Raw genomic sequence first — 115,343 nt, forward strand, 5'->3', positions numbered from 1 at the left:
AGGGGCAAAAGCTTTAAATACGATGCTTTTGCTCTTACAGGGCATTTTTTATTAAAATTCCTCCTTCACATCAAAGCAAGGGCAATCCTTGTTTGAGAACTCATTATGCCCATGAACCGTTGCCTCGGGATATTCCTCCTTCAGCTGCTCTATCAGCGCTTTCAGCGCAGCCTTCTGCTGTGGGGTTCGGGTATCCTTCGGCTTGCCATCCTGGGATAGGCCGCCGATGTAGCATACTCCGATGCTCACGGTGTTGTGACCCTTGCAGTGGGCGCCTACCTCTTCTACTGATCTGCCCACGTGGATGCTTCCGTCACGGTAAATCACGAAATGATAACCGATGCAGAAAAACCCACGCTCACGATGCCAACGGTCGATGTCGGCTACGGTGTAGTCGCGACCTTCTCGGGTCGCACTACAATGAATGATGATTTCCTTAATCTTGCGCATAATATGATAATTTATAATGTACAATGCAGAATTAACTAATAGATACCGCTTGCTAAAATACAGTTAACTATAAAACTTTACCTGGGAAAAAAGCCAGATACTTTAGGGGAATTTCTTCCTCCCCCAAGTCTTTGATATGCAAGTCAATTTGTTCGTTTTCATCAGCTAACTCATTAATCTTCTTGCAAAACTTCTTGAAAAGTTCCCCATCGTAAGCTACAACGCCCGACATTAAAGACTTGCCCATTACTATGCTTCCATGCTTCAATGCCAGCGGACCTACACCAGCCGTGATATAAGGCTTACGAGACACCGGATACGACGAAGAATAATCCTTAAGAATTAAAGGCATGGTCTTATACTCCTCTACGATCTCTGTCTTAAATTCCTTCTCTTTCTTATGGTGCTTCTTCTTGTACTCCACCCCTATCTTCTTCTTGAACTTGATAGGTTCTGGTATAATTAAATAATCGCCTGCATGCAGGTAATTTTTAGGATGCTCTACTGTGCCGCAGATAATTACTCCGTTGATAACCATTGTGCCATCCACACCCCATGGAGTGAAGCGACGGCGAAATATATGAATATACATAATGATAATATTAAAAAAAATTGATACTTGTGTCAGAGTCATTAAGAAGTTCAAGATTTCGAAAAACCTTAATGACCCTTAATGACACTGACCCTTAATGACACTTTAAACGGTAGGTGACGCTTTCTGATAACGTTTGTCCGGCAAAACGCTTATCAAGCCCTGCTGCTTCCAGTTCTTCAGCATCTGCTTCACCGACTCGTGAGTAGCACTTGCCCCTTTTACGGAAATACTCTGTTGCTGAGCCTGATCGAAGGAGAAGGTCACATCCAGACGCTCAAAAATGGAATCGTTTCTACCTCTACGAGAACGGTCGTAAACCGACTGTCCGCAATAGTCTCTCGAAGAGAAAGCATCCTCGATACGACTACGGAAGAAATAGAGTGCATTATCCAACTGGTAATCCGCAAGAACATTGAACACAGCGAGCATGGTAGGCGTCTGCATCTTGACAATCATTTCCTTCCATAATAGCGGATTCAGCTTCAACTGCTTCTCCGCCCCCTGAAAACCGTGCTTCTGAATCAACGTCTCTGCTACCTTGCAGAGCATGATGCAGGTCATCATTCTCATAGTGGTAGGACAGATACGGAAACGCTGACGGGCTTTCACCTTGTCATCATTCTTCATGGTCTCTAGGCGAATCTGTTCCAGCCACTCCCTACCCTTGGCTTCCAGCTTAGGAAGCACCACGTCGCCTTCCATCAGAGGCAGCAGATGGGCAACCTGGATAATGCGGTCGCGCTGGCGATCGGTGAGCACATACAGATTATCCGTAAGCGGAGTAAACGTATTGTCCGGGGTTCTTGCCACGGTAATACGGCTCTGAAAACCATCCGTATAATTGTTCACCACACGATAAAGCGCATCAGGCGTTCCACACATCACCACGTTCCATAACAGTCTGTCTATGTGTACATTCACGGCTTCTGCACTTCTAGCCTCACGCTCGTAACTCGTACCATCATACGCCTGTCGGAGCATTACGGAGAAGTCGCTCATTGCCGATTTCCATTTCTGCGCCACGGTGTCAGCTTCCGGGGTAAACGAGAAGGCGTGCTTGCCTTCGGTGTTAGCCAAACGCTCGGCAAGATTTGCCACAGTGTTGTTCAGCGTCAGACATCTTACAGGCAGTTTCGGCTCTTCCGGCTGCTCCTTCTTGTTCTTCGCCGCACGCTTCTTGGCTCTCCATTCATCCTCCTTCTGCTGATACATTTTATCCATATCTTTTATCTCCGAAGTCCAAGCATCAATCACGGGGTCGATGCTTCCCTTACCGGATGCGAAGTCACCGGCAATGTAGGAGATGAGGTTCAGCGAGTTCATCTTGCCGTGGACAGACACCTTTACGCCAGTAGCCAGCATTCCGATGGCTGGACAGATGGCGGTAATCACGGGCATTGCCAGGGGTGGTCCTACGGCATTGATAGAATCACGCACACCTTGCGGCATCTTAGGCAAAGCATTGAAATAGAACATTTCGTCCTTGGCATTAGCCTCGTCCAGCGCATTCACCAGAGCCTCGCTTTCTGCATCAGCAGTAGCATTCGAAGCACCCTGTTTCAGCTTTTCCTGTCGCAGAGCGGCAAGCACATCTTTCAGTCGCTTAGGCATTTGGGTAATCTTCTCGTTCAGTGCCGAGTTGATGCAAGCCATCTTCTCCTGCTCTTGAAAACCATCATAGCAGGGAATGATCTGAGCCATGAGGCTGCGGTCGAAGCCGCAGATGTGGCGCAGGTTCACGGCAAGCTCGAAGGTCAAAGTGTTGCGGTTGGAGCGAACTGGCTCATGACCGTCATTATACATCTGCCACCACTTCGAGATGATTTCAGAATACGGGATTCCGAGGTAATCTGTAGAGATGGATGAAGAAGGAGATGAGGATGAAACGGAAGCAAGCTGAGCCTGATTCTTAGAAGAATTTTGAGAATTCTTCTGACTCTGATTCTTCTGATTTTCAAGAGATTTCTGATTCTCTTGATTTCCAAGATTCATCTGAGAATCCAAAGCCTTCTCTTCAACATTCTCCAACCAGGGCTTGTAATGCTTGTTCGCCTTATGCGCCCCCGGCGGAAGCTCCTCCTGTCCATACTTCTCACGCTCTTCCAGCACCTTGCCTTCAGCTGCCACGGCAGCCTCATCGTAATCATCCTTGAAGAGTTCGGGAGACAAGTAAAGCAAGTCTTCTGCATCAGCTGAAGTCGTGAAATAGACACGATTAATGTCGTGAGCCGAAGTATCCATCTCGCACTCCAGCATCTTGGCGATTCTAACCTGATTTTCGAGAATCGTCTTGCCCATTTCTCGCTTGCAAACCGCATGACCGCCTTGTCGTGCGCTGCGTTCCAGCATCAGCAGACCATATTTCTCAGGCTCCTGCAGCATCAGCTTGGCCGCCTTCTCGAAATCCTGCTTATCATCCAAATCGAAGCCGAAAGCCCGGCTTGGCAGCTTCATACCCTTCACTACCCCCTGCGGATAATGTCCGGAATAATTAAACTGTACCAATCTTCGCTTCGCCCCATCATTTCCTTCGCGAGCCAGTCGCAGATTAGCTTTCTGCTCATAGCTTCCACGAATCAGTTTATATTCCTCTTGCGAGGTGATGGAGCGGGCAACCTTGTGCCCGTTCTCCACCCTTATCAAATAACAGCTCATCTATGTGTTTCTACTTACTATTATTAAGTTGAACATCCATATATTTTATCGCTTCAACTGATATTCTACCAAAGCATCCGCAGCCTCTTCTGCCTCCTTCACAAGCGTGCTGCCGATATTGATTCCCTCATCACAGAACACCTTCAGGGTAAGCTGGATAGCTCCATCCTTGGTCTTGCTCAATCGTCCGTGAGCCAGCTTTCTGATCAGTACAGACTGAGAACGTACTCGTGGTTTAACCACGAAATCAAAAGTGCCATCCGAAAGCTGCTGAGCAATGCCCTGCGAACGGAATCCCTGCACCTTCTCTCCCCCTCCATGCTCATTAGGAGCAAAGAGGAAACACTTGCTCTCGTCATAGAAAGCCATACCACCCAGCTGCACATGCTGGCTACCATTATTCACCTGCTGGCCATTAACCTGCTGATTATTTACCTGCTGCTTGTTTACATTTTTCTTCATATTCTGAATTGTTTTGCGAGAAGAAACGTGTGGAATATTGCGCGCTTTACCATGGAAGATCCTCCGCAGTCCCAACTCAGTTAATAACTAAAACTACTTTTTATCCCTTCAGTTTTTCAATATCCGTAACGTGGATAGCCTCGCCCTGCTTCACCACTCTCATAATCTGAGTATTCATATTATAAAGTAGTCGGAAGTTGCTTCAAGATCACCAAACCATTTCGGCGTTGTCTTGTTTCTTCGACGATGCAAAAGTAGTGAGATTTCCAAACAAAAGGGTAAAAAAAATCCCCCACGAATCCGTTTGGGGGATGTGGGGGATATACTTTGTAATTTTGGGGGATACCTTTGGGGGATACTATCTGAACTTTTCTATCTTTCTTACATTGATGAAGGTTCCAGGCTTGGCGTACTTAGACTCTTGAAATTCTAAGTCCAGCTTATCCGCAATCTCTCTATAAGCCTCGCAACATGAAGGCGCAGCACAGTCAGCAAGCGTCCATTCCGTGAAATCATTATGCTTGAAATAACCATTTATCTCATGAAAATCGTCCGTAGAACATTTTAATAAAGTGCTGAAAGCAGAATTAATCTGGTCAACGAAAAGGCGCTGGGTTGACTTCTTCAGCCAATTCTTGCTCAAGAAAACCTTATAGACGATAAACCAATGTTTCTGTGCACTGAGGGTATTGTCTTCGATTAAGTCTTTAAGTTTAAGCATCAGCTTATCTACATCCACATTCTCCTTAAAAACCATGTTCTGGAAGATGTTTTCCTTCTTGATTTCGCAATGCTCCTGGGCTATCTGGTAAGAAACATACTTATCCAGAAAATCGTTGATATTATCGTAAGTCTGTTCCTTCTTTCCAAGAATAAAACCCACAGTCATCTTAATGTCCCTGCCGTTATTGTGAAAAACTACACCGAACTGAGAATTGAAAAGTTTCTCTTTTCGGTTATATAACATATGGTTTTTAAGTTGGGTTTCATCCGGAAAGAAGAAAGCCTCATCCTGGCTGTCCTGCTTGTAAATACGCTCCAGTCGATTTTCATTCTCCTTGCGGTATCTATCAATTTCCTTCTGGAAAAGGTCTTCGCAATAGGTATCATTGACAAAAGATTGTCTGAAACCATGAAAGCCCTCATCAGCCAAAAGGATGATGTCATTAATCATTTTGCGCATTTCTTCGCCTTCATAATCCTTATAGGAGGTAAGCGTAGGTTCTAATTCTACTTTAATCTGATAGAATCTCTCCTTCTTATCATCCAGCAAAGACCATGCTATTTCTCTCTTTAGTGATTTTAGTAAATCGAAAATCTTTCTTACATGATTACGTAAGATCAGCTTCCAAGCAGCTATCAATTCCTCATTGTTGTTTTCGTCTTCTTCTTTTCCTAAAAGGCGGAAGCAAACATTGAAGCGGGTAACTAGACCTTCCAGCTTTTTCAAGTGCACTTCTTGTTCGTCGTCCATGATTTTATAGGTTTGAAATTATAGTTGTAAAAAAAGCGGCGTGGGTGTTCCCTGTAAGCACCGGTATTCAGGTACCTGCAAGAACCTTCAGCAAGGTACAAACAAGTACAGCCCACGCCGTAGAGGAGTGGACGCCTTGCTGTCACCGTCTTCTTACCGAATTTCTGAATTTGCAGGTTCTGAATACCGTAGAAGTGTCAGATAATCAGCGTCTATCGTATTATGATTATTATCTTTTTACTATCTGTTTCTTACTTCAAATTTTAAAGGGTTTATACTACGTTTTCTTCTTCGTCCGCCCAGTGGTCGCATTGGCGCATCACGGTTTCCAGCGCCATCTTTGCACCCTCAGGCGGATACTTGTATTTCTTGAGCAGTCGCTTCACCATCACTCGCATCTTCGCCCTGGCTGATTCCTTCCGGTTCCAGTCGATGGTGCGGTTGCGGTGCAACACTTCCGTCAGTTCCCGGGTCAGCGCCACAAACTCCTCGTCGGAGTAAGCCTGCCGCACACCTTCCGGCGTGGAGAGCGCATCATAGAATGCCTTCTCCTCGGGCGAAAGTCCCAGGTCGCTGCCCTCATCCTCTGCCTGCTTCATCTGCTGAGCCATCTTCAACAGTTCCTCTATCACTTCCTCGTTGGTGAGCAAGCCCTTCAGATAGTTGGAGAGACTCTGGCTGAGCATGTCGGAGAAGAGGTCGCTCTGAACCACGTTGGTCTTCTGCTGCTGCTTGATTTTCTCTTTCATCAGTTTGGTGAGCAGTTCAACCGCCAGGTTGCGCTCCTTCATGTTCTTCACCTCCTGGATGAAGGCGTCGTCGAAGAGCGAGAACTCTATCTGGCGGTCGCCGAAGAGATTGATTACTCCGTCGGTCTTCACGCTCTGACGGAGCAGGTCGCCGATGCGCTCGTTGATTTCATGGCGGCTGATCTTGCCCTTCTGCGAGAGTTTGAGCATCATCACGCGCAGCGCATCCATGTAGCACACCTCCGCCTTCTGCTGATCATTCAGGAGCGAACGGCAGAGCGTGGTGGCGTTGTGAAGCAGATTGCTGTGCTCCATGAAATTCTTCTTGCGTTGAATCATGGCTGGAGAACTCAGGAAGTTGGCTCCGCCCGTAATGGCGAGTGCACGCTTCGAGTTGTCCTGTTCGAAGAAGCCGGAATAGTCGAAACCATGAAGCTGGTCTCGGCAGATTTCCATCTCTTCCTTCCATTTCACCTTGGCGGTCTTGGCGATGTCGGGGTCTCCGAAGCGGCGGCGGTCACGGTTGGTGTACTGCTGCATGGCACTCTTCAGCGCCTGCGCAATGCCTACGTAATCCACTATCAGTCCGCCTTCCTTGCCCGGGAACACTCGGTTCACTCGGGCTATTGCCTGCATCAGATTATGACCGCTCATCGGCTTATATACGTACATGGTGGCGAGCGACGGAACATCGAAGCCCGTGAGCCACATGTCTCTTACGATGGCGATTTTCATCTCATCGTCGTTGTCCTTGAATTTTCTTGCCAGTTCCTTCTTGTAGGCTTCGTTGCCGATAATCGGCTGCCAGTCTTCGGGGTCTTGGTTTGAACCGCTCATCACCACCTTTACCTTCTCCGTCCACTGGGGGCGAAGCTCCAGCATCTTGCGGTAGATTTTGATGGCGATGCTTCGGGTCAGTGCTACGATCATTGCCTTGCCGGTGAGTTCCTGCGCACGGTTCTGCTCGTAGTGCTGGATAATGTCCCTTACCAGCGTGTCGATGGTGGCGTCTTCGCCCAGGAGCACTTCCAGTCGGCTGTGCTCCTGCTTCGCCTGCCTGATCTGCTCCTCGGTGGCTCCCTCATCGGCTAGGTTGTCGAACTCATCGTTCAGCAGCTTCATCGTGTCTTCGTCGAGGTTCAGATTCACCACACGGCTCTCGTAATAGACCGGACGGGTGGCTCCATCGTCTACCGCCTGACTCATGTCGTAAACGTCGATGTAGTTGCCGAACACTTCCTCTGTGTCTCTGTCGCGGTCGCTGATAGGCGTTCCGGTGAAGCCGATAAATGAGGCACCTGGAAGGGCTTCTCTCATCTTCTGGCTGAATCCCTTCTTCATCGTCAGGCTCTTGTTGTCCCAGTGCTCCTCGCCGTATTGCGAGCGGTGCGCCTCATCGGTCATCACGATGATGTTGCGGCGGGTGGAGAGTGCAGAGTCGCCTTCTTCAAACTTCTGAATGGTGGTGAAGATGATTCCCCCACTCTTTCGGTTACGCAGCAGATTGCCCAGGTCTTCACGGCTCTGGGCGTTCTGTGGTTCCTGACGCAGGAAGTCCTGACAGCGGCAGAACTGACCGAAGAGCTGGTTGTCGAGGTCCTTGCGGTCGGTTACCACCACGATGGTTACTTCGGGCAACCGTTGCACCAGCTGGTGGGCGTAGAACACCATGGAGAGGCTCTTGCCCGAGCCCTGCGTGTGCCAGAACACGCCGATTTTTCCGTTGCCTTCCACTGCCGTACGGGTGCGCTGCAGGGCTTTGCCCACGGCATAGTACTGATGGTAGGCGGTAAGAATCTTGGCGTATTTGCCCTGGTTCTTGTCGAAGCAGATGAAGTTCTGCAGGATGTCGAGCAGTCGCTGCTGCTGGAACATGCCGAGGAAGAAGGTGCGATAGTCGGCGAAGAGGGTTGACTCGTATGAGCCGTCTATGGTCTTCCATTCCATGTAGCGTTCTTGCTTGGCGGTGATGGTTCCGGCACGGGTCTCGCTCATGTCGCTGATTACGTTGAAAGCGTTGTAGCTGAAGAGGCTTGGAATGCTCTGCTGATAGTTCTTGATCTGCTTGTAGGCATCGTCGATGGATGCGTCTTCGGAGATGGCGCTTTTCAGCTCCACCACCACGAGGGGCAATCCGTTGACCATCACCACCATATCGCAGCGCTTGTTCTTATACTCTTCTACTCGCCACTGGTTCACCACCTTGAAGAGATTCCTTTCGGGGTGGTCGAAGTCGATGAGCCGCATCAGGGCTGTGCGTTCTTCGCCATCCTGCAGGAATCCCACCTCCAGACCGTTTTGCATCCAGAGGGTAAACTGCTCGTTGTTCTGTTCTAAAGTACCGATGCTGATGTTGGTGATTTTCTTGATACCTTCATCCATTGCATCGGCTGGCAGTTGAGGATTAAGCCGTCGCATCGAGGCGACCAAATCGGCACGATAGAAAGGCTCCTTATAGTCGCGCTCCACCTCGTAGCCACATTCGTACGCATAGCCGAGTTCGTCTCGGAACAGGGCAATGAGCGTTTGCTCGTATGCGTCTTCGGTGAATTTCTTGTCGTCTGCCATAATGATATTTTTTATATACAAGTGTCGTAAGTAAGCCCCACACGCCCTGAAAGGGCAGAAGCTCCTAGCCCAGGGCATCGCCCTGGGTGGTTCATGTGCGCAAGGTCGTCGCCCTGTAAGGGCAAAAGCTTTCAAAACACCAGGCGAATAACAAAGCTTTTGCCCTTACAGGGCGCATTGCTTATTGCCATTTTACCCAGGGCGATGCCCTGGGCTAGGAGCTTTTGGGCCTTCAGCCCGTACCTGAACCACTTGAGAAACTTTAGTTTAATATTTTCTTTCTCGTTATTTTCTTTAGTTGCTCTTCTTATTCCGGGACTTCCAGCTCGCCTGACATTAAGCGAGGGAGAAGGGTGTCGCGGAGAAGGGAGAGGCGGGAGTTCTCCAATCTTAACGAAATCATCTTGCTCAGAATAGGCTCAAATAGTTTATGTGCCTTTTCCATTGAATCATTATCAGGAATAGCAACCAAAGCCTCTTCTAAATGACCTCGCTTGATGTGTCCCATTGTAACCGCCTTATCTTTAGCGATATGAATAAACTCTTGCAGATGATGTTTCGTCCAATAATAGTAAAACCATTTTGGATAATCTTTCGAAGTAACCTTGAATAGGTGTTGATTTAAGCCGCAATCTCCACCACACCAAACATCAACCAAAAGCGTTCCCGACCATGAGAAAATCACATCACCGTTATGAATTTTACATTCATCTTTAATGTTACAAGAACATCTGTCGCTGTCTGTTCCACAGAACCCTTGACCTAATTCTTTTATTTTGAGAACAGGTAATGAGTCCTCGTTGTTTTCAGGAGGGAACTTCTGCATAGCGAGACCATTCATATAAGAAGCAATCTCTGTTAGCCTTCCTACTTTCCATCCTTCAGGAATCATTCCCAATTCACTATCCACGAACTTACCATCCTTGAAAGGCTCAAAGTCAACGAACCAATTCTTGAAAATAGCCTGCGCCATCTCCTCCAAATCTGCATTGATTTTGTTGTTCAACTCTATCTTACGGTCGAGCCCCCAAAGAAGTTTAGATATCCTATCTCTAACCTCTTTAGGCGGACACCTAAAGACATAGTCTTCAACATTCTTCTTGGTTACCATCCTAACTACAGAACCAGTCTTTACAGACGAAATATAATCTATATAATCAGGCGTTTTTAATTGCCAAAAAAGAAAATCGTTCGTTACTTCAGAATGGTTTTCTACCTTATAAAGATTTGTACCATAAATAATCTTTTTTGCCTTCAATGAAGACGGAATTATGGCTGGCATTGCTAATATTGGGAGATTATCAGATTGTTGTCGTGTTGCCAAAACAATATCGCCAGGCTCAACACAATATTTATCATCACAATCAGCCTCATAAGGTCTAGCACCAGAAAATAGAAACTTATCTTTAAAAGATACGCATCCCATTCCTAGCAGAATATTTTCACCTTTGCCAATAAAGGCACCCTTATAGGCTAATCCACTTTTAATGGATACAATATCCCCCAATCTAACTTCTTTCCACTCCATACTTACACCTCCCATCCAATTTTCTTCAACTGCGCTCTTATCTCCTCTTCCTGCTTCTTGCTTTCCTCAAACAGCTGCTTCAGCTCTCCGGTAAGATTCGTCATTTTCTCCTCGAAAGGCACTCCGTCGCCTTCGTCTTCGGCGATTCCTACGTATCTGCCAGGAGTCAGAATGAAATCCTGAGCAGCAATCTGCTCAGTGGAGCATACGGCACAGAATCCCTTCTCATCTTCGAGAGTTCCCTGCTGGAACGCATGGAAGGTGTCGGTAATTTTCTTAATATCTGTATCAGGCATCAGCTCACGAAGCTTGCGAGTAACCATCGTGCCCATGTTGCGAGCATCAATAAACACTGTCTTGCCCTTCTGCGCCTTGTTACGGCTGATAAACCAAAGACTTACAGGAATACCCGTACTGTAGAACAGCTGCGAAGGCAAAGCCACGATTCCCTCTACCAGGTCGGCTTCGATGATTTCTTCTCGAATCAGTCCCTCGCCGCCACTCTGACTCGAAAGCGCACCATTCGCCAGCACCAAACCTATCTTTCCGTTTGGAGCCAAATGGTGAATCATGTGCTGCATCCACGCAAAGTTGGCGTTGCCAGCTGGTGGCAAACCATACTGCCAGCGTGCATCATCCTGAAGCGCACTCTGCCCCCAGTCGCTGAGATTGAAAGGAGGATTGGCAAGAATGAAATCTGCCTTCAGCGTAGGGTGCTGGTCATCTAAGAAACTGTCTGCATATACTCTACCCAGATTCGCTTCCAAACCATGGATGGCAAGGTTCATTTGTGCAATCTTCCAAGTATCAGGGTTCGATTCCTGTCCGTAGATACTGATTTTACGCAGGTTTCCCTTGTGGAGATCTATAAACTTGGCACTCTGTACAAACATACCGCCCGAACCGCAGCAAGGGTCAAAGACTCTACCCTCGTAAGGTTCCAGTATCTCCACCAGTGTGCGGACAATGCAGGAAGGCGTATAGAACTCACCAGCGTTCTTTCCCTCCTGAGAGGCAAACTTCTGCAAGCAATATTCATAGGCTCTGCCCAAGAGGTCTTTCTCCTCGCCAGCATCATGCATTTCTATATTGGTAAAGAGATCTACGACTTCACCTAATTTGTTTTTAGGCAGTTCCGGACGGGCAAAATTGCCGGGCAGAACATTCTTCAATCTATCGTTCTCACGCTCAATAGCGATGAGCGCTTCATCTATCACCACGCCTATTTGCGGTGTGTGGGCAGCAGCACTAATCTTGCTCCATCGAGCCTCAGCAGGCACGTAGAAGATGTTCTCGGCAGTGTATTCGTCCTTATCTTCCGGGTCGGCGTATTCGTCGCCCTGCAGCTCCTGGAACTTCTGGTCGAAGCGGTCGCTGATGTATTTCAGAAAGATGAGTCCGAGCACCACGCCCTTGTACTGAGATGCATCGAGACTGCCTCGCAAAATGTCGGCAGCCTTCCAAATTTTCTCTTCAAAACCAATGCTGATGGTATCTTGTTTCTTTGCCATTTTTATCTTTGTCTATAGGATTTTACACATTATTTATATATAAAGCACCAGTTATTTATTGATAAGCACGAGTCTCCACTTCTCGTTTTCGAGAAGGATGGACTGGTCTTTACTGGTCATTTTGAATGTCTGATCGTCGATGGTTATCTGATCATTCCTGATGGTATAGGCATAGTTTCCGCAGGGAGAAATCCGGGTAGAGGTGTGCAGGATTTTGCCCTCCTCATCAATCTCTGTTACCGTTTTCTCCACGTTGAAATATACGCTATCGGCGGTGAACTGGCAATAGACAGCCCCCGCATCTACATCTAAAGTAAGGTTTCCAACACGCTGATAAGCCTCGGAAATCGCCCATTCGTGGGCTGAAATTTGGGTTTTGTAGTCGATTTCCTTCGGATTTTCTGCATTTTCATCGCTCGAACAGGCGGAAAATGAAAACGCAAAAAGGACGAATACCAGCGCCTGAATCCACGCTGCTATTCGTCCTTTTATAAGTACACGATGATTTGAGGTTAATTTTGACGAGCCAAAATTACCCCCCCCATAAGGCATTGAGTATCAATCTGTTACACATACACATTATCATTTAAACAATTGAAATTTTATTTAAGTTCGTGCAAAGGGGGCTTGCCTCTCAGCATTCGTAAAAGCAAAGTTATAAAAAAGCAGGCTAACCACCAAATTTTATCACGTTATTTAACGGAAAAGTAGTTTTGAGGGCAAAAATGAGGCTCAAAAGGCAATTTTCACCCCCTCAGAACGGCCAAAATAAGATGGAAAATAAGGTTTTCCTGCTTGAGAAACAAGGAAAATTCAGAAATAACATAACAATTTTATTCAATATAAAGACAAAGGATGGAGGGAGAACATGGAAAACAAGAAGAGAACCTGTAGCTTTTAAAGATACAACCCTTAGAAAGAGCACCTTTCACAAACAGACTATATCTTATTGTTTATCAATACATTATACCAACACAACATTTCACCTTAAGAAACAAATCAAAATCCTCTATCGTGTCATTAAGGGTCAGTGTCATTAAGGGTCATTAAGGTTTTCGGGGGCGCAAAATCCCCCTATAGTATAATATAAATAATATTTATATTATACTATAGCTCTTAATGACATTTCCCATTTTTCTTAATGACCCTTAATGACACTGACCCTTAATGACACGCTTTCGCCCTCAGCATCTTCTGCATCAGAATCCCCTTCAAGCCCCTCCTGCAAGCAATGCGTAAAAACAGCATTCACTTACAATACTATATATCAAGAACTTACGCCATTTTTACCATCTTATTTCGATAAAAACTTGATTTCGCCTTTGAAATTTTGTATCTTTGCACCGGCAATCGAAGGAACAGCCTATTGTGCCGAAAACCGGTCATCTATGAAGACCGGAGCGGGGCTTAAATGATGGCAGGCGCCGGTCATCTATTAAGACCCCAAAATCGGGCAGAAACGAGGGCTTTCCGGGTAGTTGTGATTCAGTGAACTCTTAAACACAGAACAGAGTATGATTAACTACAGCATCGTAATGCGCAGCGTGAACGCAAACCTCCTTGAGATCAACCAGGCAAAGTCACGTATCAACCAGGCTAAGAAGAACGGCAAGGAGCCGGACAAGAAGGACACCGACCTGGTGAAGACCGAGAAGCAGAATGCGTTCGCCATCTCGCAGTACACCGATGTGATGACCATCGAGAAGTTTGCCAAGCACATCACTTCTCACGGCAGCGTGTATTCTAGAGCCGACATCAGCGCTATCCTCTACATGGCAGTGGACTGCATGAGAGAGATGCTGCTCGAGGGCAAGAAGATCCGACTGGGCGACCTGGGCGATTTCTCTCTCCTGCTCGCCTCCAAGGGTGCAGAGACTGCCGACAAGTTTACGGCGCAGAACATCACCAACGTGAAGGTTCAGTGGGAGCCTGGCCAGCAGTTCAAGAACCTGCTCGACGACGCAGAATTCAACCTCGTGGCTAGCCGCAGCGCTCAGGCAGCCGTGCTGAAGGCAATCAGGGAGGGCAAGACCAACGTGGACCTCAACGTGCCTATCAATCCAGACGGCGGCGGTGATGGTGACGGAACCCAGGGCGGCGGCAGCAATACCGGCGGCAGTGGAACTACCGGAACTGAAGGCAGTGGAACGCAGGGAGCTGGCGGTAGCGGAACCACCGGTGACCAGGGTACCAGCGGTGGCAATACCGGCAGTGAAGGTGGTGGCGACGACAACGTAAGTCTCTAAAAAGTAGAAGTCTATGAAGAAGGATACTTGGAAAATGGTGATTCAGATTGCGATCAGCATTCTCACCGCAATAGCCACTTCGCTCGGTGTTTCGAGCTGCGTGTAGCAGCAGGAAAGCAGAAAGTAAGATGCAGGAAAGCAGAATGAAATCTGCATGTGATTATTTTTTGAGATGATTTTATCTATTACAACCGCTCCTCCTATATATATATAAATAGGTGGAGCGGTTTATTTATTCCCGAAGGTGTCATGAAGGGTCAGTGTCATTAAGGGTCATTTTCATTTTTCAATCCCCTTAAATCCGGTCATTAAGGTCATTAAGGATTTCGGTTTTTCAAAACATCCCTCTATCATATAAAATAAGGTTAAATAAAGTTCGCCCTGCAAACAAAATCCATCCATAAAATCATTTTTCTGAATATTTTTTGTATTTTTGCAGATATATTGCGCTGATATGGAGTTGAGCATGGCTTATCTCTCTAGATTATAGGCGCATCATTATCAAATGATTTGAGCATGAAGAAGATATTATTCCTACACGGATTCTTCGCCACGGGCAGCTGTCCGATGGCGAGAGCCTTGAAAGAGGCGTTTGAGGGGACGGCGGTGGTGCTGACTCCCGACCTCCCTTTGCACCCCAAGGAGGCACTGAAGGAGATTCGCTCCATCATCGACCGGGAGCAGCCCGACTTGCTTCTGGGCAACAGCTGCGGCTCTTTCCTCGCCCAGATGCTGGCTCCGGTGGTAGGCATTCCTGCCCTGCTCGGCAATCCGTATTTCATGATGACGGAGTTTCTGAAGGAGCGAATCGGCGAGCATGAATACAAAGCACCGAGAAGGGACGGAAATCAGCGGCTGGTGATTGACGAGGCGCTGATTGAGGAGTTTGCGGAGCTGGAAGCCGTGCAGTTTGACCATTGCAACCCCTATTACAAGGATCGTGTGTGGGGACTTTTTGGTGAGCAGGACACCCTGGCTCACTTCTCCCCTCTCTTCCTGGAGCACTACAACCAAGCCTTCCATTTCCCTGGCGGTCATACGCCTACAGAACAGGAGGTGAAGACCTGGTACGCTCCCCTCGCCCAGAAAATGATGATGGAATTTTCGGCAAACTTTTAATCGTTTCACGGAAATAGATAAATTCTAACAACAGGAAAATGAGCATGAAACAGATAGAAACACTCGTTTTTGATTATGGAGGTGTCATCGTGAATATTGATGATGTCGCTGTTGTGAAAGCCATGGAGAGCCTGGGCGTTACGGCGTTCAAGCGACTAATCCATGTCCGCAAAATCAAGAGACTGATGCACCAATATATCAATGGTCTGGTGGCAGAAGCAGAAACATTGAAAGAGATGCTGAGCCTTTGCCGCAAAGGAACCACAACCGAGGATATTGAGAAAGTCCTGGAAGAGCTGTGTGGCAATCTGCCCGTGGAAAGACTGGAGACATTGGTCAAGCTTCGGAAGCGGTACAAGGTCTATCTGCTCAGCAACATCAACGACACGCTTTGGCAGAAATCAGTTAGTCAGATGAATCAGCTGGGATATTCCACAGACGAGCTGTTTGATGAAGTCTTCCTCTCATACGCCATGCGGAAAGAGAAGCCATCCGTCGAAATCTATGAAGAGATGACGCAGCAGACAGGATTGAATCCTGCCACCACCCTCTATTTCGATGACCGTGCCGAGAATGCCGAAGCAGGCAGGCGTTTTGGTTTCCAGAGTGTACTAGTAAAGTCCAATCATCTGGAAGAGCATCTGGAATGGCAAGAAATTAACAAGAATATAGTGTAAAAGAATAGGTATGATGACTATTGATACAACAAACCTCTGCTCGCATCTTCAAAAGAAGTTGTTTGAACCTGAGGGAGTATATTATCCTATCTGGCAAGCCATGCAGAACGATAAGGAGTTGACTGCCGCGGTTCGCTCACGACAGCTTCATATCTATCGTAACGGCAAGAAGATTCTCATTCTCGCTGGCAAGGCTCAGCCGAAGATTATCAGAGAGGACAAACTGAACGAATTGATTAAGAAAATAATATAAATGATTAAGAAAGAAGAAGTTATATCTTTTGTATGGCAGCATATTCTGCTGCTCGTTTCGCTCTATGTAATGACTTTCGGAGTCGCAGCATGTGTGCGAAGTCAGTTAGGTTCAAGCGTTATTTCCACCATCCCTTACGTGATGGCTTCGGCAGGTAAGATGCTTGATTACATCCCAGGATGGACTATCGGCGGCTACACCATCATGATGAATGCGATCTTCGTGGTGCTGCAGATTCTGATTCTGAGAAGAAACTTCGAGTGGGTGCAACTCTTCCAGCTCGCTATCGGCTTTATCTTCGGAATGTTCATAGACCTCAATATGGTGCTTACACAGTGGATGGTTTCAGAAAATATCCTGGTCAATGCCCTTGTGCAGATTGCCGGTTGCACCATCCTCGGTTTCGGAATTGCCATGGAGGTGAAGTGCGGCTCAGTAACCATGCCTGGCGAGGGCATTTCCATCGCCATTCACAAGGTTACCGGCTGGCCTTTCCCTAAAGCCAAGATTCGGGTGGACATCACGCTCGTGGTCTTGGCCGTCTTGTTCTGTTTCCTGCTTCTCGGTTCATGGAAATGGGAGATCGTGGGCATCGGAACGCTCTTCGCCATGGTCTATGTAGGTGTTACAGTTCGCCTATTCAACAAACATCTTGCATGGTTCGACCGCCTGCTCCACTATCGTCCAGGTTGCCGAAGATATGTTTACGGACTGGCACGATACATAAGAAGACAGATGTAACGTCAAGATTATTTAAGTTCAACGGATAAAAAATAAATGAATATGAATTTTCCGGAAATATATTCAGCAACAGGCATGATGGAGCTGATTCAGAAAATCGGCTTCCTCCCTAAACACATGGATGCTTCCGACCAGAGCATCGCCCGTTCCCTTTCACGCACGGCTGTAGTTCGCATCACACTTACTGAGCCACCAACCGGCAAGCGCAAACAATATGATAAGGAAGGCGTGGAAATGAAATATGGAAGAATGGAATAAATCTCCGATAATGGTAAAATCTTCCGAAAACCAGGTATAAGCTCTTTTAGAGAATGTGCGTATCTTTGCATAAGATAAGCTGCACTCGGCAATTTGAAAGCAAGCTTTCATTGCGCTCATTTGCATTATCTTTGCCCCCAAGAAATTTAGAAATTTAAAAGGCTTAGGATTATGAAGGAATTATTCTTTAATACCATACAGGATTTCAACGACTTTATAGGGGTGAAAACGCTTCATCCCCTGATAAGCGTTGTGCGTGTGGAGAACACCTCTCCTATACAGGAGGCTGTGCATCACTACGGACTTTATGCCCTCTTTCTGAAGGAAAACAAGGGCTGCAAATTGTCATACGGCAGAACAGAATATGATTTTGACGAGATGACCGTCACCTCGTTTGCTCCGGGACAGTCGATTAAGGTTGAACCCATTCCTGGAGTACCGCTTGCCAAATATACGGTATTGGCTTTCCATCCCGAGTTGCTCAACCGCACCCAGCTTGGCAAGAACATCTCCCGCTATGAGTTCTTCGACTATACAAGCAACGAAGCACTACATCTATCCGCTGCCGAGGTAAACATCTTCCGTGACGTACTCTCAATGATTAAGCAGGAACTTCAGCATCCTATAGATAGGCATTCGCGTGAACTCATCGTTTCTAACATAGAGTTGCTGCTGAACTATTGTCTGCGTTTCTACGACCGCCAGTTTATCACTCGCGAGGAGATCAATCATTCGGTGGTAAAAAAGTTCATCTCTCTGCTCGATGAATACATTGTCAGGAAAGCGGAGCATGAAGGGCTGCCTACCGTAGCCTACTTTGCCGACAAATGCTGCTATTCTACCAAATATTTCGGTGAATTAGTCAAGACTGAGACTGGCAGAACCGCAAAGAGTCTGATCAACGACCGACTGCTTTCTGCAGCCCGCCAACTACTTGTAGATGAAACCTTAACCATTACACAAGTCAGCCAGCGCCTCGGCTTTGAATATTCTCAGCACTTCGTCCGCTTTTTCAAGGCACAGACGGGAAAGACTCCAAGCGAGTACCGCAAAACTGCTTAAATACAAGGAAGCATATATAGAATAACTGTTATTTTTACATCGTAGATGTTTTCTGGAGAAGAATTTGAAAATATGGAGAAGAATTAAAAAAAATGATACAATGAAGAAAATAGTACAGACAGCAGGGCGCACCCAACTGGGTGAGTTTGCCCCGGAGTTCGCCCACCTCAACGACGACATCCTCTTCGGAGAAGTATGGAGCCGCAATGACCTGCTTTCATTGCGCGACCGCAGTTTGGTAACAATTACTTCGCTCATCAACCAGGGAATCACCGACAGCTCGCTGAAATATCACTTGCAGTCGGCAAAGAATAACGGAATTACCCGCACGGAAGCGGCAGAGATCATCACCCACATCGCCTTCTACGCCGGCTGGCCAAAAGCCTGGGCAGCATTCAATCTGGCAAAGGAGGTATGGAACGAAGATGTGAAAGGAGAAGACGCCAAGGCAGCTTTCCAGCGCGAGATGATATTCCCTATTGGCGAACCCAACACAGCTTACGCCAAATACTTCAAAGGCAACAGTTATCTGGCACAAATATCCAACAGTCAGATACCTTTCTTCAACGTAACCTTTGAGCCTGGTTGCCGTAACAACTGGCACACGCACCACGCCACAAAGGGTGGCGGACAAATGCTGGTAGGTGTAGCCGGACGTGGCTGGTATCAGGAAGAAGGCAAGCCTGCGCAGGAAATCCTCCCCGGCACAGTCATCCATATTCCAGCCAACGTGAAGCATTGGCATGGTGCCGCAAAAGACAGCTGGTTTGCCCACCTCGCCTTTGAAATACCTGGCGAGAACACATCCAACGAGTGTCAGGAGGCTGTGAGCGATGAGGAATATAACAAGATAAAATAACAACTATAAGATTTTACAATTATGAAGAAGATAAAGTTAAGCAATGGCGTGGAAATGCCGCAATTGGGATATGGTGTTTATCAGGTGGAACCTGATGAGTGTGAGCGTTGCGTGCTGGATGCTCTCAGCGTGGGCTATCGGATGATAGATACGGCACAGGCTTATCTCAACGAGGAAGCCGTGGGCAACGCATGGAAGAAGAGCGGTGTGAATCGTGATGAGATTTTCCTCGTTTCCAAGGTCTGGCCTTCCAACTATGGCGACGGACAGACTATGAAGAGCATCGATGAGAGTCTGCGCAAACTGCAGACCGACTACATCGACCTGATGCTCCTCCACCAGCCTTACTGCGACCGCTACGGTGCCTATCGTGACTTGGAAAAAGCTTACAAGGCAGGAAAGGTTCGTGCCATCGGAGTGAGCAACTTTTTCCCTGATCATCTTATAGACCTGGCTTCCAACATGGAGATTGCACCGATGGTTAATCAGATGGAGACGCATGTGTTCAACCAGCAGCACGAGACCCGAAAATTCATGGATGAGTTTGGCACCAAGCTCATGGCATGGGCTCCTTTGGCAGAAGGACAGAACGGACTGTTCACCAACCCTACCCTCACCCAGATTGGCGAGAAATATGGCAAGACTGCCGCACAGGTAGCCTTGCGCTGGCTGTTGCAGAGCGATGTAATCATCATCCCGAAGACTGTTCACAAGGAACGAATGCAGGAGAATCTGAACCTCTTCGATTTCGAACTTGATGCTGAGGACATGCAGAAGATTGCTGAGCTCGACACCGCCCACAGTCTCTTCCTTGACCATCATAGCGGAGAAACGACCAAGCAGTTTATGGAGTGGAGAGCTGTGGTGAAACCAACAGAATAAAGAGGCAATTACTCCTTCTATGTTGCATTATAAAGCAAAGAACGTATGACTTCACTTCAAGAAAGACTGTTCGCCATGCAGGATAAGCAGTATGCTGCTTTCCAGGCCAAACTGACACCGGGAGTGCCTGTGGAGAGTTTCATAGGCATTCGTGTGCCTGTGCTTCGCAAGTTCGCAAAAGAGTTTACAAAGGAGGCAGAATGTGAGGATTTCCTTCATCAGCTTCCTCACGAATACTACGATGAGAATATGCTTCATGGTCTCCTCATTTCCGAGGTGAAGGACTACGAGGAATGCATTCGTCTTACTGAGAAATTCCTGCCTTTCGTGGATAACTGGGCAGTTTGCGACATCATGTCTCCGAAGGTGTTTGCCAAACACAAGGAGGAGCTATTGGCGAAGATCAAGACTTGGAGTAAATCGCCACACGTTTATAAAACCGCCTTGCTCCCTGGACGCACAACAAGACCATCCAGAAGGCCATCGAGAGCTACAGAATCACGCTCGAGCAGAAGGAATATCTGCGGACATTGAAGATAAAATAAAAGGAAAAATTAGGAATAGGCGAATAACCATGCATTGTACATTCTATCATCCCGTACAAAAGCACCACAATCAGCAATATTTGTGGTATTTTTGTACCAAAATAGCTATAAAACTGTTGAAATTTATTAAAAATGAGTGAATTTAAAAAGTTTTCCGTACAAAAGTACCACAATTAAAAATATTTGTGGTATTTTTGTACCAAAATTAGAAGAACAATTATGGAAACAAAGAATTCATTCATATCATCAGCAAGCGTCAAAGTACAAGGACGAACAGCTTACTACAAGATGTTGGAAGCCGTTCGCCAAGGTGAACTGATTCAGGTTTGCCGTGGCGTATATGCTAACATAGACCAATTGTCAGCATGTATGGTTGATATTGAGTCTATTGTTCCCAACGGAATCCTCTGCCTTTGGTCTGCCTGGAATATCCATCAGCTTACGACATCCTTGCCGCAGACTTATCATGTCGCCATTAAAAGGGATAGAAAAGTTAAAGTACCTTCATTCCCAAAGATAGAGCTCCATCACTATACTGCCAATATTCTTGAAATCGGCGTGATGGAGAAAGTCATAGATGGATTTCAGGTAAAGGTATATGATGTAGAACGATGCGTATGCGATGCAGTAAAGTTCCGCAACAAGGTGGGCATTGATGTCTGTTCTGAAATCATCGATAACTATCTTTCCAGACCAGAAAGAAATATCAGTAAACTAATGGATTATGCCAGACAATTGCGTGTTGGCAATATCCTGGAAAATTATCTACAAGTGAAGCTATGAGTAAAGAACTATTATGACACAAGATACTTCTATATATTACGTTTGGATAGGTGGTTCATGTGATTATGGCCATAAAGAGCGAGCCGGTGGTGCTGCCGTTGTGATTGAGCATAACGGCAACATCATCAGCCGTGATGTAATCAGCGACCTACACACCACGGAGTTCCGAATGATGCTAACCCTCATGGTGAAAGTAATGCAGGAAATACCGGATGGTTCCGACATTCTCTTCCTGACCAACGCTGCCTATATTCAGAACTTTGACAAGACTCCAACGGCTAAATCAGCCAATCCTGACTTGATCATTCAATGCATCAAGGAAAAGAAAAGGCACAACTCTGTCGGGGTCAAGATTGTGCAATACCACAAAAGCCCATTACTGATAGAAACCCACGATAGGGCTACGGAAGCAATGGCTAAGACAAGAAAGGAGTTTCATCAGAAAAACAAATGAATGTTTAGAGGCTTTTCCGGTCATTAAGGTCATTACGGTCATTAAGGATTTCCGGTTATTTAGAATAAAAAAGATGTAACAACAGAAAATTGAGCATGAACACATTACATAGTTATCTCGCCTACTATCTCCTTGCCATCAATGCAGTTACATTCATCGTGTACGGCATTGACAAATACAAGGCTAAGAAAGCCAAGTGGCGCATTTCGGAAGCCACGCTTTTGCTGCTGGCTGTACTTGGAGGAAGCATCGGGACATGGATGGGAATGAATGTCTGGCACCATAAGACGATGCACAAGAAATTCAAATACGGCATTCCTGCCATTCTGCTGATACAGATTGCGCTGATGGCGTATTTACACATGAATCAATAACATCATAAAGAACGAAAATTTTCATAGAAATAAACTGATGGAAACAGAAAGAATTTTACTCCGCCATTGGCAGGAATCGGATGCAGAGGCACTCTTCAAGTACGCCTCCGACCCTGATGTGGGACCTCGTGCAGGATGGCCAGCACATAAGTCTGTAGAGGAAAGTCGGGAGATAATCCGGACATTCTTCCATAATGAAACGACAAGGGCGATTGTACTGAAAGAGACTGGCGAGGCTATCGGATGCATCGGCTACTACACCCATGAAACCAGCAACATCCCTATCGGAGAAAACGACTGTGAGGTAGGCTACTGGGTAGGAAAACCCTACTGGAACAAAGGAATCTGCACCGAAGCCTTGAAACTGATGCTCGACTACTGCATCCAAGTAAAGCATTTTGAAAACATCTGGGCAGACCATTTCACTGGAAATCCAGCATCAGGAAAGGTCATGGTGAAATGCGGTTTCTCTGACACCGGAATGCTGAACAGATGCAGCCAGCTTGTGGGTGGCGACAAGGATATGGTTAAAGTGTTTAAGTACAAAGGATAAAAATAAATGAACATGAATTTTCCAGAAATATATTCAGCAACAGGCATGATGGAGCTGATTCAGCAGATCGGCTTCCTCCCTCTTCTTGATAGCGGCATTGAAGGATTCTCTGCCGAAGACATCGTAGCAGAAGACTGCGGTTACGTAAGACTTCCTGAAGGCGGTTGGGACTGGCCGCTATGGAAATGGAAGGGCGAGATCGTTCAGGAAATGCCGTGTATGTACGGAAAGTTCTTTAACAAGAAAGCAGGATTCATCAGCCAGGAATGGTGGCCGGACTTCTGTAACTATAGAAGAAGCAAATACCCTCGCCCAGATGATGAGTCAATAGAAGGAGCCATTCTCTGCACGCTTCAATCTACTGGCAGTCTCATCACGAGAGAACTGCGGGCAGCCTGCGGTTTCACGGGCAAGGGAATGAGAAGCAAGTTTGACGGTTATCTCACCCGACTGGAAATGGCGACTTACATCGTGACCGAAGATTTCATCTATCCTCGTGACAAGCACAATCACGAATATGGCTGGGGTTGGTCGCTGCTCAATACTCCCGAAAATCTCTATGGCTGGGAGGCTTGCCAATGCAACCGAACTCCAGAAGAGTCTCAACAGAGGATTTTAGAGCATCTGAAAGAAATCCTGCCTGATGCTTCGGATAAACAGATCATTAAATTAATTGGATAAAAATGACTTCACTTCAAGAAAGACTGTTCACCATACAGGATAAGCAGTATGCTGCTTTCCAAGCTAAACTGACACCGGGAGTGCCTGTGGAGAGTTTCATAGGCATTCGTGTGCCTGTGCTTCGCAAGTTCGCAAAAGAATTTACAAAGGAGGCAGAATGTGAGGATTTTCTTCATCAGCTTCCTCACGAATACTACGATGAGAATATGCTTCACGGTCTCCTCATTTCCGAGGTAAAGGACTACGAGGAATGCATTCGTCTTACAGACACCTTCCTGCCTTTCGTGGATAACTGGGCAGTTTGCGACATCATGTCTCCGAAGGTGTTTGCCAAACACAAGGAGGAGCTATTGGCGAAGATCAAGACTTGGAGCAAATCATCACACGTCTATACTTGTCGTTTTGGAATAGAGACACTTATGTCTCATTATCTGGATAAAGACTTCAAGGCTGAATATCTTGAAATTCCTGCATCAGTAAGGAGCGAAGAGTATTACGTAAAAATGATGGTAGCCTGGTTCTTCGCCACCGCCCTTGCCAAGCAATGGGACCAGGCGATTCCCTACATCGAGCAACACCGCCTTGCTCCCTGGACGCACAACAAGACCATCCAGAAGGCCATCGAGAGCTACAGAATCACGCCCGAGCAGAAGGAATATCTGCGGACATTGAAGATAAAATAATTATAACACAAGATACTTCTACTTATTACGTTTGGATAGGTGGCGTCAGAGTCAAGATTGTGCAATACCACAAAAGCCCATTGCTGATAGAAACCCACGATAGGGCTACGGAAGCAATGGCTAAGACAAGGAAGGAGTTTCATCAGAAAAATAAATACAAGCAATATAGAAGAGATGGAAAGCATATACCTGACGAGCCGCCCATCTCTTCTGTTCATTTTTAGTGTAGCCGTCTTACTACAACATATTGCAAAAACTATTTCAAACCTTGAGCGTTCTTGTAGTCCTCCATATCGGCAGGATTGTCAAACTCCAAGCCATTGCAATGATACTTCTGGCTTGTAGATGAACCTGAACGAGTAGCCTTATGCTTGAGCAAATACTCCAAGAGCGTCCAACCCATATCGGCATTCGTCTTACTATTTAATATCTTCTCGTTAAACTCGTTAAAGTCTCCCTTTGATGGTTCTTTCTTCAGACTATTGTTGGTGCTAAAGCTCGCACTCACTACCTTGTAACTAATATCATCGAAAGCACTGTTGGTACATGCCATTACATTGCCATTATAGACTCTGAGATTCTCGGCAAAATAGGCATTCATGATCTTTCTGTTGAGTTCACGACTACTACTATCTACAAACAAATTATACAAGATGCTGCTTCTGTCTTCACCAAAGGCTACCATTTCATAAACATTGTTGCCCCTACGGCAGGTGAACTTCAAGAATGCACTGCCTACTTCCATCGTGCATGCATCAAGTGTGGGCTTTACGTACTCGCTAATATCTATCGGTCTGCCGTAGCCAATCACATTATAGTCATAAGCATCCGAAGCCAAAGAATTAACAAAATCGTTATACTTTATGGTAATCTTACAGTTTCCTGCACCATCAGGTTCCTGGGCAAAAACATAAAGCATACCGATACAAGCGCCTTCCTCGTTAAAAACATCAACGTTCCACAAATCTATCGCGTTGCGGTTTTCATCCACCATGGAAACAGCTGCACCTTCATGGCGAGGATAGGCTTTGGTCAACTTGTCTAAAATACACTCCGATGCCGCATACATCGACTCAACATCAGAAAACGACTTGCTGGCCGTCACGCCATGGATTATGCCATCATCACTGTAGTCTCCCACAAGAGATATGTCGAAATCCGGAATACCGCATACAGTCCCCGATATATAGCAATAATCAGACTCATCACGAACATCGACATAGAAATGCTTGGCACGCAAATACTTGAGAAAATTTCGAAATGAGGTATTCAACGAGATTCCCTGAAAATGCAAATGCTGTACTGAAGTTACCTTCGTACTCTTGGAAGAAGATGTTGATGAAGGAATATTCCGATGTACGAGAACCGTACCATTGCCCAAGTCCTCGTATCTATTCTGAGCTGTACCCCTCAAAGAAAGCAGGCATAGCATTAATATTAAATACTTTTTCATAAATTCTCCTTTAAACCGCTAAAATATAAATGCAAAAATAAACATTTTTTCTGAGTTGTCAGCATATTAAGTGTTAAAAGTTCATTAGCGACGATTTTTATTGCACTTTCACACGATTTAGGCTTTTCCATCTGCTCTGCAGAATAATAGTGAAAAAAGTAGTCACGCACGCAACCAGACTTTACTTGCCTGATTACGGGTGCAAAGGTACGAAAATATTTTTGTATTTACCTAGTACGTACTATGTACGCGTACTAGTAGTATCTTCCCCTGATGCTGCCATGATACCCAGGGTGCGAGATATCTAAGAGGGTGTTCAGTATTCAGTATTCAGTTTTTTTCGGGATAGTTACCCTTTCTGTGGTTACAAATTATAAGTAATTATTTTATATTATATATTAATATATAATATACTATTTATACAGAGGATGGAAACAAGAGCGAAAAAAACTGAATACTGAATACTGAATACGTTCCCATATAATCGGGTATTACTTCGTAATATGCTGATTTATACCGCAAAATATAGTTTTCGATACCGCAAAAACATAGAGATGCGCCACATAAGAAACAGAGTCTGTTTTTTAACGAAGTTTCAAATCGTAAGTGTTTTGCTGAAAATCGCTCCTTATCACATGCAAAAATTTGGTAGATACAGAAAATCTTCGTATCTTTGCACCAGCAATCGAAGGAACAGCCTATCATGCCGAAAACCGGTCATCTATGAAGACCGGAGCGGGGCTTAAATGATGGCAGGCGCCGGTCATCTATGAAGACCCAGAATCGGGGCTGAATCGAGGGTTTTCCGGGCAGTTGTGATTTCAAAGAACTTTTAATCGTTTCACGGAAATAGATAAATAATTATGGAGACATTCAATAATGTAATAAACAGTGACCAGCTTGTTCTGGTCGATTTCTTTGCTACATGGTGCCAACCTTGCAAGGCGATGCACCCCATTCTGGAGCAGGTGAAGAGTGTGTTGGGCGACCGCATCCGAATCATCAAGGTGGATGTGGACAAGTACGGCGTAACAGCAAGCCAATACCGCATTCAATCCGTGCCTACGCTGATGCTTTTCCGAAACAGAGAAGTATTGTGGCGCACAAGCGGTGTGGTAGATAAAGCCGAACTACTGGCTACGCTTGATCCTTTCTTGAAATAAAAAGATGAAAAGAATAGGAGATTCTTTGAGAAGGTGCACGAATGTATACTTATCTTCACCGACTGGCTTGGGTAAGCACACAAAGTAAATAGACAGCAAAACATTGATATAATCTGATGGAAACAGAAAGAATTTTACTTCGATATTGGCAGGAATCGGATGCAGAGTCGAAGCCTTGAAGCTGATGCTTGACTACTGCATCAACGAGAAGCATTTCAAAAACATCTGGGCTGACCATTTCACAGGCAATCCTGCATCAGGAAGAGTCATGGAGAAATGCGGTTTCGTCGATACTGGTATGTTGAATAAATGTAGCCAGCTCGTAGGTGGCGACAAGGATATGGTTAAAGTATTTAAGTACAAAGGATAATAAATCTCCGATAATGGTAATTTCTTCCGAAAACCATGCTCGATGAATACATTGCCCGGAAAGCGGAGCATGAAGGGCTGCCTACCGTAACCTACTTTGCCGACAAATGCTGCTATTCGCCTAAATATTTCGGTGAATTAGTCAAGACAGAGACAGGCAAAACCGCTAAGAGTATGATCAACGACCGACTGCTTTCGGCTTCCCGCCAACTGCTTGTAGATGAAACCTTAAGGATTTCACAATTATAAAGAAGATAGAGTTAAACCTTCAGGCACGATTTGCGTCTAATTCTTAGATGATGGTGTTTAAGCACCCATCGCAATTTTGGTATTATAAAGTTTTAATTTGTAGCTTATGAAAAGAATTTTGCGAATCTTAATGATTGCCATTTGCTGCATGGTTTCATGCAATATGGTGGCGAATGCGGGCAACAACAAGCCTATCTCTGTAAATGCACTTCCTGCCAAGGTCCAGACCTTGCTCAGCCAGCATTTCAATGATCAGAAGGTGATGCTTGCTACGATTGAGTCGGGCGTTGTCAGCAGAAGCTATGATGTGGTTCTACAGAATGGCACGAAGCTGGAGTTCGACAAAAAGGGAAATCTTACAGAGGTCGACTGCAAGCAGGACATCGTGCCAGCCCAGCTGATTCCACAAGCCATCAGGAATTACCTGAAAGATAATTATGCAGGACAATCAGTAAAAAAGATTGAAATGAATAAGAATGAATATGAGGTAGAACTGGTTAACGGATTGGATTTGACCTTCAACAAACATTTTCAATTAATTGATATTGACTGATTTAAACTAAATCCATTCATCTGATGATCCCCACCTACTTGGGTGACCTTCATCAGATGCCCCACCAACTTTCCGATTTCAGCATGAATGAAGATTCGGATAGTTGATGGGGCTTTTTTTTTTGACTCCAAGAAAGAATATCACCTTTTTACATCTTCCAACCAGTCATTTACAGCCAATTAAAACGGAAGTTAAAACGGATAAATTTTGTTAAACCAATCATCTTTTACCACTTATGTTCATACCTTTGCACCCAAATTTATAATCAAAAAGGGATATTTTATGTTCTAATAAGGATAATACAAAGGATAATACTTTAATTTAAAGGGATAATTCCTTAATTAAAAAAGGATAATTTAATTTAATAAGAGAAGTTATATGAGAGAAAATTCGGAAAGTTCAGTAGCCTGCCATCATCGAGTAGGCTTCCTGGGATTGCTCATCACTCTGGGCATTGTGTTTGGAGATATAGGTACATCCCCACTCTACGTGATGAAGGCCATCCTGCACACGGGTGAAGCCATCAACGAGAGCACCATCCTGGGTGCATTGTCGTGCATCATCTGGACACTCACCCTGCAGACCACCATCAAATACGTATGCGTGGCGCTGCGTGCCGACAACAATGGCGAAGGAGGCATTCTCGCCCTCTACGCCCTGTTGCGCAAGATGAAGAGAAAGTGGATTTACTTACTGGCCATCATCGGTGCCAGCACCCTGCTGGCAGATGGAATCATCACCCCTGCCATCACGGTTACCACAGCCATCGAAGGACTCGAAAGCATCAGTCCCCACCTGCCTGTCATCCCCATCACACTGGGCATCATCACCATCATCTTCTTTGTGCAACGCTTTGGCACAGAGAGTATTGGCAAGTCGTTCGGAGTTTTCATGCTGATATGGTTCCTGCTGCTGGGCGTAACGGGAGCTTTCAGCATCACCTCTTACCCATTGATTCTGAAGGCCTTCAACCCCTACTATGCTGCCATGCTGCTGGCAAAATCGCCAGAGTGGTTCCTGATTCTGGGTGCCGTGTTCCTCTGTACCACCGGTGCTGAGGCTCTTTACTCCGACCTGGGTCACTGCGGCAGAAAGAACATCACCATCAGCTGGCTTTTCGTAAAGGCTATGCTCATCCTCAACTATCTGGGTCAGGGAGCATGGGTGCTGAACCATATCCAGACTGCCTCCTCCGTGAATCCGTTCTTTTCCATCATGCCCCAGAACATGCTGATTTTTGCCATCATCATGGCCACGGGTGCGGCAATCGTTGCCAGTCAGGCACTTATCAGCGGCACCTTCTCCATATTGAGCGAAGCCATGAACCTGCACTTCTGGCCACGCATGCGAATCAAGCATCCTACCCATGTTAAGGGGCAGCTCTATATCCCGGTAATCAACCTCGCCATGTACATCGGCGTGGTTCTCATCATCCTGCTCTTCCGCGACTCCTCGCACATGGAGGCAGCCTATGGTCTCGCCATCACCATCACCATGCTGATGACCACCCTGCTGCTCGGTTTCTATCTGCGCACCAAGGGTGTGGCGCGCATCTTCATCCTGCTCTTTATGGGCGCATATTGCGTGATTGAGGGCATTTTCCTTGCCGCCAACCTGTCAAAATTCCTCGCAGGAGGATGGTGCACGATGCTTATTGGCGGAATCCTGTTCCTGATGATGTATGTATGGGTCCGCGCCATCAAGATCCGCCATCATTACATCAGTACCAAACCGCTGAATGAGTATTATCAGATTATCTCTGATATCAAGGCCGACGAGAGCATCCCCAAGTACGCTTCCAACCTGGTTTATGTGAACCATGCCGACAAGGAAGGTGCAGTGGATGACAAGCTGCTCTATTCCATCATCAACAAGCAGCCCAAGCGTGCTGACCATTACTGGCTTATCAATCTGGAATTTGCAGATACTCCTGACACGCTGGAGTACAGTTGCGAGACTCTGGTTCCCGACACCCTCTACAGTGTAACCATGCGCATAGGTTTCCGCATTGAGCCTAGGGTGAGCCTCTATCTGCGACAAGTGGTAGAAGACCTGGTGGCTGGCAGGAAGGTGGATTTGAGAAGCACCTATCCATCGCTTCGCAAAAATGGAATTCCTGGCGATTTCCGCTTCATCATCATCCACCGCGTATATTACCCGGAGAGTTCCGACAACCGTCAACAGAACCTGCTGATGACTATCTATGCCCTTATCGGCAAGATAGGCATTGACGAGCCTAAGGCTTTGGGCCTCGACACATCCATGGTGGTGGTAGAACGTGTTCCGCTCATCATCAACCATCGCAACAGAAGCATCAGGCGCATTGCGCAGATTGTTGAAGAATAGGAAGATTTTTCTAAACAAAAAACAGTCGGATGATTACTTTTCGAATTATTATTTGTATCTTTGCACCTGAATTGCGCAAAGCAAAGTTGAAAGATAATAAAAAAGATAATTGAATGGGAAATCAAATCACAACAATGGAGCGGGGAATGCAGCGACGCACAGAACTGCTCCTGGGAAAAGATAATCTTGAAAAAATTCAGGAAGCACGAGTGCTCATCTTCGGAATCGGAGGCGTGGGTTCATGGTGCGCAGAGGGACTGGTGCGCAGCGGCGTGCGCAACATCACCATCGTGGATAGCGACCGCGTATGCGTGACCAACTGCAACCGCCAGCTGATGGCAACAAGCCGCACCATCGGACAGGTAAAGGTAGATGCGCTGCGCGACCACCTGCTTGAAATCAACCCTGAAGCCAACATCACGGCTTATCAGAAAATCTACCAGGCAGAAACTGCAGAAGAGTTCCACATGGAGGAATACGACTACATCATCGACGCCATCGACTCGCTGAAGGACAAGGCTGACCTGATTCTGCGTGCCACTGCCCTTCCGAAGGAAATCACCTTCGTATCTTCGATGGGAGCAGCCCTCCGCCGCGACCCTTTCATGGTGAGGAAGGCTGAGTTCTGGAAGGTTGATGGCGATCCGCTGGCAAGAGCCCTGCGCAAGAAATTCAAGAAGAACAAGACCTTCCCTCGCCGCAAATTCCAGTGCGTGTTCAGCGAGGAAAAGCCGATGCAGAACATGAGCGACCAGCGACTCGTAGAGGACGAATGGACATCTACGAAGGCACAGATCAACGGCTCACTCTGCCACATCACCGCTACATTCGGAATGGCTATAGCAGGAATCGTTATCAATCACATCATCGAAAGATAATATTTTGAAGAAGGTAATATTTTGAAGAAGGTATGATCAAGATACGCTGCGTGGTAGAACGGATTACCTACCAGAATCAGGAGAACGGATATTCCGTGATGAAAGTCAAGGTGAAGGGATATTCCGACCTGGTTACCCTGGTGGGAAACCTGCTGGATGTTCCAGTGGGAGCGGTACTGCTGTGCAATGGCGACTGGAAGATGGACAAGCGATACGGACAGCAGTTTGCCTGCGAAACCTGGGAAGAGGTAATGCCTGCCACCGTGTATGGAATCGAGAAATACCTGGGCAGCGGACTGGTGAAAGGCATCGGTCCGAAGTTTGCACATCTGATAGTAGAGAGATTCGGAACGGAAACCATCGAGGTAATAGAAGATGACATCGAACGACTCTACGAGGTTGCCGGAATCGGCAAGAAACGCGTGGAGAAAATCCGAGACAGCTGGGAGAAGCAGAAGGACATCAAGAACGTGATGATCTTCCTGCAGCAGTATGGCGTGAGCACTGCTTACGCCGCCAAGATCTACCGACAGTATGGCAAGGAAAGCATCGACAACGTGAAGGAGAATCCCTACCGTCTTGCCGATGACATCTGGGGCATTGGATTCAAGACTGCCGACGGAATAGCCAGCAAGATGGGTTATGAGAAGAACGATCTGAGAAGATGCAAGAGCGGAATCAGCTACACCCTAAATGAACTCTCCAACGAAGGTCACGTTTATGCTGTAGAAGAACAGCTTATAGAAGCCGCAAAGAAACTACTCGAAGCCGATGAAGAACCTATCAGACAAGCCATAGCGGAAATGATCATATCAGAAAATCTCATCCGTGAGAACGAAGCCATCTATCTGCCTCCCTTCTATCATTCTGAACGTGGAACGGCTAAGAAGCTGCTGGAGTTGATGAAAGGTCAGGGTCCTACCCTCTTCAATATGCAGGCCGATATCCAGGCAATAGAAAAGGCTTCAGGCATCAGATACGACGAGGTGCAGATTGCCGCCATTGAGCAGGCAGTACGTTCTAAAGTGATGGTGCTGACGGGTGGCCCTGGAACAGGAAAGACCACGACGACGCAAGGTATCATTTCTGCTTACAAAACGGCAGGGATGAGGATTCTGCTGGCGGCTCCTACGGGCAGAGCTTCCAAGCGAATGAGCGAGGCCACGGGCATGGAAGCCAAGACCATCCACCGGCTGCTGGAGTTTAATCCGCAGGACGGATACAAGCGCAACGAGGAGAACCCGCTGGAGGGTGATGCGCTGATCGTGGATGAGTGTTCGATGATAGACATCATCCTGATGTATAATCTGATGAAGGCGATTCCGGAGCACATGCGCCTGGTGCTGGTGGGCGACATTGACCAGCTGCCGAGTGTGGGAGCCGGAAACGTTCTACGCGACATCATCGACTCAGAGAAAATTCCGGTCATCCGACTCACCCGCATCTTCCGACAGGCACAGTCGAGCCGAATCATCATGAGTGCCCACGCCATCAACCAGGGATATTATCCGGACACGAGCAACGGCAAGCAGACCGATTTCTTCTTTATCAAGAATGAAGACCCAGAGCAAGTGGCTATGGAAATCGTGAATCTTGTAAAATATCGTCTGCCAAAAGCTTACAATCAGCCGCAGAGTAACATCCAGGTGCTTACCCCGATGCAGAGAAGCGTGGTAGGTGCAGCCAATCTGAACATGATGCTGCAGCAGGCACTCAACACATCCAACCTGGGAATCAGCCGTGGCGGAACCACCTACAAACTGGGCGACCGCGTAATGCAGATTAGAAATAATTACGACAAGAATGTATTCAATGGAGACATCGGAACCATAGAGAAGGTGAATATGGAAGACCGCACCATCTCCGTGAGTTTCGAGGATCATTCAGCTGAATACGAGGCAGCGGAGCTGGATGAGTTGACGTTGGCCTACGCCACCACCATACACAAGAGTCAGGGTTCAGAATATCCCATCGTGGTCATCCCTATCCTGATGACTCATTTCGTAATGCTTCAGCGCAACCTCATCTACACCGGAATCACGAGAGCCAAGAAAATCTGCGTGCTCATCGGTCAGCCCAAAGCCCTCGCCTATGCTGTAAGAAATCTGACTGTGAGCAACAGAAACACGAAATTGAAAGAACGGTTGCGTGGCGAGATTGAGGCGGCAACAAATTCTTCTCCACTCCACTTCAGCAAGCCGTATGTTTTGCCTGAAGAGAATCAGCCAATGATGGCTGCAGAGCCGGACCCAAAATAAAATCCTGAATGGCAAAACATCTCTCGTATCATAATTTAAAGGAAAAATCTGATGAAACATATAAAGACTGCATTGATAGGATTCGGGTATCGGGGCAAACAATTGCTGCGGCTGTTACGCACGATTGAAAGCTATAAGATTGTCGGTATCGCCGACATCAACGGCTGCGGGGATTCGGAATCTCCGGGCGCTTCCTTCTATCAGGGCGAGGAAGCCTACAAGATGATGCTCGACGAGCAACAGCCCAATCTGGTTTTCATCACCACCCCCTGGCACCTCCACATCACCCACGCCACAGAATGCATACTGCGAAACTGCCATGTGGCTCTCGAAATCAAAGGCGGACTCTGCCAGGATGAATATGCCCCGCTACAGGAAATCGCCCAACAGAAAGGAGTAAAGGTTTTTCCGCTGGAGAACACCCTCTTCATGCGAGAAATCCTTGCTGTAAAAAGAATGGTGGATGAAGGAGCACTTGGAGAAATCATCTATATGAGAGGCGGTTACCGCCACGACCTGCGCAAGCTGCTGCTCGATGACAATGGGGTGCTGGGTGGACGAAAAGGTACGGAAAGCGTGTGGAGAAGCCGTTTCTACTCGCACCACAACGCCGACATCTATCCCACCCATGGACTCGGTCCGCTCTGCATGATTCTGGGCATCGGGAAAACAGACCATCTCGCCTGGCTCACTTCCTTCGCCACCAAGGCGGTGGGACTTCGCCAGCACATGTCAGAAGATGATACTACTCCCATCACCCTGGGCGACATCATCTCTACGCAGATTGAAACCCAGGGCGGAACGCTCATCTCACTCACTCATGACACGACCCTGCCTCGCCCAAGAAGCCTCGACTTTGAGGTACAGGGTTCGCTGGGCATCTGGGACGGCGTGAACCGACGCATTTACCTGGAGGAGATGAACTCGGAAACCTGGCAAGACGACCACGCCATCCTGGCTCTATACGAAAGCCGCGAATGGCAGCTCTGGGGCGAGAAAGCCCTGAAGCACGACAGCCATCACCAGGGGATGGACTACATCATGTTGAGATGCATTGCCGCTGAACTGACAAAAACCGCAAGCGCAGATTCGGCGGGAAGCATCCGCTATCCTGCCACGCTAAGCGATCTGGCCCTCTGGACATCGGTAACCCTCCTGTCTGAAATTTCCATCAGGGAGCATCGCCGTGTGGCATTTGGTTATTCAAGCGATTTACAATATAAAAAGAACAAGAATTTATAATACATATAGAATAAGAAACAGATATGATTACAGTTGATGGATTGACCGTAGAATTCGGCGGCACCACCCTATTCAAAGACATTTCCTTCCAGATCAACGAGAAGGACCGTATAGCCCTGATGGGCAAGAATGGCGCAGGAAAAAGTACCCTGCTCAAAATCATCGCAGGCGTAAGAACAGCCACACGTGGCTCCGTTTCCGCTCCAAAAGACTGCGTCATCGCCTATCTGCCTCAGCATCTGATGACCGAAGACGGAAGAACCGTGTTCGAGGAAACCTGCCAGGCGTTCGCCCATCTCCACGAGATGCAGGCGGAGATTGACCGCATCAACAACGAGCTCACTACCCGCACGGATTATGACAGCGACGACTATATGCAGCTCATCGAAAAGGTATCTTCATTGTCTGAGAAATTCTATGCAATCGACATGACCCACTTCGAGGAGGATGTAGAGAAGACTCTACTCGGTCTGGGCTTCGAACGCTCTGACTTCAACCGCCCTACCAGCGAGTTTTCGGGAGGTTGGCGCATGCGTATCGAGCTTGCCAAACTGCTGCTGAAATCGCCTGACGTGCTGCTCCTGGATGAGCCTACCAACCACCTCGACATCGAATCTATCGGATGGCTCGAAGACTTCATCATCAACAGTTCGAAAGCGGTGGTAGTGATCAGTCACGACCGAAAATTCGTAGATGACATTACAACAAGAACCATAGAGGTTACCATGGGCAGAATCTACGACTACAAGGCTACCTACAGCCAGTATCTGGAACTGCGCAAGGAACGCCGCGAACAGCAGATGAAGAAATATGAGGAACAGCAGAAGATGATTGCCGAGACCAAGGACTTCATCGAGCGTTTCAAGGGTACGTATTCGAAGACTTTCCAGGTGCAGAGCCGCGTGAAGATGCTCGAAAAGCTGGAGCTGATCGAGGTGGATGAGGAGGATACCAGCCGACTGAGACTGAAGTTCCCTCCAAGTCCGAGAAGCGGAGCCTATCCGGTTCAGATGAGTGACGTGGCAATAGCATTTGATGACAAGCAGATATTCAGCGGCGTGAATCTTACCGTAGAGCGTGGCGACAAGATTGCCTTCGTGGGAAGAAACGGTGAGGGTAAATCTACGCTCGTAAAATGCATCATGGGTCAGCTTCAGAACGAGGGTAAGCTGGAATTAGGACACAATGTTCAGATTGGCTATTTTGCTCAGAATCAGGCTTCTCTGCTCGATGGTGAACTTACGGTTTTCCAGACGATAGATGATGTTGCCAAGGGCGAAATCAGAAATAAGATTCGCGATTTGCTGGGTGCATTCATGTTTGGTGGCGAGGATTCTACCAAGAAGGTAAAGGTTTTGTCGGGTGGAGAAAGAACCCGTCTGGCTATCCTGAAACTGCTGTTGGAGCCGGTGAATCTGCTGATTCTCGATGAGCCTACCAACCACCTGGATCTCAAGACGAAGGATGTACTGAAACAGGCGCTGCTGGATTTCGACGGCACGCTGATTGTAGTGAGTCACGACCGTGACTTCCTGGATGGTCTGGTCAGCAAGGTGTACGAATTCGGCCATGGTCGCGTCCGCGAGCATCTCTGCGGAATCTACGAGTTCCTGGAAACAAAGAAAATGGAAAGCCTTCAGGAATTGGAGAAGAAATAAAATCTCAAAAGGTATTTTTCGAAAGAGGATGCTTCATTATTCATCGAATGAAGAAACGAAAAAGAGGGTGTATCATGGACTTATGACACACCCTCTTGTATTTTCAAATAAATTCTTTAAAATTATTTCTTTTTCTTCAATTCCAACTTCGGAATCTTGACTTTCTGACCTGGCTTCAACAGGGAAGTACCATTCAGAGCTTCTACGTAACATTCCATTCCTGGACCTAAGTACTTTTGGCTAAGCGACTTGATGGTTTGTCCTTCTCTTGCCGTAACTACCTCGGAAACACCAATAATACGATAGGCTCCGGTTCGAACACGAACATCCTGGTCGTATTTGCTGCTTGCCTGGGCAGCATGCTTTTCTGCCTGCTTTCTGGTTTCTTCTTTCTTCTTGGCTTCTGCAAGTTTTTTAGTCTCCTGCTGTTTCTTTGCATCTGCGAGTTTCTTGGCTTCCAAATTCTTCTTTGCCTCAGCCGATTTTACATCAATTGATTGCTTATCAACCGTCGCATTCATATTCTGTCCGGCATTTTCGGCTTTCTTGACAACTTCACTTGCCTGTGCCATTCTTACACTATCCTCGATAGCCTTTTTGCGAAGAATTTCTTCCTGCGTTGAAGCAGACTTGGTTGGCGTCTTCTTCTCTGTCGCAATCTGCTGGTAATTATCCAACTGTAGAGCGAGATGATCACGCTGGGCAGCCATCTTGCCATAATTAAAAGCAAACCAACCAAAGCCTCCTATCATTGCCAGGAATACTACGCTCGCTGCAATAACCAGATAACGAGGCAAAACAACATTTCGCTTATCGGTTTCCTCATCTGAAGAAGGAGTTTCCTCATCTGAAGAAGCTTCCTCTTCAATAGGAATTTCAGTAATAGAGTTTTCTCCATCTGAAGGAACTTTCTCTGCAATAGGAATTTCAGTAATAGAATTTTCTTCATCTGAAGGAACTTTCTCTGCAATAGGAGTTTCCTCTGTTAATGTCGATTCTTTTTCTTCATCAGAAACAACAGACTCAACTTCATTCTGAGCTGGAACTTCAGATTCCTTTGTTTCCAATTCAGAAGTTACAGATTCAGATTCTACCGGTTCAGATACTGCAGGTTTAAATACAGCAGGTTCTGTCGCTGCAGGTTCTGATCCTTCCGGTTTCTTTTCTTCCGGTTCAGCAACATTTTCCTGAGACAATCTCTTCTCTCCTATCACAATCATTTCATCGCTAACAGGAGCATCGTTTTCTTCATCCAAAAAATCTATCACACCACTTGTCACAGGAGAATCCTGTTCAACGAAAGATTCCAAGGATGAATTTTCTGAATCAGGAACACTCTCTAACGTAGATTCGAATACAGAACCGTCCTCTTCAGCATTTTCAAATTTTCTGTCGATTTCATCGAAATCAACACCATCATTCACCACAACGGTCTCAAACTGGGCGAAAGGCTTGTTCACAATCTCCTTCAGAATATTATCGGGCGTGAAGGAAATCTTGTCACGCCCCTCGATGATGATACGCTCGCCCGTGTTCACATCCACGCTTTCACGATCCTTCACCGCCATTACCTTGAAAGTACCAAGCCACTTCATCTTCACGAGCTTATCAGACTGAAGCCCCTCGTTGGCAACATCAAACATCTTTCTGATAAACAATTCAGCATCCTGCAGACTGATTCCCGACTTCTCTGCCAGGCGCTGCGCCAAGTCGTTTAAACTAATCTTACTCATAGTCTTCACCTCCATTCTTCAGTTTTTCCTTGACACTGGCCACAGGGCGAAAGCCGAGTACGAGCTTAGGCGGAACAAGCTGGCGCTTCTTGGTTGTAGGATTAACAACCACACGCTCCAAGCGCTTCTTTACCTCAAACGTACCAAAGTTGGGGATGGAGACAGCCTCACCATCCTCAAATTCAGCAATCATGGCATCTATCACCTTACGCACCATCTTCTGGGTGTCGTCCTGTGAATAGCCAGTCTGCTGAGCAAGTTCTGCAATATACTCCTTGTTATTCATTCTGATGTCAAAATATTACCTCCCATATTACTTTACCACTTCTCCGTAGAGATCAAACTCCTCACTCTGGGTAATCTTCACATTGTAGAAGCAACCCACGCGCAGACGCTTCTCTCCTGCCTTGATCAGCACCTCAGGATCCACTTCAGGCGAGCAGAATTCGGTTCTTCCTATATAGTAATCACCCTCCTTGCGGTCGATAATCACCTTCAGTATCTTGCCCACTTTCTCTGCCTCTACCTCTGCGCTGATTTCCTGCTGGAGAATCATCAGTTCGTCAAGACGGCGCTGCTTCACCTCAGCTGGAACATCATCCTCGTAGTTGTTGGCACTATAAGTACCCTCCTCCTCAGAATAAGCAAAGGCACCCATACGCTCAAAGCGCTGAGTACGAACGAATTCGAGCAATTCATGGAAGTCTTCCTGAGTCTCACCAGGGAAACCTACCATCAGAGTGGTGCGGATATGAATGCCCGGCACACGCTCACGGATGGTCTTGAGCAGATCAATGGTTTCCTGCTTGCTCACGTGGCGATGCATTCTGTTGAGCATATTGTCGCTGATATGCTGCAGGGCGATGTCAAGATACTTACATACGTTTGGCTTCTCGCGCATCACATCGAGCAGATCGAGCGGGAACTGGTTAGGATAAGCATAGTGCAGACGGATCCACTTCACACCCGGAATATCCGCCATGCGGCTGATGAGTTCGGTGATGTGATGCTTGCCGTCCAGGTCCACGCCGTAATAGGTGAGCTCCTGGGCGATAATCTGGAATTCCTTCACACCATCGGCTACCAGTTGGCGCACCTCATCGAGGATTTCATCCATCGGACGGGAAACGTGCTTGCCAGTGATGATAGGTATGGCACAATACGCACAGCGGCGGTTGCAACCTTCAGAAATCTTGATATAGGCATAATGATGAGGAGTCGTGAGATGGCGGGTTCCACTGCAAGCAGGCACATCAGCCTTGCCCAGTTCCTTGAGCAACTCCTTATAATTAAACTTACCATAAAACTTATCCACCTCGGGCATCTCTGCCTCCAGTTCCTTCTGGTAGCGCTGTGAGAGACAACCCATCACATAGAGCTTGCGGAGTCGTCCCTCTTCCTTAGCCTGGATGAACTCCAGAATGGTATCGATACTCTCCTGCTTGGCATCCTCGATAAAGCCGCAAGTATTGATGACGGCAATTTCACCCTGTGGGCGTTTCGGGTCATGAACGCAGTGGTAGCCATTGTCCTCGAAAAGCTTCATCAAGGTCTCACTGTCCACCAGATTCTTGGAGCAACCCATGGTTACTATATCTATCTGATTTTTCTTCATTCTTATCCTACTTATCCTAATAATAATCTTAATCTAATTCTTTTCTCGACTATTTTACATCGAGCTTCATCTAATTCTTTTCTCAAAGTCTATAAGCACCTGTATTCTAGTGTTTAAAGAGGGAATCAACAAATTCAGACTTATTGAAGAGCTGGAGATCCTCCATACCCTCGCCCAGTCCGATATACTTCACAGGCACCTTGAGCTGGTCGGAGATTCCGATTACCACGCCACCCTTAGCCGTACCATCGAGCTTGGTGATGGCGAGCGAAGAGATATTGGTAACGGCAGCAAACTGCTTAGCCTGCTCAAAAGCGTTCTGTCCGGTACTTCCATCCAGAACGAGCATCACCTCATCCGGAGCCTCAGGCATGACCTTCTTCATCACCTCCTTGATCTTCTTCAACTCATTCATCAAGTTCACCTTATTATGAAGACGTCCGGCAGTATCAATCAGCACCACGTCGGCACCATTCGCCTTGGCGCTCTGTAGGGTATCGAAGGCCACGCTGGCAGGGTCAGAACCCATCTGCTGCTTCACCACTGGCACCCCTACTCGCTCGCCCCAAATGCAGATCTGTTCCACGGCAGCGGCACGGAAGGTATCGGCAGCACCGAGATACACCTTCTTGCCAGCCTTCTTAAACTGATAGGCGAGCTTTCCTATGGTGGTAGTCTTGCCCACACCGTTCACACCCACTACCAGAATCACGTATGGCTTATGATCGGAAGGCAAATCCCAGTTTTCATTGTCATCAGTATGATTTTCCTCCAGGAGGCTTGCAATCTCTTCCCTCAGGATTCTGTTGAGTTCTGAGGTAGAAACATACTTATCTCTTGCCACGCGTTCTTCGATACGTCGGATGATCTTCACGGTAGTCTCCACACCTACATCGGATGTGATGAGCACCTCCTCCAAATCATCAAGCACGTCATCATCTACGGTTGACTTACCAGCCACCGCACGCGCCAATTTTCCAAACACGCTCTCCTTGGTCTTTTCGAGGCCTTTATCGAGAGTTTCCTTTTTTTTGTTGCTAAATAATCCGAATAATCCCATATTTATAGCTATATTTTTTTGCAAAGATACGAAAATATTTGAAACTAGGAGCGTTTTTCCTAAAAAATATTGTTAACTTAGCAAAAGAATGTATAAATAATCGCTTCCATATAGAAATATATCAAGTTATTTTTATACCTTTGTATGTTAGAAACACCTCCGAGCTCCTATACTCGGACGAGGAGGACAAGACATTAAACATTTAAACAACAGATCATGAAAAAGATATTTATCTCAATACTCGTGCTGATTTCTGCTCTCACCATGCAGGCACAGAATGTGCTTACCCCTGAGCAGCAGTTGGAAAAGGCGCAAAAAGAGTTAGAAGAAGCCCAAAAGGCACTGGAAGCAGCCAAGGCTCAGGCAGAAGCTGCCAAGGTGAAGGCGGAAGCTGAAAAAATAAAGGCGGAAGCTGAGAAAACGAAAGCGGAAGCTGAGAGATTGAAGGCTGAAGCTGAAAGAATGAAGCAGGAGACAGAAAAGCTGAAGAAGAATGCAGAGAATTCGGTGCCTGCTACCAAGACTTCTGTACCAGCTACAGAAATGGTGCCTGCGATGAAGATTCAGGATAATGCCACCAAGAAGCAGAATACTACCGGAACTTCTGAAGGTGCGGGTTGGGTCGTACCAACCGTGACAGAGGAGATAGAAGAGAAAAAGGTGGAAAAGACTGCCGAGGGCGTGGTGCTCAAGGAAGATCCGAAATACCTGGCGGGAGCCATCCAGCTTAATGCCGAGGGAAAAGTAGAATTTATTCTCGACACCCAGGCAAACGGAAAGAGTGCAGACGAAATCTACAACATCGTTTTCCAGTATATGAGCAAGCTCATCAAGAATGAGCAGAACATCAACAGCCGAATCCCCCTGGTGAACAGAAACAACAAGAACGAGCAGATCATCGCCTGTATCATGGACGAATGGTTTGTCTTCAATCAGTCGTTCATCTCTCTCGACCGCTCTGAGACCAAGTACCAGCTGGTGGCAACCATCAGCGACAACCATCTCCACCTCTCTATGACCCGAATCGTATTCAACTACGAGGAAGGCAGAAGCACCGGTTTCAAGGAGCCGGCAGAGAAAGTGATTACCGACAAATATGCCCTGACCAAGAAGAAAAACGACTTGGCCAAGATCTACGGCAAGTTCCGACGCGGAACCATCGACCGCAAGAACCAGATCTTCAATGATCTGACCAAACTTGTTAGAAAATAAAAATCATCTCATAAAATATGGATCAGACAAAAGATAACAACACAACAAACATCCCACAGAGCGAAGAAACCGCAAAGGCGCAGCCACAGAGCCAGAGCCATGAGGCGTCTCAGACGCAGCCACAGACCAGCTATGCCGTGCGCCCAAATCGTCGCCACCACAGAAGATTGGAGTATGCAGACAAGAGCAATATGCTCGTAGCCAGAAACTGGCTCAACATCGGATTCATGCTCTTCGCCATCGTAGGCGTCATCCTCTGGACACAGATGGACGACCGCACGATTGCCAATATACTACTGATCATCGGCGTAGTCTTGAAAATTGCCGAGGTTTGCATCCGACTATTCAAAAAATAAGAAAGGTTTGCATCCGACCATTCAAAATAGGCTTGCATCCGCTTATTCAATAAATAAGAAATGAAGAAAATATTATTCTCTACAATCCTAGCTTGTGCTGCAACTCTACCAGTTGCGGCACAACGCGATTTTACGGATTTCAACAATAACGAAGACTCACAGTTCCGCCCACAGACCGGCAACCGCATCAACACCGACTCACTGGGCACTGACAAGGAGATTCCGAAGGGCATCAGGGTATGGACTGTGGATGAGAGATTTGGAGATACCCGGGCTGCCGTGGTGGACACCATGCAGGCAATGTACCAGAACACTACCTTCACCGAAGGACTGCGCGGAGAGTACAACACCCTGGGCAATATGGGTACCGCCCGCATCAACCGCATCTTCATCGACCGACGCAACACGCAGGGCAACTTCATCTTCACCGAGCCATACGACAACATCGTTACCCCGGTGAGTGACTTCCACTTCACCAACACCTACTCGCCTATCACCAACATCACGCTGAATAGCTGCGGTGACAGAACCAACGGTGAGGATGACTTCAAGGCAATCTTTGCGGTGAATGCCAACAAGCAGCTGGGTGGCGGATTCCGATTCGACTACAAATACGGTCGCGGCTACTACGATGCACAGAGCACGGCGCACTTCAAATATACGATGTGGACTTCTTATCTGGGCGACCGCTACCAGGCGCACTTCCTCTTCAGCACCAATCACCAGAAGGTGACGGAGAACGGAGGTATCTCCAATGATGACTACATCAAGCATCCGGAGCTCTTCACCGAGAGTTTCGCCACCAACGAAATTCCTACCGTACTGCAGCAGAACTGGAATCGCAACGACAACCAACACATCTTCTTCACCCATCGCTACAACGTGGGCTTCAGCCGCAAGGTGAAGATGACTGAGGAAGAAATCAAGGCCAAGAAATTCGCCATGGAGTCAGCAAAGGACAATGCAGCCGAGGAAGCCAAGGAGGAGGCAAGAAAGAAAGCAAGGGAACAAGGCAGGGAGTTTGACGAAAAGGCTTTCGACAAAAACCAGAAAAAGCAGTTCTCAGGTCGCCCTACAGATGCAAAGATTGCCGGCGATGAACCTGCCAAGAACAACAAGGCAATAGTTGCAAACAAGGCAGCCCAGGACTTCAAGAGCGACAGCACTCGAATTGCAGTAAACAGCAAGGCAATGGCAGACAGTCTGCTCTCCGTAGAGAAGAAGAAAGCGCAGGACTCACTCTTCTACAAGACAGAATATGTTCCGGTAACCAGCTTCATCCACACCGTGCAGTTTGATAACTACAAGCGTATCTACCAGGCTTACCAGACTCCACAGGACTACTATCTCAAGGAGTACTACAATGCCGGCAAGTTTACAGGCGATTCTATCTACGATCAGACCCGTCACTGGCGCATCAAGAACACCGTGGCAATGGGAACGCTCGAGGGATTCAGCAAGTGGGCAAAGGCTGGTCTGAAAGCTTTCGCCAGCTATGACCTCCGCCACTACGAACTGCCGAATACCGAAGGCGGATTCGAGAAGTTCAATGAGCATGCGCTGAGCGTAGGTGGCCAGCTGAGTAAGACTCAGGGCAAGACCCTTCACTATAATGTCGTGGGCGAGGTAGGACTCACCGGAGTAGATGCCGGCACCTTTGCAATCGACGGAAGCGCAGACATCAACCTGCCATTCCTGGGTGACACCGTACAGGTAAGAGGCGATGCATTCATACATCACGAAACGCCATCGTTCTACTATCGCAAGTATCACGCCCGACATCTCTGGTGGGATGATGATCTGAGCAAGATTATCCATACCCGCATCATGGGAACTCTGAGATTCGGCAAGACTAACACCACGCTGCGTGTGGCTGTGGATGAAATCAAGAACTATACTTATTTCTCACAGCAATATACGATTACAGAAAATGGTCTGCGCACAGGCGTGACAGTGACACCAATGCAGAGCGGCGACGCCATCAATCTGATTACAGCGCAGCTGCAACAGGACTTCAAGTTCGGTATTTTCAACTGGCAGAATATGATTACCTACCAGCATACCAGCAGCAAGAGTACCCTGCCTGTGCCAGACCTCAACATATATACCAACCTCTTCATCAAATTCAAGGTGGTAAAGGTACTGAATATCGAGTTGGGTGCTGACGCCAGATACTTCACCAGCTACGAGGCTCCGGATTATTCTCCTTACATCGGTCAATATACCGTACAGGGCAACGGCGAGAAGAACGTGAAGGTGGGCAACTACCCTATCGTCAATGCCTACGCCAATGTTCACATCAAGCACACCCGCTTCTTCGTGATGATGAGCCATCTGAATGCAGGCCAGGGCGACAAGAACTACTTCTTCACCCCTCACTATCCGATGAACCAGCGAGTTTTCAGAATGGGTGTAAGCTGGAACTTCTTCAACTAGGAAGCGAATCTTTTCCACAAGAGATTCTTCTGAAACAAAATAGAAGCGAATCTTTTCTTAATGAATAACAACAAGGAGCGAGGTTCCCCAAAAACCTCGCTCCTTATAATTTAAAAGCAACAATATGATGATAAAGACAAATTCTATCAAGGCATGGTTTCTCGCCGCCCGCCCCGTCACCCTTTCGGCTGCGGCAGTACCGGTGATGCTGGGAGTAGCCCTGGCATACAAGGACTCAAATGCCAACTGCCAATGGATTCCAGCCCTGCTCTGCCTGCTCTTTGCATGGATAATGCAGATAGACTCAAACCTGGTAAACGACTTCTTCGACTTCAAGCATGGCAACGACGACGAAACCCGCCTGGGACCGAAACGAGCCTGTGCTGAAGGCTGGATTACGATGAAAGCCATGAAATGGGGCATTATCATCACTACCCTTCTAGGCTGCATCATCGGTTTGCCCCTTGCCTTCTACGGAGGAAAGGAGATGATCATCGTGGGTATCTGCTGTGTCCTCTTCTGTTTCCTCTACACCACCAAGCTGAGTTATCTGGGATTGGGCGACCTGCTGGTACTTCTCTTTTTCGGCATCGTGCCGGTCTGCTGCACCTACTACCTGGCCATGCCTGAAGGAATACAGACTGTATCAGCAGAAGCCATACTGACTTCAATCGCCTGCGGACTGGTAGTAGATACGCTGCTCATTCTGAACAACTATCGCGACTACGACAACGACATCAAGGCGGGCAAGAAGACACTGATCGTTCACATCGGCAAGAAAAACGGCGAGCGTCTCTACTGCGCACTGGGCAACATCGGTATCCTCATCATGATTGGAATCAACATCTATGGTGCACTTGCCTACGATGCAGATACTAAGTTTTTGCCTTTCGCCGCCACATATCTCGTGGTGCACAACCGAACATTCGCCAAGATGAGGAAGATAGGAGAAGGCAGAATGCTGAACAAGGTACTGGGCTACACGGCTCTCAACATCTTTACCTTTGGTATGATCTCTACCTTCATCATCCTTGGAATGATGTGGTAATCCCAGAGATACCCGCCCCCTCTGGAATGGCATGAGAAGATTCTAGAATGAGAAGATAACATTCAGGAATAATAATTATATAATGTACGCGCGTACATTATATATATAAAAGAAGAAAAAGTATGAAGCAACAAGTAAATCTCGAAATCATGCAGTTTGTGGAAACACAGATTCTGCCCAAATATACAGAATTTGGCGAGAGCCACGGATTGCGCCACGTAACCCGTGTCATCAAAAACGCCCTGAAACTCGTACCTGTAACAGGTGCCGACATCGACATGGTTTATATCGTTGCCGCCTACCACGACCTGGGAATGAGCGGTCCGCGCGCCATCCACCACCTCACCAGTGGCAAAATCCTCCAGGCTGATGCCAGACTGAAGCGCTGGTTCACTCCCGAGCAGATTAAAATCATGAAAGAAGCCGTGGAGGATCACCGCGCCTCCTCCAGTCGCCAGCCCCGAAGCATCTATGGCAAGATTGTTGCCGAAGCCGACCGCGACATCGATGTTCACGAAATCTTTCTTCGTGCTATCGAATACGGAGAGGAGAACTATCCCGGAAAAGGAAAGGAAGAGGAATGGCAGCGGTTCGCCGACCACATGGACGAGAAATATTCCCGCAACGGCTACATCAAGCTTTGGATTCCCAACTCACCCAATGAGAAGGCTCTGAAAGAGCTGCGGAATATCATTGAAGACAAGACAGAACTCAGGAAATATTTCGAAGAAATATACGAAGAGCTCAGGAAAAAGAAGTCTTGACCCTTGAGAGAAACAAGGAAAAGGGAGTTCTGACTTTTAATAAAGAAGATTTTTCGAAAAAATCAGCAGAAAGATTTGGTAGTTTCAAAAGATTGCATTATCTTTGCAGTATAGAAAACCCAAAGACTTCTATCAATAGATGATAGCCTATGCTATGTCTATTCGACAAAGATATAAGGGTCGTGTCGGTTCGATCGGGATACTCATCAAATTACACTTATGAAACCGAGAAGACTTCTCTTGCCTATGGCGGGCCACATAAACTGACATGTCAACTAAGCTGCAAAGCCGGTGGATTACAAAAGCGGAGAGCTCTCAAATGTTTATGACATTCGGAGTTTCATCACATCATCGAGCGACCCTTTCCTACAGGAGGCAGATTTCCAATAATTGGTAAATCTGCCTCCTTTTTTGTTGACAAAGTCAGCTTATCCCCTATAATTCCTCCCAAAAACAAGAAAAATCAAGAAAATATGCATATTTCTTGAAAAAAGTTGCAGAAAAATTTGGTGGAACAAAAAAAATGTAGTATCTTTGCACCCGCATTTGAGAACGATGCTTGTTGATTTGGCAACAATATCCGATTGGAAGGTTGGGTGAGTGGCTGAAACCACCAGTTTGCTAAACTGACGTGCGGGATTACCGTACCGGGGGTTCGAATCCCCCACCTTCCGCAAGCGGAGTTCAAGATTGCATCGTTGGTCGATTCATCTAATGGTTAGGATACAAGATTCTCAATCTTGGCATAGGGGTTCGATTCCCCTATCGACTACCTGGTTAAATAAGTTAAATTTGTTGTTCAAGTCTGCACAAGTTGTGAAACCAATGCAGACTAATTAAAATGGTCGATTCATCTAATGGTTAGGATACAAGATTCTCAATCTTGGCATAGGGGTTCGATTCCCCTATCGACTACCTGGTTAAATAAGTTAAATTTGTTGTTCAAGTCTGCACAAGTTGTGAAACCAATGCAGACTAATTAAAATGGTCGATTCATCTAATGGTTAGGATACAAGATTCTCAATCTTGGCATAGGGGTTCGATTCCCCTATCGACTACTAAGTGTTTTTCATGTATTGGTTATTGTTAGTAAGCTTGCAATTAGTCGAAGAGACTACTGCAAGTTATTTTTTTATCCCTACGCAGGTAACGCTATCCCCATTGTGGATAAATGACAATTACCCATCATAAAAGCAAAAAAAGTAAAGGAAAAATTTGGTGGAACCAAAAAAAGTTGTACCTTTGCAATCGCATTTGAGAACGATGCTTGATGATTCAGAAATGAATCCAACAGGAAGGTTGGGTGAGTGGCTGAAACCACCAGTTTGCTAAACTGACGTGCGGGTTACCGTACCGGGGGTTCGAATCCCCCACCTTCCGCAAGCATTATTCAAAATTGCACCGTTGGTCGATTCATCTAATGGTTAGGATACAAGATTCTCAATCTTGGCATAGGGGTTCGATTCCCCTATCGACTACATTCCCCCCTTTTTACCGTATCTTTGCAAGTATGAAAAAGATATTGACTCTCCATATACTTCTCGCCCTCGCTGCCCTGCCCTCACGGGCGCAGAGACACGAGATATACTGTCAGCGCATCGCTACCCTACAGGTGGTGGCGGGCACCGACTGGCAAGCCCTGCCCATTACCCAACTGAACGGGCAACCCATCCATATCGACTTCGATGACATGACCCACGATTATCATCGATACACCTACAGGATAGAACATTGCGATGCCGACTGGAAGGTTTCTCAGGGACTCTTCGAGACCGACTATCTGAAGGGATGGAACCACGAGCAAGCCATCGACAACATCGAGCAATCGCTCAACACCAACCATCTCTACACCCACTATCATCTCACAATCCCCAACGAGAACTGCCACATCACCATGAGCGGAAACTACAAGCTCACCATCTACGATGACAACGCAGAGACGAACAACCAAGAGGATGAAGCTACCGATAAGGACGGCAGAAAGATACTCACCGCCTGCTTTATGGTAGTAGAGCCACAGGTGCAGGTTGCCATCGGATATTCTTCGAATACAGACATCGACATCAACAAGCAGCATCAGCAGGTAAGCATGAATGTGAGCTACGGAAGCCTAAGAGTAACCAATCCCTCACAACAGATTAAAACCGTGGTGCTGCAGAACGGACGTTGGAATCAGGCAGTATGGAATGCCAAACCTGATTATATCAGCGCAGATGGACTGCAATGGCAACACAACCGCCATCTGATATTCGATGCAGGAAATGAATACCGAAAATTCGAACTGCTCGACATGGATCATCCTACGATGGGAATAGACGAGACAAAATGGGATGGAGAAGAATACCAGATCTATGTAATGCCCGATACCCCTCGCCCCAACTACGTACACGATGAGAGCGCCAAAGGCTCCTTCTACGTGCGCAACAGCGATAACAAGGACAATAATTTCACCTGCGAGTATGCGCCGGTACATTTCCGGTTACAGACCAATCGCCAGCCAGGCGACGTATATCTGAATGCAGACTGGACCTACGACCGCTTTTTGCCTACCTATCGGATGGAATACAACGAAGCCGACCACAGCTATCATGCCACCGTGCTGCTCAAACAAGGTTATTACAGCTACCAGTATCTGGTGCTCAAAAGCGACGGCAGTACGCAACCCGTGAGTACGGAGGGTAACTTCTTCCAGACGACCAACCGCTATGATGCCCTCATCTATTATCGAGGCACAGGAGATAGAACCGACAGACTGGTAGGCTGGAAAAGCAGCCAATAAAAAAACGTCCTGAAAGCGCAAAAGCATCATTCATACAAAATGCTTTTGCCCTCTCAGGACGTTTTAACTAACTAATACTATCTTTTTACTCCAATCCGAACAAAGCCTTCAAGCCTCCATCTACACCAGAGAAGCCCATGAAGGCAAGACTGAGGAGAGCGGCTGTAACCATGACGATGGCTACGCCCTGCATACCCTTAGGAATGCGAACCAGAGCCTGCTGCTCACGAATACCAGCAAAGACGATGAGAGCCAGGGCAAAGCCGAGGGCTGTAGAGAAGGCATAAACCACACTCTCCAAGAGATTGTAGTCCTTCTGGATAACCAGGATGGCTACACCCAGCACAGCACAGTTGGTAGTAATCAAAGGCAGGAAGATGCCGAGCGCCTGATAAAGCGCAGGAGAAACCTTCTTGAGGATAATCTCTACCATCTGAACCAAGGCAGCAATCACGAGGATGAATGCCAGGGTCTGGAGATATTGCAATCCGAACGGATCGAGTACATACTTCTGAACACACCAGGTAATGATGGTTGCCAAGGTCAAGACAAAGGCGATGGCACCACCCATACCGATGGCTGTATCAACTTTCTTCGATACGCCCAGGAACGGACAGATACCGAGGAACTGCGACAAGACGATGTTGTTGACGAATATCGCAGAGATAAATATCAATAAATATTCCATAATTTCTATTCTATTTCATTGATTGAAGCGATGCCTACGCTTACTTCTTTACCTTATTAAATATAGCAATGATGTATCCCAATGTGAGGAATGCTCCTGGAGGCAGGATGAACATCAGAATATTGGTAGTCTCTGGCAACAGAGTGATACCGAATACGCTTCCTGCACCAAGAATCTCACGGGCACTACCCAAGATAGTCAAACCGAGGGTGAAACCCAAACCGCAGCCGAGACCATCAAAGAGACTGGCAATCGGTGAGTTCTTAGCAGCAAAACTCTCTGCTCTACCCAGGATGATACAGTTTACAACAATCAATGGGATGTAGATACCCAGCGCCTGATTGATGCTGTCGGGAGCATAGGCGCTCATCAGCATCTGCAGGATGGTTACGAAGGCTGCTATCACGACGATGAAAACAGGGATGCGAACCATATCCGGGGTAATCTTCTTGATACATGAAATCACAAAGTTGGTACAAACCAATACTGCCATGGTAGCCAATCCCATGGAAAGACCGTTGATGGCACTGGTTGTTGTAGCCAAGGTAGGACACATACCGAGGAGCAACACGAAGGTAGGGTTCTCCTTGATGAGTCCGTTCATCAAAATTTTCATATTACTCATAGTCGGCTTATCCTTTCTTTTCGTTATGTTCAACTTTAGATGCACCGCTCTCGCCATCTACACTCTTACCTGCATAGGCAGCGTAAGCCTGATTGATAGCCTTGAGGAAGGCACGGCTGGTAATGGTGGATGCGGTGATGGCATCTACGGCATTGCCGCTCTTATCGTCCTTGCTTACGTGGAGGTCGCCATCCTTTGGAGTCATACCAATGATGCTACCCTTTCCGTCTTTCTGGAACCAGGTGGTTGCCTTGGCACCCAAACCTGGAGTCTCTGAAGCCTGAAGGATGGTGTAACCCATAATCTTGCCCTCAGTATCGAAACCTACGAGCACCTTCAAGTCACCACCGAAACCGCCGGTAGTACTCTCTACGGCAGCACCCAGCTCCTTACCGCTCTTGTCAGAGCACTTGTGGAGGATAAAGGTAAATTCCTTGCCGCCAAACTCCTGCTTCACCTCTTCAGGGTCAGCCACCTGGAGATCTTCTGTGCCCATCACGCTCTTGATACCGGCAGCCAGACTCTGGGCTGCCTTCTCGGCGATAGGACCAGAAGTAAGGTTGTTGATACAAGCCAGCACGGCACCCACAACGAGTGCTACACCTACGAGTACCCAAACCATGTTCTTTAATGATGATTCTAATTTCTGCATGTCTCAGTCCTCCTTATTTCTTAGCAGGCTTCTCACCGAAGCGCTTTGGTTTAACGTATGTGTTAATAAGAGGTGTGAACGCATTCATGATGAGAATGGCGAACGACATACCTTCTGGATAGCTACCCCAGTTACGGATGATGACGGTGAGAAGACCGATGCAGACACCGTAGATGAGCATACCCTTGTGAGTCATTGGTGATGTAACGTAATCAGTAGCCATAAAGATGGCACCGAGCATCAGACCACCACTGAATATCACAGCCAAAGGATTGGCATAAACAGGATTAGCCAAATGCATCAAACCGCTGAAAACGAATACAGTAGCGATGATGCTTACTGGTATATGCCAGGTAATAACCTTTTTCCAGAGCATGTAAGCCAAACCGAGCAACAGGGCGAAAGCACAAACCTCACCGGTTGTACCGGCTCCGAAAGTATCGCCAGTAGCACCGAAGAGCAGACTCATGGAATCAGGCAACTGATTCAGGAGAGAAGCATCGCCAGTCTTGATGGCTGTCTTCATGATAGCCAGCGGTGTAGCACCAGTTGTTGCATCGGTATAGCTGAGCATCTGTCCTGCCACTGGCCATGAAGTCATCTGAGCAGGGAAGCTGACGAGCAGGAAGCAACGGCCCACCAAAGCAGGATTGAAAGGATTGTTACCCAGACCGCCGAAGCTCATCTTACCTACACCGATGGCAAACAGGGCACCGATGATGATGATCCAGAGAGGAAGGTTACTTGGCAAGTTCATACCGAGCAAGAGACCGGTGATGATGGCAGAACCATCGAGCAAGCTGGTCTCCTCCTTCAGGAGATATTTTGTAATTGCCCACTCAAAGAAGACGCAGGCTGCCACAGAGGTGAGCAGTACGACTGCTGAACCCAAGCCGAAGAAATAAAAAGATGCGAGGATGGCAGGCACGAGAGCGATGATTACTCCGTACATGTTCTTCTCCACGCTCTCATTTCCGTGGGCATGTGGCGATAATGAAACGATTAATTTTCCCATTTTACTTAATTAAGTATTTGGATTGTTTTTACTTTTATTCTTTACTTCTTGGCACTTCGTGCTCTGATGATGCCCATCACCGCTGCCTTACCATTGATGATGTTATCGAGGATAGGACGATGAGATGGACAGGTGAACTGGCATGAACCACAGGCGATGCAGGATGTTACCTCTTCTGCCTCCAGACGCTCATAATCCTTCACTACGCTCAAGGTTGCAAGCAAGTATGGCTCCAAGCCCATTGGACAGGCATCCACACACTTGGCACAGCGGATACATGGCTGAGCCTTCTTGCGGTGAGCATCGGCATCAGTCAATACGGTGATGGAGTTGGTACCCTTGGTTACAGGAACATCGAGACTGATCACAGCCTTACCCATCATCGGACCACCAGCCAACACCTTGTTGTCGCCTTCTGGCAAACCACCACAGTTCTCAATCATCTGAGAGAATGGGGTTCCCATACGTACGAGGAAGTTGCCCGGATTCTTCACCTGCTTACCGGTTACGGTGGTATAGCGCTCAAAGAGAGGCTTATTCTTCATAACTGCCTGATAAACAGCAAAGGCAGTACCTACATTCTGAACAATTGCTCCAACGTTGACCGGAATAGCAGGAGGAGCAGGAACCTGACGGCGGATTACAGCATCCACCAACTGTTTCTCACCACCCTGAGGATACTTCTTAGCCAGAGGAACAATCTCGATACGGGAATCATTGGCTGTCTTTTCCTCGAAGAGCTTGATGGCAGCTGGCTTGTTGTCCTCGATACCGATGTAGCCCTTCTCCACCTTAGCCGCCTTCATCAGAAGGTTCAAGCCAACGAGAATCTCATCGGCATGCTCCATCATCAGGCGATAGTCGGCTGTGATATAAGGCTCGCACTCTACACCGTTGATGATGACGCACTCAGCCTTGGCTCCAGGAGGAGGACAAAGCTTGATGAAGGTTGGGAAACCGGCACCACCCATACCAGTGACACCAGCCACCTTGATACGGTTGACTATCTCTTCTGGAGTCAGCTCGGCATGAGCCTCCAGAGTCTCGAGTTTATCAGAGCGGTCGATACTCTCCTCCCACTCGTCACCTTCTACATTAATAATAATGCAAGGCTTGCGATAACCGGTAGCATCAATAGATGTATCTACCTTGAACACGGTTCCTGATACGGAACTGTAAATAGGAGCACTCACAAAGCCACCAGCCTCAGCGATGAGTGTACCCACCTTCACCTTGTCGCCCTTGGCAACTACAGGCTTGGCAGGAGCACCGATGTGCTGACCAAGTGGAAAAATAGCCTGCTTAGGGAGAGGAGCTACCTGAGTAGCCATCTCGGCAGTAATCTTATTCTCTTCTGGGTGAACTCCACCAATTCTAAAAGTTCTCAAATTCATGATTATTCCTCCTTTTTCTTAACTGGGAAATTTACTTTTACGAGAGCTCCAGTTGGGCATTCGTCAACACACTTGGTACACATGCGGCACTTGTTGAAATCGACATAAGCCACATTATTTTCGATGGTGATAGCTTCAAACTTGCAGACTTTCTGACACTTACCGCATCCGATGCAAGCAACGCTACAAGCCTTCTTAGCCACAGCTCCCTTGTCGTGGTTCACGCACTGCACGTAAACACGGCGACCCTTAGGACCCTTCTTTCGAAGCTCGATGATGTGACGTGGACAAGCCTTGGCGCACGCACCACAACCCGTACACTTCTCCTCATCAACCTCAGGAAGCCCCGTCTCAGGATTGATAGAGATGGCACCAAACTGGCAGGCAGCCACGCAATCACCACAACCCAGACAGCCGAAACCGCAGCCGGTTTCACCGGCACCACAGGAGTTCATGGCAGCACAAGTTTGCAAACCATCATACTCGGCAATGCGAGGACGATGCTCGCAAGAGCCATTACAACGAACCACTGCCACCTTAGCCTCTGTGTTAGCCACAGCCAAACCAAGGAGATCAGCCACCTTGCCCATCACGTCGGCACCACCCACAGGACACATCAGTCCGTCGATGCTACCGGCATCAGCACCCTTAACCAGCGCAGCAGCCATACCGGAACATCCGGCAAAACCGCAACCACCGCAGTTGGCACCAGGAAGGAGTTCTCCTACCTGTCCCAATCGAGGGTCTTCTTCAACGGCAAACTTCTTGGATACCCCGAAAAGTACCAGCGCTGCTACCAGCGCAATGGCACCGAGTACCAAGACAGCACTCAAAATTAAATCCATAATAGTTTGTATTTGTTTTGTTAATATTTCTAGTTATTTCTATATCAGCCAACATCCTGTAATCGAGCCTGAAAAGCAGGATAATCATTCTAGCAGCAGGGTTCAAGACTAAAGCTTAATTTATTTCGTAGTTTGTTTCTCAAGAGATAAAGCCCTATATAATAAGGTATCAATATTCCCAAGGCAGACACAGCGGCATATCCCTCTGATTGCGTGATTTTCAGTACGGCAACCAAAGCCACAACCATCAGGAGCAGAGGCAGCAAATAGCCATACAAACTGGCGCGGAAGCCAACAGCCGTATCTGCCACCACAACAACAGAGTCACCCAGCTGATACTTGACAGCATCAGCAACCTGCACCTCGATAATCTTTTCTTTCGTTTCAGAAGCATTGCAATGCGCAGCCATCTTACAGGCACTGCATGCAGATGACTGAAGGATGCGCACGCGCACACAGTTCTCTTCTACTCCATCCACTACTCCATTATGCTTAATTTTATTACTCATTTCCTAATCTTGTTCATAAGGTTAGCCTTTCCTCTCCTACACAAGAGCACCTATTTTAAGGTGGCTTATTGCAAAGTCGAGTTAGCAATTCTAATTTGTTTGCAAAGATAATATATTATTTATAAATGACAAACAAAATCACCAGATTATTTAATTAAAAGAAACGTAAACGTTTTCTATTTTACATTTTAGACCATAAAAACAGAGAAAAACACAGAAATAAACGGATAAAAATAGTTTTTTTATAATTTTCTCACCATCTTCTTTGTTTATATCATTTTTTTGTGTACCTTTGCAAAAAACAAGAAAGCCAACAACACCTAGCGTGTCGAGGCACGAAAACACTAAGATTATGGAAATAACAGAGCAGATGACAATTCAGCAAGTTGAGCGCTTTATTAAAAAGATAGCTCAAAAGTTTCCAGCACAACCTTCAAATGAAGAAAACGCCGTGCTGACCGACATCCATGTAAGAGTTTCCCAAGACAGTGGTGAACTCCTAGCCTTTGACGATGACGACACAGAGATTACTCGCTGCGTTGTTGAGCAATGGATAGACAACAAGGATGAGAACTTCTATGATGAGGTTGCAAAGATTTTGCGAGACACCTTGCGCAAGAATTCTGAGATCGTTGATAATCTCGGAATCCTTAAGCCATATAGCTTCGTGCTGGAAGATGACGACAAGGAAAACCTCGGCGAACTCTATCTTGCCGACGATGATACCATTATTCTGGGTGGTGACCTGATGGAAAACCTGGATCACGACCTCGATGAATTCCTTGACGACTTGTTAAAAGAATAAACTTAAACTCAAGAGCAAAGCCCATCCTCCCGGATGGGCTTTAGCATTTAATACAAAAACATTATGAATTATTTCTATTAGCGAACAAGATTCGTTTTATTAATATATTCTATCTAAAAGTTATATTTCAAACAAACTAATAGTTTCAAACAATTACCGTACTCCTACGATTGATCTATTCTCGTTTACGGGTGCAAAGATACGGCTTTTTTCTTATTCTTGCAATACCTAATAATGGGGGTTTTAGACAATACCTAAAACTGATGAGCCAGACACTTTAGGCTATTGCCATTTTCCCCTCTCCTATAGACACAAAAAAACTGCAAGTCAGACTTATCGTCCAACCTGCAGTCCATTCATATCTCTCTCTTATAATTTCTTTTCAGAATTCAATCGAATTGAATTACTTCAAACCACGATTCATAAGTGTTGCATTCAGAAGCATCACATACTTGCGATACTGAGAATCATTGAGGATGCTGTGCATGTACTTGAGATCCTTAATGACAGCCTTGTCAATCATAGCTGCACGCTCATCCTTTGCTGCAGTTGCTGCATTCATCATATCAGCTGTGAAGTTCTTGTGAACATCAGCTACAGCCTCTGCCTGATCAATATTGAGTGACAATGCATTAGCCAAGCTACCCATCTTTACATTCATGTTGTAAGCTGCTGTTGCGTTTGTTGCCTCGTCTGCTGCAAAAGTAGTTGTTGCCATTGCGAACATTGCTACTGCCAAAATCATAATCTTTTTCATAATCTTTTTACCTTTCTTTACTTTACGAGCCATCTTCTGAACCTACACTATCTCTTTTATAACCTAGGAGGCTCTAGAAGGACTCTTGTTAAACATTATCCTGATGTCTTTTCTTTTAAGACACTGCAAAGATACAAACTTTCCGTTGTGTACGCAAACAATTTACAAGAAAAATGCTCTAAAGGGCCTCTTTTTTGATATATATCAACATCAAAAGGCTTCTTTCTTCTACTTTTCGTTATCCAACACTTGTTTTTGCATTCAAAAGGTAAGCTGTTTTGCGATATCAGTAACATTTGCGTTTCAAATGAGAACTACTATGAGAAAAAGCCTAGCAAGTTGCTATTTTCCAGCCGGAGAAAATGAGCACTCTGAATATTTTTTCCCGAAAACCCCAATATTTCTACTATTTCTTTTCCATATCCCAATTATTTATTGTATCTTTGCAGAAGATTTACAATAGAAACAATGGAAGAACAAAATCATATAGACAAGGCACTCGCCTTCCTCGAAAGCCTCGAAAAGTTGGGAAACCAGCTCAAAGTAGCAGAAGAGAATCAGAAACAGTTTCTCGCCAGAATGCTTGAACTCAAGAAATCTGGCGAAACTGACAGTGAGGAATACGCAGACCTTTCACGCAAGAGCAAAGGATTGCAGGACATCATCGACAAATGGCGTCCTATCTATTTGGAGCGAATGGAAATGGTGAAAAGCGTACAGATGAAGAAACGCAAGCGCACTGGAAAGAAGTAACTACAATAGTGGCTATCAGGCTGGGACAAAGAACCTGCAAGCAAGGTATAAAGAAGCAATATATATAATGTACGCGCGTACATTATATATACATCAAATAACCTACAGATAGCACCATAAATAGAAAACAATAAAAAAACAAAATAAAATGGAATCAAACAACAAAAACAAGTTTATTAGAGTATCATACGCATTGTATGACGTAACAAAGGGTGATAACGGCGAAGAGATGCTGATTGAGCGCACAACAGATGAGCGTCCTTTCTTCTTCATCAGCGGTATGGGTGTAACCTTGCCTGCTTTCGAGGAGAAGGTAGTTGATTTGGCTGAGGGCGAAGAGTTCGACTTCGAATTGGATCCAGAGCAGGCTTATGGTTTGCACTATGACGAGCGCGTAATCGACCTCGACAAGCAGATCTTCACTATCAATGGACAGTTTGACGCTCAGCACGTACAGGTAGGTGCTATCATCCCATTGCAGAACGAGGATGGTAACCGCTTCAATGCTGTAGTCAAGAATATCACAGACGAGAAGGTAACTTGCGACCTCAACCACCCATTGGCAGGTTTGAAGCTTAACTTCTGCGGTCAGGTTCTTGAGAGCCGTGAGGCAACAGCAGAGGAAATCGCCAAGATGGCTCAGATCATCAGCGGTGAGGCTGGTGGTTGCGGCGGCGGTTGCGACAACTGCGGCGGTGACTGCAAGGATGGCAACTGCGAGGGCGGCTGCGATTGCAACAAGTAATATTTGAGAATAAACGATAGCGGCTATCTCAATACCATTGGGATAGCCGTTTTTCATATCAACTAAAGAATTTGGCAATGAGGAATACATTTGGCAATCTTTTCACTCTCACAACATTTGGCGAGAGTCATGGCATAGCTGTAGGAGGCGTCATCGACGGTTTCCCAGCAGGCATAGACATCGATATGGACTTTATCCAGAGCGAGCTCAACCGTCGTCGCCCTGGACAAAGTCACATCACCACAGCACGAAAGGAAGCAGACCAGGTAGAATTTCTAAGTGGTGTTTTCGAGGGAAAATCTACGGGAACCCCTATCGGCTTTGAGGTGCGCAACCAGAACCAGCATTCTCAGGATTATGAGAATATGCGCTGTCTGTTCCGTCCATCCCATGCCGACTTCACTTACAATGAGAAGTATGGCATCCGTGATCATCGCGGTGGCGGCCGTTCATCTGCACGCATCACCATCGCCCGCTGCGTAGGTGGCGCCTTGGCCAAATTGGCACTCCGCCAGCTCGGCGTCAGCATTACGGCATATACATCGCAGGTTGGCAGTATCGCCCTGGAGAAGGATTACCATCTATATGATCTCAACACCATAGAGGACAATCCTGTTCGTTGCCCAGACCAGACAAAGGCAAAGGAGATGGAAGAACTCATCGCCCAGGTCAAGGCTGATGGTGATACCATCGGAGGCATCATCACCTGCGTCATCCAGGGATGTCCTGTAGGATTGGGTGAACCGGAATTCGATAAACTCCATTCCCAACTTGGTGCAGCCATGCTCGGCATCAATGCCGTCAAAGGATTTGAATATGGAGAAGGATTCGCCGGAGTTACTGCTCGCGGAAGCGAACAGAATGATGTCTTCGTTCCTAAAGCTAAGAATATGGATGCTACTGACGATGCGGCAAACCATCAGGAAGCCACAATCAATCAGAATGTTGCAGCTCGTATCACAACCAAGAGCAACCATAGCGGCGGCATCCAGGGAGGATTGAGCAATGGTCAGGATATCTACTTCCGGGTAGCCTTTAAACCAGTAGCTACCCTCCTGATGGAACAGGATACTGTAGATTTGGAAGGAAATCCAACCAAACTCACAGCTCGCGGACGCCACGATCCATGCGTATTGCCAAGAGCCGTACCTGTAGTAGAGGCAATGGCAGCCATGGTTATCCTGGATAATTATCTTTTGAATAAAACGGTAAGATTATAAAAATAGTTAGGAGTTAAGATTGAGAAGTTGACTACCAACCACAACAACTTCCAATTCTTAACTCCTATCTTTTTAACAAATATCTCCTCACAGGTCAAAGTTTACTGTCCTTCAAGAGTTTTGGACAATATTCATTGAAGAAGCATTTATCACAAAGCGGCTTGGCACTTTTGCAGATATATCTGCCGTGCAACAAAATCCAGTGATGCGCATTCGGAATATCTTCTGCCGGAATGTGCTTCATCAGATAATCCTCCACCTTGCGAGGCGTATCAGCCGTACGAGGCACCAAGCCCATGCGATGGCTCACACGATAAACATGCGTATCCACCGCCATCGTGGCATGCCCAAACCAAACGGCACGGATCACATTCGCCGTCTTGCGCCCCACTCCAGCCAATTTCACCAGATCATCAGCAGTCTCCGGCACCTCACCTCCAAAGAGTTCAACCAGTTGCCGTGACATCTGTGCCAGATGTTTCGCCTTGGCATTGGGATAGCTTACCGAACTGATCAGCTCATAGATATCCTCCTCGCTCGCCTTCGCCATGTGCCGTGCATCTGGATAGCGGGCAAAGAGAGCCGGCGTAACCATATTGATACGCTTGTCGGTACACTGAGCCGAAAGCAAGGTAGCAACAAGAAGCTGAAATGCGCTACCGAATTGCAACTCGGTAGTCACATTCGGCAGCGCATTTCTGAAGTGATTCAATATGAAATCGTATCTTTCGTTACGAAGCATATTTCAATACGTTTATATTTTCCGGAATATTACTTCTTCTTGGCAGGAGTTTCCTCTGCACCCTTCAACTTGCCCTTGTAAGCCTTGTTCAAGCCAGTGATAACCTCACGGGTAATATCGTATGCCTTATCAGCATAAAGCAGATTGTCACCACTCTTAGAGAAGATGATGCTATACTTCTTGTCCTTGTTATATTGAGCCAGATAGTTAGCAATGCTGTCGTGGAGAGCCTTGTTGTACTTATTCTGCTCAGCAGCAAACTCATTGCTCAAACGCTGCTGCAATCCCTGAAGATCATTGTTCTGCTTCTGCAAACCAGCCTGGATAGCCTCAGCCTGCTCACGGGTGTAAGCATTCTGCTGAATCTTCTGCTGGAAGTTAGCAGCAGCTGCCTGCAACTGCTGACCCTTCTGAGCGATAGTAGCCTGAATATTCTGACCCTTTTTCTCCAGCAAGGCAGCATACTCCTTAGCGAATGTGTATTGAGTCATGATAGAGTCAACCTCTACGTATGCAATCTTCAACTCTGCTGGAGCCTTGCTCTCAGACTTAGCCTCAACCTGAGGCTGTGACTTATTGCATGATGCCAACGACAAGGCAGCTACAGCAGCAATAGCCACTGAACTCAAAATGTTCTTTTTCATTTCTTCTGTATTTTTATTATTATTTATTCCTAAAACTAAAATGATTTAATACGCCTTGTTTGCTTCGCGCGCTTCGCGGTCTTGGTCAACCACACAGTGGATACCCATCTTGCGCAAACCAGGATTGTCGTGAACATGCTGAGAAGAGAACTTGCCATTCTTCTTAAAAATCAGCTTCACACTAAATAATGCCATTGCGATAGCAATTATTAACAGACTTAATAACATTAATTTTATCATTTTTATTACCTTTGCAGTGCCTTAGTGCACTTCACGTTGCAAAGGTACGATTTTTCGGGCAAAAAGCAAAAGAAATCTCATAAATAAATGACTTTCTTGATGCAAAAATAACAAAATAAGAGAATAATACATACAAAATAACATTATCAATGGAAAAAAATGAATTAAAACCTGCTCTTGTGTTCGAGCAGTTCGCTAAAATCAACGAGATACCTCGTCCTTCCAAGCACGAGGAGAACATGATTGAGTTTTTGAAGGAATTTGGCAAGAGCCATAACCTTGAGACTGTAGTTGATGAGACTGGCAACGTATTGATTCGAAAGGCTGCTACCCCTGGATATGAGAATGCTGATACCATCATCCTTCAGAGTCACATGGATATGGTATGCGACAAACTGGTGGACGTAGAGTTCGACTTCCACAAGGATGCCATCCAGACCTACGTAGATGGTGAATGGTTGAAGGCAAAAGGTACTACCCTAGGTGCTGACGATGGTATCGGATGTGCCATCGAGCTTGCCATCCTCGCAGCCAACGACATCGAGCATGGTCCTATCGAGTGCGTCTTCACCCGTGACGAGGAGACCGGCTTGACAGGTGCTGTAGGTATGAAGGCTGGTTTCATGACCGGCAAGATGCTCATCAACCTTGACTCAGAGGATGAGGGTCAGATTTTCGTATCCTGCGCAGGCGGCCAGACCACCAAGGCTACCTTCCACTTCACCCGCGAAGAGGCTCCAGCAGACTACTTCTTTATGGAGGCATCCCTGAAAGGTCTCTACGGCGGTCACTCTGGTGATGACATCAACAAGAAGCGCGCCAATGCCATCAAGGTACTTGCCCGCTTCCTCTTCCTGGAGAACGAGAAACTCAATGGTGCCCTTCGTCTGGTAAGCTTCAACAGCGGCAAGATGCATAACGCCATTCCTCGCGACGGCAAGATTGTCTTTGCTGTCAAGAATGAGGCAAAGGAGCAGGTACGTGCAGACTGGAATATCTTCGCATCTGAGGTAGAAGATGAGTTCCACGTAACTGAGCAGTCTATGCTTTTCAACATGGGTTCTGCCGATGCAGCTCCTGTTATCGAGAAGGCTGTAGCCGATAAGTTCATCATGGCTTTACAGGCTGTAGATAATGGTCCACTCACCACCTGTCAGGACGAGGCACTTGCCGAGATGGTAGAGACATCCAGCAATGTTGCCAGCGTGATGACCGACGAGAATAGCATCAACATCGTGGCTTCTCAGCGCAGCAATGTGATGAGCAACCTGGATAACATGACCAACACCGTGAAGGCAGCCTTCCTTCTGGCAGGTGCCGAAGTAAACGTGGGAGGCAAGTATCCTGCATGGAAGATGCGTGCCAACAGCAAGCTGACCGACATTACCGTGAAGAGTTACGAGAAACTCTTCGGCAAGGAGCCTTTGGTAAAGGGTATCCACGCCGGTCTGGAGTGCGGTCTCTTCTCTGAGCGTTATCCAGACCTTGACATGGTAAGCTTCGGCCCTACTCTTCGCAACGTTCACACACCAGAGGAAGCACTTCTGATTCCTACCGTTCAGATGGTATGGGATCACCTGCTGGATATCCTCCGCAGCGTGAAGTAAGAAGAACTGAGTGAATTCCTAACAAAGGATATGAAATCATGAAGAAGATACTATTCGTATTGACATTAGGCTTGGCACTGGTTCTCACTTCCTGTGGCGACCAGCACAAGGCTCAATCACTCGTCAAGGATTTCCTCAATGAAAACCTGGAAAACGAAGATTGCAGCTTTAAACGCTTCAGCCAACTCACTCCTACAGCCATGATCGACTTTAACAGAGTAAAATCTATGCGCCAGGAGATGAACCAGTTGCCATATATGAAAAAGAATATCGACTATAACGATGGCACCTTCCCAGACACCTTAATGTATCTGAGAGCCACCTACCAGTTGACAACTCATGATGGCAAGAAAGAAGAACTCACCCAGACTTTCTATCTTGACAAAGCTTTGACACGAATCATCGCTTTCAAAGAGAACTGATTCTATTTCAAAAAACTAAAATCAAGAATTTAAGTTTAGATTGTAAAATTAGACAAACATAAAAACAAGGCTGCACTCCTGTCAAAGTGAATGCAGCCTTATTTTCGTGATAAAACCACCACTTATCAGAAACACTCATACAGAAGATCTGATTCTTATATCAAGCCTCCTCTAGCCAAGACCTCATCCTGCCAAAGCCTTCTCTACAAAACCACGAACCTTCTTGCGGGCAACACCCAGTTTCTTTTCTGCTTGTTTATATTTCAGATTGAGTACTACCGCAATCTGACGAACCGGCATATCTTCGTAGAGATTCAGACGATATACCGAACGCTGACTCTCTGTAAGCTGAGCAATCCCTCGCTCCAGAATCTCATTCACTTCACGAGCCGAAAAGATAGACTCCACCCCTTCAGAAGAACTGTTTATCCAACTGCACTTCCTAATAAAATGCTCATACTTCTCATGTTGCTGTCTGCAACGCCAATAATCAATGACCTTGTTCCTTGCCATCGTATAGACCAGACAAGGCAGAGTTACCGGTGATATCATCTGATCCGACTGCAGAAGTCGAACAAAGATATCCTGCACAATATCCTCAGCCTCATCCACAACTTGCAGACGAGAAATCACGAATTCCTTAAGTTCGTCATAATGATTTGCATAATAATCAGCAATGATGCATTTTTTTGATGCAACATCCTGTTCCGATTCAACTTTTTGTTTCATATCAGGTGGTTTTTATCTGTTTATAGTTTATTTGTTTCTTCTATCAAGTAGTGCAAAGGTACAAAAAACAGATAATATCACCAAAGAAAAGAAACAAAAAAAATGTGCTAAATGCCTACATTGAAACATTTAGCACATATCTAGATACGATTTGTAACATTTGATGTTACACTACGTAAAGTAATATACTTTTTATAAAGCAGCAATTACTTGATCATATCCACACTTCTCTTCAGGAAAGCATCGAGAGAAGCACCCTTCAGCATACCATTCTGCAACAAAGCGAGGTCGATGAGCTGATGAACGATGTTGTTGTTCTTGGCATAACCAGAGATGATATCATTGCGTTTAGCCTTCTCATCGCTGATAGCCTTCTCTGTGTTGTGAACATCATCCTTCTCCTCCTGGGTAATCTCTTCTGGCTTCTTCTTGCCCTGCTCCTGATGAAGCACAGCGAGACGAGCTTCCTGACCCTTGATTTCTGCAAGGATTGGCTTCAGGCTTTCGGCGGTATTAGCCTCAGCATCCTCCAATACCTTCTTCACCAATGCATGGTCTGAGTTCAATACGATGTTGTAGCTGTCAGGCATCTGACCATAGAAGTTCATACCTGCCTGGAACTGACTCATTGCCTTCATACGGCGCATATACTCGTTCTGAGTAATGAGCACAGGTTGGTTCTGCTCACCCAAAGCCTGAATCTCCACGAAGAACTCTGCCTTGTCGAGCTTAGGCATCTGAGAACGGAACACCTCTGTCAAATTGTCAGACTGATCCTTTGTCAAATCTGTCTTCTTGGCATCTTCCTTCACGATGAGTCGGTCGATGATATCCGCATCCACACGGGTAAAGCGGCTTTTATCCAACTTTTGCTCCAACATATTTACCATAGGTGTATCGAGCTGACCTTCCATCAGGAGCACAGAGTAACCCTTCTGCTTGGCAGCCTCGATGTAAGAGTACTGCTCCTCCTTGTTGTTAGCATAGAGATATACCAGATTACCATCCTTATCCGTCTGGTTGTCCTTGATCAGCGTCTTGTACTCCTCGTAAGTGAAGTACTTGCCCTCAACATCCTTCAAGAGTGCGAAGTCCTTGGCACGCTCGTAGAAGTCTTCCTGTGAAAGCATACCATAATTGATGAAGAGCTTGAGATCATCCCACTTCTCCTCGAATTCCTTGCGGTTCTCCTTGAAGATTGAGCTCAGACGATCTGCCACCTTCTTGGTGATATAGGTAGAAATCTTCTTCACGTTGCTATCGCTCTGCAAGTAGCTGCGGCTCACGTTCAAAGGGATGTCTGGTGAGTCAATGACACCATGCAACAGGGTCAGGAACTCAGGAACAATGCCCTCTACCTGGTCTGTTACGAATACCTGGTTGCAATACAGCTGAATCTTGTTACGCTGCATGTCAATGCTGTTCTTGATACGTGGGAAGTAGAGAATACCCGTCAGATTGAATGGGAAATCTACGTTCAGATGAATCCAGAACAATGGATCGTCTTGCATTGGATAGAGGGTGTGATAGAACTTCTTATAGTCCTCATCCTTCAGTGTGCTAGGAGTCTTGGTCCAGAGAGGCTCCACATTATTAATAATGTTATCCTCGTCAGTCTCCACGTTCTTTCCGTCCTTCCACTCAGTCTTTTTGCCGAAAGCTACAGGCACTGCCATAAACTTGCAGTACTTGTTCAGGAGTTCCTCGATCTTGTTCTTCTGGAGGAATTCCTTGCAGTCGTCTGCAATATGGAGAATGATGTCAGAACCACGCTCTGCCTTGTCTGCATCCTCGATTTCGAAAGCTGGTGAACCATCGCAGCTCCACTTTACAGCCTTGCTACCCTCTTTATAGCTCTTGGTGATGATTTCCACCTTGCTGGCTACCATGAAAGAAGAATAGAAACCGAGTCCGAAGTGACCGATGATGGCATTGGCATTCTCCTTATACTTATCAAGGAAGTCTGTTACACCAGAAAATGCAATCTGGTTGATATATTTATCGATTTCCTCCTCAGTCATACCGATACCACGGTCGCTGATGGTCAGGGTACCAGCCTTCTCATCTAGAGAGACACGCACTGTTGTGTCACCAATCTCACCCTTGAAGTCGCCCTGGGCAGCAAGAGTCTTCAACTTCTGTGTAGCATCCACAGCGTTGGAAACCATCTCACGGAGGAAGATGTCATGATCTGAATATAAGAATTTCTTGATGACAGGGAAAATGTTCTCTGTCGTTACACCGATATTACCTTTCTGTGCCATAATTATAATGTTTATTTATATGTTTTACTTTATTTGTTTTTGCTATAGGTTTTACAAATAACGTGCCAAAAAGGGAGAAAAGAACAAAATGGCAGAATAAATCTGACAATATCATCAGAACAAGCAATAAGCCTTAAGGGAAAAAATAAAAAGCCTTAAGGAAAAAAATATTTTCCCTTAAGGAAAAAAACAACTATCCTTAAGGGAAAATATTAAATGTGAAAAATGCCCTATTTACAGGCTTTTCCGACATAAGCATTCATATTCCGAAATTTTATAACACCCTACAAGCTCGGATACCTATCTGAGATGGATGCTTCTGCATATAGGTATAGAGTGTCATCGGTTCATCAATCACTTTTTTGTGGATGCTGCTGGCATTGAGCAGATGTAATCCATCCTTATGCCAGGAAGCAATACCGATATGCGTGGTGTCCAATCCCTTCTTTCGGGTTATCATCAGAAGGATATCACCATCCTTGATGGTATTTCTGAAAAGCTGATTGTTACGAATCTCCCCTTTCGGGATATAGCGATAGCGCTTGCCGTTGATGCTCTGCTCCAAAGCACGGATACCCGACTTCCACTGCGGATGAGCCGAAAGCATCTTGTAACTGGACGGATGGGTGGACATCCAGTTTACGTTGATAGTCTGGACTGCAGTGAAGGGAGGATTATTCTGAATATCCTTCACGATGCCTTCCTTTACATTGTCATCCACCCAGAGGGTGAAATAGTGCTGGCGTTTTACATACGCTACCTCTCCACCGATATAGCGCACGTGCTTCAGATGATTGCAGAAAGCTGCGAAACTGGTTTCCTGATGCTTGGCACACATCGTCAGGGCGGTCACGATTTCCACGTAGGTAGTACAATCCAGCTCCCTGGTATTCACCACGAGCAGCTCTTCCCGGGTTCTGTCCAAGGTGCCACCCACATAAGGGATTCCAACAAACTGCTTTCCAAACCACATCATCCAGTTGGCAGGCTTTTTCTTCATCGCCTTCGCCTGCTGCAGCAAGGATACGATTCGCAAACTATCCTGGCGCTGATAAACCACGCCCGTCTTGGCAAAAGCAGGCATTACCATCAGGAATGCCGCTGCAAAAACTAAAAAACTGTGCTTTACTTTCATCATTTTACATTTTTATATTCTCGTTTCTTTCCAAAGTTCACACCCACATAAATATTGAGCGAACCGAAGGAATTGTTGGTTGAGAAATGATCCTTGTGATAATTATACGAATGGATGACGGTACTGGCACCTGCATACCAGCGGTCGTTGTTCCATACCACTCCAAAACGGCCGACACCATCAAAGTTGAAATTCTTGAAGTTGAAGTTCTTCAGATCAAACTTATCCTTTTCCGGATCTCCTGATTTAGAGTGATTGTAGGCAAGACCAACAGAAAGGGAGGCATTGAAGAGCCAGTTTTTGGCAAACACCCAGTTGTAGCCATATCCCACCGTAGCGGAATAATCGCTATACTTCACTTTCGAGAACATCAGACTGCTATCTATTTTAGCCTCCAACTGTTGCTTGGTTTTCTGATTGAGCCGCTCATCCACTATGGCAGAAAGCTTATTCCAATCCACTTCCAGCTGATGCTGAGTATATCCCAGTCCTACCATCCATGAGCCAGCACTTTTCTTCTGCCTTGTACTTTGAGAGTAAGCTGCTGGATATGAGAACCTACGATGATTGAAGATATAGTAAAGATTCAAGCCTTTAATACTACTCTTAAAACCATCGAAAGATACTTTTCTCAGAGCATCCGTATTGATATGATTCCCCAGGTTCATTCGCTGAATATGATAATCATTACCCGTTTGGCGCCAGAACAGATCCACACCCAGCAAACTGCTGTACAAACTCAGGTTGAACTCCTTCTTGCTGCTATGATTATCCTTGGTATTGATATGCTTCAGGTCGAGAGTATAACCCAGGAATACCCATCGCCATCCCAGATAAGGTCCCAGGCGCCAGGAAGGATCAGGCGCAAAGGAGATTCGCTGCCCCTCCTTGCCATAGAGGGTATATTCCTCGTAGGTATTGGTATTCTGCAGCATCACCGTATAATTGAAGTGCTGAGGTTCTATATACCTTTCATCTATATTGGAGAACTCTCTAAAGAAGGTAGTGAAGGTCTTACCCAGACGATGAAAGAATGTGCGCTCATGACGGGCACGAATCAAGCTGTCCTGAGTATTACCCTTGAACATCGAAGAATTGAAAAGGGTCTTGATGAGAGATGAATCCTGTCTTACAGGGCATTCCAACGTATCTCGCTCCGCCGCCATCAATGGCAGCAGAACGAGATACAGCAGTCCTACTATAATACCAATTTTTCTCATCCCATTTAGGGTATTCTTTCTAATTCTTCCAAAGCACACGATCAAGCACCCAGTTTACCGGGGTAGCAGAAACGCTGGTGCAGGTACAGGTATTGATGCCCTGCAGATGCTCTATCACATTTCTGATGATAGGCAACTGAACATACGGTGGATTGGCAACGGTGATGCTCGATCTGCCCTCGCTAGTTATCAACTCGATAGGCTGATAGGTAAAGACAGAGAAAGAGAGCGAACCCTTGTCGCCAATCACCTCAATACAGTCTTCCTTGGCACTCTCATGTCCCACGAAGCACCAACTGCCGCTCGCCGGAATACCACTTTCGAAGAAGAAACAGGCAGATACCGTATCTTCTGCATCATAAAGATGCGCACGGTTGGCAGGATAACCATGGGCACGGGTGATGACTCCAAAGAGATCCTGCAACAGGTCTATCTGATGAGGAGCCAGGTCGTAGAAATATCCTCCACCGGCAATATCCGGCTGCAGTCTCCAAGGCATCTCCTTGCCACTCTTGGTGTCCAGATCACGTGGAGGCACAGAAAAACGAACCTGTACATTGATGACATCACCTATAGCACCACTTTTGATAATCTCCTTTACTTTTTGAAAATAAGGAAGATAACGACGGTAATAGGCAACAAAACATGGCACCCCCGTCTGCTCGCTGATACGGTTGATACGAATACAATCGCTATAGCTTGCCGCCAATGGTTTCTCGATATATACCGGTTTGCCGGCACGCATTGCCATAATGGCGAAGGTGGCATGCGATGATGGTGGCGTAGCGATATATATTGCATTCACATCTGGATCATCGATGAGTTCCTGTGCATCGGTGTACCATTTTCGTATATGATGACGCTCGGCATAACCACGAGCCTTTTTCTCGCTACGGCTCATCACCGCAACGACCTGCGACCCCTCTACCTCATTGAAGGCAGGTCCGCTCTTCTTCTCGGTTACTTCTCCGCAGCCGATAAATCCCCAGTTTATCTGTTTCATCCTATTACTTTTATATTCTGATTTTACCTGAATATTGTTGATCCGGACACGATTATATACCAGAATCCGGCAGAGTATATCTTGACTAATAGATCCAGATGGCAGGCTTTTACTCTCCTGCCAGTGATTTATTGATTTCGTCAATATAGTCGAGTACTTCATCACGACCCGTCTTCTTCTCACTACTGGTGATGAAGTAAGGAGGAAGTGCCTCCCAACGGTCCTCCAGAGCGTGCATCCATTTCTCGGCATTCATACGAGCCTTTACCGGTCCCAACTTATCCGCCTTGGTAAAGACGATACAGAAAGGCACATTGCTTTCGCCCAGCCAATCCACAAACTCACGGTCAATCTTTTGCTGCTCATGACGCACATCGATCAGAACGAAGACATTCGCCAACTGTGGGCGCTGCAGGATATAACTGCTGATCATCTGCTCCAACTGTTTCTGTACTGTCTTCGAACGTTTGGCGAAACCATAGCCAGGAAGGTCAACCAGATACCATTCATTATTGATGATAAAATGATTGATAAGCAATGTTTTACCCGGTGTAGCAGAAGTTTTAGCCAAACCCTTATGATTGCAAAGCATATTGATGAGGCTCGATTTGCCTACATTACTACGGCCGATAAAAGCATACTCAGCCTTATTATCTTTTGGACACATGCTCACGCGTGGAGCAGATATCGTAAATTCTGATTTCTTGATTTCCATTCTTTCTATTTTCTTTTATAATTATTATTATAGGCAGCACACGAACTAATCATAAAGTTCAATATTCAACCGCTCAAAGTTCAATGTCTATAGCATCTCTGACAGTTCCAGCCACCTCATTTCCTTCTCGTCAAGCTCATCCTTGATTTCCGGCAGACGCTTGCTCTTTTCGGTCAATTCCTCTACCGACAGGGTACCACTGCAAAGGGCTTCTTCCAACTTTTTCTGCTCATCGGTAAGCTTCTCTATTTCCTGGGTCAGCTGTTCATATTCACGCTTCTCCTTATAGCTCATCTTACGTTTGTTCTCAAAGTTGGCATCACGTTTGGCTGTGCCGGCACCATCATTGGCAGCCGTATTGTTATTGCCTGCATTTTTAGCCGTAGCTGCAGCTTTTTCTGCTTCATCCTTCTCCTGCAACCTGCTCCAGTCTCTATACTGGGTATAGTTGCCAGGGAAATCCTGAATTTCGCCTTCCCCCTTGAATACCAGGAGATGATCTACCACCTTGTCCATAAAGTAACGGTCGTGACTCACCACGATTACGCAACCGGCGAAATCCTGCAGATACTCTTCCAACACCTGCAAGGTCTGGATATCGAGGTCATTGGTAGGCTCATCGAGTACCAGGAAGTTAGGATTTCTCATCAGCACCGTACAGAGATAGAGCTTGCGCTTCTCGCCACCGCTCAACTTATATACATAGTTGTGCTGTTCCTCAGGAGTAAAGAGGAAGAACTGCAGGAACTGCGAAGCCGTCATGTGCTTGCCGTTGCCCAGGTCGATATAGTCGGCTATCTCCGTGATGACATCTATCACCTTCTGGTCTTCCCTGAACTTGAGTCCCTCCTGCGAGAAATAGCCAAAGCGCACAGTCTCACCAATGTCAAACTTACCACTATCCGGCTGCACCTCACCCAAGAGCATCTTGATGAAAGTAGATTTTCCCGTACCATTATTACCTACGATACCCATCTTCTCAAATCGGGCAAAGTTGTAGTAGAAGTTATCGAGAATCACCTTCTTCTTTCCTCTGTCATCGAAAGCCTTGCTCACATACTGGCATTCGAAGATTTTCGAACCAATATATACGGTAGAAGCCTTCAATCTTACCTGACGGTCTTCGATGCGCTGCTTGGCTACCTTCTCCAACTCATAGAAAGCATCCTCACGATATTTCGCCTTATGCCCTCGAGCCTGAGGTTGACGACGCATCCAGTCCAGCTCTCTGCGATAGAGATTCTTGGAATGCTGGATTTCTGCACGCAGATTATCCATACGTTCCTGGCGCTTTTCCAGATAATAAGCATAGTTTCCACGATAGGTGTAGATGGTCTTATCGTCGAGTTCCAAGATGGTATTACATACCTTATCGAGGAAGAAACGATCGTGCGTAACCATAAAGATGGTCTTGTTGCCACGATTCAGATAACCCTCCAGCCACTCTATCATCTCCAGGTCGAGGTGGTTGGTAGGCTCATCGAGCATCAGGAAGTCAGGCTCATCTATCAGCACATTGGCGAGTGCCACACGCTTCTGCTGTCCTCCACTCAACTGTCCCATCGGCTGGTCCATATTGGTGATATGCAACTGAGTGAGGATCTGCTTTGCCTTGAGCACCTTTTCTGGATCATCCTCATGATTGAAACAAGCTTCCAACACGCTTTCCTCTGGATTAAACTTAGGAGATTGTTCCAGATAGCCCACTTTCAAATCGCGTCGATAGATGATATCACCACTCTCATGTCCCTCCTTATCCATAAGGACCGACATCAATGTAGATTTACCCGTGCCATTGCGTGCCACGAGTCCCACTTTCTGTCCTTCAGCTATAGAGAAGGATATTTTATCAAAAAGAACCTCTGCTCCAAAGCGTTTGGTGAGGTTTTGAACGTCTAAATACGGTATTTGACTTGCCATTTTCGTTATTTTTGTGCAAAGTTACAGAAAAAATTTGGCAGAAACAAATTTTTTGCTTATCTTTGCACTCGAAAAGTTCAAATACATCTAGTGTTTCCATTGTAGAAACGCTTCATTTCATAGAAAAATCATATAATATACAATATATAATAATGTATAGCAAAGACGAATTATCAGCAAAAAGTGTCCTTCAACTGAAGGACCTTGCAAAAGAAATTGGCGTCAAGATTAAATCTGGCGACAATAAGGAGACGATTATCTATACGATTCTTGATGCTTTGGCAGAGGCATCAGCAGATGGTGCTGCGCAAAAGCGTAAACGCACACGCATCGCCAGCAAGAAAGAAGATCGAGTATATTCTGTTCATGGAATCGAGGGAGAAAACTTCGATGTTATGAAAAACCAGGTTAACGGCCCTGCCGCTACTGATACAACCACTGAAGAGGACACTCCACAAGCTACCCCTGCTACCATTGATCCACTGGCAGCTTTCCCTAAGCACAGAGGACGCAAGAGCAAGGCAGAACTGGAAGCCATTGCGGCTGCCAAAGCGGCTGCCATCAAAATGCAGCAGGAAGTAATGAAGGCAGCAGATAATACTGCTGAGCTACCAACCGAAAATGCAGATCATACAGACAATGCTGAAAGCCCAACAGAGCAGGCTGCTGTTTCTGAGGAAGAAGCTATGGCTACAGCTCTGGCAAGCAATGAGCAGCCAACCGAAGAAGCTCCTGTATCTGACAACCAGGAGACAGAGATTCCTGAGGCGCAGTTTACTGCCGAAGGTTCGGGCAATGACAACAGTGAGTTGATTGCCATGCTCCAGGCTAAGATGAATGCTCACAACGAGAACAGTACTCCTGCAGAACCAAAAGAAAACAATACTCCAGAGTCAGCTGTAACCGAGACTACACCAGATGGTATCTGGTCAGGCGACCCGGGCGATGGCACCGATTTCATCACCGTGGTAGATTTACCTATCGAGGATCAGGCAGCCATGCCTACATACGATATCTTCGACCGTCCGATGACTCCGGCAGCAACTGCAGCACCAGCTTCTGCACAGGCCCCTAAGGAGGTAAGTCAGGAACCGGAATATGATTTTACTGATATCATCTCTGCCAATGGTGTACTCGAAGTACTCTCTGATGGATATGGCTTCCTTCGCAGCAGCGATTTCAACTATCTCTCATCTCCAGATGATATCTACGTAGCTACCAATTTTGTGAAGCGCTACGGATTGAAGACTGGTGATGTCATCCAGTGCCACGTTCGTCCACCACATGAGGGTGAAAAGTACTTTCCACTCACCAGCATCGACAAGATCAATGGTCGTGACCCATCGGATGTAAGAGACCGTGTTCCATTCGAGCACCTCACCCCACTCTTCCCTAACGAAAAGTTTGAGCTCTGCGGCGACCGCCGTACCACCAACCTGAGTACCCGCATAGTAGATCTCTTCTCACCTATCGGTAAGGGACAGCGTGCACTCATCGTGGCTCAGCCTAAGACCGGTAAGACCATCCTGATGAAGGATATTGCCAATGCCATTGCAGCCAACCATCCAGAGGCATACCTGATGATGCTGCTCATCGACGAACGTCCTGAGGAGGTTACCGATATGGCTCGCACCGTGAATGCCGAGGTAATCGCTTCTACCTTTGATGAACCAGCCGAGCGCCACGTGAAGATTGCCGGTATCGTTCTGGAGAAGGCAAAGCGTATGGTAGAATGCGGTCATGATGTAGTCATCTTCCTCGACTCTATCACACGTCTGGCACGTGCCTATAATACTGTAGCCCCAGCATCAGGTAAGGTGTTGACGGGTGGTGTGGATGCCAATGCATTGCAGAAGCCTAAGCGTTTCTTCGGTGCAGCCCGTAATATCGAGAACGGCGGTTCACTCACCATTATCGCTACAGCCCTTATTGATACAGGTAGTAAGATGGATGAGGTCATCTTCGAGGAGTTCAAGGGTACAGGTAACATGGAGTTGCAGCTCGACCGCTCACTCAGTAACAAGCGTATCTTCCCTGCAGTCAACCTCGTGGCTTCTTCTACCCGTCGCGACGACCTCTTGCAGGATAAGACAACCCTCGACCGTATGTGGATTCTCCGCAAGTTCATTTCCGACATGAACCCGATTGAGGCGATGAACACCATCCACAAGAGTATGCAGCAAACCCGCAACAACGAAGAGTTCCTCATTTCCATGAACTCATAACGATAAATGTCACACAAAAAAGAGTCCAGTAAGTCCATTCATACTTACTGGACTTTTTCTTTCTATTTGATAGGTAAAACAGAGCATCCCTATACATAAAAAGTCAGATTACAGATTCGGCATATAAGCATGACAGCAATACCAGGAATATACTATAAAAATGTCATTTTCATCACATATCTGAAGTAGTTGATACAGGTCAAAAAATACTTGTTGCATTTATATTTCTTAGCATAAAATGCCGTTATTTGATAAAAAAGTGTTAACTTTGCACTCGTATTAAGGAATAACAGTAACAAAAAATTAAAAAGATTTAAAGATTATGATGACTATTTTTACAATGGCAGTAGCCGCAGTTATGTTTTCAGGTATGGTACTTTGCATGGGTATGTTCTTGAGAGACGTAATCAACTCAATCCCGGAAATGACTAATATGAGCCACTCTGTTAGTTTGAGCAAGTAAAAATAGAAATCTCTATTATATTTTTACAGTGAGAGAGATTTAAATATGAGAAAGGGCAAGCTCCATTTTTGGAGCTTGCCCTTCTTGCTTTCTAGTTCATCATTAATATTCCATAGAGAAGGTGATGCCTCTTCTCATCATATCCTTCACGGTTGGCTTCAAGCGGGTCAGGAATCCCTCCCATGAACGGTTCTTCTGGAAACTCCAGCCTGCCTCAGCCAAAGCCAGCGAACGAGGATAAGCCTGATAGTAGATACGCTCTGGCGAATTGATGCACTCGCTCCAAAGGGTTCCGGCTACACCGAAGAGATTATTCTTCTCAAACTCCTCGCCCATACCCCAGGCAGGATCCAGGCTATAGGCTGCCTTCAGAGATGTTACAGGCATACCCCAGTTTACCTCAGGCATATCGCCCTTTGCCATCGGATAATCAAAATAGCAATGCTCTCCAGGACAAAGCAGGATACGGGCATTGTTCTCTACAGCCGCTACCAATGCTTCCTTTGTCAAACCGGCACGCCAGGCAAAGGTAACACAACCAGGCTGAATCTTCTTGAAATCGGTCTCATACCAGAACATTGGAGTCTTGTGATACTGGGTACGAAGCAGATCTATCACCTTGTCAAAGAGATAGCCCTGCAACTTCCAGTTCTCAGAACGGTCGGTTGTGGTAATACCCAGTTTCTTCTTCAATGCCTGGCACTTAGGGCAGTTGGTCCAGCAGTCGAGCGCAGGATTTCCTGCCTCATCACCACCCAGATGGATATATTCAGAAGGGAAGATATCTGCCAACTCCTTGAATACATTGCCCAGAAACTCGTAAGTAAAGTCATTACCCGGACAAAGCAACTCATCCGATACACCGCAGGTGGTACGGATAGGTTTCTGAACACCCTGACAGGTCAACTCAGGATAAACACTGATGGCAGCTACCTCGTGACCCGGCATCTCAATCTCAGGAACCACCTGGATATGATACTTGGCACAATATGCCACGAAGTCGCGCATCTGCTCCTGGGTATAATAGCCCTTGATAGGCATCAGCATATCGTCCATTCCCCATCGACTGCTCGCCTCAGCGGTGAGTCTAGGATATTTCTTGATTTCAATGGTCCAAGCCTGGTCATCTACAAGATGGAGATGAAGCATATTCAGTTTATAGCGGGCCATCTCCGGAACAAAAGCCTTCAGATCCTCGTATGGAACGAAGATACGGCAAGGATCCACCATCAACTCTCTCACATGGGTGCGAGGCTGGTCTTTCAATGTCAGCTGCGGGATGGCATCGCAACCTACCTTAGAGGCATCGCCACGGAGCAACTGATCGAAAGTCATCAAACCATAGAAGACACCAGCAGCAGTCTTACCCTTGATTACTACTCCCTTCTGCTGCACATCCAGGGTATAAGCCTCGTTGTCTGCCAGCGTCTCATCCAGGGCAAGCGTCATAGTGAGCTGTCCGCCCTTTTTCAAATCCTTATGCTGCTCTACTCGCTCCTTCAGGATTCTCTCGGCATGTTCCTGCTCATTGGCAAGCCCATCGGCAGCTACGATCTTCCAGTTTCCTGCCACCTGCAAAGGTGCCGCCTTGGCATTTACTTTCAGGTCCATCGGGGTAGGAATCAGACAAGCCTCAGGATTGCAGACAGCTCTCGCCTGTTTCACCTCACCGAAGAAGTGGTTCCATCCCGGAGCCTTGCGATAGAGTTTTTCGCAACCTCTTGGCATCACCAGTTTCACGCCTCGCATATTCATGCCCGAAAAAGCAGTAGAAGCAGCCTTTGGCGGAATCTTGGAATTCACCTTGATGACCTTTACGCCTTCCAGATTGGCAAAGGCAAACTCTCCCAACTCCGGTGTTCCGTCTATCGTGATGTTTTTCAATGCCTTGCAACCAGAAAAGGCTGCAGCTCCCACTTTCGTCACGCTCTTAGGAATCACTACATCCTGCAGATTGTCGCAGGCAAAGAAAGCCTGACTACCAATCTCCTGCAACTGGTTTGGCAGGATGATGCTCCGCAGATGATGACGGGAATGGAAAGCATTCTTTGGAAGAACAGGACAGGTAGCCTCGCTCAAGTCCAGAGTTCTCAATTGCCAGCACAAATCACGAAGCTGTCGGAAATCCGAATTTCTCGTGGTTGTTAATGTTCCTGTCAATTTCAGGTTAATAGCAGCCGATTTTTTCTCTGCATTGAGGTCCTTCATATTGGCGACGGTCTGCGCCGACAGCGAGGTTGCCAACAATGCAAAAACTGCAAAAGAAATCATTTTTCTCATACACTAATGGTTTTTAAAGGTTTATATACTATTATTCTAATTAATATTAAACGAAATTTATACTCTTGCCACTTTCTACGAACTCTGCATTCAGGACATCTATGTCTTTCCACTTTTCCCAGTCAGGGTTCTGCTCAGCAAGTCCCACAACATCAGCCCCATAGGTAAAGAGTCGCTCTATCATCGCTCCATAGGTAAGATGATCGATCTTCTCGATTGGATGCAGGATGATCGATTCCTCGAAACTACCCTTCTTCTCGCTTCGGATTTCCACCAGCAGCTTTGCCTGCAGCAGTTCCTTCACGGCGTGATTGATGATCTGCTGCGGAATCTTCGTCACCTCATGGATATCTTTCGGCGTAAATGCCTGCTCACCATCATTGAAGCGATGACACACCTGATGCATCACCACGGCACAGACCTTGATACGCTGTTCCAACTTCACATGGTCGTACTTCAAGTCCAGGTCATAATGATGCAGGTTCTGGTTGGTATAGCAGAGCAAGGCACCAAACACTACGATTGCCCACGAAATCTGGAGCCACAGAAGAAACAACGGAATGGCGGCGAGCGAACCATAGATTACGTTATAGCTCGAAAGGAATACCTGCAGATAAATATATCCATACTGCAATGCCGTCATGCTGATGCCCGCCAGAAGCGAAGGCACCAGCGTACTGCGAAACCGGATATAGGTATTAGGTATCACGCAATAGCAGAACACGAAGAATAGGAACATCGGCACAAATGCAGCTACATGCAGGATGAAAGCCGGGATAGTCTCTCCCATATCAGCAATCCTATCCACATCATCTATCACATTCACTGTCCATACATTAAAGAAAGAGGCGAAGAGAATCATCATACCCAGTCCGAAAAGAATGGTAGGATATTCTGTCACGATCTGCTTCCACGAGCGCTCACCCGTATGCCAGATGTCATCAAAGGTAAGCTCTATCTTCTGCATCAGTGAGATGATGGTATAGAGAAACATCACAATACCCGTACCGATGATATAATTACTCTGCGTATTCTCGATATAATTGTGAACGAAATTTACGATAGTCTGAGCCACAACGGGTTGCGCTTCGAAAGTGGTAGATAGCCACGACTCCAGCATAGCCGTATAACCGAAACCGCGGGCAATGACAAACATCATCGCCATGAATGGAATCAATGCCATAAACGAGGCAAAGGTTAATGCCGCCACATCCCTGGTCCACATATCCTTGATATAGAAGATACGGCCGGCGAGCATACCCATCTTGAGCCAAGATTTCATCTTGCCTCGAAAATCCTGGATATTCGAAGAATTCAACTCCCTGATATCCTCGTAGAAACCTACTATTTTATCTATTAATCCCATAAACTCCGGTTTTTTGTTATCAAGCAACAAATCCCCTCACAACACCCAGAAGATGCCGTGAAGGGATTTGTCTTAGTATTTTGCTGATCAGATTCTACTACTCTTTAGTAGAACTTGAAGTAGTTGCGAGCATTGTTGTAAGAGATATCCTCTACCATACGAGAGAGGCTCTCCATGTCGTTAGGAAGCAAGCCCTTCTCTACATCATTGCCGAGGAGGTTGCAGAGCAAACGACGGAAGTACTCGTGACGTGGGTAGCTGAGGAATGAACGTGAGTCGGTCAACATACCTACGAAACGGCTCAGGAGACCCAATACAGAAAGTGCGTTCATCTGACGGGTCATACCATCGAGCTGATCGTTGAACCACCAGCCTGAACCGAACTGAATCTTGCCTGGGCAAGAACCATCCTGGAAGTTACCCAGCATAGTAGCGATTACCTCGTTGGCGCATGGGTTCAATGTATAGAGGATAGTACGTGTCAACTTGCCTTCCATGTTCAATTCATTGAGGAAGCTGCTCATAGCCTTAGCGGTAGTAAACTCACCGATAGAGTCGAAACCGGTATCAGCACCGAGCTTGTTGTACATCAATGTATTGTTGTCACGGATAGCTCCATAGTGGAACTGCTGTGTCCAATCTGCAGCGTGATCCATCTCAGCGCAAACCTTGAGGAATGCATGCTTGTACTGACGGATCTCGAGAGCAGAAAGCTGCTGTCCACGCATAGCCTTAGCGAAGATAGTCTCAATCTGAGAATCTGTGTATGGCTCATCGTAGAACTCCTCGATACCGTGGTCGCTCAACTTACAGCCATTCTCAGAGAAGAAGTCGTGACGCTTCTGCAAAGCATCAACCATATCCTGGAAAGTAGTGAGGGTAACACCAGCTACCTCGCCCAACTTGTTCATATACTCAGCGAAATCAGGCTTCTCGATGTTCATAGCCTTGTCTGGACGCCAAGCTGGAATCATCTTGATCTCGAAACCGCTCTCGCGTGTCTGCTTGTGATAACGGAGATCATCGATAGGATCATCTGTTGTACAGACGCACTCTACATTATAGTGACGCATCAAGCCGCGAGCGCTGAACTCAGGCTGCTGCAACTTCTCATTACACTCATCGTAGATCTCACGTGCAGTCTTAGGGCTCAACTGCTTGTTGATACCGAAAGCTGTCTTGAGCTCCAGGTGTGTCCAGTGATAAAGAGGGTTACGGAAAGTATATGGTACAGTCTCTGCCCATTTCTCGAACTTCTCCCAGTCGCTGGTGTCAGTACCTGTGCAGAAACGCTCATCTACACCATTGGTACGCATAGCACGCCACTTGTAGTGGTCACCACCGAGCCAGAGTTCTGTAATGCTCTTGAACTTGTGATCATTCGCAACCATCTCAGGGATGAGGTGGCAGTGATAATCGATGATTGGCATCTTAGCCGCATGATTGTGGAAAAGATCCTGCGCTGTCTTGGTGTCAAGCAGGAAGTTTTCATCCATAAATTGCTTCATAACTGTATAGTAGTTTTTAAATGTTTATTTATTTAATAATACTAATGATGACGCAAAGATACAACAAATATCCCAAAAAGAAATCGTTTAAGGGAAATATTTTTGATTATTTCACTTAAACGATTACGTTGTGCGTATTTTATACGATAATTCTGGTCTTATGATAGTTCTCTCTGAACTCACTTGGCGAGCACCCCTTCTTCTTCTTGAAGATGCGATTGAAGTTACTGAGGTTATTGAAACCGCAGTCGAACCCAATCTCACTGATGCTTTTGGCTGTATCCACCAGCATTCTGGCGGCATAGCCCAGACGGAGGTCGATAATATACTCCGAGATGTTTCTGCCCGTATGGAGCTTGAAGAATCGGCTGAAGGCACTCGAGCTCATACCCGCCAGCGAGGCGAGATCCGGCAAACGGAGTTCATCCATATAGTTCTTCGAGATATAGTTCTTCACCTTCAGAATACGTCGGCTGTCATCCTCCACCGCAACCTTGGCATAGCTGCTCGATGCCAGGGTCCGTACATTCTCACACTTCGACAGTTCATAAAGAATAGTGAGAAACTGCTGCACGGCATAAAAGCCATCCTTTACAGTACTCAGGGTATCCAGCAAATGATATACCTTCATTATCGCCTTCAGGGGAAAGCAAAGTCCTTTCTTCGCCTCCTGCATCATGCGGGTAATGCTGGCATACGGATTTCTGCCGAAGAGAGTCTCGTCACCCATACTGAAATCAAACTGGATGGTAATCTCACGGATATCTTCACTGCGACAGACGTTCTGTTCCCATACATGTTCCAGATCAGGCGATGTGATGAGACAGAGGTCAAAGTCGCCAATTATCTCCTGAGAATCACCCACAATACGCTTTACCCCCGCCGCATTCTCCACAAAATTGAGTTCGAACACCGAATGATTGTGTATCGGATAGGTAAACTCCTTCTTATGCCTGTCGGCAATGTAAAGCACATCCTTACCCATCAGCGGGGTAATCTCATGTATGATTCTTCTGTCTTCAGCCATAATATATAGTGATTAATGAGCAGTGATTAGTTATCAATGATTATTCTATGCTTGTAATAATCAATAATAACTAATCACTAATCAATATATTAAATATTCAAAGTTCTGAGGATTTCACTCATCTTCTGCTTGGTAGCGATACGGGTAGGAACCAGCGGCAGGCGCAGCTCGTTTTCGATAAAGCCCATATCATTGAGCAATGCCTTCACACCGGCAGGATTACCATCTACGAAGAGAAGGCTGTAAAGCTCAGTGAAGGAATGATGAATCTTGCGGGCTGGCTCGTACTCACCACGGAACTCCAAACGGATCATTCTACTGAATGCCTTTGGCAGGGCATTACCGATGACAGAAATCACACCGGCAGCGCCACTCGCAATCATAGAGAAAGTAAGGGCATCATCACCGCTGATTACTTCGAAATTATCCGGCTTGTTCTTGATGATCTCATCTACCTGCTCCAAACTGCCACTCGCCTCCTTCACGGCTACCACATTAGGGAAGTCGCGGGCAATGCGGCAGGTGGTTTCCGGCTTCATATTGATACCGGTTCTGCCAGGTACATTATAAAGTACGATAGGCAGCGGACTAACCTGTGCGATGGCCTTGAAGTGCTGATACAAACCTTCCTGGGATGGCTTGTTATAATAAGGACAGATGCTGAGGATGCCATCGATGCCACTCCAGTCGGTATTCTTGATTTCCTCTACGACAGCAGCAGTATTGTTGCCGCCACAATATTTCAATATCTTGACGCGACCCTTGTTCACGTCTTTCACCAATTCTGTAATCTTGTCTTTCTCTTCCTGGGTCAGGCAAGGAGCCTCACCAGTTGTTGCAAGGATGCAAAGGAAGTCTGCACCATTGTCAATTTGGAACTCTACCAATCGCTTGAGCGACTGATAATCTACCGAACCATCGGCCTTAAAAGGAGTAATGAGGGCAACACCAAGGCCCCTAAATATATTCTGTGCCATAATCTAAATAAACAAAATCGTTGGCAAAAGTACACAATTATTAGCATATTGCAAAATAAAATCGCAATTTTCTTTCAAGATTGTACCATTTTTGAAAATATTCTGTATTATTATACCATATTTCACGTTTTTTTAGTAACTTTGCAGCCGTTTTAAGTGAAAAGCAATGAGATATTTTATATTCTTTGGTTACGACGGAACCAACTATCACGGCTGGCAGATTCAGCCCAATGCCAATTCGGTGCAGCAGGAGTTGCAGCGCGCCCTCTCCATCCTCCTCAGAAAGGAGATAGAGGTGGTGGGAGCCGGAAGAACAGATACCGGGGTGCATGCCCGGAACATGGCGGCGCATTTTGACTGGAATCCGGAAGAGAAAGTTTCGGAAGAGAATGTTTCGGAAGAAAGAATCCCGATGGCCCTCGACCAGCTGGTGTATCGTCTGAACAGAATCCTGCCACGCGACATTGCCGTCTATGAAGTTCGGGAGGTAGATACCGAGATGCATGCCCGCTTCTCTGCCACCTCGCGCACCTATCATTATTATATCCATACGCGTAAGGATCCCTTCGAGCGCCACTATTCGCTGCAGATGAACTACCCGCTGGATTTCGAAAAGATGAACCAGGCGGCGCAGCATTTCCTGCATCACGAAGACTATGCGGCTTTCTGCAAGGCAGGTGGTGACAACAAGACCACCATCTGCCACGTGTCGGCTGCCAGATGGGTCCAGACCTCCCCTACCACCTGGTATTTCGAGATTACCGCCAACCGCTTCCTCCGTAACATGGTAAGAGCCGTGGTGGGAACGCTCATCGATGTGGGCAGAGGAAAGATTACGATGGAGCAGTTTCTCGACATCCTGCACAATGGCAGCCGCAGTGATGCGGGCGAAAGCATGCCAGGCAACGCATTGTTCCTGGAAGACGTGGGGTATGATTTCAATGATTAAAAGATTAGATCATAAAAGATTAGAAACACAAAGGCGCGAGCCTCATTCAACATTTAACATTCATAAAAATGTGGTTAGTATTAGCATTTCTCTCAGCAGCGCTGCTGGGATTCTATGATGCCTTCAAGAAGAAGGCACTTTCAGGTAACGCAGTGATTCCCGTGCTCTTTCTGAACACGCTTTTCTCATCGCTCATCTTCCTGCCGTTCATCATCTTGAGCTATACAGGAAATTCGCTGGATGGAACCATGTTCCATGTAGCTGAAGGCGGATGGGAAGTTCACAAGTACATCGTGCTCAAGAGTTTCATCGTATTGAGCAGTTGGATCTTCGGTTATTTCGGCATGAAACATCTGCCGCTCACCATCGTGGGACCTATCAATGCCACCCGTCCGGTAATGACACTCGTAGGTGCCCTGCTGGTTTACGGTGAGGTACTCAACCTCTACCAGTGGATTGGTGTCATCCTTGCCATCATCTCCTTTGCCATGCTTTCACGCAGCGGAAAGAAGGAGGGCATCGACTTCAAGCACAACAAGTGGATCTACTTCATCGTACTGGCTGCCGTGCTCGGTGCCGTGAGTGGTCTCTACGATAAGTATCTGATGGCTCCACCAGAGAATGGCGGTGTGGGATTGGATAGAATGATCGTGCAGAGCTGGTACAATATCTACCAGTGCTTCCTCATGGGAGCCATGCTCCTGATGATCTGGTGGCCAACGAAGAAGAACTCCACTCCATTCCATTGGCACTGGAGCATCATCTTCATCAGCATCTTCCTTTCGGCTGCCGACTTCGTATATTTCTATGCGCTCAGCCTGCCGGGTGCTATGATCAGTATCGTAAGTATGATTCGTCGTGGTTCGGTCATCGTCAGCTTCCTCTTCGGTGCAGCCATCTTCCACGAGAAGAACCTCAAGGCGAAGTTCGTAGATCTCCTCCTCGTCTTGCTCGGTATGCTCTTCCTCTACTTCGGAACGAAGTAATGATTATAAAAAAAGTCTTGCAAGCCAATGTGCCTGCAAGACTTTTTTATGTTTTTACCAGATATGTGCACGCTTGTTCTTAGGAACAAAGAGCTTGTCGCCCTTCTTGATGTTGAATGCCTTATACCATGAATCCACCATTGGGAGGGCACCGTTCACACGAGCCTCGTTTGGAGAGTGAACATCCACGGTCATCAGATACTGCAGGTACTCAGGACGGGCATTGCCTGCCCATACACGTGCCCATGCCAGGAAGAAGCGCTGTTCTGGAGTAAATCCATCCTTCACACCCAACTTCTCTGTCTTCATCACATTCTGAAGTGCACGGAAAGCGATGTTCAAACCACCATTGTCACCGATGTTCTCACCCAGGGTCATCTGGCCGTTTACCTTCTTGCCAGCCAACTCAATCTTGTTGAAATGGTCAACCAGGATCTTGGTACGAGACTCGAAGTTCTTCTTGTCAGCAGCAGTCCACCAGTTGTGCTGGTTACCGGTCTTGTCAAACTGACTACCCTGATCATCAAAGCCGTGACTCATCTCATGACCGATTACACCACCGATACCACCATAGTTCATCGCATCATCGGCTGTTGGGTCGAAGAATGGAGGCTGGAGGATAGCTGCTGGGAAGCAGATCTCGTTGGTAGTTGGGTTATAATAAGCATTGATAGTCTGAGGAGTCATTCCCCACTCAGTCTTATCTACCGGCTTGTTCACCTTGCGGGCGATGGCATCCTTGGTAAAGAACTCAGAGATGTTGGCCATATTCTCGTAGAGAGAGAGGCTGTCATCTACCTGCAATCCGCTATAGTCCTTCCACTTGTCAGGATAGCCGATCTTGATGATGAAGTTCTCCAGCTTATCCTTAGCCTGTGCCTTGGTAGCAGCACTCATCCAGGTAGCCTCATCGATGCGCTGTGAAAGCGCAGTCTGGAGATTGTGAACCAGCTCGAGCATACGCTTCTTGCTGCTCTCCGGGAAGTACTTCTCTACGTAGATTTTTCCGATAGCCTCGCCCAACACGCCGCTCACGGTACTTACAGCACGCTTCCAGCGAGGACGGTCCTGCTGAACACCGCTCATTACCTTGCTCAACTCAAAGGATACGGCACGGAAATCATCGCTCAATACGCTGGTTGCACCAGAAATCACCTTGATCTCTGCGTATGTCTTCAGATCATCCAGAGAGGTCTCTGCGAGAATCTTCTCAACCTCGTGGATTGGTTCAGGCTGACCCACGCAAATTTCCTTGAAAGCAGGGAAACCGGATGCCAGGAACACGTTGCCCCAGTCGATGCCAGGGTAATCGAGCACGAGCTGGTTGTAGGTCATCTTGTGATAGTTCTTGTCGATGTCGCGGAGCTGTACCTGGCTATAGCTTGCCTTAGCGATGCGGGTCTCGATAGCCATCACAGCCTCCATCTTCTTCTGGGCTGTAGCCTCATCGTTGCCTACCATCTGGAAGAGCTTCTTCATATAAGCCTTGTATGCATCACGAATCTTCTTGGTCTGTTCGTCATCGTTTACATAGTAATCACGTACACCAAGACCAAGACCACTCTGTCCTACCTCAACGAGGTTGTTGGCAGCATCACGAAGGTCGGCGCCCACACCGATGCCATACATCATGGTACCCTCGCCACGGAAATCGAGCTGAGCGGTAACGAGCTGATACTCTCTGCGGTCCTTGATGGCTGCAATGCGGTCGAGAGTTGGCTTGATAGGTGCCCATCCCTCCTTGTTCAGGCGAACGCTGTCCATACGGAGGTTGTAGAGCGAACCGATCTTCTGTCCGAGTGAACCCTTCTGCTGTGGCTTGGAAGCATATTCAAGGATGATGTCCTGAATGCGCTTCTGGTTCTGCTCAAAGAGGTCGGTAAAAGCACCATTGTCTGTATGCTCGGCATCGAGTGGATGATTCTTCATCCAGTTGCCTGCGGCATAGCGATAGAAATCATTACCCGGCTTGATGGTCAAGTCCATATTGGTCTTGTCAATACCGGAGCCCAACTTCTCCTGCTGGGCAAAAGCAGTTGTTGCACTGAGCAACAATGCTGCGAATAATACTTTTGTTCTCATTATTGTTTTATTAAATAAATCTTTTTTGTATGGGGGATTTCAAATCCCCCGGTTTAATAGGTCGAACATTTTTTAACGACGGATTGCAAATCCGTCGGAACGCCTGACGGTGGACTTACTGTTCGGAACGCCTGGCGGTGGACAGGGCGAGACCTGCAAATGTCAGGGTGCCATTCAGCATCAGAAGCTCATAGCCGAACTTATAGCCCACATACTGCGAGGTAAGGGTATCGATGGCGAAGCAGATGAGCGGACTGGCGATGCAGACCCATGGCGACCAGCGGTCGTTTACCTGACGCTTGGTGAGCAGACTGAAGGCAAACAAGCCCAGCAGCGGACCATAGGTATAAGAGCAGAGGATGTAGATGGCATCTATCACGCTCGTAGAATTAATCGCCTTGAAAGCGATGATGAAGAGCATGAAGACGAAAGCCACCAGCAGATGCATACGCTTGCGAAGCTTCACATCATCCTTCTTGCCCAGAATATCCACGCACAGACTCGTCGTAATCGCGGTCAATGCAGAATCGGCACTCGAAAAGCTCGCCGCCACGATGCCGATGGTAAACAGTACCACTACCAGGGTTCCCATCACTCCCGAAGCTGCGAACATCGGCAACAGATCATCCGGAGCCTGCGGCAGCGCTACGCCCTGCTTCTGTGCCAGCATCATCAGCAACACACCCAGACTCAGGAAAAGCAGATTGGCAGGCACAAAGGCGAAACCATAGGTACAGACATCCTTCTGAGCCTCACGAAGCGACTTGCAGGTAAGATTCTTCTGCATCATATCCTGATCTAATCCCGTCATCACGATTACCACGAACACGCCGCTCAGGAACTGTTTCCAGAAATTCTGTTTCGACATCCAGTCGTCAAAGACGAAGATGCGCGAATGACTGTCGTGGGCGATTGCCGTGATAGCCTCAGATGGCGTCATTCCCAAAGCTGCCACCACATGATAGATAATCAGGATGAGCGCAGCAAACATGCAGGTAGTCTGGAAGGAATCCGTCCACACCAGCGTCTTGATGCCACCCTTGCGGGTATAGAGCCAAATGAGCATCACCATCATAGGTACCGTCACCCAGAACGGAACTCCCACTCCATCGAGCACGAACCGCTGTAACAGAATGCAGACCACGAAAAAGCGGACTGCCGCTCCCGTCATCTTCGACAACAGAAAGAACGAAGCACCCGTCTTGTAGGAACGTTCGCCCAACCGCTGCTGCAGAAAGCTGTAGATGGTGGTGAGATTATACTGGTAGTAGATAGGCAGCAGGAGAAAACCTACCAGAAAGTAGCCCAGGATAAAGCCGATGCACATCTGCAGATAGGTCATATCAGTCTTCATCACCATACCCGGCACACTCACGAAGGTGATGCCCGAAATAGAGGCCCCCACCATTCCGAAAGCCACCATATACCATGGCGAACGCCTGTTCGCCCTATAGAAAGTTTCATTGCTGCTGGTACGCCTTGCCGTAATATGGCTAAAGAGCAACAGCACGCAGAAATATGCCAAAATAGTGATGATGATAATCATTTTTTCTCTTATATCTTTATTTACGTTGCAAAGGTACAGTAATTTAAGGAAATAACAAAATTATTTTCATAACTTAACAAAGAAATAACATACAGAAAGAAAGTGAAGAGTGAAAAACGAAGAGTGAGGAGTGAAGAGTGAAAAACGAAGAGTGAAGAATGGAGAGAATCAGGGGGTATAAAAAGCAAAAACCTTCGAGAATCACTTCCCGAAGGTTTCAGCGGTGCGTACGAGACTCGAACTCGTGACCTCCTGCGTGACAGGCAGGCATTCTAACCAACTGAACTAACGCACCATTATTATGGAGGAGTATTTAAAAAAAGTTGGCGGTGCGTACGAGACTCGAACTCGTGACCTCCTGCGTGACAGGCAGGCATTCTAACCAACTGAACTAACGCACCAAACTTATTTAAATGGAGCTTATACTAACTTGACCAGCGGTGCGTACGAGACTCGAACTCGTGACCTCCTGCGTGACAGGCAGGCATTCTAACCAACTGAACTAACGCACCAGTCAATGTATAATCTTGCGAAATCGAAACGTGCAGAAGCGGTGCGTACGAGACTCGAACTCGTGACCTCCTGCGTGACAGGCAGGCATTCTAACCAACTGAACTAACGCACCAAATTAAGATATTAACTTAACCGCTTATAGCGCATTTCTCATTTGCGAGTGCAAAGGTACTACATTTTTTTGATTCCACCAAATTTTTCCGCTATATTTTTACAAAAAAGATTGAAAAAAATATGCGTCCTCATATCCACTGCCCGTCTTCAGCCATCCTTTCAGCAATTTATCACCCTGAAAGCCAACTACTTCAAGCATTTTCACGGCATTTTGGTTACTTTCCGCTACAATGGCATAAATCTGATGCAAATGCAGCACATTTGATGCATATTGCATCAAAAGACGGATAGCCAACTGTGCCAAGCCCTGATGCTGATGTTCCTTTTTGATAACAATTCCCAGCTCGGCACGCTGATGGCGGGGTTCGAAATTCATCAGATCGATGATGCCCACCGCCTCCTGCTGCTCATTTTCTACAATCAAGCGAACCTGCTTGTCGGTATAGATATCCGCCGTAGCCGTAGTAATATAGTCGAGCAACACCTGGCGGGAGTACGGCACATTGGTGCACCCCATCCCCCAGAGACTTTCATCATTCTCCATTTCATAGAGAAAATCCAGATCTTCCGGTTCCAAAGCTCTTAAACGAATCTTCTTATCTTCCATAATCCTCCCAAATAAATATTTTCCTATTATATTTCCTAATCTACCTACTATGATATGAGCACCTATTATATAATGTACGCGCGTACCTTATATATATTATGCATTTCATCCATATCCATCACATCCCCTTCCGTTATCACCTTCCCGATCTCCCGGGTATAGATAGCCAGCTTGTCAGGCTCATCCGCCCGGAGCGAAAGCTGATGCAGAATTTCCCCGTAACTCATCTTATCGGCATCAAACAGCAGATACTCCGATTCATCCACCACAGAAGGCGTAAAGACCCCCAGACTCTTTCTCATTCTCGCCATCAGCATCCTGACCAGCGCTACGGAAGCACTGGCATAGATGGCAGTCCGGATAGGAAGACTCAAGAGTAGCGACATACCCGCATAATGCTTGCGGAAGAAGATGAGCATCGCCTCATAGAAGACATGCACATAGCGGAAACTGGATTTCTGCGTGCTCTCTCCCTTATAATGCAGGATATCCAAAGGCAGAAAATAGTTGTGATAACCGCCCTTCAATATGCGATAGGAAAGATCGATATCCTCTCCATACATGAAGAAATCCTCATCTAACAGTCCCACCCGATCCAGAGCTTTACGGCGCAACATGCAGAAAGCGCCACTCACCACCTCTATCCGGTTCGGCTGATCCCATGGCAGGAATCCCATATAATAGCGTCCAAACAGCGGATGCTTGGGCCATCGGTTGCAGAATCCCAGCATCTTGAAGAAGGAAACCATCGGTGTAGGCAATCCTCTCCTGCTCTCCATCGCCCATCTGCCATCCGCATTCAGCATCCTCACGCCTGCCGCTCCCGCATCGGGATGGGCATCCATAAAGCGGATGCATTCGCTCAGTACCTGCTCGCCCACGATGGTATCAGGATTCAGAAGGAGCACGTACTCCGCCTCGCTCTGCCGGATGGCGATATTGTTGGCTCGGGCAAAACCCAGATTGTGGTTGCTGCCCACAAACCGTACCATCGGATATGCTTCACGGGGATAGCGGCGCTGCAGATACTCAAGCGATCCATCGGAAGAATGATTATCCACCACGATGATCTCTGCCACATCCTTCTTTCCGGAGGAAGATGAAGCAGATGAAGCATCATCCCCCTGTATCACTTCGAAGGCACGGAGTACCGAGCGGATGCATTGGTCGAGATAATACTTCACATTATAGCTTACTATGATAACCGAAAGTTTCAAAGCCTATCTTAACGATTAAGTGTTAACTACAAAACTATCACCTATTCTCCCTCCTCACTGGTTTCCTCGATACATCTGCCGATAGACGGATACACGAAGAAAAGACAGAGCACAAGGATGATTGCCATATAGCCGAATGCAGGCGACATGGTCTGATAATACATAAAGGTATTGATGAGCATAGGCAGACAGAGCATGTTGATACGGGTAGTGCCCCAGAAAAGCAGAGCATCGCCCTTTTCTGCCAACAGTTTGCGGCGGATTGCCTTCAGGCTGAACAGCTTCAGCGCCATCGGAATCACCACAATGGTGGCAAGCTCCATTACTACCAGGATGCCGAACATCATCGTCTGGTTGGCAGCGATATCATTGGCGGTCAGTATCTCCGTTTCATAGAGAACTACCAGCAGTAAAGCCACCAACAGCATAAAGAGGAAGTTGGTCATCAATATTCGTTGTACTTGTTTGATATTCATTTATTTCTATTGATTAAATGGTGTTCTGTTCAGGATACTTCTACCCAACGTCACTTCATCGGTATATTCCAGTTCATCTCCCACAGAGATGCCTCGGGCTATGACGGAGAGCTTCACGGGATAGTCGGCAAGCTTGCGCGAGATATAGAAATTGGTGGTATCGCCCTCCATCGTACTGCTTAAGGCAAGAATCACCTCCTTTACTCCTCCCGCAGCCACACGCTGTACCAGAGAATCAATCTCCAGGTCGGCAGGTCCGATACCATCCATCGGCGAGATGATGCCACCCAGCACATGATACAATCCATGAAACTGCTGGGTATTCTCCACCGCCAGCACATCCTGCACATTTTCCACCACGCAGATGACAGAGGCATCGCGCCGGGGATCGGAACAGATGGGGCACACTTCGGTATCACTGATATTATGGCACACACGACAGTACTTCACCTCGCGCTTCATCCGGGCGATGGCATCCACAAACTGATCCACATCCCCTTCCTCCCTACGGAGCATAAAAAGCACAAGGCGCAAAGCTGTCTTGCGCCCTATACCCGGCAGCTTGGAAAACTCCCCCACTGCCTTTTCCAATAATGCAGAAGAATATTGCTGCACCATCACACTAGAGATAAATACCGATTCCCACCTTGAAACCTATTGTAGAATAATCAGTATGCTTCTTGAAGCTCTGATCATAGTAGATAGCTGGTTCAATGGTTACCTGCTTGCTGACAAAGTAGGAATAACCTACCTCCACGCCCGGCATGAAGTCATTGTAGCTGCCCGAATGAGCCACCTTGGCACCAAAGCCGAGATACAATCCATTCTGCTCAATATAGTATCTGGCCTGTGCGCCGGCAGAGAAGTAATCCTTCACGCCATCCTTGCCGGAATGAGTATATTCTACTTGCCCCAGGAGCATCCAGTCATCTTCTACAAAATAACCCGCCTTTGCCTGAACACCGAAGTTCAAGTCCTGACTGCCATTATAACTGAGATTGAGACCCGTGAGCGACGCGCCACAATACTGTTTTCCACTTTCAAACTGAGCATTGGCTCCCAGGCTTACCAGAAGAGCTGTTGCTGCCAAAACTAATTTTTTCATACGTAACATTTTTATGTGTTGCTATTATTAATTTTCATATTCTGTCTATACCAGGCAAAGAACCAGACCAGCGCTACCACCAGAATGATGACACTACCCGTATAAGCCACCGGCTCGCTCAATGCCAGAGCCATCGGCGAGAGGAGCAGGAAGGTAGAACATACCACCGTCATCAGCAAGGCTGGCACCAGGGTGATGATGAACGGCTTCTTGCGCTGTACCAGATATACGGTCAAAGTCCAGAGTGTGAAGACCGCCAGCGTCTGGTTAGCCCATCCGAAGTATTGCCAGATAACATTGAATCCATCAGGGTTCTCCATCTGCCATACCAGGATGCCCATCGTAACGGCAAACAGAGGTATGCAGATATAGAGACGGCGACGCATCGCACGCTGTTCCAGTCCGATAGCCTCAGCTATGATGAGTCGGGCACTGCGCAGAGCCGTATCGCCACTGGTGATAGGCGCAGCCACTACTCCCAGCAGGGCAAGCACTCCACCAGCCACACCCAACCAGCTGGAGCAGACAATCTTCACCACGGTAGGAGCATCAAAGTTCTGAATGAGCGACTTTCCGCCATCCACCTGAGCGATGAACTGCTGAGCCACCTCTGGACTCACGCATTCACGCCATCCTCCATAATAGAAGAAGTACATGGAAACCGTAGCCCATATCAGCGCTACCACTCCCTCGGTAATCATCGCACCATAGAATATAGGTCTGCCCAGCTTCTCACTCTTCATGCAGCGAGCCATCAACGGGCTCTGGGTAGCATGGAAGCCACTGATGGCTCCACAGGCGATGGTAATGAAGAGGCATGGGAAGATAGGACTCTTCTGGACGAACGGTTCCGTACCCAGCCACGCCGGATTTTCGTTGAGATTGCAGGAAGCCAGATTGCTCCACAGCTCAGGCAAGGTTGGCCACTTGATGAACAGTCCTATCATCAGCGCACCTGCCATAAAAAGCAGCGAGAAGGCAAAGAGAGGATATATCTTTCCGATAATCTTATCGATAGGCAGAAGCGTAGCGATGATGTAGTAGATGAAGATGATGATAATCCAGAACATCTTACCTCCCACAAAAGAGCCCGAATTGCAGATGCCATCCAGAATAATGGCAGGACTATATACAAACACGGCACCCACCATCATCAGCAGCAGTACTGAGAACACGAGCATCACCTTCTTGGTGTTGCCGCCCAGATACTTGCCCACCAGCTCCGGCAGTCCGGCACCATCATGGCGGATACTGAGCATACCACTCATATAATCGTGCATGGCACCGGCAAAGATGCAGCCAAACACAATCCACAGATAAGCCACCGGTCCATACCAGGCACCCATGATGGCTCCAAAAATCGGTCCAGTACCAGCAATATTCAGGAACTGAATCATAAAGATTTTCCAACTAGGCAGCACCATAAAGTCAACTCCGTCGGCTTTTGCCACTGCTGGCGTAGGACGGTCGTCAGGACCGAAAACATGCGCCACAAATTTTCCATAAAGGAGGTAGCCCAATACCAAGGCTGCCAAACTAATGATGAAACTGACCATTTTCTTTTATTGTTTTTTTTGAATTCTCTCTTCTTTTTGAGCCAAATCGCACTTTTTCATACGAATTGCACCGCAAAAGTAACATTTTTATTTGAAATACGAAAAATTATCCGTATCTTTGTTGCCAAATTGAAAGAATATGAAGAAATTATATACATTTTTAATGTTTTTAGGCAGTATTTTACCTGCACAGGCTCGCAATATACCTGAAAAGAAGCAGATACTGCCGGGTTCCAGCATCATATACAACAGTCTGGCGCCCAAGCACGAGGTAAGAGCCGTATGGCTCACCACCATCGGCGGAATCGACTGGCCTCACTCCTACTCCCAGTCGCCCTACTCGGCCAAGAAGCAGCAGCAGGAACTCTGTCAGATTCTCGACCGCCTGCAGCAGGCTAAGATCAACACCGTACTCATCCAGACCCGCATCCGTGGCACCATGATCTATCCTTCCGATTACGAACCTTGGGATGGATGCCTCTCGGGATTCCCGGGAAAGACGCCGGGCTACGATGCCCTGCAGTTTGCCATCGACGAATGCCACAAGCGCGGCATGGAGCTCCACGTCTGGGTGGTTACTATCCCTGTAGGTAAATGGGAAGCGCTGGGATGCAAGAGCCTCCGGAAGAAATTCCCGGGACTCATCAGAAAGATAGGTGCCGATGGATATATGAATCCGGAAGACAGCCGCACCGGCGATTACCTTGCCGGAATCTGCCGCGAGATTACCCACCGATATAATGTGGATGGCATCCACCTCGACTATATCCGATACCCGGAAACCTGGAAAATCAAGGTGAGCCGCGACCAGGGAAGAAACTACATCACCCGCATCGTGGAGAAGATCCACAACGCTGTGAAGTCGGAAAAGCCTTGGGTCAAGATGAGCTGCTCGCCAGTGGGCAAATACGATGACCTGAGCCGTTACTGGAGTCACGGATGGAATGCCAACACCAAGGTTTGCCAGGATGCACAGGGATGGCTGCGCGACGGACTGATGGACGAACTCTTCCCGATGATGTACTTCCGTGGCGAGAACTTCTATCCTTTCGCCATCGACTGGCAGGAGCAGAGCCACGGCAAGATTGTGGTGCCTGGACTCGGCATCTACTTCCTCGACCCGAAAGAGGGAAAATGGAAGATTGATGACGTGACACCCGAAATGTACCTCACCCGCAGCATGGGAATGGGATACTGCTTCTTCCGTAACAAGTTCCTGCTGGATAACAAGCAGGGCATCCTCGATTTCACTGAGAGATTCAACGAATACCCATCGCTCGTACCTCCGATGACCTGGGCAAGCAACCGACAGCCGCAGCAGCCACAGGCACTCAGCGTAAGAAACGAAAAAGGAAATGTTCAGATTTCATGGAATAATCCGTCAGAATATACCGATGGTACTGCGATTCCTACTCCCTATATATATAATAATGTATATGCGAGCAGAAAATATCCCGTGGATGTTACAGATGCCAGAAACCTCATTGCGGCTCGACATCTGGGCAACGAGCTGCTCTTGAAGTCGGAAGATGACGACCAGCCACTCTATTTTGCCGTTACTTCAATGGACGGATATGGCATAGAAAGTGGCGCTACCCAGGAAAACAGTCGAGATTTCAGCAAAAAGTTGACCGCCTGGGGTGCCGCCAGGATGTTGCGCTGTGATGCTAAAAACGTACATTTGCCGGAAATCGCCAAAAAGTTGGATACAAACGTCTTTCTGGTCGAAACCCTGCAAGGTACGGCTGTGGAGCACCTTGTGAGCGAACACAATCTGATAGATATCAGTAGGTTAAGCAGTGGAACCTATCGCCTTTGCAGCATCAATCAGCGGGGTGTGAAGCATACGTTGGGAACCTTCTACAAGAAAAAAATTGCAGAAAATTGAAAAAAAACTGCAGAAAAATTTGGTGGAATCAAATATTTGTAGTACCTTTGCACTCGCAATTCAGAAATGAGGCTATCAAGAAGATGCACCCTTAGCTCAGTTGGTAGAGCAACTGACTCTTAATCAGTGGGTCTAGGGTTCGAATCCCTAAGGGTGTACAACTTGAAAAAGCTAAAGAAAATGGTTCCGTAGCTCAACTGAATAGAGCACTTGACTACGGATCAAGAGGTTCAAGGTTTGAATCCTTGCGGAATCACTTTCAATGCAATCAGCCCTACTCTGGAATCAATAAGAATGGTTCCGTAGCTCAACTGAATAGAGCACTTGACTACGGATCAAGAGGTTCAAGGTTTGAATCCTTGCGGAATCACTTCTGTTGAGTTTGCAAGCAATACAGATTGTTGCACCCTTAGCTCAGTTGGTAGAGCAACTGACTCTTAATCAGTGGGTCTAGGGTTCGAATCCCTAAGGGTGTACAATAAGAGTAATCTAGAAAATGGTTCCGTAGCTCAACTGAATAGAGCACTTGACTACGGATCAAGAGGTTCAAGGTTTGAATCCTTGCGGAATCACTTTTCCAAGATAAAAAGATTATCATTCAGGTAATTAAGTAATGCACCCTTAGCTCAGTTGGTAGAGCAACTGACTCTTAATCAGTGGGTCTAGGGTTCGAATCCCTAAGGGTGTACTAGAAAGCGTTTCCATTTGTTTGGAAACGCTTTTTTCGTTTATACAGGATTGAAACCCAGTACTTTACAGAGATTTCAAAAAGTCAGCTAACACACTCACTAACACACTGCCCCAAAACTTTTCTTTTGTACTAACGTAGTTAGTATCTTTCTTTTATAGTATATATATTTATTATTATATATAATTATAATATACTAACGTGCGTGCGCGAGAGAAGTCTTTGGGCGTTTGTTCTAATGCAAAATTGTGATGCTGAAGATTGCTCCATACTCATCATACCGAGGAATGGTAATGATGGCTTTAGCTCTTACTCCATCTTTAACCTTCTGAATTGTGATTAAAGAAGTCCACTGTGAAGGAATGTTCTCATCAAGTTCTTGGCATACTAGGCGGTATACTTCAACAGCACCTCGGTCAGCAAAAACTTTTCCTTCCTCATAACTGCAAGAATTTATCTTGAAGGAAAGCTCATCTTCGGTACCTGCATCAATTGTCAGTTTACCTTCCTTCACAGAAATAGAGTGCTCAACTTGCATTGGATCGCAATCTGCGGCATCCTTGTTGACAACGAAGTTACCTGCTCCAAAAATCCAATGAATTTGCTCAGTTTGCGTTTCAAAACGCATAGAAAATGTACCAACAGAGATTTCTTGCGGTTCTAAAGCCATACAAGCCGAACAAACCAATAATTCTACTATAAAAGAAACAAATCTTCTCATAAGCGAAATTTTAAGGGTTATTTTGAATTTTAAACATCATACCTACACCTGTCAACAGCCATTCGGCATTAACGTTATAATCTTCAACTAGCCAAGCAAGCCATTCTGATTTGATAGCTCTGCCATCTGGACACTTCTTAAACGTAGAGAAATTCCAATAGTTGATACCATGAGATTCGGTAAAAGTGCGTATTCCTCTAGCTTTATGCTGGTTGATAGCAACATCAAGAGCAAGGAAGAAACGCTTTGTTATCGCCATGCCTGTTGGCGTTGTCGTAAGTTTCATACGCTATAGATTTTTCCGTGTACGTTAATTATATAGAAATCGCTTTTTTATCTGCAGGAGTAATAGTCTCCCCATTAGCTAGCTTCTCGAAACATCTTGCAAGGTGTTCGTATGCCTGGCGTAGCTCCCTTATCTCCACATCTTTCTGTGCGTTAATTTCGATGAGACGATTTATAACAGAAAGCGAATCTATTTGCTCATTTGGCTTTTCTGCTCTAATTGATGTCGCAGGAATATCATCATTAAGCATATTCCCTTCTCCAGTCAACAACCAGTCGATATTGTACATAGGCTTGGACGTATGGATAAGATTAGCCATTCTCGCACTCACCTTCAAAACCTTACCATTAAGGATATCATAAACCGCTTGCGGTCTACTGAGTCCCATATCCTTAGCAAGCTGCGAACCAGTTATATTTTCTTGCATAAGGATAGCATTAATAACCTCTTTTGCTGTCATACGTATAATAAAAGATAAAATACAGAGATTTCTTAATGATTTGTACCGATTTACAAATATTATTCTTATCTTTGCACCGTGAATATTTAAATAACAATGCAAAATTACAAAAAATTATTTGTATGGCAAATAAAAGTGAAGAAAAAAAGCAAAAAATGACCCTTTTGGATTATTACGAGAACCTTCCAAAGTCCTCGTACCCAAAGAAGGATTTCATTCAGCGCATCATGTCAGAATGCAATGTGTCATTTACTACAGCCCGCAATACCCCCATCCATATATTCCACCAGACATTACCATAAATTGCCATTCATCTTCTTCACGATATTTTTACTGCACAACAGCTGGGTTCCATCCGCACAACAGCTGATGGGCATCTGCACAACACCTGATATGCGAGCGCACAACAGCTGTTGTGCGGTTGGAGATATTAACCTTTCCAAAAACAGACATTATATCTTCCGACAACTTCTATTATTACTTTAGACAACTTATGTTATTCCTTTCAACTGCTCATCATAGTACTTACAACGACTTATCATAGGTACATACAATAACTGCTGATACTTGCTATAAAACAAATGGTTGAATGATTGTGTGAAAGAAATGGCATTATTTCAGACAAAAAAAATAGGATCTGTTTCACAACAGATCCTACCACATACTTACTAAAACTAAATTAACCACTAAAAAAACTAATATCTTTATCCCCTATCACTTTAGGGAGATTTTCCATTATCTATGTATTTACTTAAATCCTTCTTTTTTATATCTGCAAAGATAGAACTTTTCTGCGAAACGACCAAATTTTCTAGCCTTTTTTTACTAAAAAAAACGAAGAAAGCTCTGTTTTTTGCATTCTTTAAACCTTCGGCCTATTTAAAACTTGTAACCTACCGTAAGCAGGAGCTGATGGCGATTGTTATCTACCTTACAAGAAGTAGGGAGATTGTCCAATGTAGCATCATCCTTATTCACATAGCTCATAAACGGATAGAAATCACCCTTCTGGGTAGCATACTGATAAGCTACATCAATATTCAAGTTCTCGTAGTTGAAACCCACACCGCAGGTAAAGCGATTCATCGCCTTCCAGTTGGTATAATCGGTAGAAGTAGCGATATCTACACCATTGCTGCCAATCGACTGATCACGATAGGCATTCTCTCTGAACATCGGCGATACATAGTTGTAACCGAAACGGAGAGAAAGCATAGAGGTTGGCTTGATTTCAGCTCCCACCTTCAATGTACTTACGCCCTTCAGATTGGCACGGGTATCTGCATTCATCGCATCATCGCTGCTGCTTGACTCGTAATAATCACCCCAGTAGTAATCGTAGTAACCGCCATCCTTCACGCGGTTGTCAATATGATCGTACCAGGCATACTCGTAGGTTGCACCCAGGGCAAGATAATTGCCCACGGTATGACCCATGCTGACACCCACCTTCCAAGGAGTGTTCAAGCGGAAGTCGTAATCCACAGTCTGTCCCTTATCACCCAATGTGTAGCAAGGCACATTGACGATATTGCCAGCTGCATCCTTATCCTGGAAAGTAGCTGGTGCATTTTTGCCATACATACTCAGATCGTGGGCTGCGCTGAGCGAGAGATCGTAGAACACCGGAGAATTGACGTAGGCACCGATGCGGAAAGGAGACTCCTCTACCGGACGGAAGATGATACCAGCCTTCACGTCATATCCAGTACCCGTAATCTTGATCTGCTCGTAGGAATCGCTAAAGTTGCCATCCACCAGATTCTCAGCATAGAGGGAATGACTGTTGTAATGAACATCGTGCAAGCCGACGGTAAGACCGAGCCATACTCTATTGCCGATAGAACCGCTGATGTTGAAATCGTAGCTGCCGATGTAGCCATGCTGATATTGTCCGAAGAGATAAGACTGGGCTTCGGCGTAAGACAAGTAGCCATCAGAAGTGAGGTTGAGCAGACCATTCTGATACTTGCCACTATTATCCTTGTAACCGCCAAAGTTTGCATCCACAGAGCTCCATCCATCAACACCCTCTGCGTTCTTGGCTGCAGTCAACTTGTTCTGCGAAGCCTTCGTGAGAGAATTGGCTGCGGTAAGGATCTGTCCGAAGTCGGTACTCTTATGATAATTGAACGCAAGATTGAGCGCACTGGAGTTTCTCATCTTCGTTGACCAGACTATACCTATCTGATCGAAGGTTGGATGACTCTTCTTGCCGTCGAAATCGATGGCATACTTGCCAAAGGAAACGCTGTTATCAGCACCGCTCTGGGCGATAACACCAGCAGTGAGGCTGATCTGATTCTTGCGGAAAAGACCCACACCGGCTGGGTTGGTGCTGATGGTGGAGATGTCGGCTCCCAAGGCCTCCATCGCACCACCCATACCTACATAGCGGGCGGTACCCGTGAGTTGGCTGGCTGCCAACTTGGTATCCTGATAGGTTTCCTGCGCAGCGGCACTCATGGAAGCCACGAGCGCACTGGCAAAAAGTATATGTTTTAAATGATTCATATTATTTCTAATTTTAATTGTTTATAAAGCTTTTGCCCTTTCAGGGCGTTTATCGGCGACCTCCGAAGCTGCCGCCGCCTGAGCGTCCGCCACCTCCAAAGCTGCCACCACCGGAATGGCCACCACCGAAGCTGCCACCTCCGCCTACGCTGCCGCCATTACCAAAGCTGCCACTGTTGCCGAAGCTGGAATTATTGCGCGTTCCGAAGTTGGAGTTGTTGTTGAAAGCATTGTTCTCACGACGCTGACCGAAGCTGCGGTTGGAACCGCTTCTGCGGGTATAGGTATTGTTATTGCCCTGCGATCCGCCATACACATATCCATGAGAAGCATCGATGCGTCCCGGATTGTTATATCGCTTGCCACCGGCAAAACCGCCATAGCTTACATGCCCAATCATCGGACCACCCCAGTACCAAGGGCCATACCAGCCACCCCAGCCATAATACCATGGGTCGTACCAGCCGCCATACCATCCGGCATAGCCATAATACCATGGATCATACCAAGGATCAAACCATGGGTCGTACCAGCCCGTATAGTAGCCGTAGCGCCAAGGATTGTGCCAGCCCCACATGCGGGAGCGCCAATAGTATGGACCATAACCATAGTAGCCATAGAACCAAGGATCGTAGTAGCCATCCCATCGGCTCATTCTGCGGGTATTGCCGAAATCCTCTTCCTCGTTGATATACTTCTGGGCGAAGTAAGCATCATCGTAGATGCTGTCGGGTGCTACCCCCTTGCCTACATGAAACTGGATGATATCGTTACCGAGTGAATCAGTACCCACTTTCTCGTAATGGCTCAGGAATCTGCCACCACGGTTGTACTCATCCACATTCCGGTTGCTGCCGCTCCAGAAAAGGGCATAGATACTGTCGCGGCGTGCCTGCTGAGCCTTGTACTCACGCAGCAACGCAGCTTTTCTCTCAGCCTTCTCCTTCGCCTCCTTCTTCGGATTGAAGTAGAGGTCGTCGTCCTGTGCCATCGAAGTGAATGGCATTGCGGCTGCCATCAGGACTGCAAGAAGATACATTTTCTTCATTGTATATTTCTCCTATCTTTTTCTGTTCTTTATGCAAAAATACCACTTATTTTGATGCAAAATTACAGAATTTCCCTAAATAATAGTAGGTTTTCCCCTATTTTTTTATAATTTTGCAGAAGATTTAAAGGATTTCAAACTTTTTAGAACATCCGTAAGCATTTTTAGGACAAAATCAATAGAAAAAAGACATGAAATATTTAGTAGCGACATTCAATATCAAGACATCGGCCGACTTGATGCAAGCCTGCCAGGACTTGCTCGCCGACGGTGCTGCCGAGGCTGGATTCGAATCGTTTGAAGAAACCGAAACGGGTATGGAGGCATACGTGCAGAAAGACCTCTTCGACAAGGAGGCGCTGGATGCCTACATCGCCGACTTTCCTATCATGGACACCCAGATAACCTACGACATCCAGGATGCCGAAGACAAGGACTGGAACCAGGAATGGGAGGAGCAGGGCTTCGACCCTATCTTCGTGGGCGACCAGGTAGTGATCTACGATGCCAAGCATCCGGAACTCTATCCAGACACCAGCGACCGTCCCGACATCATCGAGATCGGCATCGAGGCAAAGCTGGCCTTCGGAACCGGCAACCACGAAACTACCCGTATGATCATCGCACAGCTGCTGAAAATGCCTGTCAAGACCAAGCGCATACTAGACTGCGGAACGGGTACGGGCATTCTGGGACTCACCGCCTCGAAGCTCGGCGCCAAGGATGTGGTGGGCTACGACATCGACGAATGGAGCGTGGAGAATGCCAAGCACAATGCCGTACTGAATGGCGTAGATAACATGGAGGTACTCTTCGGAAACAGCAGTGTACTGAACCACGTGAGCGGTGTCTTCGACGTGGTGATGGCCAACATCAACCGCAACATCCTGCTGGAAGACATGAAACTCTTCCGCAGCGTGATGAATATGGGCGGCACACTGATTCTGAGCGGTTTCTACGAGGAAGATGTGCCTGTATTGCTGGAGAAGGCAGATGAGCTGGGACTGCACGAGATAACAAGACAGGTAGATAACAACTGGACCTGCCTGGTGCTGGGAGCGTAAAACCAACAATAAAGAATAAAAACAGCAGAAAAGAATAAAGCTTGATCTTTCCCCCTTGGAAAAATCAAGCTTTATTCTTCTTCATCATTATCCCACAATTTCTTATCCTTGTCATTGCTGCCGATACAAAGCTGGCGCAGATCGTAGTAGCTGCCGTTGTAGATATCGAAATCCACATAGCCCTTGATGCCCGGAAGCTTTCCTGCATCCGTATGCTGCCAGAACTTCCACTTGCCCTTGTACTGCACCTTATCTACATAATAATGCGCTATCCAGTAAGGATAGTCATCGAAAACGGGTGCGCTGAGATACTGCTCCTTAAACTTGTAATAGGTATAGATGATCGGTTTCACATGATACCTATCCTCTACGATATGCAGCCATGTGAGCACATCGCGCTGAAAATCCTCTACACTCTTGTCATCGGGCTTATGCTCGATGTCGAGTACGGGCGGAAGATCGCCATCCGTAAGATGCACCTGCTCCAGAAAGTAATACGCCTGTTCGCGAGCCGTAGATTTATTGCTCCAGAAATGATACACGCCACGGATGAATCCATAGTCGCGAGCCTGATTGAAGTTCTCGCGGAAATTCTCATCCAGGCTGCTGGAACCCTCGGTACTCTTGATGATGACAAAGCGCACAGGACAACCCTTGATCATCGCATTGTTGAGCTGCTCCCAGTCTATCTTGCCCTGATAATGAGAGATATCAATGCCATGAATCTCGTAGCCTTCAGGATACACCTCATCGCCATAGAGGGCACGCCATCTGAAACCGGTAGGACCGACGAAGAAATGATAGAACAGGAAAACATACAGCACTACTACCGCCGTTCCACCAATCCACCATGCCAATCGGGGATAACGCAGAAAAACAGAAGACGAACGCCTTCTGCCACGAGAGCCCCCACGCCGAGAAGAAGTCTTCCTTCTCGCCACAGTACCCTTTTTTTGTGAAGAAGCCGTTCGTCTTGTTGACATATAATAATATGATTTATTTCTTATTACTTAGCCTGCTCCAACTGGAGAGTCTTTGTGGTCTGATCGCAAACCTCAGATGGACCCCAGTACTGGATAGGACCTGGATATACATAAGATGTCTCCTTAGCCCACTGCTCACGCTTAGAAGCGAAGAACTTGAATGGAGCACCGTCGAGCTCTACGAGAGCCTTGCGGATAACAGGCTTGTTGGCACCGTTACGACGCTCGATGTTCATCATCATTGTGATAGGCACACCACCGGCAATCCACTCTGCTGCAGGAGCAGTTGTGTTCTTGATAACTGACATATAGCCAGTCTTGCCGTTAGCGATGAGGCGAGAAGCGTTGAAACCGAGTGAGTAGCAGTAGTCAGCATCGTAGTTAGAAGGAGCTGCGCAACGTCCCTCGTAACCGAAGAAGTGGTGCTGAGCTGAGAACTTACCTACGTACTTACCCTCCTTCTTCCAGGCAGCCAACTTCTCAGCTACCATGCGAGAGAGCAACTTCTCTGTCTCGATGAGAGAAACCTGTACGTTTCCGTGAGGGTCACGGTCGAGGCAGAGCTGGCGAGCTACGTCAGCTGGCAAAGACTCCAATACAGCGAGGTTGTCCTTAGCGATGGCACCCTTAACGAATGCAATCTGCTCCTCAGCGCTGGCAAACTCACGGCTCTCACCTGTTGCTGGATCTGTAAGAACCTCGTTCAACTCTGCGATGAGCTTCTTGATAGCTGGGATGAACTCGATCAAGCCCTCTGGGATGAGAACAGTACCGAAGTTGTTGCCCTCAGCAGCACGGTTGGCTACAGCTGTAGCGATGTATGTTACAACGTCATCCAATGACATCTCCTTAGCCTCTACCTCCTCAGAAATCAAGCAGATGTTTGGCTGAGTCTGAAGAGCGCACTCAAGAGCGATGTGAGAAGCTGAACGACCCATCAACTTGATGAAGTGCCAGTACTTGCGTGCAGAGTTACAGTCGCGCTCGATGTTACCGATGAGCTCAGAGTAAGTCTTGCAGGCTGTATCGAAACCGAAAGAAGTCTCGATCTGCTCGTTCTTCAAGTCACCGTCGATAGTCTTAGGGCAACCGATTACCTGAACGCCATACTTCTTGGCAGCATAGTACTCAGCGAGAACGCAGGCGTTGGTGTTAGAGTCGTCACCACCGATGATAACGAGTGCCTTGATACCGAGCTCGCGGAGAATCTCGATACCCTTCTCAAACTGGTCTTCCTTCTCCAGCTTTGTACGGCCAGAACCGATGATATCGAAACCACCAGTGTTACGGTACTCGTCCATGAGCTCAGGAGTAATCTCCATATAGTTGTGATCAACGAGACCGCCAGGACCGAGGATGAAGCCATAGAGCTTGTTAGCTGGGTTGAGAGACTTCACGCCATCGAAGAGACCAGAGATCACGTTGTGACCGCCAGGAGCCTGACCACCAGAAAGGATAACACCTACGTTGAAAGCAGGGAGTTCCTGAGCCTCGCCAGCCTCGAAAGTAATGACAGGCATACCGTATGTGTTAGGGAAGAGAGCCTTGATTTCTTCCTGGTTACCTACTGACTGAGTTGCTGCACCCTCAACTGCCTTTACAGGACCCTGAAGCGCCTTTGGCAACTTTGGCTGATAAGCAGCTCTTGCAATCTGCAATGCACTTTTTTCCATAATTCTTTTATTAATATTTAATTAGTTGAAACTTCAAAAACACTGCAAATTTAAGGTTTTTCTACGAGATACGGAAAGAAAAATGCTAAAAATGAGTTAATATCGATATTTTTTTTGATTTTCTATTGCTTTTCCAAAGAAAATGATTATCTTTGAGCCAATGTTTTTAACCAATTATTAATTTAGAAATAAGAATTATGGCTAGCAAAAGAGATTTAAAACGCACTATCAACTACATTACCAGCGAGCTTTTCGCTGAGACTGTAGCTGCGTCTTTGTACAATGGAAACCCTTCTCAGGAGGACGTAGATGGCATCCTTTCATCTATCGTAATGGTCAATAGCGACTTCATCAAGCGCGTTTCTCACCCAGAGCCAGGCATGAAGCCAGGTACATACTATCAGAACCTGATTCGTGACTTCAACAAGCAGGTGAGCGAGATTATCGACCAGATCTCCAACATGGGATAAGCCCCGGAAAACGGAGAAGAACATCCATTATACCTATATAATATATAGATAACAGATAAAAAAAGCAATGATCAAGGACATCTGTCAGTGGATATTATACAAGCGAATGGGATGGAAGAAGGAAATAACCATCGACTTTCCCAAGAAGTACATCATCTGTCTTGCACCACACACCAGCAACTGGGACTTCCTGATAGGACAGCTCTACTCCAGAGCTGAGAACATCAAGAGCAATTTCCTGATGAAGAAGGAATGGTTCTTCTGGCCGCTGGGACCTATCTTCAGAAAGATGGGAGGCGTACCGGTGTGGAGAAGCAAGCATACCAGCATGACCGACAACCTGGCCGAAGAGGCTAAGAAGCGCGAGAGTTTCGGTCTCTGCATCACTCCGGAAGGTACCCGCTCGCTCAACCCGGAATGGAAGAAGGGATTCTATTTCATCGCCCTCAAGGCAGGCATCCCTATCCTACTCTACGGCGTGGATTACGAGAAGAAGGTGATACAGTGTACCAAGATGATCATCCCTTCGGGTGATGTGGAGAAGGACATGCGCGAAATCAAGCTGTACTTCAAGGATTTCAAGGGAAAGAAACCTGAGAAATTCTCCATTGGAAATATCGACTGACAAGCAAAAAGACAAGAAGGATGTGTCATAAGTCCAGATAATGGCAACTTATGACACACCCTCATCATAGAAGAACGTGAAAAAAACGAGATTTACAAAATATGGGCTGATAAGCAGTCTGCTTATTTCTTCCGGATTCATGCTGCAGGCATTCGATGAGGGAAACAGTCATGCATGGGGAAACATCGAATACGATGAAGATCCGTGGGTGTTCAACGCCTCACGCCCCTACTTCGTGACTGCCGGACTGCAGAACCGGCATCTCTCACTATGGGCATCGCACGGAAGATACTGGGATGCTGAAAGAGGATGGAAATGGCAACGTCCTAACCTCTTCTGTACCACGGAAGACCTCTTTACCCAGACCATTGTGGTGCCTTACCTCATCCCGATGCTGGAAAATGCGGGCGCCATCGTCTTCACTCCCCGTGAACGCGACTGGCAGCAGCAGGAGATTGTTGTGGATAACGATGACAGACAATCCATCGCCTACCAGGAATTCGTGAACGGCAAGAAATGGAAGAACTGCGACTCCCTGGGATTCGCCAACCTCCAGGCTTCCTATCAGGATGGAGAAAATCCGTTCCAGATGGGTACCGTAAGACAGGCAAAGGCTACCAAGCGAAAGAAGAACAGCCTGGTAAGTTATCAGCCTAACTTCCAGAAAGAGGGAAAATATGCCGTTTATGTAAGCTACCAGACACTGCCCAAGAGTGTACCCGATGCCAAATACATCGTCTATCACAAGGGACAGGCTACAGAGTTCACCGTCAACCAGCGTATGGGTGGCGGCACATGGGTATATCTCGGCACCTTCGAGTTCGACAAGGGATGCAACGAGTTCAACCGTGTGGTCTGCACCAATCACGCTTCACGCAGAGGTGTAGTAACCACCGATGCCGTACGATTCGGAGGCGGTATGGGCAACATAGAACGTGGCGGATACGTAAGCGGACTGCCACGCTGCCTGGAAGGAGCAAGATACTACGCCCAGTGGGCTGGAGCACCCTATAGCGTGTATGGCGGAAGAAAGGGAAAGAACGATTATGCCGACGACATCAACACCCGTTCGATGATGACCAACTGGCTGGGAGGCGGCAGCGTATATATGCCGGCAATGGACGGCAAGCGCGTGCCGATAGAGCTTTCTCTCGCCCTGCACAGCGACGCAGGATACAACCCTGACGGACAATCCACCTGGGGTGCACTCGCTATCTGTACCACCGATTTCAACGATGGTATGCTGAACAGCGGCATTTCAAGATTTGCTTCAAAAGATTTCGCTAAGGCTTTGAGAGATAACCTTGTAGAAGATATGACCAACACTTTTGGTTCATTCGGAAAACGCTATCTTTGGGATAGAAACTATTCGGAGACCCGACTGCCGGAAGTACCATCGGCAATCATCGAAATGCTCTCTCACCAGAGCTTCCCGGACATGCGCATCGCACAGGATCCGATGGGCAAGTTTACCATCGCCCGCTCCATCTACAAGACCATTCTCAGATTCGTGAGCAGCAACCATGACGAACCGTATGTGGTGCAGCCTCTGGCACCCAACCACTTCAGTGTGGAGGTGGATGAACTGGGCTATGCCAGCCTCACCTGGAATGCGCAGCTTGACAAGACGGAACCTACCGCCAAGCCAACCAGCTACATCGTTTATCAGGCAGAAGGCAAAGGCGGATTCGACAATGGTACAATGGTTCGCTCCAACATCTACAACGTAAAGCTGGAGCCAGGCAAGCTCTACAACTTCCGGGTAGCAGCCGTAAACCAGGGCGGCGAGAGCTTCCCATCAGAAACCCTCTCGGCACTCTATAACCCTACTGCCACCAACAAGATTCTGATCGTGAACAATTTCCATCGCCTTGCCTCACCGCAGGTGGTAGATAACGACAGTATCCAGGGCTTCGACTTCGACCAGGACCCAGGCGTAAGCTATGGTCTGACGGCGGGCTGGAGCGGCAAGCAGAAGGTATTTGACATCCATAGAATGGGTATCGAATCTTCCAGCGGACTGGGATACAGCGGCAACGAGATGATAGGACAGTTTGTGGCAGGCAATGACTTCAACCATACCGTGGAGCATGCCCAGGCTATCGCTTCCGGCAACAAGTACAGCATAGCCAGCTGTTCGAGCGAAGCCATCCTTTCGGGAAGAGTGAAGATGACCGACTATCAGGCAGTGGACCTCATCAATGGTCTGGAGCGTTACGACGGTTATACCCACCAGTACTACAAGACCTTCACCCCAGCCATGCAGAAGCGCATCAAGTACTATGCCCTCAACGGCGGAAAACTGCTTGTGAGCGGCTCCTACAACGGCAGCGATATGCAGGATGAAGAGGAGAAATCATTCATGGGTGCTATCCTGAAAGTAAACTATGAGCCTACCGGCACCAAGTTTATCGTGCAGGATATCAATCCGGAAGATTCCACCATTACCGAGCGAGACAGCATCGTAACCACATCGCCAACGGTAAGCGGACTGGGCAAGGAATTCAGCTACTATCATTCGCTGAATGCCAAGCATTATGCAGCCACCCATCCGGAGATACTCAAGCCAATAGGCAGCACAGCCTTCTGCGCCATGCGTTATCTTACGGGAACCAGTGCAGCAGTTGCCTATAGGAGTACCAGCTACCGCACCTTCACCATGGGATTCCCACTGGAGTGCATCAGCGATGAGAAAACCCGCTACAGCATCATGCAGGGTATTCTGAAGTTCTTAACAGAATAAATTTAAAATCAATAAAATATGTATAAGATTCAAGCAAACCAGTCTGGTACACGCTCTATCGAAGTGAGCGACCAGCATTTAGAGACTATTGACAAGTATCAGTTGCTCCGCAACCTCGTAGATAGCAATGGCATCATCGACGAGGAAGTGCTCGACAAGTTAAGATTCAACGTCCGTTCTCTTCTGGAGAGCAGCGACATCAAGGACAAGGAGTTGCTCGACCTCTGCCTCGACGTGATCTACAACCAGAATATGAAGGCACTCGGCCTCCACAACCTCGTATTGCTCTACGTAGATTGGAAGGACAAGAAGGATGCACAGGAAGCAGCTGAGGCTGAGCCAGATGCAGTGAATGACTAAAGTATATTGAATGGATTATAAGTTAACAGATTTTCTCCCAACAACCAAGAAGGAGTGCGAACTCAGAGGATGGGACGAACTGGATGTCATCCTCTTCTCGGGTGATGCCTACGTAGATCATCCATCCTTCGGACCGGCTATCCTCGGAAGAATCCTGGAGGCTAACGGCTATCGCGTAGCCATCGTGCCTCAGCCCGACTGGCATGGCGATTTCCGTGACTTCAAGAAGCTCGGTCGCCCTCGCCTCTTCTTCGGTGTATCGCCGGGAGCCATGGACTCGATGGTAAACCGCTACACGGCCAACCGCCGTATGCGCAGCGAGGATGCCTTCAGTCCTGACTCCCGCCACGACATGCGCCCCGACTATCCGTCTATCGTCTATACCCAGATACTGAAGAAGCTCTATCCGGATGTACCTGTGGCACTGGGCGGTATCGAGGCATCATTGCGCCGCATCAGCCACTACGACTACTGGAAAGACGAACTCCGCAAGTGCATCCTCTGCGATTCGGGTGCCGACCTCATCCTCTATGGTATGGGCGAACGCTCCATCGTGGAACTTGCCAATGCATTAGCCGAAGGCAAGACCATGGACCAGATTCACGAGATGCCGCAGGTGGCTTTCTACTGCAAGGAAAAGGACATCCCTGGCGGATTCAAGGAGGATGACATCATCCTGCATAGCCACGAGGAGTGCCTGCATAACAAGAAGGGACAGGCGGAAAACGTGCGCCATCTGGAGGAAGAAGCCAACAAGATGCATGCCCAGCGCATGATTCAGGAGACCGACGGTAAGTATGTAGTGGTGAATCCACCATTCCCGCTGATGACCACCGAGGAACTGGATGCAGCCTTCGACCTGCCTTACACCCGTCTGCCTCATCCTAAGTACAAGGGCAAGACCATTCCGGCATACGAGATGATCAAGTTCTCTGTGAACCTGCATCGTGGCTGCTTCGGCGGTTGCTCGTTCTGTACCATTTCGGCACACCAGGGCAAGTTCGTGGTTTGCCGTAGCAAGGAGAGCATTCTGAAAGAGGTGAAGAAAATCATCGAGATGCCTGATTTCAAGGGCTATCTGAGCGATCTGGGCGGTCCTTCGGCAAACATGTATGGCATGCACGGCAAGAACCAGAAGGCTTGCGAGGTATGCAAGCGCCCATCGTGCGTGAACCCTCAGATTTGTCCGAACCTGAACACCGACCACAGCAAGCTGCTGGAGATCTATCATGCCGTAGATGCCCTGCCGGGTATCAAGAAGAGCTTCATCGGTAGTGGTGTGCGCTACGACCTGCTCCTACACAAGAGCAAGGACGAGAAGGTGAACCAGGCGGCAAGGGAATATACCCGCGAGCTGATCACCAAGCACGTGAGTGGTCGACTGAAGGTAGCACCGGAACATACCAGTCCAGAGGTATTGAAGTTCATGCGCAAACCATCGTTCGATCTCTTCTACGAATTCAAACGCATCTTCGACAAGATCAACAAGGAAGAAGGTCTCAACCAGCAGATCATTCCATACTTCATCAGTTCGCATCCGGGCTGTCATGAAGAGGATATGGCAGAACTGGCAGTAATTACCAAGGGACTCGACTTTCATCTGGAGCAGGTACAGGACTTCACCCCTACCCCAATGACGATTTCTACGGAAACATGGTACACGGGATACGACCCATACACCTTGGAACCAGTATTCAGTGCCAAGACCCAGAAGGAAAAGCTTGCCCAGCGCATGTTCTTCTTCTGGTACAAGCCAGAGGAGCGCCGCGCCATTGAGAGCGAACTTCGCCGTATCGGCAGAACAGATTTGATAGATAAGCTATACGATAAGAAGAGCTTCGGCGGAAATCATGGCGGAGGTTTCAAGGGCAAGAAGACCAACTTCGATGACAAGGCGATTGGTTCTACCTATGATAATCCGGGCGTAGGCAGAGGTGCCAAGGGCAAGCGTGGTGCCGACAGAAATGCAGCAGAGCCAAATGGCGGAAGAGGCCGTGGCAGAAATGCAGCAGACCGCTTTGCGCCAAAGGGATATGGCAATGTAGGTTGCTATGACGAGGAGAAATACCTCAATGAAGGTCGTCCTTTGAATGGTAAATTTTCAAGAAACGGTCATGCTCAGCAAGGCAGAGGAAATAATGCTCCGCAGGGCAGAAGCAACAACGCCAATGCTAATATCCGCGATGCAGTAGCCGCAGCCAGAGCCGAGCTCCGCAATCAGAAAGACCAGGGTGCCGGCTTCTTCAAGGACAAGAAGAAAAAGAGTTTCAATCCTAATTTCGACACCGACAACCACAATCGCAAGAACCGCTATAACAGCGGAGATAAGAACGAGCGTGGCAGCGGACGTGGAAACCAGGGAAGAAACGAAGGAAGAGGCAGGAGAAAATAATATGAAATTAATTTAAAAAAGAGGGTGTGTCATAAACCACATCCCATACGCCCTGAAAGGGCAGAAGCTCCTAGCCCAGGGCAACGCCCTGGGCTAGGAGCTTCTGCCCTTTCAGGGCGTGCTTCACAAATGCTAGTATTGTCTCAGTGCCCAGGGCGTACTTCACAAATGCTAGTATTGTCTCAGCGCCCCGAGTAACTCGGCATTCTCTGTCTTGTTTCCGATGGTGATTCTCAGACAGTTGCCGCAAAGCTGAACCTTATTGCGGTTTCTTACGATGATGCCCTGTGCCACCAGATAATCGTAGATGGCCTGCGCATCCGTAACCTTCACCAGGAAGAAGTTGGCATCCGTAGGATAAACCTTCACGGTGATAGGCAGATCCAGGAAGGCAGCCATCACCTTCGAACGCTCCTGAAGGATGTTCTTCACCCACTCATCCACTTTCAGCGGATTCTTCAAAACCTCAAGTGCCTGCTGCTGGGTAAGCAGATTCACATTATAAGGATACTTCACCTTATTGAATATGTCAATAATCTCCTTGCTGGCAAACGCCATACCCAGACGAAGCGCTGCACAACCCCATGCCTTACTCATCGTATTGAGCACGATGAGATTAGGGAAATGCTTCAGCACACCACGGAAGGTGCGCTCGGAAGAGAAATCGCTATAAGCCTCATCCACAATGACGATACCATCAAAGAGACGAAGCACCTCTACGATAGCCTCGCGATTGATGTGATTGCCCGTCGGGTTGTTAGGGCTGCAGAACCATACCACCTTGGTATTCTCATCGCAGGCATCAATGATCTTCTCTGCAGAAATCTGATAGTTCTCATCGAGCAACACAGAGCGATACTCCACGTCGTTGATATCAGCACAAACCTCATACATACCGTATGTAGGAGCAATGGCTACCACATTATCCTTGCCAGGGCGACAGAACACACGGTAAACCAAGTCGATGGCCTCATCCGAACCATTGCCCAAGAAAATCTGGTCTTCAGCTACCCCCTTGATCTTACTCACCTGTTTTTTCAGTTCCACCTGCAGTGGGTCAGGGTATCGGTTATAAGGGTCATTATAGGGATTCTCGTTGGCATCGAGGAAAACGCGGGCATTTCTGCCAGCGAATTCCGTGCGAGCGCAACTGTAAGGTGCCAAGTTCCAGATGTTTTCTCGGCACAAGTCTTTTAAATCTTTCATACCTTACTTTTATTTTAGACTTTTTACTCTCAATCTCATGGCGTTGGCATGTGCCTCCAACTGCTCGTTCTCCGCCATCGTCACCACAGCATCACCTATGTTACGAATACCTTCTTCCGTGAGATGCTGGAAGGTGATCTTGCGGTTGTAACTGTCGAGGTTCACACCATTGTAAGCCAGTGCATAGCCATGGGTTGGCAGGGTATGATTGGTACCGCTGGCATAGTCGCCGGCACTCTCACATGCATAGTTGCCCAGGAATACGCTGCCCGCATTCACCACTTTCTCGGCAAGCTGCTCATAATCAGCAGTTGCAATGATGAGATGCTCAGGGGCATAGGTATTGCAGAGATCGATGGCTTCCTCTTCGTCCTTCACGAGGATGAACTTGGAGTTGTCCAATGAGGTCTGTGCCATCTCCTTACGTGGCAACTGTTCCAACTGCACTTCCACTTCCTTCTTCACATCTTCCAAAACCTTCTCGGAGGTAGTGATGAAGAAAACCTGAGAGTCGAAGCCGTGCTCAGCCTGCGATAAGAGGTCGGCAGCCGCAAAGACAGGGTTGGCAGTTTCATCAGCGATGAGACAAACCTCCGAAGGTCCAGCCGGCATATCGATAGCCACATCGTGGAGAGAAACCTGCTGCTTGGCAGCCATCACAAACTGGTTGCCCGGACCGAAGATCTTATATACCTTAGGCACACTTTCTGTTCCGTATGCCATCGCACCGATGGCCTGCACGCCGCCAGCCTTGAAAATCTTGCTTACGCCAGCAATTTTTGCCGCCATCAGGATAGCAGGATTCACCTTACCCTCCTTGTTAGGAGGCGTGCAGAGAACAATCTCCTTGCAACCGGCAATCTTGGCAGGAGTGGCGAGCATCAATACGGTGCTAAACAAAGGTGCAGTACCACCAGGGATATACAATCCCACCTTCTCTATCGCCACGCTCTTCTGCCAGCAGGTGACACCAGCACAGGTTTCCACCTTCTTACCCTCAAACTTCTGGCTCTGATGGAATGCGGCAATGTTATGATGGGCGAGGTGCAAAGCGTCTTTCAGTTCTTGAGAAACCAGTAGCTCAGCCTCTTCGATTTCAGCCTCAGTCACAGCCAAAGAATCGAGATGGGCATGATCAAACTTCTCCTCGTAACGCTTCACGGCTTCATCGCCATGGTTCTTCACATCGTCGAGTACACCTTGTACGGTCGCATTCAACTGCGATACATCCAGGTGTGGGCGTTCTACAATCTCGCTCCATTCCTCCTTTGCAGGATACTTTATTACCTTCATTCCTTATTATACTTTGAAATTTATTAATACATTGAACTTTGCAAACAGTTCAATGTTACAATATCATCTTCTCGATTGGTGTCACCAGAATGCCCTGTGCACCGAGTTCCTTCAACTTACCGATGATTTCCCAGAAACGCTTCTCATCGAGAACGGTGTGGATAGAGCACCACTCCTCGTCTGCCAATGGGATGATGGTAGGGCTCTTGATACCAGGCAATACCTGGGTAATCTCCTCTACCTTCGCCTTAGGGGCATTCATCATCACGTACTTCTTGTCCTGGGCAGAGCGTACAGCCTCGAAGCGGAACAGCATCTCGTTGAGAATCTGATGCTTCTCATCATCCATTTTCCAGTTGCCGATGAGCAGAGCCTCGCTCTTCATCACTACCTCAACCTCGGCGAGATTGTTGCTTACCAGTGTAGAACCAGAGCTGACAATATCAAAGATACCATCTGCCAGACCGATACCCGGGCTAATCTCCACAGAACCAGTGATGACGTGAATGTCGGCATTGATATTGTTCTTCTTCATGAAGTTGCGCAGGATGTTAGGATAAGAGGTAGCAATCTTCTTGCCATTAAACCATTTCAATCCTGGATAATCAATCTTCTTAGGGATGGCAAGACTCAAACGGCACTTGCTGAAACCCAATCGGTCGATAATCTGTGCGTTTTCACCACGCTCTACAAATTCATTCTCACCCACGATACCGATGTCGGCAACGCCAGAGGCTACGCTCTGAGGAATATCGTCATCGCGGAGATAGAGCACCTCCAGAGGGAAATTACTTGCCTGCACCAGAAGAGTGCGCTTTGAGGCGCTTACCTTGATATCCGCCTCTGCTAAAAGATTCATTGTGTCGTCGAACAGACGACCTTTACTTTGTACTGCTATTCGTAACATATTTCTGTATTTTGTTTGAAAAACATTGCAAAAGTACATAAAATTGTTAGAATATGCAAATAATTTCGCACTTATATGCTTTTTTTTGTACTTTTGCAGTCGCAATGAGAAAAAAATTATATTTATACACATTATATTCGCTGTTTTTGCTTGCCAGTTGCGCTGACAAGAAACCGCAACAGGAACTCACTCCCTGGGGAACTCCCGTGGGCGAAGTGGAGTCTATGGACGGTTCTGACGAAGAGGAATCTGACGAAAACGCAGCAGATGGCAATGCTGGCGCTCAGGCTCAGCAACGGGGTTTGTCGCTGTCGGATATCCAGGACAATGGCGAGCTGATCATGCTTACAGTGAATGGTCCTACCACCTATTATGATTACCACAACCACGGAATGGGTCTGCAGTACCTGCTCTGCGAGAAGTTTGCCCAGCAGATTGGTGTATCGTTGAGAGTGGAGGAATGCAAGGACACTACCGAGATGATTCAGAAACTCCAGAAGGGAGAAGGCGACATCATCGCCGTTCCCCTGCCCCGTCATATATTAAAAGGTGAAAAGTCATCGGCAGGAAAGAACAAAACGGCTGCAAAATCGGTTTCCGGAGATAGCAAGACTATCAATCTACTTTTCTGCGGCGTAACACCTGATAAAGGCAAGACGCAGTGGGCGGTAGTTGGCGGCAACAAGAGTCTCGCCGACACCCTGAACGGATGGTTCAAGCCAAAACTGATAGCCGAGGTAAAGAAGGAAGAGTCCTTCCTGCTCTCTACGGCAAGCATCCGCCGACATGTCTATTCTCCTTTCCTCAACCGTTCCAAGGGAGTCATCTCCCGCTACGACCATCTCTTTATGAGATACAGCGGAACGGCACGTATGGACTGGCGCCTGATGGCTGCACAGTGTTACCAGGAGAGTTGCTTCGACCCGAATGCCAAATCATGGGCTGGTGCCTGCGGACTGATGCAGATCATGCCATCTACCGCTGCCCACCTGGGATTACCGATGAGTGCCATCCACGATGCAGAGGCGAATGTGGCAGCAGC

106 protein-coding genes and 16 tRNA genes (1 of these 122 cut by a window edge) are annotated in these 115,343 nt (G+C 47.0%); 63 read left to right on the forward strand and 59 right to left on the reverse strand.

All coding sequences use genetic code 11. From position 1 onward, the window contains the following. Window positions 1–51 precede the first annotated feature (51 nt). The 9 genes from CFT61_RS01240 to CFT61_RS01285 all read right to left on the reverse strand — a co-directional run bounded on the left by CFT61_RS01240 (window position 52) and on the right by CFT61_RS01285 (window position 12,544). Entirely contained in the window at window positions 52–450 is a 399-nt protein-coding gene (locus CFT61_RS01240) for an N-acetylmuramoyl-L-alanine amidase (protein ID WP_089542666.1), read from the reverse strand. A gap of 67 nt (window positions 451–517) precedes the next feature. Beyond that, complete coding sequence (locus CFT61_RS01245; RefSeq protein WP_089542667.1) at window positions 518–1,042, reverse strand: hypothetical protein; 525 nt, start codon at window positions 1,040–1,042, stop codon at window positions 518–520. A 105-nt stretch (window positions 1,043–1,147) separates the two neighbouring features. After that, window positions 1,148–3,700 (reverse strand): DUF3987 domain-containing protein, encoded by a 2,553-nt coding sequence (locus CFT61_RS01250; protein ID WP_089542668.1) that lies wholly within the window; start codon window positions 3,698–3,700, stop codon window positions 1,148–1,150. 45 nt (window positions 3,701–3,745) lie between these two features. Then, window positions 3,746–4,162 (reverse strand): hypothetical protein, encoded by a 417-nt coding sequence (locus CFT61_RS01255; RefSeq protein WP_089542669.1) that lies wholly within the window; start codon window positions 4,160–4,162, stop codon window positions 3,746–3,748. Between the two features lie 358 nt (window positions 4,163–4,520). After that, window positions 4,521–5,636 (reverse strand): hypothetical protein, encoded by a 1,116-nt coding sequence (locus CFT61_RS01260; protein WP_089542670.1) that lies wholly within the window; start codon window positions 5,634–5,636, stop codon window positions 4,521–4,523. Window positions 5,637–5,908: 272 nt separating this feature from the next. Further along, the gene (locus CFT61_RS01265) at window positions 5,909–8,953 is read right to left on the reverse strand and encodes a type I restriction endonuclease subunit R (protein ID WP_089542671.1); all 3,045 of its coding nucleotides are present in this window, start codon (window positions 8,951–8,953) and stop codon (window positions 5,909–5,911) included. 307 nt (window positions 8,954–9,260) lie between these two features. Further along, on the reverse strand, window positions 9,261–10,481 hold the full coding sequence (locus CFT61_RS01275; protein ID WP_089542672.1) for a restriction endonuclease subunit S: 1,221 nt from the start codon (window positions 10,479–10,481) through the stop codon (window positions 9,261–9,263). 2 nt (window positions 10,482–10,483) lie between these two features. Beyond that, complete coding sequence (locus CFT61_RS01280) at window positions 10,484–11,992, reverse strand: type I restriction-modification system subunit M (RefSeq protein WP_089542673.1); 1,509 nt, start codon at window positions 11,990–11,992, stop codon at window positions 10,484–10,486. 51 nt (window positions 11,993–12,043) lie between these two features. Then, on the reverse strand, window positions 12,044–12,544 hold the full coding sequence (locus CFT61_RS01285; RefSeq protein WP_089542674.1) for a hypothetical protein: 501 nt from the start codon (window positions 12,542–12,544) through the stop codon (window positions 12,044–12,046). A gap of 962 nt (window positions 12,545–13,506) precedes the next feature. On the opposite strand from CFT61_RS01285, the gene CFT61_RS01295 reads away from it, so the two are divergent. The 17 genes from CFT61_RS01295 to CFT61_RS01375 all read left to right on the forward strand — a co-directional run bounded on the left by CFT61_RS01295 (window position 13,507) and on the right by CFT61_RS01375 (window position 24,162). Continuing rightward, on the forward strand, window positions 13,507–14,238 hold the full coding sequence (locus CFT61_RS01295; protein ID WP_089542676.1) for an HU family DNA-binding protein: 732 nt from the start codon (window positions 13,507–13,509) through the stop codon (window positions 14,236–14,238). 13 nt (window positions 14,239–14,251) lie between these two features. Then, the gene (locus CFT61_RS16765) at window positions 14,252–14,344 is read left to right on the forward strand and encodes a smalltalk protein (RefSeq protein ID WP_153089932.1); all 93 of its coding nucleotides are present in this window, start codon (window positions 14,252–14,254) and stop codon (window positions 14,342–14,344) included. A 410-nt stretch (window positions 14,345–14,754) separates the two neighbouring features. Then, the gene (locus CFT61_RS01305) at window positions 14,755–15,357 is read left to right on the forward strand and encodes a YqiA/YcfP family alpha/beta fold hydrolase (RefSeq protein ID WP_089542678.1); all 603 of its coding nucleotides are present in this window, start codon (window positions 14,755–14,757) and stop codon (window positions 15,355–15,357) included. Between the two features lie 44 nt (window positions 15,358–15,401). After that, window positions 15,402–16,034 carry an HAD-IA family hydrolase gene (locus CFT61_RS01310; protein ID WP_176425464.1) on the forward strand — a complete coding sequence of 211 codons (633 nt, stop codon included), beginning with the start codon at window positions 15,402–15,404 and terminating at the stop codon, window positions 16,032–16,034. 13 nt (window positions 16,035–16,047) lie between these two features. Then, window positions 16,048–16,287, forward strand: coding sequence for a hypothetical protein (locus CFT61_RS01315; protein ID WP_089542814.1), 240 nt, complete (start codon window positions 16,048–16,050; stop codon window positions 16,285–16,287). Beyond that, window positions 16,288–17,028, forward strand: coding sequence for a YczE/YyaS/YitT family protein (locus tag CFT61_RS01320; RefSeq protein ID WP_089542680.1), 741 nt, complete (start codon window positions 16,288–16,290; stop codon window positions 17,026–17,028). Between the two features lie 36 nt (window positions 17,029–17,064). Further along, window positions 17,065–17,286 carry a hypothetical protein gene (locus CFT61_RS01325; RefSeq protein WP_254918812.1) on the forward strand — a complete coding sequence of 74 codons (222 nt, stop codon included), beginning with the start codon at window positions 17,065–17,067 and terminating at the stop codon, window positions 17,284–17,286. Between the two features lie 171 nt (window positions 17,287–17,457). After that, window positions 17,458–18,348, forward strand: a complete 891-nt coding sequence (locus tag CFT61_RS01330; protein ID WP_089542681.1) for a helix-turn-helix domain-containing protein — start codon at window positions 17,458–17,460, stop codon at window positions 18,346–18,348. A gap of 100 nt (window positions 18,349–18,448) precedes the next feature. Continuing rightward, the gene (locus CFT61_RS01335; protein WP_089542682.1) at window positions 18,449–19,207 is read left to right on the forward strand and encodes a carboxymuconolactone decarboxylase family protein; all 759 of its coding nucleotides are present in this window, start codon (window positions 18,449–18,451) and stop codon (window positions 19,205–19,207) included. A gap of 21 nt (window positions 19,208–19,228) precedes the next feature. Next, the gene (locus tag CFT61_RS01340) at window positions 19,229–20,089 is read left to right on the forward strand and encodes an aldo/keto reductase (protein ID WP_089542683.1); all 861 of its coding nucleotides are present in this window, start codon (window positions 19,229–19,231) and stop codon (window positions 20,087–20,089) included. Window positions 20,090–20,134: 45 nt separating this feature from the next. Then, a complete protein-coding gene (locus tag CFT61_RS01345; protein WP_217899079.1) occupies window positions 20,135–20,623 on the forward strand; it encodes a DNA alkylation repair protein in 489 nt (162 codons plus the stop codon). A gap of 230 nt (window positions 20,624–20,853) precedes the next feature. Continuing rightward, window positions 20,854–21,417: a type IV toxin-antitoxin system AbiEi family antitoxin domain-containing protein gene (locus CFT61_RS01350; RefSeq protein ID WP_089542684.1), complete on the forward strand. Its 564-nt coding sequence runs from the start codon at window positions 20,854–20,856 to the stop codon at window positions 21,415–21,417. A gap of 13 nt (window positions 21,418–21,430) precedes the next feature. After that, the gene (locus CFT61_RS01355; RefSeq protein ID WP_089542685.1) at window positions 21,431–21,871 is read left to right on the forward strand and encodes a ribonuclease H; all 441 of its coding nucleotides are present in this window, start codon (window positions 21,431–21,433) and stop codon (window positions 21,869–21,871) included. A 95-nt stretch (window positions 21,872–21,966) separates the two neighbouring features. Next, window positions 21,967–22,245, forward strand: coding sequence for a DUF1294 domain-containing protein (locus CFT61_RS01360; protein ID WP_089542686.1), 279 nt, complete (start codon window positions 21,967–21,969; stop codon window positions 22,243–22,245). A 37-nt stretch (window positions 22,246–22,282) separates the two neighbouring features. Next, window positions 22,283–22,798 carry a GNAT family N-acetyltransferase gene (locus CFT61_RS01365; protein ID WP_089542687.1) on the forward strand — a complete coding sequence of 172 codons (516 nt, stop codon included), beginning with the start codon at window positions 22,283–22,285 and terminating at the stop codon, window positions 22,796–22,798. A 12-nt stretch (window positions 22,799–22,810) separates the two neighbouring features. Beyond that, window positions 22,811–23,479, forward strand: coding sequence for an AlkZ-related protein (locus tag CFT61_RS01370; protein ID WP_089542815.1), 669 nt, complete (start codon window positions 22,811–22,813; stop codon window positions 23,477–23,479). A gap of 2 nt (window positions 23,480–23,481) precedes the next feature. Further along, window positions 23,482–24,162 (forward strand): DNA alkylation repair protein, encoded by a 681-nt coding sequence (locus CFT61_RS01375; protein ID WP_089542688.1) that lies wholly within the window; start codon window positions 23,482–23,484, stop codon window positions 24,160–24,162. Window positions 24,163–24,418: 256 nt separating this feature from the next. Here the strand turns inward: CFT61_RS01375 and CFT61_RS01385 are convergent, their stop codons facing one another. Beyond that, a complete protein-coding gene (locus tag CFT61_RS01385; RefSeq protein WP_142990527.1) occupies window positions 24,419–25,615 on the reverse strand; it encodes a hypothetical protein in 1,197 nt (398 codons plus the stop codon). Between the two features lie 863 nt (window positions 25,616–26,478). Here CFT61_RS01385 and trxA point away from each other — a divergent pair. The 9 genes from trxA to CFT61_RS01430 all read left to right on the forward strand — a co-directional run bounded on the left by trxA (window position 26,479) and on the right by CFT61_RS01430 (window position 36,331). Beyond that, window positions 26,479–26,778 (forward strand): thioredoxin, encoded by a 300-nt coding sequence (trxA, locus tag CFT61_RS01390; protein ID WP_089542690.1) that lies wholly within the window; start codon window positions 26,479–26,481, stop codon window positions 26,776–26,778. A gap of 145 nt (window positions 26,779–26,923) precedes the next feature. Beyond that, complete coding sequence (locus tag CFT61_RS01395) at window positions 26,924–27,148, forward strand: GNAT family N-acetyltransferase (protein WP_254918813.1); 225 nt, start codon at window positions 26,924–26,926, stop codon at window positions 27,146–27,148. Window positions 27,149–27,183: 35 nt separating this feature from the next. After that, window positions 27,184–27,396 carry a helix-turn-helix domain-containing protein gene (locus CFT61_RS01400; RefSeq protein WP_254918814.1) on the forward strand — a complete coding sequence of 71 codons (213 nt, stop codon included), beginning with the start codon at window positions 27,184–27,186 and terminating at the stop codon, window positions 27,394–27,396. 106 nt (window positions 27,397–27,502) lie between these two features. Continuing rightward, window positions 27,503–27,949: a PepSY-like domain-containing protein gene (locus CFT61_RS01405; protein ID WP_254918815.1), complete on the forward strand. Its 447-nt coding sequence runs from the start codon at window positions 27,503–27,505 to the stop codon at window positions 27,947–27,949. Between the two features lie 378 nt (window positions 27,950–28,327). After that, window positions 28,328–30,295 (forward strand): KUP/HAK/KT family potassium transporter, encoded by a 1,968-nt coding sequence (locus CFT61_RS01410; RefSeq protein WP_089542691.1) that lies wholly within the window; start codon window positions 28,328–28,330, stop codon window positions 30,293–30,295. 113 nt (window positions 30,296–30,408) lie between these two features. After that, on the forward strand, window positions 30,409–31,173 hold the full coding sequence (locus CFT61_RS01415) for a tRNA threonylcarbamoyladenosine dehydratase (protein ID WP_089542692.1): 765 nt from the start codon (window positions 30,409–30,411) through the stop codon (window positions 31,171–31,173). A gap of 32 nt (window positions 31,174–31,205) precedes the next feature. Continuing rightward, a complete protein-coding gene (recD2, locus tag CFT61_RS01420) occupies window positions 31,206–33,431 on the forward strand; it encodes an SF1B family DNA helicase RecD2 (RefSeq protein ID WP_089542693.1) in 2,226 nt (741 codons plus the stop codon). A gap of 51 nt (window positions 33,432–33,482) precedes the next feature. Next, the gene (locus CFT61_RS01425) at window positions 33,483–34,673 is read left to right on the forward strand and encodes a Gfo/Idh/MocA family protein (RefSeq protein ID WP_089542694.1); all 1,191 of its coding nucleotides are present in this window, start codon (window positions 33,483–33,485) and stop codon (window positions 34,671–34,673) included. Window positions 34,674–34,696: 23 nt separating this feature from the next. Then, entirely contained in the window at window positions 34,697–36,331 is a 1,635-nt protein-coding gene (locus CFT61_RS01430) for an ABC-F family ATP-binding cassette domain-containing protein (RefSeq protein ID WP_089542695.1), read from the forward strand. A gap of 122 nt (window positions 36,332–36,453) precedes the next feature. Here CFT61_RS01430 and CFT61_RS01435 read toward each other — a convergent pair whose 3' ends face one another. From CFT61_RS01435 to ftsY, 4 genes are all read right to left on the reverse strand, one after another. Continuing rightward, on the reverse strand, window positions 36,454–38,064 hold the full coding sequence (locus tag CFT61_RS01435; RefSeq protein WP_176425465.1) for an HU family DNA-binding protein: 1,611 nt from the start codon (window positions 38,062–38,064) through the stop codon (window positions 36,454–36,456). Beyond that, entirely contained in the window at window positions 38,057–38,350 is a 294-nt protein-coding gene (locus tag CFT61_RS01440; protein WP_089542697.1) for an HU family DNA-binding protein, read from the reverse strand. Before CFT61_RS01440 ends, CFT61_RS01435 begins: the two co-directional genes overlap by 8 nt. Before the next feature lie 27 nt (window positions 38,351–38,377). Then, on the reverse strand, window positions 38,378–39,679 hold the full coding sequence (gene rimO, locus CFT61_RS01445) for a 30S ribosomal protein S12 methylthiotransferase RimO (protein ID WP_089542698.1): 1,302 nt from the start codon (window positions 39,677–39,679) through the stop codon (window positions 38,378–38,380). Between the two features lie 106 nt (window positions 39,680–39,785). Beyond that, window positions 39,786–40,739, reverse strand: coding sequence for a signal recognition particle-docking protein FtsY (ftsY, locus tag CFT61_RS01450; protein WP_089542699.1), 954 nt, complete (start codon window positions 40,737–40,739; stop codon window positions 39,786–39,788). Window positions 40,740–40,955: 216 nt separating this feature from the next. On the opposite strand from ftsY, the gene CFT61_RS01455 reads away from it, so the two are divergent. The 12 genes from CFT61_RS01455 (at window position 40,956) to CFT61_RS01510 (ending at window position 49,334) form a co-directional block, all read left to right on the forward strand. Then, window positions 40,956–41,951, forward strand: a complete 996-nt coding sequence (locus CFT61_RS01455) for a DUF4468 domain-containing protein (RefSeq protein ID WP_089542700.1) — start codon at window positions 40,956–40,958, stop codon at window positions 41,949–41,951. A 17-nt stretch (window positions 41,952–41,968) separates the two neighbouring features. Beyond that, window positions 41,969–42,307 (forward strand): mechanosensitive ion channel protein MscS, encoded by a 339-nt coding sequence (locus CFT61_RS17155; protein WP_254918816.1) that lies wholly within the window; start codon window positions 41,969–41,971, stop codon window positions 42,305–42,307. A gap of 60 nt (window positions 42,308–42,367) precedes the next feature. Next, complete coding sequence (locus CFT61_RS01465) at window positions 42,368–44,743, forward strand: putative porin (RefSeq protein ID WP_089542701.1); 2,376 nt, start codon at window positions 42,368–42,370, stop codon at window positions 44,741–44,743. Between the two features lie 127 nt (window positions 44,744–44,870). Then, window positions 44,871–45,791, forward strand: coding sequence for a 1,4-dihydroxy-2-naphthoate octaprenyltransferase (menA, locus tag CFT61_RS01470; protein WP_089542818.1), 921 nt, complete (start codon window positions 44,871–44,873; stop codon window positions 45,789–45,791). 122 nt (window positions 45,792–45,913) lie between these two features. Continuing rightward, a complete protein-coding gene (locus CFT61_RS01475; protein ID WP_089542702.1) occupies window positions 45,914–46,555 on the forward strand; it encodes an HD domain-containing protein in 642 nt (213 codons plus the stop codon). Window positions 46,556–47,141: 586 nt separating this feature from the next. After that, a tRNA-Ser gene (locus tag CFT61_RS01480) sits at window positions 47,142–47,229 on the forward strand. A 26-nt stretch (window positions 47,230–47,255) separates the two neighbouring features. Further along, window positions 47,256–47,327 (forward strand) — tRNA-Glu (locus CFT61_RS01485). Window positions 47,328–47,398: 71 nt separating this feature from the next. After that, window positions 47,399–47,470, forward strand: a tRNA-Glu gene (locus tag CFT61_RS01490). A 71-nt stretch (window positions 47,471–47,541) separates the two neighbouring features. Further along, window positions 47,542–47,613: transfer RNA gene (locus tag CFT61_RS01495), tRNA-Glu, on the forward strand. A gap of 235 nt (window positions 47,614–47,848) precedes the next feature. Next, window positions 47,849–47,935 (forward strand) — tRNA-Ser (locus tag CFT61_RS01500). A 26-nt stretch (window positions 47,936–47,961) separates the two neighbouring features. Beyond that, window positions 47,962–48,033: transfer RNA gene (locus tag CFT61_RS01505), tRNA-Glu, on the forward strand. A gap of 32 nt (window positions 48,034–48,065) precedes the next feature. After that, complete coding sequence (locus CFT61_RS01510) at window positions 48,066–49,334, forward strand: DUF5103 domain-containing protein (protein WP_089542703.1); 1,269 nt, start codon at window positions 48,066–48,068, stop codon at window positions 49,332–49,334. A gap of 85 nt (window positions 49,335–49,419) precedes the next feature. Here the strand turns inward: CFT61_RS01510 and rsxA are convergent, their stop codons facing one another. From rsxA to CFT61_RS01545, 7 genes are all read right to left on the reverse strand, one after another. Further along, the gene (gene rsxA / locus CFT61_RS01515; RefSeq protein WP_089542704.1) at window positions 49,420–50,022 is read right to left on the reverse strand and encodes an electron transport complex subunit RsxA; all 603 of its coding nucleotides are present in this window, start codon (window positions 50,020–50,022) and stop codon (window positions 49,420–49,422) included. A 40-nt stretch (window positions 50,023–50,062) separates the two neighbouring features. After that, window positions 50,063–50,647: an electron transport complex subunit RsxE gene (gene rsxE / locus CFT61_RS01520; protein ID WP_089542705.1), complete on the reverse strand. Its 585-nt coding sequence runs from the start codon at window positions 50,645–50,647 to the stop codon at window positions 50,063–50,065. Between the two features lie 7 nt (window positions 50,648–50,654). Beyond that, a complete protein-coding gene (locus CFT61_RS01525) occupies window positions 50,655–51,299 on the reverse strand; it encodes an RnfABCDGE type electron transport complex subunit G (RefSeq protein WP_089542706.1) in 645 nt (214 codons plus the stop codon). Window positions 51,300–51,312: 13 nt separating this feature from the next. After that, entirely contained in the window at window positions 51,313–52,314 is a 1,002-nt protein-coding gene (locus CFT61_RS01530) for an RnfABCDGE type electron transport complex subunit D (RefSeq protein ID WP_089542707.1), read from the reverse strand. A gap of 41 nt (window positions 52,315–52,355) precedes the next feature. After that, the gene (gene rsxC / locus CFT61_RS01535) at window positions 52,356–53,708 is read right to left on the reverse strand and encodes an electron transport complex subunit RsxC (protein WP_089542708.1); all 1,353 of its coding nucleotides are present in this window, start codon (window positions 53,706–53,708) and stop codon (window positions 52,356–52,358) included. A gap of 2 nt (window positions 53,709–53,710) precedes the next feature. Beyond that, window positions 53,711–54,553, reverse strand: a complete 843-nt coding sequence (locus CFT61_RS01540) for a Fe-S cluster domain-containing protein (protein WP_089542709.1) — start codon at window positions 54,551–54,553, stop codon at window positions 53,711–53,713. Between the two features lie 89 nt (window positions 54,554–54,642). Then, a complete protein-coding gene (locus CFT61_RS01545; protein WP_089542710.1) occupies window positions 54,643–55,062 on the reverse strand; it encodes a SoxR reducing system RseC family protein in 420 nt (139 codons plus the stop codon). 352 nt (window positions 55,063–55,414) lie between these two features. Between CFT61_RS01545 and CFT61_RS01550 the strand changes: the two genes are divergently transcribed. Next, window positions 55,415–55,867, forward strand: coding sequence for a hypothetical protein (locus CFT61_RS01550; RefSeq protein ID WP_089542819.1), 453 nt, complete (start codon window positions 55,415–55,417; stop codon window positions 55,865–55,867). A 403-nt stretch (window positions 55,868–56,270) separates the two neighbouring features. On the opposite strand, the gene CFT61_RS01555 is transcribed toward CFT61_RS01550, so the two are convergent. After that, entirely contained in the window at window positions 56,271–56,624 is a 354-nt protein-coding gene (locus CFT61_RS01555) for a hypothetical protein (protein WP_089542820.1), read from the reverse strand. 468 nt (window positions 56,625–57,092) lie between these two features. Between CFT61_RS01555 and CFT61_RS01560 the strand changes: the two genes are divergently transcribed. From CFT61_RS01560 to aroC, 3 genes are all read left to right on the forward strand, one after another. After that, window positions 57,093–57,377, forward strand: a complete 285-nt coding sequence (locus CFT61_RS01560; protein ID WP_089542711.1) for a hypothetical protein — start codon at window positions 57,093–57,095, stop codon at window positions 57,375–57,377. A gap of 148 nt (window positions 57,378–57,525) precedes the next feature. Next, window positions 57,526–58,122: an FKBP-type peptidyl-prolyl cis-trans isomerase gene (locus CFT61_RS01565; protein ID WP_089542712.1), complete on the forward strand. Its 597-nt coding sequence runs from the start codon at window positions 57,526–57,528 to the stop codon at window positions 58,120–58,122. Window positions 58,123–58,199: 77 nt separating this feature from the next. After that, window positions 58,200–59,342, forward strand: coding sequence for a chorismate synthase (aroC, locus tag CFT61_RS01570; protein WP_089542713.1), 1,143 nt, complete (start codon window positions 58,200–58,202; stop codon window positions 59,340–59,342). A 94-nt stretch (window positions 59,343–59,436) separates the two neighbouring features. Here aroC and nth read toward each other — a convergent pair whose 3' ends face one another. From nth to CFT61_RS01585, 3 genes are read right to left on the reverse strand one after another with little or no spacing between them, the layout of a single operon-like run. After that, window positions 59,437–60,084 carry an endonuclease III gene (gene nth, locus CFT61_RS01575; protein ID WP_089542714.1) on the reverse strand — a complete coding sequence of 216 codons (648 nt, stop codon included), beginning with the start codon at window positions 60,082–60,084 and terminating at the stop codon, window positions 59,437–59,439. A gap of 29 nt (window positions 60,085–60,113) precedes the next feature. Next, window positions 60,114–60,728 carry an OmpH family outer membrane protein gene (locus CFT61_RS01580; protein ID WP_089542715.1) on the reverse strand — a complete coding sequence of 205 codons (615 nt, stop codon included), beginning with the start codon at window positions 60,726–60,728 and terminating at the stop codon, window positions 60,114–60,116. 45 nt (window positions 60,729–60,773) lie between these two features. Further along, entirely contained in the window at window positions 60,774–60,968 is a 195-nt protein-coding gene (locus CFT61_RS01585; RefSeq protein WP_089542716.1) for a hypothetical protein, read from the reverse strand. Between the two features lie 149 nt (window positions 60,969–61,117). Here CFT61_RS01585 and CFT61_RS01590 point away from each other — a divergent pair, with 149 nt between their 5' ends. Both CFT61_RS01590 and CFT61_RS01595 read left to right on the forward strand, forming a co-directional pair. Further along, window positions 61,118–62,575: an aminoacyl-histidine dipeptidase gene (locus CFT61_RS01590; RefSeq protein ID WP_089542717.1), complete on the forward strand. Its 1,458-nt coding sequence runs from the start codon at window positions 61,118–61,120 to the stop codon at window positions 62,573–62,575. A gap of 38 nt (window positions 62,576–62,613) precedes the next feature. Continuing rightward, window positions 62,614–62,997, forward strand: a complete 384-nt coding sequence (locus tag CFT61_RS01595; protein ID WP_089542718.1) for a hypothetical protein — start codon at window positions 62,614–62,616, stop codon at window positions 62,995–62,997. A gap of 183 nt (window positions 62,998–63,180) precedes the next feature. Here the strand turns inward: CFT61_RS01595 and CFT61_RS01600 are convergent, their stop codons facing one another. The 7 genes from CFT61_RS01600 to abc-f all read right to left on the reverse strand — a co-directional run bounded on the left by CFT61_RS01600 (window position 63,181) and on the right by abc-f (window position 71,983). Further along, complete coding sequence (locus CFT61_RS01600) at window positions 63,181–63,726, reverse strand: RNA polymerase sigma factor (RefSeq protein WP_089542719.1); 546 nt, start codon at window positions 63,724–63,726, stop codon at window positions 63,181–63,183. Between the two features lie 206 nt (window positions 63,727–63,932). Then, complete coding sequence (htpG, locus tag CFT61_RS01605) at window positions 63,933–65,990, reverse strand: molecular chaperone HtpG (protein ID WP_089542720.1); 2,058 nt, start codon at window positions 65,988–65,990, stop codon at window positions 63,933–63,935. 274 nt (window positions 65,991–66,264) lie between these two features. Beyond that, on the reverse strand, window positions 66,265–67,128 hold the full coding sequence (locus CFT61_RS01610) for an N-acetylmuramoyl-L-alanine amidase-like domain-containing protein (protein ID WP_233905505.1): 864 nt from the start codon (window positions 67,126–67,128) through the stop codon (window positions 66,265–66,267). Then, window positions 67,125–68,345, reverse strand: coding sequence for a DUF4421 domain-containing protein (locus CFT61_RS01615; protein WP_254918817.1), 1,221 nt, complete (start codon window positions 68,343–68,345; stop codon window positions 67,125–67,127). Before CFT61_RS01615 ends, CFT61_RS01610 begins: the two co-directional genes overlap by 4 nt. 19 nt (window positions 68,346–68,364) lie before the next feature. Further along, complete coding sequence (locus CFT61_RS01620) at window positions 68,365–69,348, reverse strand: Gfo/Idh/MocA family protein (protein ID WP_089542721.1); 984 nt, start codon at window positions 69,346–69,348, stop codon at window positions 68,365–68,367. Window positions 69,349–69,457: 109 nt separating this feature from the next. Next, window positions 69,458–70,063 carry a ribosome biogenesis GTP-binding protein YihA/YsxC gene (yihA, locus tag CFT61_RS01625; RefSeq protein WP_089542722.1) on the reverse strand — a complete coding sequence of 202 codons (606 nt, stop codon included), beginning with the start codon at window positions 70,061–70,063 and terminating at the stop codon, window positions 69,458–69,460. Window positions 70,064–70,150: 87 nt separating this feature from the next. Beyond that, window positions 70,151–71,983, reverse strand: coding sequence for a ribosomal protection-like ABC-F family protein (gene abc-f, locus CFT61_RS01630; protein WP_089542723.1), 1,833 nt, complete (start codon window positions 71,981–71,983; stop codon window positions 70,151–70,153). A gap of 152 nt (window positions 71,984–72,135) precedes the next feature. Here abc-f and rho point away from each other — a divergent pair, with 152 nt between their 5' ends. Together rho and CFT61_RS16770 are read left to right on the forward strand one after the other, a co-directional pair. Further along, window positions 72,136–74,208, forward strand: a complete 2,073-nt coding sequence (gene rho, locus CFT61_RS01635; RefSeq protein WP_089542724.1) for a transcription termination factor Rho — start codon at window positions 72,136–72,138, stop codon at window positions 74,206–74,208. A gap of 322 nt (window positions 74,209–74,530) precedes the next feature. Continuing rightward, the gene (locus CFT61_RS16770) at window positions 74,531–74,671 is read left to right on the forward strand and encodes a hypothetical protein (RefSeq protein WP_153089462.1); all 141 of its coding nucleotides are present in this window, start codon (window positions 74,531–74,533) and stop codon (window positions 74,669–74,671) included. A 102-nt stretch (window positions 74,672–74,773) separates the two neighbouring features. On the opposite strand, the gene CFT61_RS01640 is transcribed toward CFT61_RS16770, so the two are convergent. From CFT61_RS01640 to dapA, 5 genes are all read right to left on the reverse strand, one after another. Beyond that, complete coding sequence (locus tag CFT61_RS01640) at window positions 74,774–76,951, reverse strand: family 20 glycosylhydrolase (RefSeq protein WP_089542725.1); 2,178 nt, start codon at window positions 76,949–76,951, stop codon at window positions 74,774–74,776. A 46-nt stretch (window positions 76,952–76,997) separates the two neighbouring features. After that, window positions 76,998–78,317 carry a YihY/virulence factor BrkB family protein gene (locus CFT61_RS01645; protein WP_089542726.1) on the reverse strand — a complete coding sequence of 440 codons (1,320 nt, stop codon included), beginning with the start codon at window positions 78,315–78,317 and terminating at the stop codon, window positions 76,998–77,000. Between the two features lie 104 nt (window positions 78,318–78,421). After that, window positions 78,422–79,825: a glucuronate isomerase gene (uxaC, locus tag CFT61_RS01650; protein WP_089542727.1), complete on the reverse strand. Its 1,404-nt coding sequence runs from the start codon at window positions 79,823–79,825 to the stop codon at window positions 78,422–78,424. Window positions 79,826–79,964: 139 nt separating this feature from the next. Then, a complete protein-coding gene (locus CFT61_RS01655; RefSeq protein ID WP_089542728.1) occupies window positions 79,965–80,852 on the reverse strand; it encodes an AraC family transcriptional regulator in 888 nt (295 codons plus the stop codon). Window positions 80,853–80,941: 89 nt separating this feature from the next. Further along, a complete protein-coding gene (gene dapA, locus CFT61_RS01660; protein ID WP_089542729.1) occupies window positions 80,942–81,829 on the reverse strand; it encodes a 4-hydroxy-tetrahydrodipicolinate synthase in 888 nt (295 codons plus the stop codon). 166 nt (window positions 81,830–81,995) lie between these two features. Between dapA and truA the strand changes: the two genes are divergently transcribed. Together truA and CFT61_RS01670 are read left to right on the forward strand one after the other, a co-directional pair. After that, the gene (gene truA / locus CFT61_RS01665; RefSeq protein ID WP_089542730.1) at window positions 81,996–82,778 is read left to right on the forward strand and encodes a tRNA pseudouridine(38-40) synthase TruA; all 783 of its coding nucleotides are present in this window, start codon (window positions 81,996–81,998) and stop codon (window positions 82,776–82,778) included. Window positions 82,779–82,846: 68 nt separating this feature from the next. After that, a complete protein-coding gene (locus CFT61_RS01670) occupies window positions 82,847–83,764 on the forward strand; it encodes a DMT family transporter (protein ID WP_089542731.1) in 918 nt (305 codons plus the stop codon). Between the two features lie 54 nt (window positions 83,765–83,818). Here CFT61_RS01670 and CFT61_RS01675 read toward each other — a convergent pair whose 3' ends face one another. From CFT61_RS01675 to CFT61_RS01730, 12 genes are all read right to left on the reverse strand, one after another. Continuing rightward, window positions 83,819–85,846, reverse strand: a complete 2,028-nt coding sequence (locus tag CFT61_RS01675; protein WP_089542732.1) for a M13 family metallopeptidase — start codon at window positions 85,844–85,846, stop codon at window positions 83,819–83,821. A gap of 115 nt (window positions 85,847–85,961) precedes the next feature. Next, window positions 85,962–87,392 (reverse strand): sodium:solute symporter, encoded by a 1,431-nt coding sequence (locus CFT61_RS01680; RefSeq protein WP_089542733.1) that lies wholly within the window; start codon window positions 87,390–87,392, stop codon window positions 85,962–85,964. 221 nt (window positions 87,393–87,613) lie between these two features. Next, window positions 87,614–87,687 (reverse strand) — tRNA-Asp (locus CFT61_RS01685). Window positions 87,688–87,716: 29 nt separating this feature from the next. Beyond that, a tRNA-Asp gene (locus CFT61_RS01690) sits at window positions 87,717–87,793 on the reverse strand. 37 nt (window positions 87,794–87,830) lie between these two features. Continuing rightward, a tRNA-Asp gene (locus CFT61_RS01695) sits at window positions 87,831–87,904 on the reverse strand. A gap of 39 nt (window positions 87,905–87,943) precedes the next feature. Next, a tRNA-Asp gene (locus CFT61_RS01700) sits at window positions 87,944–88,017 on the reverse strand. 99 nt (window positions 88,018–88,116) lie between these two features. Next, window positions 88,117–88,626 carry a GNAT family N-acetyltransferase gene (locus tag CFT61_RS01705; RefSeq protein ID WP_089542734.1) on the reverse strand — a complete coding sequence of 170 codons (510 nt, stop codon included), beginning with the start codon at window positions 88,624–88,626 and terminating at the stop codon, window positions 88,117–88,119. Window positions 88,627–88,691: 65 nt separating this feature from the next. Further along, window positions 88,692–89,843: a glycosyltransferase family 2 protein gene (locus CFT61_RS01710; protein ID WP_089542735.1), complete on the reverse strand. Its 1,152-nt coding sequence runs from the start codon at window positions 89,841–89,843 to the stop codon at window positions 88,692–88,694. 41 nt (window positions 89,844–89,884) lie between these two features. Next, on the reverse strand, window positions 89,885–90,319 hold the full coding sequence (locus CFT61_RS01715) for a hypothetical protein (protein ID WP_142990528.1): 435 nt from the start codon (window positions 90,317–90,319) through the stop codon (window positions 89,885–89,887). A 6-nt stretch (window positions 90,320–90,325) separates the two neighbouring features. Continuing rightward, window positions 90,326–90,937: a recombination mediator RecR gene (gene recR / locus CFT61_RS01720; RefSeq protein WP_089542737.1), complete on the reverse strand. Its 612-nt coding sequence runs from the start codon at window positions 90,935–90,937 to the stop codon at window positions 90,326–90,328. A 4-nt stretch (window positions 90,938–90,941) separates the two neighbouring features. Then, complete coding sequence (locus tag CFT61_RS01725) at window positions 90,942–91,433, reverse strand: outer membrane beta-barrel protein (protein WP_089542738.1); 492 nt, start codon at window positions 91,431–91,433, stop codon at window positions 90,942–90,944. 2 nt (window positions 91,434–91,435) lie between these two features. Beyond that, on the reverse strand, window positions 91,436–92,980 hold the full coding sequence (locus CFT61_RS01730; RefSeq protein WP_089542739.1) for a carbon starvation CstA family protein: 1,545 nt from the start codon (window positions 92,978–92,980) through the stop codon (window positions 91,436–91,438). A gap of 139 nt (window positions 92,981–93,119) precedes the next feature. Between CFT61_RS01730 and CFT61_RS01735 the strand changes: the two genes are divergently transcribed. From CFT61_RS01735 to CFT61_RS01765, 7 genes are all read left to right on the forward strand, one after another. Further along, complete coding sequence (locus CFT61_RS01735; RefSeq protein WP_089542740.1) at window positions 93,120–94,868, forward strand: glycoside hydrolase family 10 protein; 1,749 nt, start codon at window positions 93,120–93,122, stop codon at window positions 94,866–94,868. Window positions 94,869–94,953: 85 nt separating this feature from the next. After that, window positions 94,954–95,026: transfer RNA gene (locus tag CFT61_RS01740), tRNA-Lys, on the forward strand. Between the two features lie 24 nt (window positions 95,027–95,050). Beyond that, a tRNA-Arg gene (locus tag CFT61_RS01745) sits at window positions 95,051–95,124 on the forward strand. Between the two features lie 40 nt (window positions 95,125–95,164). Beyond that, window positions 95,165–95,238 (forward strand) — tRNA-Arg (locus CFT61_RS01750). Between the two features lie 33 nt (window positions 95,239–95,271). Continuing rightward, window positions 95,272–95,344 (forward strand) — tRNA-Lys (locus tag CFT61_RS01755). 22 nt (window positions 95,345–95,366) lie between these two features. Then, window positions 95,367–95,440 (forward strand) — tRNA-Arg (locus CFT61_RS01760). A 43-nt stretch (window positions 95,441–95,483) separates the two neighbouring features. Beyond that, window positions 95,484–95,556: transfer RNA gene (locus tag CFT61_RS01765), tRNA-Lys, on the forward strand. A gap of 235 nt (window positions 95,557–95,791) precedes the next feature. On the opposite strand, the gene CFT61_RS01770 is transcribed toward CFT61_RS01765, so the two are convergent. The 3 genes from CFT61_RS01770 to CFT61_RS01780 are packed head-to-tail and all read right to left on the reverse strand — an operon-like array spanning window position 95,792 to window position 97,023. Then, on the reverse strand, window positions 95,792–96,277 hold the full coding sequence (locus CFT61_RS01770) for a hypothetical protein (protein ID WP_142990529.1): 486 nt from the start codon (window positions 96,275–96,277) through the stop codon (window positions 95,792–95,794). 10 nt (window positions 96,278–96,287) lie between these two features. Next, the gene (locus CFT61_RS01775) at window positions 96,288–96,563 is read right to left on the reverse strand and encodes a hypothetical protein (RefSeq protein WP_089542742.1); all 276 of its coding nucleotides are present in this window, start codon (window positions 96,561–96,563) and stop codon (window positions 96,288–96,290) included. A 28-nt stretch (window positions 96,564–96,591) separates the two neighbouring features. Then, window positions 96,592–97,023, reverse strand: a complete 432-nt coding sequence (locus CFT61_RS01780) for a hypothetical protein (RefSeq protein WP_089542743.1) — start codon at window positions 97,021–97,023, stop codon at window positions 96,592–96,594. Window positions 97,024–97,145: 122 nt separating this feature from the next. Between CFT61_RS01780 and CFT61_RS16480 the strand changes: the two genes are divergently transcribed. Then, window positions 97,146–97,325: a hypothetical protein gene (locus CFT61_RS16480; protein WP_142990530.1), complete on the forward strand. Its 180-nt coding sequence runs from the start codon at window positions 97,146–97,148 to the stop codon at window positions 97,323–97,325. Between the two features lie 577 nt (window positions 97,326–97,902). Here CFT61_RS16480 and CFT61_RS01785 read toward each other — a convergent pair. Continuing rightward, a complete protein-coding gene (locus CFT61_RS01785; protein WP_089542744.1) occupies window positions 97,903–99,537 on the reverse strand; it encodes an OmpP1/FadL family transporter in 1,635 nt (544 codons plus the stop codon). Between the two features lie 49 nt (window positions 99,538–99,586). After that, a complete protein-coding gene (locus CFT61_RS01790; protein ID WP_089542745.1) occupies window positions 99,587–100,585 on the reverse strand; it encodes a hypothetical protein in 999 nt (332 codons plus the stop codon). 191 nt (window positions 100,586–100,776) lie between these two features. On the opposite strand from CFT61_RS01790, the gene prmA reads away from it, so the two are divergent. Continuing rightward, window positions 100,777–101,649 (forward strand): 50S ribosomal protein L11 methyltransferase, encoded by an 873-nt coding sequence (gene prmA / locus CFT61_RS01795; protein WP_089542746.1) that lies wholly within the window; start codon window positions 100,777–100,779, stop codon window positions 101,647–101,649. A 71-nt stretch (window positions 101,650–101,720) separates the two neighbouring features. On the opposite strand, the gene CFT61_RS01800 is transcribed toward prmA, so the two are convergent. Together CFT61_RS01800 and CFT61_RS01805 are read right to left on the reverse strand one after the other, a co-directional pair. Then, entirely contained in the window at window positions 101,721–102,632 is a 912-nt protein-coding gene (locus CFT61_RS01800; RefSeq protein ID WP_089542747.1) for a glycoside hydrolase family 25 protein, read from the reverse strand. A gap of 23 nt (window positions 102,633–102,655) precedes the next feature. After that, complete coding sequence (locus CFT61_RS01805) at window positions 102,656–104,305, reverse strand: diphosphate--fructose-6-phosphate 1-phosphotransferase (protein ID WP_089542748.1); 1,650 nt, start codon at window positions 104,303–104,305, stop codon at window positions 102,656–102,658. Between the two features lie 197 nt (window positions 104,306–104,502). Between CFT61_RS01805 and CFT61_RS01810 the strand changes: the two genes are divergently transcribed. The 5 genes from CFT61_RS01810 to CFT61_RS01830 all read left to right on the forward strand — a co-directional run bounded on the left by CFT61_RS01810 (window position 104,503) and on the right by CFT61_RS01830 (window position 110,895). Beyond that, window positions 104,503–104,775: a hypothetical protein gene (locus CFT61_RS01810; RefSeq protein WP_089542749.1), complete on the forward strand. Its 273-nt coding sequence runs from the start codon at window positions 104,503–104,505 to the stop codon at window positions 104,773–104,775. Between the two features lie 67 nt (window positions 104,776–104,842). Beyond that, a complete protein-coding gene (locus CFT61_RS01815) occupies window positions 104,843–105,400 on the forward strand; it encodes a 1-acyl-sn-glycerol-3-phosphate acyltransferase (protein ID WP_089542750.1) in 558 nt (185 codons plus the stop codon). Window positions 105,401–105,476: 76 nt separating this feature from the next. After that, window positions 105,477–108,143, forward strand: a complete 2,667-nt coding sequence (locus tag CFT61_RS01820) for a fibronectin type III domain-containing protein (RefSeq protein WP_254918818.1) — start codon at window positions 105,477–105,479, stop codon at window positions 108,141–108,143. Window positions 108,144–108,161: 18 nt separating this feature from the next. After that, window positions 108,162–108,503: a hypothetical protein gene (locus CFT61_RS01825; RefSeq protein ID WP_089542752.1), complete on the forward strand. Its 342-nt coding sequence runs from the start codon at window positions 108,162–108,164 to the stop codon at window positions 108,501–108,503. Between the two features lie 10 nt (window positions 108,504–108,513). Beyond that, entirely contained in the window at window positions 108,514–110,895 is a 2,382-nt protein-coding gene (locus CFT61_RS01830; protein ID WP_254918819.1) for a YgiQ family radical SAM protein, read from the forward strand. Between the two features lie 171 nt (window positions 110,896–111,066). On the opposite strand, the gene hisC is transcribed toward CFT61_RS01830, so the two are convergent. The 3 genes from hisC to hisG are packed head-to-tail and all read right to left on the reverse strand — an operon-like array spanning window position 111,067 to window position 114,301. Next, window positions 111,067–112,101 carry a histidinol-phosphate transaminase gene (hisC, locus tag CFT61_RS01835; protein WP_089542753.1) on the reverse strand — a complete coding sequence of 345 codons (1,035 nt, stop codon included), beginning with the start codon at window positions 112,099–112,101 and terminating at the stop codon, window positions 111,067–111,069. A 9-nt stretch (window positions 112,102–112,110) separates the two neighbouring features. After that, entirely contained in the window at window positions 112,111–113,394 is a 1,284-nt protein-coding gene (hisD, locus tag CFT61_RS01840; protein WP_089542754.1) for a histidinol dehydrogenase, read from the reverse strand. Window positions 113,395–113,449: 55 nt separating this feature from the next. After that, entirely contained in the window at window positions 113,450–114,301 is an 852-nt protein-coding gene (gene hisG, locus CFT61_RS01845) for an ATP phosphoribosyltransferase (RefSeq protein ID WP_089542755.1), read from the reverse strand. Between the two features lie 104 nt (window positions 114,302–114,405). Between hisG and CFT61_RS01850 the strand changes: the two genes are divergently transcribed. Then, a protein-coding gene (locus CFT61_RS01850) for a transglycosylase SLT domain-containing protein (RefSeq protein ID WP_089542756.1) crosses the window boundary here: on the forward strand, window positions 114,406–115,343 show its 5' portion. The gene runs 424 nt beyond the window's last position; the window shows 938 of its 1,362 coding nt (coding positions 1–938); its start codon is at window positions 114,406–114,408; its stop codon lies beyond the right edge, outside the window.

This window comes from Segatella copri, assembly GCF_002224675.1.
Taxonomy (GTDB): Bacteria; Bacteroidota; Bacteroidia; order Bacteroidales; family Bacteroidaceae; genus Prevotella; species Prevotella copri_U.

Excerpts from the sequence above, each read along its gene's own strand:
- CFT61_RS01240 (WP_089542666.1), bottom strand. The coding sequence starts at position 450 with ATGCGCAAGATTAAGGAAATCATCATTCATTGTAGTGCGACCCGAGAA.
- CFT61_RS01245 (WP_089542667.1), bottom strand. The coding sequence starts at position 1,042 with ATGTATATTCATATATTTCGCCGTCGCTTCACTCCATGGGGTGTGGAT.
- CFT61_RS01250 (WP_089542668.1), bottom strand. The coding sequence starts at position 3,700 with ATGAGCTGTTATTTGATAAGGGTGGAGAACGGGCACAAGGTTGCCCGC.
- CFT61_RS01255 (WP_089542669.1), bottom strand. The coding sequence starts at position 4,162 with ATGAAGAAAAATGTAAACAAGCAGCAGGTAAATAATCAGCAGGTTAAT.
- CFT61_RS01260 (WP_089542670.1), bottom strand. The coding sequence starts at position 5,636 with ATGGACGACGAACAAGAAGTGCACTTGAAAAAGCTGGAAGGTCTAGTT.
- CFT61_RS01265 (WP_089542671.1), bottom strand. The coding sequence starts at position 8,953 with ATGGCAGACGACAAGAAATTCACCGAAGACGCATACGAGCAAACGCTC.
- CFT61_RS01275 (WP_089542672.1), bottom strand. The coding sequence starts at position 10,481 with ATGGAGTGGAAAGAAGTTAGATTGGGGGATATTGTATCCATTAAAAGT.
- CFT61_RS01280 (WP_089542673.1), bottom strand. The coding sequence starts at position 11,992 with ATGGCAAAGAAACAAGATACCATCAGCATTGGTTTTGAAGAGAAAATT.
- CFT61_RS01285 (WP_089542674.1), bottom strand. The coding sequence starts at position 12,544 with ATGCCTTATGGGGGGGGTAATTTTGGCTCGTCAAAATTAACCTCAAAT.
- CFT61_RS01295 (WP_089542676.1), top strand. The coding sequence starts at position 13,507 with ATGATTAACTACAGCATCGTAATGCGCAGCGTGAACGCAAACCTCCTT.
- CFT61_RS16765 (WP_153089932.1), top strand. The coding sequence starts at position 14,252 with ATGAAGAAGGATACTTGGAAAATGGTGATTCAGATTGCGATCAGCATT.
- CFT61_RS01305 (WP_089542678.1), top strand. The coding sequence starts at position 14,755 with ATGAAGAAGATATTATTCCTACACGGATTCTTCGCCACGGGCAGCTGT.
- CFT61_RS01310 (WP_176425464.1), top strand. The coding sequence starts at position 15,402 with ATGAAACAGATAGAAACACTCGTTTTTGATTATGGAGGTGTCATCGTG.
- CFT61_RS01315 (WP_089542814.1), top strand. The coding sequence starts at position 16,048 with ATGACTATTGATACAACAAACCTCTGCTCGCATCTTCAAAAGAAGTTG.
- CFT61_RS01320 (WP_089542680.1), top strand. The coding sequence starts at position 16,288 with ATGATTAAGAAAGAAGAAGTTATATCTTTTGTATGGCAGCATATTCTG.
- CFT61_RS01325 (WP_254918812.1), top strand. The coding sequence starts at position 17,065 with ATGAATATGAATTTTCCGGAAATATATTCAGCAACAGGCATGATGGAG.
- CFT61_RS01330 (WP_089542681.1), top strand. The coding sequence starts at position 17,458 with ATGAAGGAATTATTCTTTAATACCATACAGGATTTCAACGACTTTATA.
- CFT61_RS01335 (WP_089542682.1), top strand. The coding sequence starts at position 18,449 with ATGAAGAAAATAGTACAGACAGCAGGGCGCACCCAACTGGGTGAGTTT.
- CFT61_RS01340 (WP_089542683.1), top strand. The coding sequence starts at position 19,229 with ATGAAGAAGATAAAGTTAAGCAATGGCGTGGAAATGCCGCAATTGGGA.
- CFT61_RS01345 (WP_217899079.1), top strand. The coding sequence starts at position 20,135 with ATGACTTCACTTCAAGAAAGACTGTTCGCCATGCAGGATAAGCAGTAT.
- CFT61_RS01350 (WP_089542684.1), top strand. The coding sequence starts at position 20,854 with ATGGAAACAAAGAATTCATTCATATCATCAGCAAGCGTCAAAGTACAA.
- CFT61_RS01355 (WP_089542685.1), top strand. The coding sequence starts at position 21,431 with ATGACACAAGATACTTCTATATATTACGTTTGGATAGGTGGTTCATGT.
- CFT61_RS01360 (WP_089542686.1), top strand. The coding sequence starts at position 21,967 with ATGAACACATTACATAGTTATCTCGCCTACTATCTCCTTGCCATCAAT.
- CFT61_RS01365 (WP_089542687.1), top strand. The coding sequence starts at position 22,283 with ATGGAAACAGAAAGAATTTTACTCCGCCATTGGCAGGAATCGGATGCA.
- CFT61_RS01370 (WP_089542815.1), top strand. The coding sequence starts at position 22,811 with ATGAATTTTCCAGAAATATATTCAGCAACAGGCATGATGGAGCTGATT.
- CFT61_RS01375 (WP_089542688.1), top strand. The coding sequence starts at position 23,482 with ATGACTTCACTTCAAGAAAGACTGTTCACCATACAGGATAAGCAGTAT.
- CFT61_RS01385 (WP_142990527.1), bottom strand. The coding sequence starts at position 25,615 with ATGAAAAAGTATTTAATATTAATGCTATGCCTGCTTTCTTTGAGGGGT.
- trxA (WP_089542690.1), top strand. The coding sequence starts at position 26,479 with ATGGAGACATTCAATAATGTAATAAACAGTGACCAGCTTGTTCTGGTC.
- CFT61_RS01400 (WP_254918814.1), top strand. The coding sequence starts at position 27,184 with ATGCTCGATGAATACATTGCCCGGAAAGCGGAGCATGAAGGGCTGCCT.
- CFT61_RS01405 (WP_254918815.1), top strand. The coding sequence starts at position 27,503 with ATGAAAAGAATTTTGCGAATCTTAATGATTGCCATTTGCTGCATGGTT.
- CFT61_RS01410 (WP_089542691.1), top strand. The coding sequence starts at position 28,328 with ATGAGAGAAAATTCGGAAAGTTCAGTAGCCTGCCATCATCGAGTAGGC.
- CFT61_RS01415 (WP_089542692.1), top strand. The coding sequence starts at position 30,409 with ATGGGAAATCAAATCACAACAATGGAGCGGGGAATGCAGCGACGCACA.
- recD2 (WP_089542693.1), top strand. The coding sequence starts at position 31,206 with ATGATCAAGATACGCTGCGTGGTAGAACGGATTACCTACCAGAATCAG.
- CFT61_RS01425 (WP_089542694.1), top strand. The coding sequence starts at position 33,483 with ATGAAACATATAAAGACTGCATTGATAGGATTCGGGTATCGGGGCAAA.
- CFT61_RS01430 (WP_089542695.1), top strand. The coding sequence starts at position 34,697 with ATGATTACAGTTGATGGATTGACCGTAGAATTCGGCGGCACCACCCTA.
- CFT61_RS01435 (WP_176425465.1), bottom strand. The coding sequence starts at position 38,064 with ATGAGTAAGATTAGTTTAAACGACTTGGCGCAGCGCCTGGCAGAGAAG.
- CFT61_RS01440 (WP_089542697.1), bottom strand. The coding sequence starts at position 38,350 with ATGAATAACAAGGAGTATATTGCAGAACTTGCTCAGCAGACTGGCTAT.
- rimO (WP_089542698.1), bottom strand. The coding sequence starts at position 39,679 with ATGAAGAAAAATCAGATAGATATAGTAACCATGGGTTGCTCCAAGAAT.
- ftsY (WP_089542699.1), bottom strand. The coding sequence starts at position 40,739 with ATGGGATTATTCGGATTATTTAGCAACAAAAAAAAGGAAACTCTCGAT.
- CFT61_RS01455 (WP_089542700.1), top strand. The coding sequence starts at position 40,956 with ATGAAAAAGATATTTATCTCAATACTCGTGCTGATTTCTGCTCTCACC.
- CFT61_RS17155 (WP_254918816.1), top strand. The coding sequence starts at position 41,969 with ATGGATCAGACAAAAGATAACAACACAACAAACATCCCACAGAGCGAA.
- CFT61_RS01465 (WP_089542701.1), top strand. The coding sequence starts at position 42,368 with ATGAAGAAAATATTATTCTCTACAATCCTAGCTTGTGCTGCAACTCTA.
- menA (WP_089542818.1), top strand. The coding sequence starts at position 44,871 with ATGATAAAGACAAATTCTATCAAGGCATGGTTTCTCGCCGCCCGCCCC.
- CFT61_RS01475 (WP_089542702.1), top strand. The coding sequence starts at position 45,914 with ATGAAGCAACAAGTAAATCTCGAAATCATGCAGTTTGTGGAAACACAG.
- CFT61_RS01510 (WP_089542703.1), top strand. The coding sequence starts at position 48,066 with ATGAAAAAGATATTGACTCTCCATATACTTCTCGCCCTCGCTGCCCTG.
- rsxA (WP_089542704.1), bottom strand. The coding sequence starts at position 50,022 with ATGGAATATTTATTGATATTTATCTCTGCGATATTCGTCAACAACATC.
- rsxE (WP_089542705.1), bottom strand. The coding sequence starts at position 50,647 with ATGAGTAATATGAAAATTTTGATGAACGGACTCATCAAGGAGAACCCT.
- CFT61_RS01525 (WP_089542706.1), bottom strand. The coding sequence starts at position 51,299 with ATGCAGAAATTAGAATCATCATTAAAGAACATGGTTTGGGTACTCGTA.
- CFT61_RS01530 (WP_089542707.1), bottom strand. The coding sequence starts at position 52,314 with ATGGGAAAATTAATCGTTTCATTATCGCCACATGCCCACGGAAATGAG.
- rsxC (WP_089542708.1), bottom strand. The coding sequence starts at position 53,708 with ATGAATTTGAGAACTTTTAGAATTGGTGGAGTTCACCCAGAAGAGAAT.
- CFT61_RS01540 (WP_089542709.1), bottom strand. The coding sequence starts at position 54,553 with ATGGATTTAATTTTGAGTGCTGTCTTGGTACTCGGTGCCATTGCGCTG.
- CFT61_RS01545 (WP_089542710.1), bottom strand. The coding sequence starts at position 55,062 with ATGAGTAATAAAATTAAGCATAATGGAGTAGTGGATGGAGTAGAAGAG.
- CFT61_RS01550 (WP_089542819.1), top strand. The coding sequence starts at position 55,415 with ATGGAAATAACAGAGCAGATGACAATTCAGCAAGTTGAGCGCTTTATT.
- CFT61_RS01555 (WP_089542820.1), bottom strand. The coding sequence starts at position 56,624 with ATGAAAAAGATTATGATTTTGGCAGTAGCAATGTTCGCAATGGCAACA.
- CFT61_RS01560 (WP_089542711.1), top strand. The coding sequence starts at position 57,093 with ATGGAAGAACAAAATCATATAGACAAGGCACTCGCCTTCCTCGAAAGC.
- CFT61_RS01565 (WP_089542712.1), top strand. The coding sequence starts at position 57,526 with ATGGAATCAAACAACAAAAACAAGTTTATTAGAGTATCATACGCATTG.
- aroC (WP_089542713.1), top strand. The coding sequence starts at position 58,200 with ATGAGGAATACATTTGGCAATCTTTTCACTCTCACAACATTTGGCGAG.
- nth (WP_089542714.1), bottom strand. The coding sequence starts at position 60,084 with ATGCTTCGTAACGAAAGATACGATTTCATATTGAATCACTTCAGAAAT.
- CFT61_RS01580 (WP_089542715.1), bottom strand. The coding sequence starts at position 60,728 with ATGAAAAAGAACATTTTGAGTTCAGTGGCTATTGCTGCTGTAGCTGCC.
- CFT61_RS01585 (WP_089542716.1), bottom strand. The coding sequence starts at position 60,968 with ATGATAAAATTAATGTTATTAAGTCTGTTAATAATTGCTATCGCAATG.
- CFT61_RS01590 (WP_089542717.1), top strand. The coding sequence starts at position 61,118 with ATGGAAAAAAATGAATTAAAACCTGCTCTTGTGTTCGAGCAGTTCGCT.
- CFT61_RS01595 (WP_089542718.1), top strand. The coding sequence starts at position 62,614 with ATGAAGAAGATACTATTCGTATTGACATTAGGCTTGGCACTGGTTCTC.
- CFT61_RS01600 (WP_089542719.1), bottom strand. The coding sequence starts at position 63,726 with ATGAAACAAAAAGTTGAATCGGAACAGGATGTTGCATCAAAAAAATGC.
- htpG (WP_089542720.1), bottom strand. The coding sequence starts at position 65,990 with ATGGCACAGAAAGGTAATATCGGTGTAACGACAGAGAACATTTTCCCT.
- CFT61_RS01610 (WP_233905505.1), bottom strand. The coding sequence starts at position 67,128 with ATGATGAAAGTAAAGCACAGTTTTTTAGTTTTTGCAGCGGCATTCCTG.
- CFT61_RS01615 (WP_254918817.1), bottom strand. The coding sequence starts at position 68,345 with ATGAGAAAAATTGGTATTATAGTAGGACTGCTGTATCTCGTTCTGCTG.
- CFT61_RS01620 (WP_089542721.1), bottom strand. The coding sequence starts at position 69,348 with ATGAAACAGATAAACTGGGGATTTATCGGCTGCGGAGAAGTAACCGAG.
- yihA (WP_089542722.1), bottom strand. The coding sequence starts at position 70,063 with ATGGAAATCAAGAAATCAGAATTTACGATATCTGCTCCACGCGTGAGC.
- abc-f (WP_089542723.1), bottom strand. The coding sequence starts at position 71,983 with ATGGCAAGTCAAATACCGTATTTAGACGTTCAAAACCTCACCAAACGC.
- rho (WP_089542724.1), top strand. The coding sequence starts at position 72,136 with ATGTATAGCAAAGACGAATTATCAGCAAAAAGTGTCCTTCAACTGAAG.
- CFT61_RS16770 (WP_153089462.1), top strand. The coding sequence starts at position 74,531 with ATGATGACTATTTTTACAATGGCAGTAGCCGCAGTTATGTTTTCAGGT.
- CFT61_RS01640 (WP_089542725.1), bottom strand. The coding sequence starts at position 76,951 with ATGAGAAAAATGATTTCTTTTGCAGTTTTTGCATTGTTGGCAACCTCG.
- CFT61_RS01645 (WP_089542726.1), bottom strand. The coding sequence starts at position 78,317 with ATGGGATTAATAGATAAAATAGTAGGTTTCTACGAGGATATCAGGGAG.
- uxaC (WP_089542727.1), bottom strand. The coding sequence starts at position 79,825 with ATGAAGCAATTTATGGATGAAAACTTCCTGCTTGACACCAAGACAGCG.
- CFT61_RS01655 (WP_089542728.1), bottom strand. The coding sequence starts at position 80,852 with ATGGCTGAAGACAGAAGAATCATACATGAGATTACCCCGCTGATGGGT.
- dapA (WP_089542729.1), bottom strand. The coding sequence starts at position 81,829 with ATGGCACAGAATATATTTAGGGGCCTTGGTGTTGCCCTCATTACTCCT.
- truA (WP_089542730.1), top strand. The coding sequence starts at position 81,996 with ATGAGATATTTTATATTCTTTGGTTACGACGGAACCAACTATCACGGC.
- CFT61_RS01670 (WP_089542731.1), top strand. The coding sequence starts at position 82,847 with ATGTGGTTAGTATTAGCATTTCTCTCAGCAGCGCTGCTGGGATTCTAT.
- CFT61_RS01675 (WP_089542732.1), bottom strand. The coding sequence starts at position 85,846 with ATGAGAACAAAAGTATTATTCGCAGCATTGTTGCTCAGTGCAACAACT.
- CFT61_RS01680 (WP_089542733.1), bottom strand. The coding sequence starts at position 87,392 with ATGATTATCATCATCACTATTTTGGCATATTTCTGCGTGCTGTTGCTC.
- CFT61_RS01705 (WP_089542734.1), bottom strand. The coding sequence starts at position 88,626 with ATGGAAGATAAGAAGATTCGTTTAAGAGCTTTGGAACCGGAAGATCTG.
- CFT61_RS01715 (WP_142990528.1), bottom strand. The coding sequence starts at position 90,319 with ATGAATATCAAACAAGTACAACGAATATTGATGACCAACTTCCTCTTT.
- recR (WP_089542737.1), bottom strand. The coding sequence starts at position 90,937 with ATGGTGCAGCAATATTCTTCTGCATTATTGGAAAAGGCAGTGGGGGAG.
- CFT61_RS01725 (WP_089542738.1), bottom strand. The coding sequence starts at position 91,433 with ATGTTACGTATGAAAAAATTAGTTTTGGCAGCAACAGCTCTTCTGGTA.
- CFT61_RS01730 (WP_089542739.1), bottom strand. The coding sequence starts at position 92,980 with ATGGTCAGTTTCATCATTAGTTTGGCAGCCTTGGTATTGGGCTACCTC.
- CFT61_RS01735 (WP_089542740.1), top strand. The coding sequence starts at position 93,120 with ATGAAGAAATTATATACATTTTTAATGTTTTTAGGCAGTATTTTACCT.
- CFT61_RS01770 (WP_142990529.1), bottom strand. The coding sequence starts at position 96,277 with ATGAGAAGATTTGTTTCTTTTATAGTAGAATTATTGGTTTGTTCGGCT.
- CFT61_RS01775 (WP_089542742.1), bottom strand. The coding sequence starts at position 96,563 with ATGAAACTTACGACAACGCCAACAGGCATGGCGATAACAAAGCGTTTC.
- CFT61_RS01780 (WP_089542743.1), bottom strand. The coding sequence starts at position 97,023 with ATGACAGCAAAAGAGGTTATTAATGCTATCCTTATGCAAGAAAATATA.
- CFT61_RS16480 (WP_142990530.1), top strand. The coding sequence starts at position 97,146 with ATGGCAAATAAAAGTGAAGAAAAAAAGCAAAAAATGACCCTTTTGGAT.
- CFT61_RS01785 (WP_089542744.1), bottom strand. The coding sequence starts at position 99,537 with ATGAATCATTTAAAACATATACTTTTTGCCAGTGCGCTCGTGGCTTCC.
- CFT61_RS01790 (WP_089542745.1), bottom strand. The coding sequence starts at position 100,585 with ATGAAGAAAATGTATCTTCTTGCAGTCCTGATGGCAGCCGCAATGCCA.
- prmA (WP_089542746.1), top strand. The coding sequence starts at position 100,777 with ATGAAATATTTAGTAGCGACATTCAATATCAAGACATCGGCCGACTTG.
- CFT61_RS01800 (WP_089542747.1), bottom strand. The coding sequence starts at position 102,632 with ATGTCAACAAGACGAACGGCTTCTTCACAAAAAAAGGGTACTGTGGCG.
- CFT61_RS01805 (WP_089542748.1), bottom strand. The coding sequence starts at position 104,305 with ATGGAAAAAAGTGCATTGCAGATTGCAAGAGCTGCTTATCAGCCAAAG.
- CFT61_RS01810 (WP_089542749.1), top strand. The coding sequence starts at position 104,503 with ATGGCTAGCAAAAGAGATTTAAAACGCACTATCAACTACATTACCAGC.
- CFT61_RS01815 (WP_089542750.1), top strand. The coding sequence starts at position 104,843 with ATGATCAAGGACATCTGTCAGTGGATATTATACAAGCGAATGGGATGG.
- CFT61_RS01825 (WP_089542752.1), top strand. The coding sequence starts at position 108,162 with ATGTATAAGATTCAAGCAAACCAGTCTGGTACACGCTCTATCGAAGTG.
- CFT61_RS01830 (WP_254918819.1), top strand. The coding sequence starts at position 108,514 with ATGGATTATAAGTTAACAGATTTTCTCCCAACAACCAAGAAGGAGTGC.
- hisC (WP_089542753.1), bottom strand. The coding sequence starts at position 112,101 with ATGAAAGATTTAAAAGACTTGTGCCGAGAAAACATCTGGAACTTGGCA.
- hisD (WP_089542754.1), bottom strand. The coding sequence starts at position 113,394 with ATGAAGGTAATAAAGTATCCTGCAAAGGAGGAATGGAGCGAGATTGTA.
- hisG (WP_089542755.1), bottom strand. The coding sequence starts at position 114,301 with ATGTTACGAATAGCAGTACAAAGTAAAGGTCGTCTGTTCGACGACACA.